Origin of the sequence: Pseudomonas gorinensis (genome assembly GCF_042015035.1) — a bacterium.
Lineage (GTDB): Bacteria > Pseudomonadota > Gammaproteobacteria > Pseudomonadales > Pseudomonadaceae > Aquipseudomonas > Aquipseudomonas gorinensis.
Map to the genome: position 1 here is coordinate 2,455,860 of NZ_CP167125.1, position 114,337 is coordinate 2,570,196.

Sequence of the window (114,337 nt, forward strand, 5' to 3'; positions counted from 1 at the left end):
GACGTGCCAGCCCTCACCGACCGCGAACTCGATCAGGGCGCGCAGCCGCTTGTGGCCGCGGGCCAGTTCATGTGCGTTCGCCATGGGGCCTCCCAGGATCAAGAGGTCGCTGCGGGCGGCCGGATACTTGAGCCAGTCGGTCCTGCCATTGCGGGAACAACTCGCTGGCGAGCGCGCGCATCGTGTCGAGCGCGGCAGGGGCGACTCTGCCGGGCGGCTGGCGGTGCTCGACCCGATGCACCGGCAGGCCGCGCGTTGCGGCACGTGGATACGCTTCTATGGCCGGCACGTCGGTGGCGAGCACGCGGATGCCGGCGCTGTCCTGGAACAGGTCGCGCAAGGCCTGCTGGATCAGCCGTGCGTTGGCGGACACCGGGTGGACGCGGTTGATGAGCAAGTGCAGCGGCGGCGGTTCGATGCCCAGGTGCCGGTACGGCGCAATGTCTTCGAGCAACTGCATGGTGCCGCGCCGCAGCTCGCGTGCCGCGAGGATCTCCGGCGTGACGGGCGACAGCGCGAGATCGGAGGCGAGCACCGCCATCTCCAGCAGCACGGAACGCGCGCCCTGGGTGTCGATCAGCACCAGGTCGTAGAGGGGAGCAAGTGCTGGCAGCAGATGCCGCAACCGCAGGCGGCCATCCGGCGCATGCAGCAACAACGTGTTCAGCTCGCCCCGGTGGTCGTCGGACAGCACCAGGTCCAGGCCCGCGATGATCGTGCGGGACACGAGCTGGCCAAGGTCGCGCTCGTTGAAGGCCAACAGCTCATAGATGCCGCCCGGCGCGCGCTGGGTCAGTTCGTAGTAGGAGGACAAGGTGGGCTGCACGTCGAGATCGAGCAGCAGCACGCGCAGGCCCGCGTCCGCGGCGAGCCCGCCCAGGTTGGCGGCCGTCGTGGTCTTGCCGACGCCGCCCTTCGTTGAAATGATGGACACGACCTGCATGGCGCTCTCCGGCTGGGAATGGGAAGTCCGCGGGAGAGCGGGTCAGGTCCGGTGGTTGAGGCGCTCGGCGATCCACTGGTCGATTTCGATCGAATCCCAGCCGACAGCGCGCACGCCCAGGCGCAGCGCCTGAGGGAACTGGCGCTTCTTCATCAGGTTGTAGATGTGGGCGCGTTTGAAGCCGGACTTCGCTTCGACTTCATCGAGCCGCAGGATGCGGCGCTCGTTCGGCGGGAGTACGGGGGTCTGCGACATGGCGGTCACTCCTGAACGCTCGGTGGCGTTTGTTGGCGTGACCTCTATTCAATAGACCTGGCTGCGGAAAGACATTGCAAATGCAATCTCCGCGATTGCACATACAAGCTGGATAACCTCATGCGCTTGCGCTACGAACGTACCTCTTAGCGTTGGCGAACTTTCCGTTTAAGGTGCGCTCAGTGATGCCCATGGTGCCGCCGTAGTGGGCGACCAATGCAGAGACAAGGGCCTCCTGCGTTTTGAAGCTGGAATAGGGCACGCCTGAAGGCGACTGGCTCAGCATCAGCGTCAACATCCCTCCAATGATGTTGAGATAGGTCGTTTCCGCCCGTTCGCTGATCTCGCATTGCTTGGATGCCAACAGCACCGAGGATTGCTTGAGTAGCGTGTCGTGCTGCTCCTGCAGTTCTCGCATCTCACGTCGGGCTTGTTCAAGCGCGGCCTGAAGGGCCAGCCGCTCCACGAGGATCGCCTGTCCTGTTTCCATGGTGATGAAAGGATGCGCCATGCGTTCGCCACGGCTGAACAGAAATCCTGGCCGGTGCTCGCGATAGTGGGTGCGCATCCAGCGTTTTAGATCGACATGGCGAACAGTCAGATCCAGAGAATTGAGCAGGTTCGGATCATTGAGCGTGATCCCGTTCTTGCCGTAGGGCAGCTCTCCGTTGAGGATGCCGTCATAGATACGTTCCGAGTGCAGCCGGCACTCATTCCATCGAGGGCAGTTCAGCGACCGAGGCAGGACACGCGGTGACGCGATCGTGGCCAGGATCATCGGGAGATACCGCAGCAACCCAGCCCATCGGATGGCCGCCTCGATGGGACGATAGAACACCTTTGATGTTGAAATGTCCTTGTGCATGTCTTCGTCTCCTTTCGGGTGCGCTACATCACCGGCTCCTTTCTTGCCCAAGGGCTGTTGTGTCGTTATGGCCTGCGACGGACGCTTGAGGCGATGCCCTAAGCGAAGGCGGAGGAGGCCATTGGCGTCCGCCGCAGGTGGCCTTGTCTTGCTTGATATGCAAGAATCGATCAGTTGCCGGCCCATCGAGCGATGAGGACGCAAGCTCGATATTGGCGCTCACGGTACCAGCGTCATAGGTGGCGCAAAGCCCATCAAGACCGATTTGGTATGGTCTGATATCCAGACGGTTCAAGACCAGCGAGTTGAAGCGTTCGACGCCCCTACGTCCAGTTGGGGACTGGAAATCAGCGGTTAGTGATGCATCGCTCCACATGCTGATATATCGACAAAGTATCTGCCGCAGTACCAGTGACCCTGCCAGGTTGCCCCAGCACATAGGAGACGGAGATGGCTGAACATTCCCATGAACATCAACATCACACATCCGGTCAGATGGGTAAGCACGGCCGACCATACGCCAAGTTCTGGGTGAACATGGTGTTGGGCCTCGTCGTCATGTACTTCGTAATGTTCAGCATGATCGACGGCGCCAGGGACTTCAGAAACAATCTCAACATGCTCTACATGGCGGTCACTATGTGGGCGCCAATGGGCATCTTCATGCTAGCGACAATGCCCGGCATGTTTCCAAACCGGCGGCTCAATCTCGTGCTGTACGGCTTGTTTGCCGTTCTCACACTCGGTTCTTTTGCCGCTACCCGTGCTCAAACCGGAATCGGCGATCGACAGTTCATCGCGTCTATGGTCCCGCACCATTCGGGAGCGATCCTCATGTGCCGCGAGGCGCAGCTCTCAGATCCGGAACTCGTCAACCTATGCCAAGCGATTTCCGATGGCCAGCGCGCGGAGATCGAGCAGATGAACCGGATTGCTGCACGCCTTCGTTGAGGCTGGCTGCCACTACACTGGCGCCGCGTTGCGCTCCGGCGAAGTTAGCCGCAGCGATGTAAAGATGAGTACTTGCGGTGTTCCGATGCCGGCGGTTGTGTCCTACAGCCGTCCAGGTGCCAGGTAGTCCACGCGACACCACCCCGCGCTGCCTGCGGAGCGAGCGCAAGTCATGATCGTCGCAAGTTGGAGTTCGATAGCGAACCCGCTCAGCAGCTGGACGCATCAGGCGTAACGACGGGTGGATGGATCATCCTTGGACGCTGGTGGAAGTGGTTGGATGAACTTTGTTGCCGAGGGCGAAAAACAAGGCTATAATTGAGTTCTTCGCTGATCACCACAGTGGAGAAAGTGATTGGGAAACAGAGACTTAGCGCTCTAGTGCATGACTCGTTTCCCGCTCCATATTCAATGAAAACGCCGATCAGTGATGATCGGCGTTTTTGTGTGCGCGCGATTTATAGCGCAGCTGAAACCGGCGTCGCCTCAATGCTCCACAAGCGTTTCCTGCCTGGGCAGGAAGAAGCGAGTAAACAGCTCGGATTGAGATTTGATGTTCAGTTTGTTGTAGAGGTTGCGACGGTGAACTTTTATGGTCTCCGTCGACAGGTTCAGCTTGCCGGCGATTTCCTTATTGGAAAAACCACTCAACAGCAATTTGAGGACATCCTTTTCGCGTGCCGTTATTTGATTGCCCAGCTGGGTGATCGCCTCTGACCAGGGGGGCACTTCGACAAGGTTTTTTTCCAGGTCAGTCTCAAAGCACATGCGTTGATGCATCAATGCCAACACCCAGGGCTTGATGATATCCAGTGTCGTGATCTGCTCCGGGCCATACCGGGTGTTACTGCCAAATGAAATGCACAATGTTCTATCCGCGTCGAGTTGGACGTTGTACTGCACCTCATCCGCGTAGATGTACTGGGCGAAATACTGATGGTAATACTCAGTGGTCAGGAAGTGCTCAGGCGCAATGTCTGACAAATGAAAAAAGCCACTCTGCGGGTTTTCACGGTTGGCAATGTAAAACGGATCCAGCAGATAAAGCCCTTTTACATAGCGTTCAGTCAGTGCATCCACTTCGTCCGCATCCGCCACTTCGGTCATGCTGATGACTTGTACGTGTTGATCGCTGAAGACCAATACGACCCAGTTGTCGATCGGCACATATTCCTTTAATACGCGAACCAGTGAGCTCCAGAAGGCGGGACGATTGAGCTGCATGATCAGCGCCCCGGCCGACCGATGCCAGGCGAGGTTATGAAGGTCGAGTGACATTTTCTACCCCTTTAGGGTTAGGTATCCGCAGGGCATGGCTAAGTATTCGTAGGTATTTACTATTCAACGGTGCCCGGTATATTCACCCCCACAGCGGGGCATGGCCATGAGGGCCTGTCGTTTTGACAAGGATAGTTATATGAGTCAATTGCATTTGCGAGGCTTTTTTTTAACCGCGCTTGTTTGCCTGGGTGCAAGCGCCCCGGCCGCGGCGGAACAATCACGGGTGAATCTGTACAACTGGTTCGGTTTGATCGCACCCGAGACCCCCAAGGAATTCGAGCAAAAAACCGGTACCCGGATGCATATGGATGCATTTGACAGTGCGGAGATCATGCAAAGCAAAGTGATGGCGGGGCGCACCGGGTATGACGTCGTCGTCGCCACCTCGAATGTCTTGCCAAGCCTGATCCAGGCGGGCGTGCTGGCACCGCTGGACCGCACTCAGCTGAGTAACTTTTCCCATATCGACCCCGAGATGCTGGCCTTGCTGGCGACCAATGACCCCGGCAACCGCTACGCCGTGCCCTATCTATGGGGCACCACCGGCATCGGTTATGACGTTGACAAGGTCAAGGCCGCGTTGGGTGATAACGCCCCGGTGGACAGCTGGGACTTGATCTTCAAAGAAGAAAACATCAGCAAGCTCAAGTCTTGTGGCGTAGCGATGCTCGACTCCCCGAGTGAAATCATCTCCATCGCTTTGCATTACCTCGGGCTGCCGAGTAACAGCCAGAACCCCGAGGATTACCAGAAGGCCCAGGCGCTACTGTTGAAAATTCGCCCTTACGTCCTCTACTTCGATTCCTCCAGAACCGACGCTGACTTCGCCGATGGCAATATTTGTGTGGTCGTGGGGTGGGCGAGTGGGGCGCTGATGGCGCAGGCAATCAACGAGAAAAACAACACCGGACGCAAGATTGCCTACAGCCTGCCTCGCGAAGGCGGGCTGGTCTGGTCGGAAAATTTCGTACTGCTCAAAGACGCTCCTCACGCAAAGCAGGGCTTGGCGTTCATCAACTACATGCTTGAGCCGCAAGTCATTGCCAAGAGCTCAAACCACACGCTTTATCCGAATGCCAACAAAGATGCCACCGCGCTTGTCGAGCAGAAGCTGCGCAGCAATCCTTGGATTTACCCTTCCAAGGAGACCATTGCCACGCTGGTACCTCTCGAGCCGCTGCCCTTGAAGCTGGAGCGTATCCGTACACGTGTGTGGACCAAGGTCAAGAGTGGTACGTGACCGGGTGAATGAGCGGGGCAGCCCAAGGGGCTGTCGCGCAGGCTCCAGGGGGGGAGGTAAATCATGTGCCAGTGCGACTTTCAGCGCGACGCGCAGTCGGACGATGACCAGGCTTACAAGGACATTGAAGAGCAGATTGGCCGCTCCACGCCCGAGCAGGCCTGGGCCATGTATTACGTCTCGACCGGCATGGTGCGTGAGCACATTACACGGGCGGTGATGGAGCATATCGGCAGGGGCAACCGCGCGCTGTTGCTCGAATTCCCCGAGCTTGCCCGGATTGAAGAGACGTCTCGATTCCTGCTGCCGCTGTGACGACAACGGCGGTCAGTGAGGATCGACGATTTGATCGCACGCGTGTTCATCGCGTGTTCGCCGCGTGGGCCAGGCGTAACGTGGCCTGGCGGATCTCTTCCTGGTTGAGTGACGCAAAGCCCAGGCGCAGTGCATTTTCCGCTTGGCCGGTGGGCGAGAACTGCCGGCCGCTGCGCACCACCAGCCCGTGCGTCAGCGCTGCTGCGACCATCTGGTCAACGTCTATTTGATCTTCGAAGCGCACCCACAGCGCCAGGCCACCTTCCGGCTCCCGCACATTGATGCGATCACCGAACGCCTCATGCAGGCACGCCTGTAAGGTTTCGCGGCGGGCCCGATATTCTTTCGACACCCGGCGTAGATGCTTCTTCAACTCACCGTCATTGATCAGGTCCGCCAGCATCTTTTGCGCAACCGCATCGGCGTCCCCCAGCATCAGGGCAGCGTTGCGATGCAGGGCTTGAATCAGGTCAGTGGGGGCCACCACATAACTGCAGCGAAACGTCGAGCCGAGTGCCTTGGATAACGACGCGATATAGATCACGTGGCGCTGCGCGCGGTCGCTGGCCAGCGGGAGATAGGGGCGCCCGTTAAAGTGATATTCGTGGTCGTAGTCTTCTTCGATGATGCAGAAGTCATGCAGTGCCGCCAATGCGAGCAGGTGTTGCCGTCGCGCGGCGTGCAGGCTGACGGTGGTCGGAAACTGGTGGTGCGGGGTGACATAAATCATCCGCACTTTATGTTCGCGACACAGACGGTCGACCTGGTCCGTGCGACAGCCTTCTTCATCCATCTCCACCGTGACCAGTTGCGCCCCCAGCTTTCGGAAAATTTCCCACGCTGGTGGGTAGCTCAAGCGTTCCACCAACACCACGTCGCCAGGTTTGATCAGCAGGCTGGCCGTCAGGTGCAGTGACACTTGAGTGCCTTGGGTCAGGCAAATATTGTCGGCGTTGACCGCCAGCCCGCGGTTGTTGCGCAGCATCTCGGCGAGGGCGCAGCGCAACTGATAGCCGGTGCCCTCGCTGCCAAAGCGCACCGTGTTGGACGCAAAGCTGTTACGCAGGGCATTGCGATAGTAGCGATGTAACACGGCTTGCGGCAGCAAGCGGTGGTCGCTGGTGCCATTGTCGAAAAACAGCGCGTCATGCCGATGATGCAGTGCCGTCACCTGGGCGTTCTGGTCGAAATACGGGGCGTTCGCCTGTGCCAGGATGTGGGGGGCGAAGGACTGCTGCGCATGGCTGGGCAGGTGCCTGGACGCCAATTGCGCATTGACGAAGGTGCCCCGACGCGGCTCGCTGACCAGCCAGCCTTTGGTCTGTGCCTCTTCGTAGGCCAGGATTACGGTCTTGCGATTGACGTCGAGCAACTGCGCCATCTCCCGCGTGCCGGGCAGCAACGTACCGGGCGGTAAGCGTCCTTCGACGATCGCGGTCACCAGGCCCTCGGCGATCTTGCGGTAGGACGCTTGGCTGGCGCTCGCGTCAAGCTTGAGCAGCGGGCGCCATTTACGCATCTGGACCATATGAAGTATCCAAAACTGGAGGTTTTAATGGGCCTAGTCTAACGCAACAATCAAGCCTCACTGACCCCGAGGTTGTTATGAATACACGTCATGTCATCGAACTGTCCCCCTCCGGCCAAACCTTTGAGGCCGGTGACGAACTGTTGCTGGATGCCATGCTTGCCCAAGGCTTGTCGGTGCCGTTTTCTTGCCGGCGCGGTGCCTGTGGATCGTGCAAGGTGGTGGTCGCAGAGGGTCACTACCGGGCCAAACCCCTGGCGCCTGGCGCACCCGCGCCGAGTTACCCGCTGGCGGCGGATGAGATGCTGCTGTGTCAGAGTCATGCCTGTGGCGACATGCGCCTGGAAATCCCGGGTTGGTCGCTGGACGCGCCCACCCTGGCGGTCGAGGCGCAGGTCGTGAGCATTCGCGCCCTGAGCCCTGATGTCATCGAGTTGGTGCTGCTGCCCAATACGCCCCTGGAGGTGCGGGCCGGGCAGTACGTCAAGTTCTGCCTGGACGACGGCGACTCGCGTTGCTTCTCGATAGCCAACCTGCCGGCCCAGGATGACGGACGCCTGGTCTTTCATATTCGTCGGGTGGTCGGCGGGCATTTTTCCGACATCCTCCTGGCTGCACTCGACGTCGGCGACAGGTTGACGCTGGAAGGGCCTTTTGGTGCTTGTACCTGGCAAGACGTGGACGCCAGCGCCGCCGTGCTGTTTGCCACGGGCACCGGTTATGCCGGCATCAAGCCCATCCTGCTGACGGCGCTGGCGCGCAAGGCAGAGGTCACGTTGTATTGGGGCGGCTCGCGGCCGGAGGACTTTTACGACAGCGCATTTCTCGCCTGGGCGAGTAGCGAGTTCCCGGGGTTTCACTGGCACCCGGTGCTGGCGTCCCAGGGGCGGGTGCAAGAGGTGGCGCTGAGCCATGGGCATGCCTGGGCAAACACCCAGGTCTGGGCGTGCGGCAACAGCGCCATGATCGGCCACGTCCGCCAACACTGCCTTGAGGCGGGCCTGCCGGCTCACCGCTTTGTCGCCGAAGCCTTTGTGCCCAGCGGACGTTCGAGTGCAGAAACCCCAGCACTCGCGTTTGACCCGATCTGGGAAAAAGTCGGCCCACGCTATTCACTGGATGGCATGCTGGCGGCACGCGAACACTCCATGCGTGCCCTGGGGGCGATCGCCAGCCAACTGATGGTCGGTATGACCACGGCCGAGGCCCTCGAAATGGCGGCCCGGCAACTGCAAGCCATGGGCGCTTCGCATACCTGGCACCCGACCTACATTCGCTTTGGCGATGACACCGTTCGCCCGCCCAGGGAGGGGATCGACCCGCTGCGCAGGCTGCGCGCCAGCGATATCGCGGTGGTGGATCTTGGCCCCGTGTGGGACGGCTACGAAGGCGACTACGGCGACACGTTCGTGTTCGGTGAGGCGCCGCTGCACCTGGCGTGCAAAAAGGCCCTGCATGAAGTCTTCGATGAAACGCGCGAAGCGTGGAAGCGTGGCCTGACCGGTTGCGAGCTCTATGACTTCGCTGAATCCCGTGCCGTTTCAAAAGGCTGGAGGTTGGCGCGCAACCTGGCCGGGCATCGCATCGCCGATTTCCCCCACGCGTTGTTCGAGTGCAAGGAGTTGGCTGCCTTGGAGATCCCCCCGAGTGAAATGGCCTGGGTCCTGGAAATCCAGCTATGCCATCCCACCGAACCCGTCGGTGGGTTCTTCGAGGATATCCTCATGCTCGACGTCTGAGAGCCCGCCGTTGCGGCGGGCTCCGTCCGGTCAGAGCTTCGGCAGTTGCCCGATGCGGCCCATCATTTCGGTAACGATCTGCAGGTCCAGCAAGAACTGGTCGACGGTCTTGAACTCATTGTCGGTGTGGCCGGTGTATTTCACTTCCGGGCGCGCCAAGCCGAACTGCACGCCGTTCGGCAGCTCATGCACCGACGTCGCGCCGGCCGAGGTCCCGAACTTGTGTTCCATGCCCAGGTTTTCGGTGGCCACCGCCAGCAGGGCCTTGACCCATTCGCCTTCGGGGTTGCGGTACATCGGTTCGGCGATTGAGTAGGTGAAGTCCACTTTGACTTTGGTTTTCTTGTTCCAGGCGCTCAGCTTGTCGGCAATCTCGGCTTTGAGTTTTTCCGGCGACTTGCCCTTCGGCACACGCAGGTTCACCGCCAGCTTGAAGGCTTTGTCATCCAGGCCGACAAACGTCAGCGAGGTGGTCAGCGGGCCCATGAAGTCATCGGCGAAACCTACGCCCAACTTGCCCCCCAGGTAATCCAGGCCCCAGTTATCCGAGGCATACCGCGCGGCGTCGGTGATGTGGTTGTGCTTGAGGGCGATCGTGCCGTCGACGCTGTGGATCAATTCCAGCATGCGCGCCACCGGGTTGACGCCGGACTCCGGTTCGGACGAGTGCGCGGACACGCCGGTGACGGTCAACTTGACGTCTTTGCCGTCGACCTTGGCGGTGACCTCGAAATCGCCGCCGTTGCGCTTGGCGTATTCAGCCCCGGCCTTTTGCAGGCTGGCGGCCAATTCGGCCGGCTTGTCGCTGACCAGGGTGGCGACTGAAGCCGACGGAATCTGGTTGGTGGCCATGCCGCCGGTCATCGAGATGATTTCCGCGCCTTTGCCTTCACCCTTGCGACGCGGGAAGGTGGCCATGACCGTGCCATAGCCTTTCTCGGCAATCACCACCGGGTAACCGCCATCCAGTGCCAGGTTGTACTGCGGCGTCGGGTTGCGCTCGAAGTAATACGGGATCGCATCCCCCGACGTTTCCTCGGTGGTGTCCACCAGCAGCTTGAAATTGCGCGCCAGTGGCAGTTTCTCCTCCTTGATCACCTTCATCGCATACATCGCCACCACAATACCGTTCTTGTCATCCTCGGTGCCGCGGCCATACATGCGGTCGCCAATCAGCGTGACCTTGAACGGATCGAGCTTTGTGCCGTCCTTGAGTACCCAGTTTTCTGGCGTGACTGGCACGACGTCGGCGTGGGCATGAATGCCGACCACTTCATCGCCGCTGCCCTCCAGAGAGATTTCGTACACGCGGTTGTCGACATTGCGGAAGCTCAGGTTGAAGGCTTTCGCCAGGCCCTGGAGCTTGTCGGCGATCTTGAGGAATTGCGGGTTTTTGTACTGCGGCAGGCCATCCACGTTGAAAGTCGGGATTTCCACCAGCTCGCGCAGGGTTTCGAGGGCGGCCTTGCCGTACTTCACGCGGGTGTAGATACCCAGCAAGCGATGGATTTCATTTTGCTGCTCGGCGGTGAGGGGCTTGTTGTCGAGAAACGCACTGATGGCCGGGCCCACGTCGCTGGTTTTGCCCAGCTCGCCCTTGGCCAGGGTGCCGAGGAAACCACGAAAATCGGTGACGGAGGTTTCGCTGAAACTCTTGATAATCGCCGTGCTCTGTTGCGCGGTGATGTTGGCGAAGGCGGGCGAAGTAAAGGCCGAAAGACTGGCCGCGAACAGGGTCGCAACGGCCAATTGCTTAAGTGGAAAGTGCATGGAGGGAAGCATTCCTTTGCAGGTAGTGAGTAGGACGTTTCTGATCGATCTGTCAGAAACATTTCCACACACTACCATTACTCAGGTGTCCCTGGTCAATGCTGGCCAGGATGGGGCGCCGGGTACTCATCGGTGACGTTCAAGGCTCTTGCGTAGGGCCCGTCCCACAGCTGCTCATGCAGATCCCCTATACGCCTGGCCATCGTTTCACTGCGCATCACCACTTCCAGATTGCGCGAGTTATCCAGGTAGCCACCCAGCCAATTGCTGGTACCCACCCACGCCACTTTCCCGTCGATCTCCAGGGTCTTGCTGTGGATGACCCGCGCGTAGGGAATAAACCCTTGCTTGGCCTCGGGCAGGGTGACGATCTTGATCTGCACGTTGGGCAGTACCGCCAGGCTTTTCAGGTACGGCAGCTCCAGTGCGTCGGTGTTCCAGTTCGACACCATCAGCTTGATCGACACCCCCCGCGCGGCGGCCGCTCGCACGGCGTTGTCGATCACGGCGTAATACGGGCGGGTTTTATCCGGGCCGTAGGACAGCGGCGCGTAGTCGAGCAACTGCACGCGGACTTCGTGTTGTGCTTCGCTGAGCAGGCGTGGCAGTTCGAGTTGTGAATCACCCACGCCCGGCGGGTTGTAGCGTTGCGGGCTGGCCACCAGGTAGTTGCCGGTGCGCGCGGGTGCTGTACCGGCGGCCGGCAGGGGCACGGGTTGGTGCCCGGTGAGGGCGGCCTGCGCTCGCCAGTCCTGGTCAAAGATCGCCTGTACCTGGCTTACCACCGGGGCGTCGGTGATCCGCAGTCCGGTTTCATGGATATGTTCCAAAGAACGCCAGTCGAAATTCTGGCTGCCGATAAACGCCTGTTTGCCATCGACCACCATGTATTTGGCGTGGAGGATCCCGCCGCTCAGTTGTCCGTACGACAACACGCGTAAGCTCAGGTTGGGAATCGCGCGTAAGCGTTCCAAGGTGGAGGCTTCTGACAAGCGAATGCCTTTTTCCTCCAGCAGGAAGCGAATCTTCACGCCGCGTTTGCCAGCGGCTTCCAAGCGTTCGATGACGCTGTCCATCACCGAGCCGGGGTGATCCACCGCGTAGAACTGGCCGATATCGATCGTACTTTTGGCGCCGTCGAACAGCTCGATCCACACCGGGCCCGGCTGGCGCAGATCGGCGGTGCCCAACGCGGTATCCACCGGCACGGTGTGCACCAGTTCAAACCCCGGAATCGAAAAATCCGCCTGGACCAGCGGACTCATGAGCAAGCCGGCGAGGCCTGCGATGCGCACTTTCAAGGAGAGGGACATAGCGGTCTCGAGTCAGAAAAAGAAGACGGGCGCATCACGCGCCCGTCCCAACACTTACGCAGTACGGCTGTGCAACGCCGCAGGCACCAGATGCGGCACTTCACCCTGCACACGGGCACCGGTGGCGGCGCGAATCAGCAGGATCTTCAACTGATCGTTGATGCGCTCCAGGCTGTCCTGGAAGAAGTTGTGGAAGACCACGCAGAACAGCGCAATGGCGATCCCCAAACCGGTGGCGTACAACGCGGTACCGATGCCACCGGAAATCTGCCCTGGGTCGGACACACCCGCCGAGGCCAGCGCCTTGAACGTGTCGATGATGCCGAGGATGGTGCCCAGCAAGCCCAGCAGCGGCGCGGCGGTGGTGATGGTCTCGATGATCCACAGGCTGCGGGCGAGTGGCGCGCGGGTGGTCAGGTATTGGGTTTCGATCACGTCATCCAGGTCCTTGCGCGAACCGTGGGAGGCCTTCTGTGCCAGCACCGGCACCACCATGCTTAATGGCAGGCTGTCGCGACGCGTCAAGCTATCCGGCAAGTCGCGCTCGCTGTGCACCTGGGCGCCCAGTGCCGCGGTCAAGGCGCGTGCCTGGCGGCGGACGTAGGCGAAGTAGATGCCTCGTTCGATGGTGATGAAGATGGCGATGGCCATCGCGGCATACATCACATAGAAGGTGATGTCGTGGAGCAGGTTCATGTCCATGTTCACTTACCTCGCAGTTAGAAATTGGCTTCCAGGGACACCGTCACGGTGCGTTCCAGGCCGACGATGTAGGCCGGGTCGCCGTCGCGGAAACCACCGTAGGTGGCGGCGTTGGTCTTGGTGGTGTACACCCCGTCCAGGTACTTCTTGTCGAACAGGTTGTCGACGTTCAGGCGCAGGGTCGCGTCCTTGACCACCTTCTTGTCCACCGGCAGGTAGATACCGGCGCCGGCGTTGAACACGGTGCGCCCGGAGATGGCTTCATCGTTGGTCAGGTCGCCGTAGAGCTTGCTGGTGTATTTGCCGCCGAAGGTGCCGTAGAAGCGCCCGTCGTCATACCCGATGTTGGCTGCCAGCATGTTTTTCGGCACGTTGGCGAACTGCTTGCCGCTGGTGGGCAACAGGATCGCTTTGCCGGCGTTGTAGACGGTCAGGTCATCCTGCTGCTCGGCCTTGGTGTAGGTGTAGGAGGTGTAATAGTTGAAGTGGTTGGGCAGCAGGCCGCTCCACTCCAGCTCCAGCCCGCTGTTGTTGACGGAGCCGGCGTTGATGTCGGCGAAGTCGCCGTTGATGTCCTTGGACGACACCTGGCGATCCTTGAACTGCATGTAGAACAAGGTGGCGGCCACGGTCATGTCGTCGCCGGTGAAGCGCCAGCCCAACTCATGGTTCCAGCTGGTTTCCGGCTTGGAGTTGATCGAGTCCACACCCTTGTCGTACAGCACGTAGTTCTGCGGGATACGCATGTTGCGCGACAGGCTGTAGAACAGTTGGTCGCGTTCATCGAGCTGGTATTTGAGGCCAGCGTTGGGCAGCAGTTTGTTGTAGCTCTGGTTACGTTTTTCGGCTTGTTCGGTGAGGCTGCCGTGGTTGGTACCGTCACGCTTGACGTTCATGTACGCCAGGCCGGCCACCAGGGTCCAGTCGGGGGCGAAATACCAGGTGTCCTGTGCCCAGACTTTCTGTGCTGGCGTGACGGTGAAGCGGTCGCGACCCTGCACGGTATTGCCGTTGGCATCGACCACGGCGTCGCCGTCCGGCCAGGTGTCGGTGGGTTTGCCGTTGTTCTTGAGCGCAATGAACGGTTGGGTCTGGCTCTGCCGCGCGCGTTCGTACCAGTAGCCGAATTGCAGGCTGTGTTCTTCCAGGTCCCAGTTCAGCTTGGTGGTAATCCCTGGTCGCCACGTCTGCGTGCGCGAAGGGCGGTAGTACACGCCGGTGGTGGAGGAACCGTCGGCGTTGTACTGCGCTGCGGTAGGCAGGTTGCTCAGGTCGAATACGCCGCCAGCGTTCGAGCCACGGTTGAGTGCGTAGCTCGACGAGTTGACGCCGCTGCCGTTACCCCAGAAGTAATACGGGATCACCGACAGGGCCAGGTTATCGGCCAGTTTGAACTGGGTGTTGAGCACGCCGGTAAAGGTCTGGAACGGGTTCTGCGCCAGGGCGTAGTAGCTATTGAGCTTACCGTTGCTACCCACGGTCGGCGTGGCGGGGTAGGGGTCGTACTTAGGGCCGTTCTGTTGGAATTGGGCCTTGGTCAACTGGCTATAACTGTTGTTGTCCTGTTCGTGGTACTTGAGGATCAGGTTGGCGGTGTTGCCGTTGCCCGCATCGAAGAAACTGTTCCACTCGACCTTGTCCGCCCGCACGGCACCTGAACCACGCCACATCTCGCCTTCGGTGTGGGACACCGATAGCCAGTTGCTCAGGCCATTGACCTCGCCGGTATTGAGACGGGCGAAGGTCTTGCGCGTGGCGTTGCTGCCCATGATCTGTTTGACGAACGCGCCGGTTTCCTTGGTCGGGCGAATGGTCACGATGCCGATATTGCCGCCGCTGGAACCGATGTGCGGGCCGTCGGATTCGGCCGAGCCCTGGGTGACGAAGATCTGGTCGATGTTTTCCGGGTCGCCCAGCAGGTTGGAATACAACGCGTAGTTGCCGGAATCGTTGATCGGCATACCGTCCACGGACATCCCCACCTGATCGGAGTTAAGCCCGCGCATGGTGAAGCGAAAGCCCGAGAGGCCGGTGTTGTCTTCACTGGAGATATTCAAGCCCGGGGTGTACTTGAGCTTGTCGATCGCATTGCCGGTGGCGGTCTGTTTATCCAGGGCCTCCTTGGTCACGGTGGAGCGAGCCTTGATGCTTTCTTCCTGCACCATATAACCGCCACCGGCAGTGGCTTTGCCCTGAACCCCAATGGTCCCGACATCGCTGTCGCTGGTGTCGGCCATGGCCATGCCGTGGCCCATGCTTGCGGCAACGAGTGCCAGATGAATCCGTGTGAACCTCATCACTGTCGTCCTGGTGTCGGGTGCTTATTGCACGCTGTAGTTGAAGGTGGCGGTGAAGCGCTGCTCATTGCGCCCCCCGAAGGCTTGCTCGGGGAACGGCTTGACTTGCTTGATACGACGCAAGCTGTTGGTGGCGGCCCGGTTGAGCAACATGCTCGAGGCCTGGGTTTGCAAGCCGGAGTCGAGTACCCGACCCTGGCGGTCTACCAGCAGCCAGATCACGACCTCGCCGGTGGGGCGTTCGAGGGAGGCCTGGCGTCCGGTGGGGTATTGCTTGTAGGTGTCCAGCTCATTGCGCAAACCCTTGAGGTAACCGCCTTCCAGGGCCTGGCTGTCGACTTTCGGTGGCGCAGGCGGTGCGGGTGTCGGCGCCGCCGGGGCAATCACGGGGGGTGCCGGTTTGGCGGCGGCTACCGGTGGCGCGGTGGGCGCGGTTTTGGTGATCACCGGTTTGGGTTGCGGTTTTGGCTTGGGCTTGGGTTCCGGCTTGGGCGGTGGCGGCGGTGGGGCCTCTTCGTCCTCGATCACGGGGGGTGGCGGCTCTTGTTCCACCACCGGTTCCGGCACCACTTCGGGCTCCGGTTCGACCAATGCCAACTCGACCGCCGACTCGTCGTACACCGGCTCGACTTTCAACGTCTGGGACTGGATACCCAGTGCAATCAGCACCAGGGCGATCAGGGCCGGCACACTGCCGAGCAGCTGACGCGCACGAAACAGGACGTACATGATCAGGACTTACGCGTGGCAATGGACACGGAGGTAAAGCCACCCATACGCAGGGTGTCCATCACCTCGACCAGGCGCGACACTTCCACGCCCTTGTCGCTGTTGACGATGATCGTCGACTTGGTATCGGGCTTTTCTGCCGCCTTCAGCGCCGGTACCAGAGCGTCGACCGTAAGGTCTTTGCCGTCGAGTTGCAGTTGGCCTTCCAGGCCCAAGGTCAGGATGAATTTGTTCTGTGGCTTGAGCTGTTGTGAGCTGCTGGCGCTGGGCAACTGGGTCTTCATACCGAGCGCCGGAATCACGTTCAGGCTCACGAGTACGAAAAACACCAGGAGGAACATCATCACGTCGATCATCGGGATCAGTTCGATGTGTGCCTTGCGCTTCTTGGGTTCATCCCAGGTTCTCATTCCGCTACCCCGTTATTGAATTAGGGGCGACACGCTAGCAATGAAAAATGACCGAACGGTTAACTTTAGTTGACGTTTTGAGGGCTCTAGGACGCGTCTTACAGACGACTTACCGGTCATTTACGGGGTGTAACCAAACTGACACTCACCGGGGGCATTCTCAAAAAATTTACATCGAGGCGCCCCTGGAATGAGTAGCCAATTGCCACATCTCTCCACCTCGCGACTGCTGTTGCGAGCGCTGGAAAAAGCCCAGGCCGAGACGTTGTGCGCCCTTGCCAACGGGCCGAACGTTGCCGACAACACGGCCAGCATTCCGTCGCCGTACACGCTGGAAGACGCCCATGGTTTTATCGACGGCATGCAGGAAAAATTTCGTTCCCTGGGCTTGATTAGCCTGGGCATGCATCGGCGTGACATAGACGCGTTGGTGGGCATCGTTAGCCTGCGCATCAACGCTACTCATCACTACGGGCACTTGGGTGGCTGGGAGTCTCGGTCATGAGCGGCGAGATTGATCTTGGCCGCCGCCGGGTACTTGCCGGGCTGGCGGTGGCTACCACGTTTTCGATTCTCAGCCCGTTCGCCCGCAGTGCGGGAGTCGACTATCCGTTCACCTTGGGCGTGGCGTCTGGCGATCCGCTGCCAGATGGCTTTGTGATCTGGACACGCCTGGCGCCGTTGTTCAATGCGGTCGATGGCCAGGGTGGCTTGAGGCGTGCGGTGCCGGTGCGTTGGCGAGTGGCCAGCGATGCGGCGATGACACGCATTGTGCGCCAGGGCGAGGTGATGGCCACCGAGCGGTTTGCCCATTCGGTGCATGTGGAGGTCGCGGGGTTGGTGGCGGGCAGGCCGTATTGGTACCAGTTCGAGGGGCTGGGGGCGCAGAGCCCGGTGGGGCAGTCGCGTACGGCGCCGCCACGGGATGCGATGGCATCGGCACACGTGGGGTTTGTTTCGTGCTCGCACTGGGAGCGTGGTTATTTCAGCGCCTATCGCCACTTGGCGGCGGAGCAACCCGACCTGGTGTTCTTCCTCGGCGACTACATCTATGACAATTCCTATGCGGCCGATTCGGGCAAGATCATTCGTCCCCATGGCAGTGGCAATGCGGTGAGCCTGACGGATTACCGCAACCGCTACGCCCTGTACAAAACCGATCCGGACCTGCAGGCGCTGCACGCCGCGGCCCCCAGCGTGGCCACCTGGGACGATCATGAGGTGCAGAACGACTACGCCAACCGCTGGTCCCAGGACCCCAGGATTCCAGTGGCACAATTTCTCCAGCAACGCGCAGCGGCCTACCAGGCGTTCTACGAACATATGCCGCTGCGCGCCAGCAGCCTGCCCCACGGCTCGGACATGCGTATCTACCGACGCCTGGACTATGGACGATTGGCGCGTTTCCACGTACTCGACGGCCGCCAGTATCGCTCCGAACAACCGTGCATCCTCGCCAATGGCAGCCACCAGGGGCATGTAGCGGCCAATACGTGCGCCGACTTGCGTGACCCAGGGCGCACGATGCTGGGGTGGCAGCAGGAGGCCTGGCTGGACCAGGGCTTCGCCCAGTCCAAGGCGCAGTGGAATGTGATCGCCCAGGACCTGCTGGTGGCACCGCTGACCCAACGCGACCTGACCAGCCACATGCCTGGGCGCTGGACCGATGGGTGGGATGGCTATATGGCTAATCGTTCGCGGATGCTGGCGTCCATCGAGCGTCATCGGGTCAAGAACCCGGTGTTCTGGGGCGGCGATATCCATTCGTTCTGGGTCACGGACCTGCATGCCGATGGCGATCGCCCGGATTCACCGGTCGTCGCCACCGAGTTTGTCGGCACGTCGGTGACGTCCGACGGGCCGCCCTATGACGCCTTCACCCAGATCCTGCCGCTGAACCCCCATGTGAAGTTTTTCGACAGTCGCCAGCGGGGCTATGTGTCGGTGGCATTGGAGGCGCGAAAGATGCTGACGAACTTTCGGGTGATTACCGATCCTCGCGACCCGGCAGCCACCGTTTCGACGCTCAAGTCGTTTGTAGTGGAGCCGGGGCGGGCAGGGGCGATCATGGTCTAGGGCGTGCTTTTATCACTGAGTTTGCCGCTGATGGGTTGTGTCAGTTGATTTCGTAGCGAACGGACAACGCGCCCTTTTTCTCCGACAGCGCCAGGATCGTCACCTGGCCCAGCTCGCTCAACGCTTGCACATGGGTACCGCCGCAGGCATAGGCGGGCAGTTCGCCAAAGCCGACTTCCCGGGTGCCATCTTCCAGCGTCATATGGCGCGGGAAGTCGGCGGCGATCCATTGGTTGACCTGCTGCTGAATGGCTTCGGCGTCCATGGTCTGGGCCTGTTCGCCACGAATAAACGTGATCTTGCCTTCGCCTGGCCAATGGTGCGCCTTGATCGGCATCCAGCCGAGTGTTTCGCCGACATTGCCGATCAAGTGGCCGGCGGAATGCAGGCGGGTATGCAGGGTGCGACGTTGCTCATCGACCCGCGCCGTGATCGGGCCCGGTTCCACCGGCTGGTCGACATAGTGCACCACGCGATCGGCCTCTTGGGTGACCCGCACTACCTGACTGCCGCCAAGCCAGCCCGTGTCGAACGGTTGGCCACCGCCCTGGGGGTGGAAAATCGTCGATAGCAGGATGACGGCAAATTGCCCTGCGTGCGGCGTGCAGCTCAGCACTTCAAGCTCGGCGGTGAGGTGGTCGTGGGTGAAAAACAGGCGCTCGGTCATTCTCTACATCCGCATCAAGGTTCTGCGGGCAGTATAAATAGTGCGTGAATGAGTGATAATCCGCTGAATTATCAATGGACCTGTGCGTCATGAGCATCAATCTTCCCTTGCCGCTGCTGGGTGAAATGGCGATCTTCGTCAAAGTGGTGGAAGCCGGCAGTTTCTCCGCAGCGGCGCGGCAATTGAGTGTTTCGCCGTCGGCGGTGAGCCGGAGTATTTCGCGACTCGAACAGGCGCTGGCGACTCGCCTGTTGCAGCGCACCACGCGCAAGTTGCGTTTGAGCGAGGGCGGCGAAGAAGTGTTCAAGCGTTGCCAGGAGATGGTCAACGCGGCGCGCTCGGTGATGGAAATCAGCGGCCAGTTCACCCACGAGCCCGAGGGCCTGGTGCGGGTCAGCGTGCCCAAGGCGGTGGGGCGTTTTGTGGTGCATCCGCATATGCCGGAGTTTCTGCGGCGTTATCCCAAGGTGGATGTGCAACTGATCCTGGAGGATCGGCATGTGGACCTGATCGACGACAACGTCGACCTGAGCATCCGCATCACCGACAGCCCGCCGCCTGGGCTGGTGGGGCGGCAACTGCTGCCCATCGAGCACCTGCTGTGCGCGACACCCCAGTATCTGGCCGAGCACGGCACGCCTGGCCATCCCCAGGATTTGTTAGGACACAGTTGTATCTACCTGGGGGAAACCCCAGGGGATTCACGCTGGAAATTTCGCCAGGGCGGCAGGGCGGTGACGGTCGGCGTGCGTGGGCGTTATGCGGCAAACCACACGGGCGTGCGGCTCGATGCCGTGTTGCAGCATGTGGGGATTGGCAGCTTGCCGTATTTCACCGCTCGGCATGCCTTGGAGGAAGGGCGCTTGGTGCAGGTGTTGCCCGCGTGGGATTTTATTGCGTCCTACCATGGCCAGGCGTGGTTGCTGCATTCGCCAACGCGGTATCTGCCGCCGAAGTTGCGGGTGTTTATCGATTATCTGGTGGCGTGCATGGCGAAGGAGCCGACGTTGAGCCCCCGCTGAATCTCTGACGTAGCGCTGTCGCACAGCAAACTGGAAACCCTGTGGCGAGCGGGCCCGTTGTGGCAAGCAGGCCTGTTGTGGCGAGCGGGCTTGCCCCGCGTTGGGGCGCGTAGCGGCCCTAATACCAGTCTCCCAGTTCTACCAGAAGAAATGCGGTGGCCTTATTGGGGCTGCTTCGCAGCCCAACGCGGGGCAAGCCCGCTCGCCACAACAGGCCTGCTTGCCACAACAAGCCCGCTCGCCACAACAAGCCCGCACGCCGTAAAAAAGCCGTCATTTAAGAAGATATTTTAATTCTTAATCATCAGTGACTTATTTGAGGGTTGAGGGGCTTGCTCCCACATTCAGTTCAGCAGTGCCTTGAAGGATCAGTGCTTGCTCTGGTCCTGTGGCATGGCCAGCAGTTGCTTTTCCTGGTTCCAGTCGAACGGTTCGTCGTTCTGTTCGGCTTCGAAGCGACGTTCTTCCAGGGCCTGGTACAGGTCCAATTCTTCGTCGGGCATGAAGTGCAGGCAGTCGCCGCCAAAGAACCACAGCAGGTCGCGCGGCACCAGGTGGGCGATCTGCGGGTAGCGCAGGATGACCTGGCTCATCAGGTCCTGGCCCAGGTACTGGCTTTCGATCGGGTCGATCGGCAGCAGGGCGCGCAGTTCGTCAAAGCGTTCGAGGAACAGGGTGTGGCTTTCCTCGGGCACCTGTTCGGCTTCGCCGACGGCAACCAGGATACTGCGCAGGTGGTCGAGCAAGACGAGATGATCGGCAACGACGTTGGACACGAGATAAGTCCTCTAAAGCAAAAACGGGCGCAGGAGTATATAGCCCCAGCGCCCGTTTTTATATGACCGCTGGACTCAGCGGACCTTGCCCTCTGCCTGGGCCAGTTCTTCCTTGCTGAAATCATCCACGTCGATCACCTTGCGCCGTGCCGCCTCGGCGTCGCGCAGGGTCTGCGCTTCGGCCGGTTGCAGCACCCCGGCGTGCAGCGCCGCGTCGATGGCAGGCTCGCCGGCCGTCGGCTTGACCTGGCCGCTCTTGAGCGCAGCATGCAGTTTCTTTTGCAACGGATGACTGGTGCCGAGCAGGTCGTAGGCGTGTTGCAGGGCGCCTACGGGATCGTCCACCGATTGCGGGCGATAGCAGCCGGCCAGCAACTCCTCGAGCGTCGGGTCGCCCTTGGCGCGGCCGATGACCGCGGCCACCTCGGCATCCAGCGCATCGGATGGCCCCGTATGGCGACGGCCGAACGGGAATACAATCACCCGCAGCAGGCAGCCAAGCACCTTGCTCGGGAAGTTGCTCAGCAGTTCATCCAGTGCGCGCTCCGACTCGCCGAGGCTTTCTTCCATGGCCCAGGTGAACAGCGGTTCGAGGTGGTCCGGCGAATCCAGGTCGTGGTAACGCTTGAGCGCCGCCGAGGCCAGGTACATATGGCTCAGCACATCACCCAGGCGCGCCGACAGGCGTTCGCGGCGTTTCAATTCGCCGCCCAGCAGCATCATGCTCAGGTCGGCGAGCAGCGCGAACGCGGCGGCCTGGCGGTTCAGCGCACGGAAGTAGCGCTGGCTCAAACGGTTGCCCGGGGCTTTTTCGAAATGCCCGACACCGAGGTTGAGTACCAGGGTGCTGGCCGCGTTGCTCACGGCAAACCCGATGTGCTGCATCAGCAGGCCGTCGAACTCCTTCAGGGCCTGGTCGTGGTCTTCGCGACCGGCCAGGGCCATTTCCTTGAGCACGAAGGGATGGCAGCGAATCGCGCCCTGGCCGAAGATCATCAGGTTGCGCGAGAGGATATTCGCGCCCTCCACGGTGATGAAGATCGGTGCGCCCTGCCAGCTGCGACCCAGGTAGTTGTTCGGGCCCATGATGATGCCCTTGCCACCGTGTACGTCCATGGCGTGGCTGATGCACTCGCGGCCGCGCTCGGTCAGGTGGTACTTGAGGATCGCCGACAGCACCGAGGGTTTTTCCCCGAGGTCGACGGCATTGGCGGTGAGCATCCGCGCACTGTCCATCAGCCACGCATTGCCGCCGATACGTGCCAGGGCTTCCTGGATACCTTCGAAGGCCGACAGCGGTACGTTGAACTGTTCGCGCACCTGGGCGTATTGGCCGGTGACCAGGCTGGTGAACTTGGCGGCGCCGGTGCCGACGGCGGGCAGGGAGATCGAGCGGCCTACCGACAGGCAGTTCATCAACATCATCCAGCCCTTGCCGAGCATTTCCTGGCCGCCGATCAGGAATTCCAGGGGGATGAACACATCCTTGCCCGAGTTGGGGCCATTCATGAATGCCGCGCCCAGGGGGAGGTGGCGGCGGCCGATGTTGACCCCGGGCGTATCGGTCGGGATCAGCGCCAGGCTGATGCCGAGGTCTTCTTCTTCACCCAGCAGGTGGTCCGGGTCATGGGCCTTGAAGGCCAGGCCGAGCAGGGTCGCGACAGGGCCGAGGGTGATGTAGCGTTTTTCCCAGTTCAGGCGCAGGCCCAGGGTTTCCTTGCCTTCCCATTCACCCTTGCAGATCACCCCGGTGTCGGGCATGGCGCCGGCGTCGGAGCCCGCCAGCGGGCCGGTGAGGGCGAAGCACGGAATATCGTCGCCACGGGCCAGGCGTGGCAGGTAGTGGTTGCGTTGTTCGTCGGTGCCGTAGTGCAGCAGCAGTTCGGCCGGGCCGAGGGAGTTGGGCACCATCACCGTGGAGGCCAGGTCGCCGCTGCGGGTGGCGAGCTTCATGGCCACCTGGGAGTGGGCGTAGGCGGAGAAACCCTTGCCGCCATATTCCTTGGGGATGATCAGGGCGAAGAAACCGTGGGTCTTGATGTGCTCCCAAGCCGCGGGTGGCAGGTCCATGGCCTGGCCGATTTCCCAGTCGCTGACCATGGCGCAGAGTGCTTCGGTGGGGCCGTCGATGAAGGCCTGCTCTTCTTCGGTCAGTTGCGCCTTGGGGTAGGCCAGCAGTTTGTCCCAGTCGGGGCGACCACTGAACAGTTCGCCGTCCCACCACACGGTGCCCGCATCGATCGCGTCGCGCTCGGTCTCGGACATCGGCGGCAGGACTTTCTGGAACCAGCTGAACAGCGGCTTGGTGAAGTATTGGCGGCGCAGGTCTGGCAGCAGCAGCGGCGCGGCGACAAGGGCGATCAGCACCCAGAAGATCAGCAGCAGCCAACCCGGTGCGTGGCTCCAGGCGCCCATCGCCAGCAGGTAAACGGCGACCACGCCCAGGGCGGGCAGGGGCGCGGTGCGGCGGTGTGCCAGGTAGGCAATGCCGACCACCAGAACCAGTATCCACAACAACAGCATATTCAATCCTCCATGAAACCAGGGGCAAAACCACCATTGAGCTTAGTCGGCATCCGAGAAAGCGCGGTGATCAGGCGTTACGAGTGGTACTGGGAACACCGTGGGATCACCGATCACCAGGCGCCGACATTTGGCCGATTCGTCGTTATCTCCATGGCACACCTGTCGTTAAACTCCAGGCTTCCCTCGGAGATCAAGCTCATGGATACGTACCTGAGTCCCAGCCGCTTCATCGATAGTGACCACCCTGCCGTGGTGGAGTTCGCCGAAAAACACCGCGGTACCCGCACGGTTTTAAGTGACCAGGCAGTCGCCCTGTATTACGCCGTACGGGAGGCGGTGCGCTACAACCCCTACACCTTCAGCCGCGACCCAGGCACCTTGAACGCCAGCTTCGCCCTGGCGGCTGGCGAAAGCTATTGCGTGCCCAAGGCCACCTTGCTCGCCGCCTGTGCGCGGCACTGCGGCATTCCGGCGCGCATCGGCCTGGCGGACGTGCGCAATCACCTGTCGACGCCGCGCCTGATCGCGCTGCTCAAAAGTGATGTGTTCGCCATGCACGGCTACACCGAGCTTTATTTGAACGGCCGCTGGGTCAAGGCGACGCCCGCGTTCAACCAGCAATTGTGTGAGCTGTTCGATGTGCCGCCGCTGGAGTTCGACGGGGTCAATGACAGTGTTTTCCATGCGTTCAACCGCCAGGGGCAACGCTCGATGGAGTACGTGGTGGATCATGGGCAATTTCCCGATGTGCCCGAGGCTTTCTTCTTCGCCCATCTCCAGCAGTGTTACCCGCACCTGTTTACCGACGACATGCCGAGCCTGCTGGGCGATCTGCGCAGTGATTTAAGCCGCGCGTGAAGCGGCGTATGCTGCTGCGTTCATCCAGCCATGTTCATTCACAATAAGGCACGGTCATGCTGAAAATCTGGGGTCGTAAAAATTCATCAAACGTCAGGAAAGCACTGTGGTGCGCCGAGGAACTCGGCCTGGACTATGAGGCAATTGATGCGGGCGGGGCTTTTGGCGTGGTCGACACGCCGCAATACCGGGCGTTGAACCCCAATGGCCGGGTGCCGGTGATCGAAGACGGCGATTTTGTCCTGTGGGAGTCCAACACCATCGTGCGTTACCTCTGCGCCAAGCAGGCATCCAGCTGGTACCCGAGCGACCTGAAGGCGCGGGCCAACGCGGAAAAATGGATGGATTGGACCACGTCGACCCTCGCCGAACCGTTCAAGAGCGTGTTCTGGGGCATTGTGCGCACGCCCGCTGACAAACAGAACTGGGACGCCATCCACGCCGGGCGCCAGGCCTGCATCGATGCGCTCAAAACCGTCGACCAGGCCCTTGCCACCCAACCCTACCTGTCAGGTAATGAGATCGGCATGGGTGATATCCCTCTGGGCTGCTTTATCTACGCCTGGTTTGAAATGCCCATCGAACGCCCTTCGATGCCCCATCTAGAGGCCTGGTACCAGCGCCTGCAACAACGGCCGGCCTACCGCAAAGCGGTCATGACCGCGTTGACTTAATACTGACTATTAATACAGGTGACTGTACTTGTGCGGCGCGGGCAAGCACCATGCTTGTCATGCGCCGCCGTTGAACTACGTGGGCTGCGCCCTCATCTATTGTTCCTATTCCCTTCTTTGGTGCGTATTCCGATATGAGTTCCGCTCTGTCCATCCGGCAGCTAACCAAAACCTACGGCAACGGTTTCCAGGCCCTGAGTGGTATCGATCTGGACGTTGCCGAAGGTGATTTCTTCGCCTTGCTTGGCCCCAACGGTGCCGGCAAATCCACCACCATCGGTATCCTTTCGACCCTGGTCAACAAGACCAGCGGCACGGTGAATATTTTTGGCCATGACCTGGACCAATCCCCGGCGGCGCTCAAGCGTTGCATCGGTGTGGTGCCCCAGGAATTCAACTTCAACCAGTTTGAAAAGACCTTCGACATTGTCGTGACCCAGGCCGGTTACTACGGCATTCCGGCGAAAATCGCCAAGGAACGCGCCGAACAGTACCTGACCCAACTGGGCCTGTGGGACAAACGCGACGTGCCTTCGCGTTCGCTCTCCGGCGGTATGAAGCGGCGCCTGATGATCGCCCGCGCGCTGGTGCACGAACCGCGCCTGTTGATCCTCGATGAGCCCACCGCCGGGGTGGACATCGAACTGCGTCGCTCGATGTGGACCTTCCTCACCGAGCTGAACGAGAAAGGCATCACCATCATCCTCACCACCCACTACCTGGAAGAGGCCGAGCAGCTGTGCCGCAACATTGGCATCATCGACCACGGCACCATCGTCGAGAACACCAGCATGCGTAACCTGCTGAGCCAGTTGCATGTGGAGACGTTCGTGCTCGACCTGAAAAACAACCTGTCGGTACCGCCGCAACTGGTTGGCTACCCGACTCGCCTGGTCGACGGCCACACCCTGGAAGTCCAGGTGGACAAAGCCATGGGCATCACTGCGTTGTTCAGCCAATTGGCGACCCAGAACATCGAAGTGTTGAGCCTGCGTAACAAAACCAATCGCCTTGAGGAGTTGTTCGTGTCCCTGGTGGAAAAAAACCTGGCGAAGGTGGCGGTATGAGTTCTGAACTGCAACCCAACCTCGTCGCACTGCAGACCATTGTCTATCGCGAAGTGAAGCGCTTCACCCGGATCTGGCCGCAGACCCTGCTGCCACCGGCGATCACCATGGTCCTGTACTTCGTGATCTTCGGTAACCTGATCGGCCGGCAGATCGGCGACATGGGTGGCTTCACCTATATGGAGTACATCGTGCCCGGCCTGATCATGATGTCGGTGATCACCAACTCCTACGGCAACGTGGTCTCCAGTTTCTTCGGCAGCAAATTCCAGCGTTCCATCGAAGAACTGATGGTCTCGCCGGTGTCGCCACACACCATCCTGATCGGCTACACACTGGGTGGCGTGCTGCGAGGCTTGATGGTCGGTGTGATCGTGACCTTGCTGTCGCTGTTCTTCACCCACCTGCAAGTGCACCACCTGGGAGTCACCCTGTTGGTGGTGGTGCTGACGGCGACGATCTTCTCGTTGCTGGGGTTTATCAACGCAGTATTTGCACGCAACTTCGACGATATCTCGATCATCCCGACGTTCGTGCTGACCCCACTGACCTACCTGGGCGGAGTGTTCTACTCCATCACCTTGCTGCCGCCGTTCTGGCAGACCGTGTCCCTGGCCAACCCGGTGCTGCACATGGTCAACGCGTTCCGCTACGGCATCCTTGGCGTGTCGGACATCAAGATCAGCGTGGCGATCACCTTCATGATCGTGGCCACGGTGGTGTTGTATATCGGTTGCGCGAAGTTGCTGGTGAGTGGGCGCGGCATGCGTACCTGAGCACCGACCTGAACGTGGGGAAAAATGGGGGAGGGGGCTTGCTCCCGATAGCGGTGGATCAGTCAGTGCAAGGCTGACTGTCAGGCCGCTATCGGGAGCAAGCCCCCTCCCACATTTAGATGTGTGTCAGGCCTGCAATGCCAGCTCGATCAGCTCGTGCAGTTCTTCAACCGTCAGCGGTGTGCTCGAGAACAGAATACGAAACACCGTCGGTGCCGCCAGCAGGTTGATCAGGTGATCCACGCTGGGCGGTGGCGGCGTGTCGTGCGGGTAGCGATCGACAATCGCCTGGAACTGCCCGCTGAGGATGCTCACGCAGTACCCAGGCGTCGCCCGGCACTGCACATCGCGCATCATGTTGCGCCCCGGCTCCGAACTCATTTCATCCAGGTATTGCTCGGCCCAGGCTTGCAGGTCGCCACGCAGGCTGCCGGTGTTGGCCGGCTCGCTGTCGGGGCGCATGCGGGCCAGGGCCACGTCCGCGAGCAACACGGAGAGGTCGCCCCAGCGTCGGTAGATGGTTGAGGGGGTGACGCCCGCGCGCGCGGCAATCATCGGCACGGTGACACTGGAACGCTCATGGGTTTCCAGCAGTTCACGCACCGCCGAATGGACGGACTCTTGTACCCGGGCACTGCGGCCCCCCGGGCGGAGGCCTTCTTTTATCGCCATGGGTGTGACCTTAACACAAAGAATTTGCTTTAAGCCCTGATCGGTCGCACACTGCGCAAAAGCAAAATATTAGCTTTAGCGGAGCGTGCCCATGTCCAACCTGACTTCACACCGTTCCAGCCTGGTGTTCCTGGCGATCACTTTGCTGACGTTCCTGGCGGCTTCCAGCGCGCCGACGCCGTTGTATCACCTGTATCAGGAGGGCCTGCATTTTTCAGCGGGCATGCTGACCCTGATCTTCGGGGTATACGCTTTGAGCCTGCTGGTGGCGTTGCTGACCGTAGGTTCGCTGTCGGACCACCTGGGGCGCAAGCCGGTGATCTTCACCGCACTGCTCCTCGAGATGCTGGCGATGCTGCTGTTTATCCATGAAGACAGCGTGGCCTGGCTGATCGCCGCGCGGACCCTGCAAGGTTTCGCCACCGGCATGGCCACGGCGGTACTGGGTGCCGCGCTGCTCGATACCGACCGCCAGCACGGGCCGCTGATCAACAGCGTCGCGCCCTTGCTGGGGATGGCGTGTGGCGCCATGGGGTGCAGCCTGCTGGTGGAATTCGCGCCGTTTCCCACCACCTTGATCTACTGGACACTCTTGAGCCTGATGGTGTTGCAGGCCGTGTATGTGTGGCGCCTGCCGGAAACCGTCAGTCGGATCCCTGGCGCGTTGGCCTCGTTGTGGCCCACCTTGCATGTGCCGCTCCAGGCGCGCCGCGCGCTGTGGATTGCGCTGCCGGTGGATATCGCCGTATGGGCCATGGGCGGGTTCTATCTGTCCCTGGCGCCTTCGCTGGTGCGGGCGGCCACGGGGTCGACGTCCAATCTGATCGGCGGCGGGCTGGTAGCGGTGTTGACCTTGAGCGGTGCGCTGATGATTTTCAGCCTGCGCAATCGCCCGGCGGACAAGACCTTGCGCCTGGGCGCCGTGTTGCTGGCGGTGGGCGTCGCGCTGATCCTCAGTGCCGTGCACGCTGCCAGCCTGCCGTTGTTTTTCCTTGCGACGCTGATCGCCGGCAGTGGTTTTGGGGCCGGGTTCCTCGGCGCCTTGCGCAGCGTTGTACCGTTGGCCTTGCCCCATGAGCGCGCCGGCTTGATGTCGGCGTTCTACGTCCTGAGTTACCTGGCGTTCTGTGTGCCATCGCTGTTGGCGGGCAACCTGACGCGCACCTTCGGGTTGATCGCTACCACCGATGCGTATGGCGTGTCGCTGATCGTGCTGGCACTCAGTGCCTTGGCGGCGCTGCTGCTGCAGGATTACACCCGCACCAAGGCGACATCGAGCTCGTGATGCGCTCATAATCGGCGATCTCCGACCGCCTTGAGATTCAAGCATGAAGATCATCCGCAGCAAGGACTTCACCGGTAGCCGCGCCTGGGAGGCGCTGGATATCGCCAACATGAACGGCATCACCACCCGTTTGCACTGGACCGACCAGCCGTACCGCTGGCACGTCAACGATGGTGAGGAAGTGTTCGTGGTGCTCGATGGCCGGGTGCATATGCACTACCGCGACGGCGGCATGGAGCAGGTGGCCGAGTTGGCCGTGGGCGACATTTTCTACGCCGGCGTCGGCACCGAACATGTGGCGCATCCCCAGGGCCCTGCGCGCATCCTGGTGATCGAAAGCGAAGGCAGCGTTTGAGCGCATATCGGTAAAATAGATAACAGTTAGAGATATTACCCGTTATATAGATATTCGATCAGGTTCTACCATGGCCTCAACCTCATGCGAGGAAGAGGATTGCCATCATGACCTGCTCGAATACCATCAGCTACAAGCCCTTCAGTCACCTGGCCCGTCCCCGGGAAGTGATTCGCCAGTTCACCCCCAACTGGTTTGCCGCGACCATGGGCACCGGCGTGCTTGCGCTGGCCCTGGCTCAATTACCGTTCGACCTGCCGGGTTTGCGCGCCATTGCCGAAGGGCTGTGGCTGTTCACCATTGGCTTGTTCCTGCTGTTCAGTGCCCTGTATGCGGCGCGTTGGGTGATGTTTTTCCACGAGGCCCGGCGGATTTTCGGGCACTCCACCGTCTCGATGTTCTTCGGCACTATCCCCATGGGCCTGGCGACCATCCTTAACGGATTGTTGTTGTTCGGCCTGCCACGCTGGGGGAGTGATGTGCTGCCCCTGGCCGAGCTGCTCTGGTGGCTGGATGTGGCCATGTCCCTGGCCTGCGGCGTGCTGATCCCGTTCATGATGTTCACCCGCCAGGAACACAGCATCGATCAGATGACCGCCGTATGGCTGTTGCCGGTGGTCGCGGCCGAAGTGGCGGCGGCCAGCGGTGGCCTGCTGGCGCCGCACCTGGTCGACGCCCATTCGCAACTGGTGATGCTGGTGACCAGTTACGTGCTGTGGGCGTTCTCCCTGCCGGTGGCGTTCAGTATCCTGACCATCCTGATGCTGCGCATGGCCTTGCATAAATTGCCTCACGCCAATATGGCCGCATCGAGCTGGCTGGCCCTCGGCCCCATCGGTACCGGTGCCCTGGGTATGTTGGTGCTGGGCGGCGATGCGCCGGCTATCTTTGCCGCCAATGGTTTGCCCGGCGTCGGTGAAATGGCCAACGGCCTGGGCCTGGTGGCGGGTATGACCCTGTGGGGCTTCGGCTTGTGGTGGATGCTGATCGCGGTGCTGATCACCCTGCGTTACCTGCGCGCCGGTATCCCGTTCAACCTGGGGTGGTGGGGTTTTACCTTCCCGCTGGGGGTATATGCCCTGGCCACGTTGAAGCTGTCGAGCCTGTTGCACCTGGGCTTCTTCAGCGCATTTGGCAGTGTGCTGGTGGGCGCGTTGACGCTGATGTGGCTGGTCGTTGCCAAGCGCACTGTGCAGGGCGCCTATAAAGGTGAGCTTTTTGTTTCGCCGTGTATTGCAGGACTAGGGAATAAGTAAGCGCGATTAGGTAAAGTCGTGGCCTGATCAATAACAGGCCACGCAGGAACACGGACGATGAGCCACCCCTCACAATTCACCTTGCTGCGCACACGGCGTTTCCTGCCGTTTTTCATCACCCAGTTGCTGGGCGCTTTCAACGACAACATCTTCAAGCAATCGCTGATCCTGGCGATTCTCTACAAGCTCACCATCGACGGTGACCGCTCGATCTGGGTCAACCTGTGCGCGCTGTTGTTCATCTTGCCCTTCTTCCTGTTCTCGGCGCTGGCCGGCCAGTTTGGCGAGAAATTCAACAAGGATGCGTTGATCCGCGCGATCAAGATTGGCGAGATTGTGATCATGGCCGTCGGCGCGACGGGCTTTCTGTTCAATCACCTGGAACTGATGCTGCTGGCGCTGTTCGCCATGGGCACGCACTCGGCGCTGTTCGGCCCGGTGAAGTATTCGATCATGCCCCAGGCCCTGCACGACGATGAATTGGTGGGCGGCAACGGTCTGGTGGAGATGGGCACGTTCCTGGCGATCCTGGCCGGCACCATTGGCGCAGGGATCATGATGTCTTCCAGCCACTATGCGCCGGTGGTGTCGGCGGCGATCGTCGGCGTGGCGGTGCTGGGTTACCTGGCCAGCCGCAGCATTCCTCGCGCGGCGGCGTCCACCCCGCAACTGCGCCTGGACTGGAACATCTTCAGCCAATCCTGGGCGACTTTGCGCCTGGGCTTGGGCCAGACCCCGGCGGTGTCGCGCTCCATCGTCGGTAACTCATGGTTCTGGTTTGTCGGCGCGATCTACCTGACGCAAATCCCAGCCTATGCCAAGGAGTGGTTGTACGGCGACGAAACCGTGGTGACGCTGATCCTTACGGTGTTCTCGGTGGGCATCGCCCTGGGCTCGATGCTGTGCGAAAAACTCTCCGGGCGGAAGGTGGAGATCGGCCTGGTGCCGTTTGGCTCCTTTGGCCTGACCGTGTTCGGCCTGCTGCTGTGGTGGCATTCGGGCGGCTTCCCGCAGAACGTCCAGGCCAATGACTGGCTGGCGGTGCTCAGCTACGGCCAGGCGTGGTGGGTGTTGTTGGATATCCTCGGCCTGGGGGTGTTTGGCGGATTCTATATCGTGCCGCTGTATGCACTGATCCAGTCGCGCACCGCCGAGCACGAACGAGCGCGGGTGATCGCCGCCAACAACATTCTCAACGCGCTGTTCATGGTGGTCTCGGCGATTGTCTCGATCCTGCTGCTGAGCGTGGCCAAGTTGTCGATTCCTGAGCTGTTCCTGGTGGTGTCGTTGCTCAACATCGCGGTCAACGCCTACATCTTCAAGATCGTCCCCGAGTTCACCATGCGCTTCATGATCTGGCTGCTCAGCCACTCCATGTATCGCGTGGAGCATCGCAACCTTGAGCTGATCCCGGATGAAGGCGCGGCGTTGCTGGTGTGTAACCACGTGTCGTTTGTCGATGCGCTGTTGATTGGCGGCGCGGTGCGTCGGCCGATTCGCTTCGTCATGTACTACAAGATCTACCGCTTGCCGGTGCTGAATTTTATCTTCCGCACCGCGGGGGCGATCCCGATTGCCGGGCGCAATGAGGATATCCAGATCTACGAAAAAGCCTTCACGCGGATTGCCCAATACCTGAAGGACGGAGAGTTGGTGTGTATCTTCCCGGAAGGCAAGTTGACGGCTGACGGCGAGATGAACGAGTTCCGTGGTGGCGTGACGCGCATTCTTGAGGAGACCCCTGTGCCGGTGATCCCGATGGCGTTGCAGGGGTTGTGGGGGAGTTTCTTCAGTCGCGATCCGAACAAAGGCTTCTTCCATCGCATCTGGTCGCGCGTCGTGCTGGTGGCGGGTGAGCCGGTGGAGGGTCCGACGCCTGCGAGATTGCAGGAGGTCGTTGGCGCTTTGCGGGGGAGTGTCAGGTAGTTCTGTGCTGGATGTACCGGCCTCATCGGGGCATGCCCCCTCCCACATTTGATCACGTTGTTCTGACGATCGCGGTCTAGTGTGGGAGGCGGTGCGACGATTCGACTTGCCCCCGATGGTGGTAGTGGCCTAAGCGCTGATCTTGAGCCCGACAAGCCCGCAAATGATCAACGCCACACTGGCCAGCCGGAACAACGCCATGGATTCCCCGAACAGGATAATCCCGGCAATCACCGTGCCCACCGCTCCCACGCCAGTCCAGATGGCATAGGCGGTGCCCAGCGGCAGCTCCTTCATGGCCAGGCCAAGCAGGCCGAGGCTGATGGCCATGGCGGCAATCGTCAGCGCCGTGGGCAGCGGCTTGCTGAAACCGTCGGTGTACTTCAGGCCGACGGCCCAGCCGACTTCAAACAAGCCGGCAAACAATAGAATGATCCAGGACATGATGACCTCCCTTGCAAAAGCGGGGTCGTCCCCTGATGTGCGCTCGAGAGCGTCGCGAGGTCGTCCCCGCGAAGCTCGGTAGAGTGCCGAAAATGGATCATGCGATCAAGTTTGCGGGGTGTTTTCCAGCATGCGACGGTCTTCCTTCTCGCTCATGCGGCGGAAGTAGGTCGATAGCAACGCCCCGGAAATATTGTGCCAGACACTGAACAGCGCGCTCGGCACCGCCGCCAACGGAGAAAAGTGCGCGCTGGCCAATGCGGCGCCCAGCCCGGAGTTCTGCATGCCCACCTCCAGCGCCAGCGACTTGCGTTGGGCCAACGGCAGCTTGAACACGCGGCCGGTGAAGTAGCCCAGCAGGTAACCGAAGCTGTTATGCAGCATCACCACGGCCATGATCAGCAGGCCCGATTCGGCGATCTTCGCCTGGCTCGCCGCCACTACTGCGGCGACGATGATCACGATGCTGACCACTGACACCAACGGCAGCACCTCCACCGCATGGTGCACCCGCTCGCCGAGCACGCGTTGCGCGACAACGCCGAGCACGATCGGCAGCAGCACCACTTGCAGGATCGACCAGAACAACTCCATGAACGACACCGGCAGCCAGGCCGAGGCCAGCAGCCAGATCAGCGCCGGGGTGAGCAGCGGGGCGAGGAGGGTGGTGACGGCGGCGATGGCCACCGACAGCGCCAGGTCGCCACGGGCCAGCCAGGTCATCACGTTGGATGAGGTGCCGCTTGGGCAGCAGCCGACCAGGATCACCCCAACGGCAATTTCCGGCGGCAGGTGGAAGGCCTGGCACAGCAGCCAGGCCACGCCCGGCATGATCACGAAGTGTGCGACTACGCCCAGGGCCACGCGCCACGGGTGGCGAGCGACTTCGGCGAAGTCTTCAAGTTTGAGGGTCAGCCCCATGCCGAACATCACCAGGCCCAGCAGCGGGACGATGGCGCTTTTCAGGCCGATGAACCAGTTTGGCTCGAGGAACGCGACAACGGCAAATATCAACACCCAGTAGGCGAAGGTATTGCCGACGAAGCGGCTCAAGGCGGCGAGTGCGCGCATGGGGGTGTCCTTTTTTATTCGATTTTTGAAATGCAAATGCGAGCAAATGTGGGAGGGGCGGGGCGACGATTCGACTTGCCCCTCCCACAATTTGATCTTCACACGGCTTAGATGCCCTGCGGGGTTTCTTCGCCGCCGAGGGCGTCGATCAACGCCGGCAGGAAGTCACCGAAGGTCAGCATCATCAGGGTGAAGCTGGCATCCAGTTGGCCCAGGGCTTCTTCACCACCGTCCTGTTCCGCCTGGTCTTGCAGCAGGTCTTCGAACTTCAGGCGCTTGACGGTCATCTTGTCGTCGAGCATGAAGGACAGCTTGTCCTGCCAGGCTAGGGACAGTTGGGTCACGACTTTGCCGGTGCTCAGGTGCAGCTGGATTTCTTCGCTGGTCAGGTCCTGGCGCTTGCAACGCACGATGCCGCCGTCTTCGTGGGTGTCGCGCAGTTCGCATTCGTCGAGGACGAAGAAGTCATCGGCCGGTTTCTGGGTGGTGACCCAGTCGGTCATGATGGCGGTTGGCGCGGTTTTCACGGTGAGTGGGCGCACCGGCAGGGTGCCGATCACTTCACGCAGGGTGGAGAGCAGGTCTTCGGCGCGTTTCGGGCTGGCCGAGTTCACCAGGATCAGGCCCTGTTTCGGCGCGATGGCGGCGAAGGTCGACGAGCGGCGAATAAAGGCACGCGGCAGGAACGCCTGGATGATTTCATCCTTGATCTGGTCCCGTTCCTTTTTATAGACCTTGCGCATTTGCTCGGCTTCGATTTCCTCGACTTTCTCTTTGAGGGCATCACGCACTACGCTGCCCGGCAGGATGCGTTCTTCCTTGCGCGCGGCGATCAGCAGGAAGTCACCGCTGACGTGGACCAGGGGAGCATCCTCACCTTTGCCGAAGGGGGCGATGAAACCGTAAGTGCTCAACTCCTGGCTTGCACATGGGCGCGCCAGTTTGGTGGCCATGGCCGCTTCCAACGCCTCGGCATCAACAGGCAGATCTTGGGTCAGGCGATAGATAAGCAGGTTCTTGAACCACATGGGGTGAGTCTCTCCTTTATACAAAGGGGGGCATTATTCTCTTGATAGCGGCTGAGGCCAACCCTGCCTAAGCCATTGGAAGCTATCAAAAAAAAGATTTAAGAAAGTGCTTGCCAGACCTGGGGTCGCTCCGTAGAATGCGCGCCACACCGAAACGAAGGGTGATTAGCTCAGCTGGGAGAGCATCTGCCTTACAAGCAGAGGGTCGGCGGTTCGATCCCGTCATCACCCACCATTCGCTTCAAGTGTTACGCGCAGCGGTAGTTCAGTCGGTTAGAATACCGGCCTGTCACGCCGGGGGTCGCGGGTTCGAGTCCCGTCCGCTGCGCCATATTCGGTCATCTGGAACGCTGAACGCCAGGTACCACAGGAAGCCCGCTCATCGAGCGGGCTTTTTTTGTGCCCGGGATTCAGCGCCCTGGTGGCGTCAGGGCGACGACGGTCCATTCTGATCAGCCTGATCCACGAGATCGACAACCTGCGTTCGCTGTGTGGTGAGGTCGATCGGCGGTACACTTTCGCGCACAATCTTCCGAATTAGCTTACTTCTCGCGCTTTTTCACGCGCGGTAGGGGACACCTCGAAGGCGGCAACATACGGTGAACATCGATACCCGCATCAAATTCCGCCACCTGGTGTGCTTTCTCGAAGTGGCGCGCCAGGGCAGTCTGGCGCGCGCCTCGGAAAAATTAGCGATCAGCCAGCCGGCGCTTTCCAAGACCCTCAAAGAACTCGAAACCCTGCTGACGGCCACTTTATTTATGCGCAGCAAAAGTGGCGCGGCGTTGACGGAAGCCGGAGTGGCTTTTTTGCGTTATGCCGGGCCGAGCGTACAAGCGCTGCGTGAAGGGGTGAACAGCCTGCGTTCCGGCGAGCACGAGCCCTTCACCGCCAGGCTCGGCGTGCTGTCCACTGTGGAAAGTTTGTTGGTGCCCGAGGTCGTCTGTCGTTTGCATGCCCGACATCCCGCGCTGATCGTGAGCGTGGTGACCGGGCCGAGCGCGTACCTGTTGTCGCAATTGCGGGTGGGGGAGCTGGACCTGGTGGTCGGACGCATGACGGACAGCCCGCAGATCCTTGGGCTGATTTTCGAGCATCTATACAGCGAATCCATGACCCTCGTGGTGCGTAACGGCCATCCGCTGTTGAGCGATCCACAGGCGCAGGAACATATCGAAGATTATCCGCTGGTGTTGCCGCAGGCAGGGACGACGATTCGCAAATTCGCCGACAGCTTGTTCGTGCAGCACAGTATCAATCCGCCGCGCCAGCGCCTGGAAACCCTATCGTTGATCTTGAGCCGGCGTTATGTGCAGTGCAGTCAGGCGATCTGGGTCGCGCCTTTCGATGCGGTCAGGCAGGACTTGAATCGAGGTGATCTGTTTGAGCTGGAGTTGGGAATTCGCGAACCGGGTGGTTCCGTGGGACTGTGCAGCAATCCTGCGTTGACGATGTCCTTGGCGGCTCAATGGTGCGTGGAGGTGCTGCGCGAGGTGGGCCAGGAATATCGCGAGGGTTTCTATCCATAACCATTTGGATATGGATAGGGTTGGTTTTTTCAATTTTGGATAGCGCCTCATCAAGGGACACTGGGTTGTTTATTGTTGTTTATACAATATTCATCCCTGATTTTATCCATAATAAAAAGGAAACCGACATGTCTGATGCGGACAACAGCCGTTTCGTCATTCGTGACCGCAATTGGCACCCCAAAGCCCTGACGCCTGACTACAAAACCTCAATCCTGCGGTCCCCGCGCCAGGCCTTGGTGAGCATCCCGCAGTCCCAGTCGGAAGCCAGCGGCCCGGATTTTTCCCACTTGGAGATGGGGCATCACGATAACGATCTGTTGCTGAACTTCAACCACGGCGGCTTGCCCATCGGCGAGCGCATCATCGTCGCCGGTCGGGTGTGTGACCAGTATGGCAAGCCGATTCCCCATACCCTGGTGGAGATGTGGCAGGCCAACGCGGGGGGGCGCTATCGGCACAAGAAGGACAGCTATCTGGCGCCCATCGACCCTAACTTCGGTGGCGTCGGTCGTGCCTTGACCGACCGCGACGGCAACTACAGTTTCCGCACGGTCAAGCCTGGCCCGTATCCATGGCGCAATGGTCCCAACGACTGGCGTCCGGCGCATATTCACTTCTCCATCAGCGGCCCATCGATTGCCACACGATTGATCACCCAGTTGTATTTCGAAGGTGACCCACTCATCCCGATGTGCCCGATCGTCAAGTCGATCGCCAATCCGGATGCAGTGCAGAGCCTGATCGCAAGGCTTGATATGAGCATGGCCAATCCCATGGATTGCCTGGCTTATCGCTTTGATATCGTTCTGCGCGGTCAGCGCAAGACTCACTTCGAAAACCGCTGAGGAGGCCCGATCATGCCCGTTGAACTTCTACCTGAAACCCCGTCGCAAACCGCCGGTCCTTACGTGCATATCGGCCTGGCGCTGGAGGCGGCGGGCAACCCGCCCCGCGCGCAGGAAATCTGGAACGAAATGGCCAAGCCCGGTGCGCCGGGGGAGCACATCCTGTTGCTGGGCCATGTCTATGACGGCAACGGTCATCTGATCCGCGATGCGTTCCTGGAGTGTTGGCAGGCTGACCACGAAGGCGTTTACGACAGTGACTACAACCTGGAAAAGCCCTTCAACAGTTTTGGCCGTACGGCGACCACGGATACCGGCGAGTGGCAGATCCATACCGTCAAGCCGGGCACCGTGAAGAATGCTGCGGGTGTGCCGATGGCGCCGCACGTCAATGTTTCGCTGTTCGCGCGGGGCATCAATATCCACTTGCAGACCCGTGTGTACTTCGACGATGAAGCCCAGGCCAATGCCGTCGATCCCGTGCTGAATCTGATCGAACAGCCTCAACGCCGGGAGACGCTGGTCGCCAAGCGTTGCACGGTCGATGGCAAGTTGGCTTATCGTTTCGATATCCGCATACAGGGCGAAGAAGAAACGGTGTTCTTCGACTTCTGACGGGGCACACCCGTAAGCCCGCTCATTGAGCGGGCTTTTTGCTGTCTGGGGGTTAGAAGTCCCAGCGTGTGGTGACCATGAAGTTACGTGGCTCACCGTAGGCTGCGGAGTTATAGAAACCGATGTTGGTGTAGTAGGACTTGTCGAAGAGGTTGTTCACGTTCAGCGTCGTCGACAGGTTCTTGGTCACCTGGTAGCGCGTCATCAGGTCGACCAGCCAATAGGCGTCCTGGGAGAACTCTTCATACTGTGTGTGAGGGGTGTTGTAGATGTCCTGCCAGCCCATGCTCTGCCAGCGCACGCCGCCGCCGACGGTCAACTTGTCGAGGTTGCCCTTGAGTTTATAGGTGGTGTACAGCTTGATCTGGTCTTCAGGCTCGAAGGTGGAAATCTTCACATCCTTGTCATCGCGCACCACCTTGTGGGTGTAGCCAGCCTGGAGTTGCCAGCCGGGCGCAATCTCGCCGGACATCTCCACTTCATAACCCTTGGTGACGGCCTTGCTGCTCTTGTACGCATAGTTATTCGGGATCGGCGTCTGGTTGTTGTACTCATCATCCGAGAGCGCGCGATTGGATTCGTGGATTTCAAAGTAAGCCGCGCTGGCGTTTACGCGGCCGTCGAGGAAGTCCGCCTTCACGCCCAACTCCCAGTTCTGGCCTTCATCCGGTTCAAGCAGCTTGTTGTCGCGGTCGCGGTTGTAGTTTTCCTGCGGCATGAAGATATCGGTGTAGCTGGCGTAGACCGCATAGGTGTCGTTGAGGTCGTACACCGCGCCGATGTACGGCACGAAACGTCCGGACTCGCGGTAGTTGGGGTTATAGCCTGTGACCTGATAGTTGACCACGCGCCCGCCCAGCAGCAGCTTGAGGTCATCGGCCAGATTCAGGCGCGTGGTCATGTAGGCGCCGGTCTGTCGCACGGTGTCGTCGGTCAGCGATTGGGCGGTGCCCCAGTCCGGTTCGCGGGCGTTGCCGTGCCAGTTATTGAAGTCGACGATATTGGGGGAGAGGTTCCAGTAGCCCTTGCCTTTCCATTCCGAGGCACTGATCGAACCGCCCAGCACCAGCTCATGCTCGCGCCCGCCCAGGCTGAACGGGCCGCTCACATACAGGTCGGCGGAATCGCTGACCGTTTCCCCGGTGTACTTGCCCGAGGTGAGTTGCGCGGTGCCGTCGGGCTGTGGCTGGTCGCCCTGGATCGAGCCCATCAGCGCGTGGTAGCCATTGATCTTGTGGTCCAGTTGCAGTTTGCCGACCCAGCCGTTGCCCAGGTCATGTTCAAGCATGGCGAACACGGTGCGGGTGTATTGCTCCCAACTGCTCCAATCGGCGGCATTGTTGAACGAGCGCTTGACGCTGTTGCGCTCGCCGTTGGCGTTGATCAGTGGGAAGCTGCCGGACCACGACGAGGCGGTCGGCAGGCTGTCCTGGTAGTCGCCGCCGACGGTCAGCAGGGTGTCGGGTGACAGGTCGAATTCCATGATGCCGTAGTAGGTCGGGCTCTTGCGTGAGTAGCGGTCCATGAACGAGCGCTTGTCTTGATAGGCGGCGACTGCCCGGCCACGCACATTGCCGCTTTCGGTCATCGGGCCGCTGACGTCCAGCTCGCTGCGATAATTGTCCCAGGAGCCGGCGCCCAGGGTGGCATGCCCCTGGAAATCCGCGGTGGGTTTCTTGCGCACCAGGTTGATCGTTGCGCCCAGTGAGCCGGCGCCGGTGAGCAGGCCGGTGGCACCCTTGAGCACTTCGACGCGGTCATAGATCGCCATGTCGCTCAGGGTGTTGCCTGCCGAATAGGCGACGTTGCGCGCGGTCGAGGGGATGCCATCGTACTGGAAGTTGTTGATGGAAAAACCACGTGCGTAATAGTTGCTGCGCTCGGTGTCGAAGGCCGACACCGTGATGCCGGGGGTGTGGCGCATCACGTCGTCGACGTTGTTCAGGCCGAAATCGTCCATGTGCTTACGCGTGATGACGCTGACGGACTGCGGGGTTTCCTTGGGGGTCAACACCAGGCGAGTCGCGGTCGCAATGCTGCCGGGTGTGTAGGAGCTGCTGTCTTCGGTGACGTTGCCTAGTTGGTTGGCGGTGACCTGCGTCGGGCCCAATTCCATGACGCCATTGCTGCTAGTCGGCATGGGCTGCAGCGCATACACCTGGTCGCCCTTGACCGCGCGGTAGCCGCTGCCTTGCAGCAAGCGGTCAAAACCCTCCTGTGTGGCGTACTGCCCTTTCAGGCCGGGACCGTTGAGGCCTTCCAGTTCGTGAGACTGGAACACAATCGCCACGCCGGCCTGCTGGGCAAAGCGATTGAGTGAACTGCCCAGCGGTCCGGCGGGAATGTCATAGGTCTGTGCCGCGACGTTAACCGTGTCCGCCTGGGCCAGGTTGGCGGTCATCGCGCTCGCGGCCAGCATGGCCAGGGAAAACGGGGCGCTTTTCAGCAGGCCAAAGCGCCCGCGTGGGGAGGAGGGGGTGTGCATGGTGGCGGCAATCCTTTACGTGTCGAATTACCTTGCTTGACGGGCAGCCTCGAAAAAACCGGAAGCAAATGCGAATAATTATTTATTGGGCGTTTTGTCTAGGGCCACCCGGATCAGCCACGGCGTGTAGGTGTACACCTTGATCGGCAGGGTTTGTGCCAGTAATTGCAGGGCATGGTCGCTGTCATCCAGGGGGATCACGGCCGACACACGCAGGTTTTGCAGCGCGGCCCGATCAAATTGCAGGTGGCCGGCGCGATGCCGTGCGATCTCATCGAGGACCTCGGGTAATGGTCGGTTTTCCACCACCAGTTGATGGCGGCGCCAGGCGTCGTTGATGCTGGCCGGGTCAATGCGGCCGGCCAGGCGTACGCTGTTGGCGCTGACCAGCGCCTGGGAGCCGGCGTCGACTTCCAGGGTCTGCTGGGCATTGGCACTCTGTGCGGCCACCCGCGATTCCAGCATGCTGAGCACGGTGACATCGTCCTCACGCTTGACCACAAACCGTGTGCCCAGCGCCCGCAAGGTGCCTTGGGCCGTCTGCACGATAAACGGCCGCGCCGGGTCATGGGCCACCTCCACCAGGATTTCGCCTTGCAGCAGATCGATGCGTCGCTGGGTGGCATCGAAATGCAGGTTCGCCGCGCTGATACCGTTCAACGTCAGTGCCGAGCCGTCCGCCAAGTGCAAGGTTTGCCACTGGCCGGGACCGTTGCGCACGTCGGCCATCCACCGTTGTGGATAGGGACTGATCAGCAGCGCCGCTGCGGGAAGGGCCAAGCTGCAAGCGAGCAGCAGGGTGCGCATCGCGTGTTTATTGCGGCGCGATGGTTTATCGGCAAACGCCGCATCCAGGGCTGCCCGCGCCGGTGATTTTGTCTCGCGCAGGGCCTGCACCCTGACAATCACAGCCTCCATGCGCGCAGCGGCGGCGGCGTACCGCGGGCCTTGCTGTTTCCAGCTCTCGAACGCCAGGCGTTGGGCCTCGCTCAAGGGGCCTTCATGCAACTGCAGCTGCCATTCGGCGGCTTGTTCTTCGATGTGCTGTCGGGTATCGGGCATGGGCCGTCAGGTGTCCATGCTGTGGCCGCAATGCACCAGCGCCTGGATCAGGTACTTGCGCACGGTCCGTTCCGATAGCTTGAGTTGCGTTGCGATTTGCTGCTGGGTCAGTTCTTCGAGGTAGTACAGCACGAAGGCCTGGCGCGAATAGGCGTGCATGCCTTCGAGGATAAAGGCGATGTGCTCCAGGGCTTCGAGGGTGGTGTGGATCTGCTCCGGCGACTGGAACCCCTCCAGCGCATCCAGGGTCAGCGCCAGCTCTCGCAGGTAGGCCTGTTCGATTTGCCGGCGTCGGGCCTGGTCGATAATTAGGCGCCGGGCGGTGGTGCTCAGGTACGCCCTGGGTTCGCGAATGGTCGCCACGCATTCGCGGGTGTGCAGGATGCGTGCAAAGGTGTCCTGTGCCAGGTCAGCCGCGTTCTGCCGACAGCCCAGCTTGCGCCGTAGCCAGGTGAGCAGCCAGCCATGATGCTCGCTGTAGAGCTGGGTTATTTCCCGTTGGTATGGCGGTTCACCCACAGACATAGGCGTGGCTCAAGGGTTATTGAGAATGGTTTTTAATTGTGCGGCCTGGGGTGGGGCAAATGCAATAGACTCGCGTTTGGCACGCAAGGCGCGTGTTTTCAGGGCTGGCGTGTCGGTCGAAAATTTATTTCAAATAAATTGCATTTAAATCAACACATTGCAGATTTTTCGTATATGATGCGCCCCACACCGAAAGTGAAGGGTGATTAGCTCAGCTGGGAGAGCATCTGCCTTACAAGCAGAGGGTCGGCGGTTCGATCCCGTCATCACCCACCATTCGCTTCAAGTGTTACGCGCAGCGGTAGTTCAGTCGGTTAGAATACCGGCCTGTCACGCCGGGGGTCGCGGGTTCGAGTCCCGTCCGCTGCGCCATATTCGGTCATCTGGAACGCTGAACGCCAGGTACCACAGGAAGCCCGCTCATCGAGCGGGCTTTTTGCTGTCTGGGGTTTGGCAAAGCGGCTGGAAGAGTTCGTCCGGCAAGCAGTAGAACGCGATGCGCTGTTCATCGGGCTTGACCCCGAAAATCCGCGTGTTCCTGGACGTCGCCGCCGAACGCCTGTTCACAACCCCATCAGCCGATAGCCCACCTGCAACTCGGTAATGAAGTACTGCGGTTGAGCGGGGTCCTCCTCCAGTTTCTGGCGCAGGTGCGCCATGTGCACCCGCAAGTAGTGGGCGCGATCCACGTAATCCAGGCCCCACACCTCCAGCAGTAGCTGGCGATGGGTGAGCACCCGGCTTTGGCCGCGCACCATCGCGCAGAGCAGGCGGTATTCGATGGGCGTGAGGTGTACCGGTTGGCCCTTGCGCCAGACCTCATGGGTGGCGAGGTCGACTTCAATCTCGCCAAACGCCACTTTGCTGGTGGCCGCCACGCTGCCGGTCTGCCCGTGCCGGCGCAGTTGGGCGCGGATGCGGGCGAGCAACTCGGGCACGCCGAAGGGCTTGGTCAGGTAGTCATCGGCACCGGCGTCCAGGGCGGCGACTTTTTCTTCTTCGCGATCACGTGCCGATAGCACCAGGATCGGCACCGCCAGCCAGCCGCGCAGCTCGCTGATCAGTTGCTTGCCATCGCCATCCGGCAGGCCGAGGTCGACGATCACCAGGTCCGGCTGACGGCTGGCGGCGTGGATCAAGGCGCGCTTGACGCTATCGGCTTCGAACACCTGGAACCCTTCGTCTTGCAGGGCGATGCCGACAAAGCGCCGGATATTGGCTTCGTCTTCAACAATCAGAATACGTGCAGTGTTCATAGGGATTCCATGGACGGCGGAGTGCCCGCCGGTAGCGTGATGATGAAATGCATGCCGCAGGTACGCCCCGGGTTGGCCTCGATACGCCCGCCGTGTGCCTCGACAATGCGTTTGGCCAGCGCCAGGCCCAGGCCGATGCCCGTCACGGAAGACTCCTGTTGGCCGCGCGCAAACGGTTCGAACAGATTGGCCGGGGCCCGACCCGGGCCGGTGTCGCTGACCATCAGCACGATGCTGTCCGACGTGGCGTGGGCCGCGACGCTGATGGTGGTGCCCGGTGGGGTGTACTTGGCCGCGTTGTCCAGCAGGTTGACCAGCACGCGTTCGATCAACAGCGCGTCGACGTCCACCAGCGGCAACCGCGTGTCGAGCGAGGTGTGCACCTGATGCCGCGCCAACGGCTCGCGCAACTGGCGCAGGGCGCTGCCGACGATTTCTTCGAGGGAGTGCCATTGCCGGTTCAGGCGCACGCCGCGTTCCTGCATGCGCGCCATGTCCAGCAGGTTTTCGATCAGGCGCTGCATCGACGTGGCTTGTTCGTGGATGCCGTGCAACAACTCGCGCAACGGCCCCGGTGGGGCGTGGGGCAGGGCGGTGTCGGCGGCACCGATCAAGGTGGTCAATGGTGTGCGCAGGTCGTGGGAAATCGCCGCAAGCAGGGTATTGCGCATTTTTTCACCCTCCATCTGCACCAGGGTGTTTTGCGCCACCTCGACAAAATGCACGCGCTCCAGGGCAATCGCCAGTTGGCTCATGCAGGCTTCCAGCAGGCGGCGTTCCTGTGGGTCATTCAGGCGTTCGCTCTGGGCCAGTTCCAGCACCAGCACACCGCGTACACGCATCGGCGCCTTGAGCGGCAGGTAGCAGCCCTTGGCCGCCGATAGGGTGTCGGTGCCATGGCCGGCGGCATGGCCGTGGTCGTAGGTCCATTGTGCGATGCTGTCATCCATCGGCAGCCCGCCTGCGCCCACGCTGTGTACGCCATCGGCGGCGTCCGGCAGGGCCAGGCCGACGCGGGCTTCGAACACGCCGCTGAACGTGCGCAGCGCGACTTCGCTGATTTGTTCCACGGTCAACGCTGCCGACAAGTCACGCGCCAGCCGCGCCAGGGAGGTGGCACGGCGTTCGCGCGCGGCGGCGGTGCGCGCTTCGTGGCGCAGGCGTGCGGTGAGTTGCCCGGTGATCAAGGCGATGCCGAGCATCAGCGCAAAGGTGAAAAAATACTGGGTGTCAGTGACCGTGAAGGAATAGCGCGGCTGCACGAAAAAGAAGTCGAAACACAGCACCGCGAGCATCGCTGCCCACACGCCGGGGCCGCGTCCATACCGCAAGGCCACCAGCACCACCGTGAGTAAAAACAGCATGACCACGTTGGCCAGGTCGAACACTTGCAACAGCAACGCGGCGACGGCGCTGGCGGCGAAACAGGCAAGGCTGGCCCACCCATAGGCCAAGGCCCTGCCCGGCACGGGCGCAGGTTTTTCGACGATCAGGGGCCTGTCGGGCACAACCCCGTGGGCCATCACGATCTGGTCGATTTGCGGATGATGGTGGCTGATCCGGTCGCTGACCGATTGATGCCAGAACCGCCAGGCCTGGCGCGGGTGATGGCCCAGCACCAGACGATTGGCGTTGTGCTCACGGGCACAGGCGACCAAGGCTTGCGCCACGTCCATGCCCGGCAACGTGGCCGTATCGGCGCCGAATTCGCTGGCCAGGGCCAAGGTTTTAATCGCGCTCAGGTAGCGCCTGGCACCGCGCCCCTGGGCGGAGGCGACATGCACGACAATCCAGTCCGCCTCCAGCTTTTGCGCCAGGCGCGCCGCTTCACGCACCAGGCGTTCATCGCCGGCATCACCGGCCACACCCACCAATAGCCGTTCGCGGGCGGGCCACAGGGTCTTGATCGACTGTTCGCGACGGTACACGCGCATCTGCGTGTCGACCCGATCCGCCGTGCGCCGCAATGCCAATTCGCGCAGGGCCAACAGGTTCCCCTTGCGGAAAAAATGCTGCGATGCGCGTGCCGCCGCAGGGCCCAGGTACACCTTGCCGTCCTTGAGGCGTTGCAGCAGATCGTCGGGCGGCAGGTCGACCACCACCACTTCGTGAGCGTTATCGAACACATGGTCCGGCACGGTCTCGCGCACGCGAATGCCGATGATGCCGCTGACCAGGTCATTCAGGCTTTCCAGGTGTTGCACGTTGAGGGTGGTCCATACATCAATGCCGGCGCTGAGCAGTTCTTCCACGTCTTGCCAGCGTTTGGGATGGCGCGAACCGGGGATGTTGCTGTGAGCCAGTTCATCCACCAGTACCACGGCGGGATGGCGCAGCAGGGCGGCGTCGAGGTCGAATTCGGTGAGGGCGAACTCACCGTGCAGGCGGTGGGCGCGGGGCAGTTGCTCCAGGCCGTGGAGCCGTTCGGCGGTCTCCGTACGGCCATGGGTTTCCACCACGCCAGCCAGTACGTCACGGCCCTGGGCGACCTCGCGCTGCGCTGCTTCGAGCATGGCGCAGGTCTTGCCCACGCCGGCGTTGGAACCGAAATAGATACGCAATTTGCCGCGCAAGGCGGCCTGTTCTTCCTGTTGCACCCGCGCCAGCAGGGCGTCGGGGTCGGGGCGTGCATCGTTTAAGGCGGGCATATTCTTCCTCTAGTTGTCTGTAGGCGCGGGCTTGCTCGCGAAAAACCTGAGGGTGCCGTTGGGTGTCAGGTTTCCCGCGTTATCGTTAACGCCCTTCACGAGCAAGCTCGCGCCTACAGTGGATGGGGCGCTATACGAGGCCCAATCCCGTCAGCAGCAGGTCGATCAGCTTGATCCCGGCAAACGGCACCAGCACCCCGCCCAGGCCATAGATCAGCAGGTTGCGGTTGAGCAAGGCCGCCGCGCCGATCGAGCGGTAAGTCACGCCGCGCAGGGCCAGGGGAATCAACGCGACAATGATCAGCGCGTTAAAAATCACCGCGCTGAGAATCGCCGAGTTGGGGCTGCTCAGCTGCATCACGTTCAACGCACCGAGCTGGGGATAGGTCGCGACAAACGCCGCCGGGATGATCGCGAAGTACTTGGCCACGTCATTCGCCACACTGAAGGTGGTGAGGGCGCCGCGGGTCATCAGCATCTGTTTGCCGACCTCGACCACTTCGATCAGCTTGGTCGGGTTGCTGTCCAGGTCGACCATGTTGCCGGCCTCTTTGGCGGCCTGGGTGCCGCTGTTCATCGCCACCGCCACATCGGCCTGCGCCAGTGCCGGCGCATCGTTGGTGCCGTCGCCGGTCATGGCCACCAGCTTGCCCTGGGCCTGGTAGTCGCGGATCAGTTGCAGCTTGTCTTCCGGGCGGGCCTCGGCGAGGAAGTCATCCACGCCGGCCTCCACGGCAATCGCGGCGGCGGTCAGGCGGTTGTCACCGGTGATCATCACGGTCTTGATGCCCATGCGCCGCAACTCGGCGAAGCGCTCCTTGATACCGCCCTTGACCACATCCTTGAGCTCGACCACGCCCAGTGCCTTGGCGCCATCCGATACCACCAACGGCGTGCTGCCGCGGCGTGCCACTTCATCCACCTTGGCCTGCAAGGCCGCCGGAAAGCTGCCCCCCAAGGCTTCGATATGACTGCGGATCGCGTCGGCTGCGCCTTTACGAATCGCCCGGCCTTCGGGCAGGTCGACGCCGCTCATGCGCGTCTGTGCAGTGAAATGTACGAAGCTGGCGCCCAGGGCGTTGATGTCCCGCCCACGGATGTCGAACTTTTGCTTGGCCAGGACCACAATGCTGCGGCCTTCCGGGGTTTCATCGGCCAGCGAGGCCAGTTGCGCGGCGTCCGCCAGCTCGGCTTCTTTCACCCCTGGCGCCGGCAAAAAGCTGCTGGCCTGACGATTGCCCAAGGTGATGGTGCCGGTCTTGTCCAGCAGCAGGACGTCGACGTCGCCCGCCGCCTCGACCGCCCGCCCGGAGGTGGCGATGACATTGGCCGACATCATGCGGCTCATGCCCGCCACGCCGATGGCCGAGAGCAGGCCGCCGATGGTGGTCGGGATCAGGCACACCAGCAAGGCCACCAGCACCGTGGCGCTGACCACGCTGCCCGTACCGCTCATGGCCACGGCGAAGATCGAGTAGGGGCTCAGCGTGGCAATTACCAGCAGGAACAACAAGGTTAGGCCCACCAGCAGGATGGTCAGGGCGACTTCGTTCGGGGTTTTCTGACGCTTGGCCGATTCGACCATCGAGATCATGCGGTCCAGGAACGATTCGCCAGGGTTGACGCTGATGCGTACGACCAGCCAGTCCGACAGTACCCGCGTGCCGCCCGTGACCGAGGAAAAGTCACCACCGGCCTCGCGAATCACCGGCGCCGATTCGCCGGTGATTGCGCTTTCGTCCACCGAGGCGACGCCTTCGATCACGATACCGTCCAGCGGCACCAGGTCGCCGGCTTCGATCAGCACCACCTGATCTTTGCGCAGCAGCGTCGCTTCCGTCGGCAGCCACGCCGCGCCGTGCTTGGGCTGTTGCAACAACTTGGCCAGTGTCTGGCGTTTCATCCCGCGCAGGCTCGCGGCCTGGGCCCGGCTGCGGCCCTCGGCCAGGGCTTCGGCAAAGTTGGCGAACAGCACGGTGAACCACAGCCACAAGGTGATGCTGAGGATAAAGCCGCTGGGCGCTTCACCCTGGCCACCGAGGGACTGGAACCACAGCAGCGTGGTAAGGATGCTGCCCAGGTACACCACGAACATCACCGGGTTTTTCCACTGGGCCTGGGGCAGCAGTTTCTTGAACGCGTCCGCACAGGCGGTCAGCACGATACTGCGATCAAACAGAGGTAAACGAGCATTCTTCATGGGGGAAATCTCTTACTCACTGGCCGCAATGGGGGGCTGACGCGATGGCAGGCGAGCGTCCAGCGCAAGGTTGAGTTGCAGCACATTGACCCGTGGTTCGCCGAGCAAACCGAGGGTGCGCGCGGTGGTGTGGGCGTTGACCAGTTGCAGCAGCTCGGCTTCGGGGATTTGCCGCAGGCGGGCGACCCTTGGCAGTTGCAGCCGCGCGTTGGCCACCGAGATATGCGGGTCGAGGCCGGAGGCGGAGGCGGTGACGGCGTCCACCGGCACTTGCGCGTCGGTGGCCAGGCCGTTGTCCTGGCGATAGGCCTGGACGCGTGCGGCGACCTGGTCCACCAGCTTCTGGCTGGTGGGGCCCAGGTTGCTCGCGCCGCTGGAGCCTGCGTTGTACGGCTGCGAGACGCTTTTGCTCGGGTCTTGCGGGTCGGCGCCGAGGGTCATGCTCGGGCGGCCGTGGAAGTATTCCGGGCGGGTGAAGTGCTGGCCGATCAGCGCCGAGCCCATCACCAGGCCGTCGCGTTCAAGCAGCGAACCCCGGGCCTGGAACGGAAACAACAGCTGTGCGGCAACGGTGGTGAACGCCGGGTATGCGAGCCCCGTCAGCAGCATGAAAAAAACCGCCGAAACCAGCACTGGGCGCAACAGCCCTTTGAATATCGATTGAGTCGTCATTCAGGTGTCCTCAGTTGTACGTCTGGCCGGACAGCAACTGCAGTTGCTCCACCAGCGGGCCGAGCGCGAGCGCCGGCAAAAAGGTCAGGCCGCCCACCACCAGCACCACGAACACCACCAGCAGCATGAACAGCGGGGTTGCGGTGGGGATGGTGCCGGCGCCGGCAGGTACGGTTTTTTTCATCGCCAGGGAGCCGGCCACGGCCAGCATCGGCAGCAGGGTGAAGAAGCGCCCGATCAACATCGCCAGGCCGATGGTGGTGTTGAAAAACGGCGTGTTGGCGTTCAATCCGGCAAAGGCCGAACCGTTGTTGGCGGTGCCCGAGGTGTAGGCGTACAGCACCTCACTGAAGCCATGCGGGCCAAGGTTATTGAGGCTGGCCATGGTGTCGGGCCAGAGGGCGGCGAGGGCGGTGAAACCAAGGATGCTGATGGGGTGCGCGAGTACCGAGAGCATCACCAGTTTCATCTCCCGGGCTTCGATTTTCTTGCCGAGGAATTCCGGGCTGCGGCCAATCATCATGCCCACCAGGAACACGGTCAGCAGGGCGTATTGGATCAGGTTGATAAAGCCCACGCCGTCGCCGCCGAACACACAGTTGAGCATCATCTGTGCCAGGGGCACGAAGCCGCCCATGGGGGTCAGCGAGTCATGCATGGTGTTGACCGAGCCGGTGGTGGCCGCGGTGGTGGTGGCGATAAACAGGCTGCTGTCGGCGATACCGAAACGCAGTTCCTTGCCTTCCATGTTGCCGCCGCTTTGTTCCAGCGACAGGGTCTGGTTGGCACCTGCCTGGGTCAGCAGCGGGTTGCCGTTTTGCTCGGCGCCGTAGACCAGTGCGAGGAAGCCGATGAACAACACCAGGAAGGTGCCGAAAAACACCCAGCCCTGACGGCGCTGCAACAGCATGCTGCCAAAGGTGTAGGTCAGCGCGGAGGGGATCAGCAACATGCTGAGGATGTGCAGGGCGTTGGTCAGCGGTGTCGGGTTTTCGAAGGGGTGGGCGGCGTTCATGCTGAAGAAGCCGCCACCGTTGGTGCCGATATGCTTGATCGATTCAAAGCTGGCCACCGCACCGACAATCAGTTGCTGCTGCGCACCTTCCAGCGTTGTCGCCAGTGCCTGGGAGGCGAAGGTTTGCGGCATGCCCTGCCACACATAGACCAGCGCCATGCCCACGCACAGCGGCAGCATCACGCGGTAGAGCGTGCGGGTGAAGTCGACCCAGAAATTACCGATATCGCCCGAACTGGAACGGCTCAAACCGCGAATGAAGCCGGCTGCCGCGACCACGCCAGAGGTGGCGCCGACGCACATCAAAAAGGTGATGACCGCCATCTGGCTGAAGTTCGACAGGCTGGTTTCACCCGAATACGCCTGCCAGTTGGTATTGGTAATAAAGGACACGGCGGTGTTGAACGCCAGGTCCGGGGTTTGTGCGGCCAGCCCCAAGGGGTTGATCGGCATCACCGCCTGCAGGCGCAGGATGAAATAACCGAGCAGCATCATCGCCGCGTTCGATAACAGCAGCGCCGAACCGTAGCGAGCCCAGTTCATGCTCTCCCGTGGGTCAATGCCCAACAGGCGATAGGTACAGCGTTCCGGCAAGGCATGCTGCGTCCCGGTAAACACCCGGGTCAGCCATTTGCCCATCAATACGGCGAGCCCCGTCATCAACCCCAGGACCAGCGCAAATTCCAGCACAGTGCTTAACATGTCGTGGCTCCGTTCAAATCTTGCCCATGGCGACAATGGCCATGGCAGTCGCAACAAAAAACACCAGGGAGATGCCAATAAACATCAGGTCGTACATGGCGAACTCCCTAGAATTTTTCTGCGCGAATAAGGGCATAGCCCAAGTAAGCGAACAGCCCCACGGCACAGAAGCCGCTGGCGATATAGATGAACGTGAGTGTGAGCACGGTGTAACTCCCCTGAATGAATAAGCCGCAATGGCGGACGCGGGGGAGGTTAAGCGCTGGGGTATCAAGCTCGGGCACTGATTAGTGGCCCCGGTATTAAGACGGTATATAGACGAGGTTTTGCCGGACGAACGAAAACAAGGGATAGCCCGCCGCCCGGGTATCCCTTGAAAAACTGGGGTTCTGCTGATTTTGATGGCCTGCTTATTTGGCCTTCTTTTTCTTCTCGCTACGGGTGGCGAGGTGTTCGAAACAAAACGCGGCAGTGCCAAAGAGCGCAATCATTGACAGGACAACCATGCCTAAAGTTGAACTTTCCACGATGACTTCCTACGGGGGTTGGGGGGGTAGGAAGTGACGGTAGAGTGTCCGGGGTTAGTTGCTCAATAGAGGCGACATAATCGTTATGGCGAATGGGCAAACTATACGAACTCTTTACGAAAAGCAGAACAGCACAGCCTCTGCCTGATCTAATGCAATCTAAATGCGGGAGGCTCCCCTACCCCTGTGGCGAGCGGGCTTGCCCTAATGCCGTTCAGTTAAGGCTTTTTTTGTAGGAGCGAGCTTGCTCGCGAAGAACTTACAGGCGCCGCGTTCATTCAGGAAACACGCGTTATCGTTGACGTTTTTCGCGAGCAAGCTCGCTCCTACAGAAGGCGATGTACGCTTAACTGAACGGCATTAGGGCAAGCCCGCTCGCCACAACAACCCGGTCGTTTAATGGGGAGGTTTCAATTCTTAATAATCAATAAGTTATTTTTGAGGGGCGTGCTCCCACCACTTGACGGAGTCCAGCCCCCCAACCTTACAAGTTGCGGCTGTGCCGATAATCACTCACCGCCTCATACACTGCTTTACGCAAGCGATTGATCCCCCCGATGGGCCGGTGCGCCTCTACCCCAAACCACGGGTTGAACGACTGGTTGTCGCACGCCAGGTTAAGCGCGGGTGTATCGAAATCCTGTGGCGGGATCTTCACCTTCGCCACGGTTTCATAGGGCGCATCGCTTTCCTTCCATTCGATGCTGGTGTCTTCGATCGGCATGTACTTCTGCGGGTTCTGCCGCTGGATCTGCAGCACGAAACACGCCGGTACGCGATCGGTGGACAACTGCTGGTTCAAGGCACTGCGCAGGAAATTCGGCAGGTCCTGGTTCTGTTTCGGCAGCACGTATTCCGGGCAGCTCTGCGGGTCGGGCGCGACACGGAACTTGGCGTTGGCCGCACCGAACTTATAGGGCGAAACCGAAAAGTAGGTGGTCTGCGTTGGGCTGGCCGGCGCGGGGGCCAGGGTCGCCAGGGCGATAAACAGGTGGCGCACTTGCCAACTGCGTGGGTCGGCCTTGGGGAAGAACGCCAGGACCTTCTTGCCGTCGGCCTGGGCGCCGATGTTCTGCGCGTATTCAGCCACATCGCTGACAAAGAAGTTCGGGTGGCTGAACATCACGAAGTCCTGTTCGGCCCGCGCCTGCTGGTCCGCCAGCAGCTGCTTACCTGGCACATCGAGCAGTTTGAGCGCCATGCCGCGCGCATCGCGGATGCTGTCGAACTGCGGGTAGGCGTTGCCGTTGGACAGGCGCATCATCGCCTGCCAGGTCTTGCCCGGCTCAGCGAAGACGCCCTGGCGCAATGCCGGATCGAGGTCGGCGGGCACGCTGACTTCGGCCTTCACGCAACCATGGGCCTTGGCATGGGCATCGCGCAGGTAACGCGTGCCTTCGCGGTGCTGGTCAACGATGCGCACAGCGGTCTGGATAATGCCTTGGGTCATCGCCGCTTCACCGGGCGGGATCTGCTCATCCGGCGACACCGGGCCGCTGTGCTGCCAGGCAAACCACGCCGTGCTCGCCAGCCAGCCGAGCAGGCCCAGGCCCACCAGCCACAGCAGGGTCTTGCCGAGAAACGCGCCGATGCGCAGCCACAGGCGGGCAAGCAGGGAAGGTTGGTCGTATCGAGATCGGATCATCATGGCAGTTGTTGCTCCAGCGGGCCGCCCAGCACTTTCAGGTATTCCAGCAGCGCCCAGCGTTCCTGCGGCAACAAGCCACGGCCGATGACGCCATTGCCACGTTGGCCGGCACGGAATTCGTGGCCGCTGTTGTGGTTGCCGGTGATTTTGGTATCGAACAGGAAGGCATTCTTGAAGGCTGCGGTCTCAAAGCCCAGGTGACGCGGGTCGTAGTTGAAGGTGCCTTTATAGAAGGTGGTACTGCGTTCGTCCTGAGGCGAGAGCAATTGGTAGATCGTCGGCACGGAGCCGTTATGCAGGAACGGTGGGGTGGCCCATACGCCGGCCAATGGCCGCGCCTTGTAGGCGCGCAACTCGCGCACGCCGATAGGCAGGCCGTAACCGTCCAGGCGCGGCCGCTCGGCCGGGGTCACACCGGCAGCGCGGTAGGCGTGGTCCTCAACGAAGGCGGTGACGTAGGCCAGGCCCTTGGCCACCGAGATTTTTTTCAGATCCAGTTGTTCGGTGGGCGTGGGGTGCAGTTCGACATTGAGCTTGGCCAGTTCCGCAGGGTCCCATTGTAGGGCGCTGAGGTCATAGCGCTGGTCGGCAATGTTGCTGGCGGTGCCCGGGTCGGTCCCGATGTAGTCCACCGGGAGCATCTTCAGGTGCTGCACCGGGCGGCCCTGTTCCTGGGTGACGGCCGGCACATGGCAGCCGGCGCAGTTCTCGGTGAACAGCGCGCGGCCTTGGGCCGCGAGGGGCTTGTCGATGGCGCCGAACAGATCTTCCGGCCAGGTGGGGGGCTTGAGGCGTTGCAGGGTTTCTTCGATCAGGTTCAGGTCGCGCACGCGCACGCTGGACGGGTAGCGCGCATCGCCCTGGAGCGGCTGGCCGGCACCGTCGAAGAACGTCAGGGTCGCGCCCACGCCGAGGGCTTCGCCGATATTGCGGGCCATGGGTTGCTGGGCTGAACCGTTCCATTGCACCCAGTCGAAGGTCCAGATATCCCACAGTTGCGGGTAGTCCACAGGTGCGTTGGCGACGCGGTAATTATCCGGAGAAATGGCGTCGCCGAAGCTGGCGTTGGCGATGCGGCCAAAGGCGTCGGTGCGTCCCGGGCCTTCTTCGGTGGGGTAGAGGCCGCGATGGGTGTCATTCCAGGCGACTTTGAGGAACCGGTTCAGCGACTGTTTGAAGTCCTGGCGCAGTTGCTCCTTGTTGTGATCGTCGTAATCGTGACCCAGCACGTGGCGGGCGAAACGCTCGAATTTCCACGGGTTGTAATACGTTGCCGCGAGGCTGGCCACCAGGGCCTGGCCGAAACTGCCGCCGCGCAAGGTGGGCACGCTGGAGGGCAGCACGTGCTGCGCGGAACCCCCGTCGATACGCAGGGCCTGGCCGTTGAAGTGAAGCTCGCCGGTGTGGCAGGCGGCACAGGTGATATCCAGGTATTCGCTGGGGTCGTCGGCGTTCTTGTGTCGGGCGAAACCCACGGGCAGGTTGCCGGGGTTCTGCGCGGTGGGCACTTGCTTGGGATCCACCAGGAAACCGAAGCGCGCCAGGTACTCGGGCGTGGCAAAGCGCTGATCGGAAAACGGCAACTCCAGCGCAGTGAACCAGTCGTAGTGCAGGCCCTTGACCTGGGTGCCCTGGGGCGTGAAGTAATAGGTCTGGCGGTCGGCGGCACTCCATTGATCCTGGTAGTGCACCTGCTTCACGGGGACGTAGTCCGGCAACTTGGGATTGACGGTGTAATAGATCACCACGGCCAGCAATAGGGCAAAAATGGCGAATATCAGCAGTAAAACACGGGAAAAAATGCGCAAGATGGCTATCCTTGTCTCGGCCTTGTCGAGGGGTTGCGTTGTTATGCCACTACGCCACAAGTGCGGCAAGTGGCCATGAGGCTGGTAGTAGGCGGACCCACGATCCATCGCGGGGGCCCATCATGAATGAAAATGCTTTTAAACACGTGAACTTATCAGAAGTTTCCTGCTCACATGCCGGTAGCCATTGGTCGTGGCCGCCTGATAAGCTCGCGACTTTATTCAAATGCCCTTTTGGCGCATGAACAAGGAAATAGCATGAAACAGCATCGGTTGGCGGCGGCGGTGGCCCTGGTTAGCCTGGTACTTGCGGGTTGTGATTCGCAGACCAGCGTAGAGCTGAAAACCCCGGCGCAGAAAGCTTCCTACGGCATCGGCCTGAACATGGGCAAGAGCCTTGCCCAAGAAGGCATGGATGACCTGGACTCCAAAGCGGTAGCCCAAGGCATCGAAGATGCCGTTGGCAAGAAAGAACAGAAGCTGAAAGACGACGAACTGGTTGAAGCGTTTGCCGCACTGCAGAAGCGTGCTGAAGAACGCATGGCCAAGATGAGCGAAGAGTCGGCAGCCGCCGGCAAGAAATTCCTCGAAGACAATGCCAAGAAAGACGGCGTCGTCACTACCGCTTCCGGTCTGCAGTACAAGATCGTGAAGAAGGCCGATGGCCCTCAGCCTAAGCCTACCGACGTGGTGACCGTTCACTACACCGGCAAACTCACCAACGGCACGACCTTTGACAGCTCCGTGGATCGCGGTAGCCCGATTGACCTGCCGGTCAGCGGCGTGATCCCTGGTTGGGTCGAAGGCCTGCAACTGATGCACGTTGGCGAGAAGGTTGAGTTGTACATCCCGTCCGACCTGGCTTACGGCGCCCAGAGCCCGAGCCCTGCGATTCCAGCCAACTCCGTGCTGGTATTCGACCTGGAGCTGCTGGGCATCAAGGACCCGGCCAAGGCTGAAGCCCCTGACGCACCAGCCGCCAAGAAGTAATCGGCGCCTGAACACCCAACGCCCCGTCTCGACGGGGCGTTGTCGTTTCTGCGGTTCCCCCATTCACGGCTCCGTCAATCCAAACGAACGTCCGCAACGTGAAACAGTCTGATATAAGGTTCGAGTACGGCTATCCGCACGCAAGCGCCAAGTCAATGAATTCTTGGGTTTTTTTCATGTGCGCAAAAAACGCCCGATCTGACTGCAAGCCTTGTAAACCGTGGCTTTCAGCCAGGAAAACGGGCTCTGTTCACAAGGTTATCCACAATTTGTGTGGATAACCTTTTCTGTTGCCTGGAACTGGAGTGACGAATGAAACCACCCTTCAATTTCACCCGCTTCCTGCCCATGGCCGCTCGCCTGCTCGGCCGTGGACGGTTGCCGACCCTGCTGTTCGCCGTTGCCGCCAAGGGCTCAAGCCAGGGGAACCGCTTGGGCAAACTCAAGGATGACCTCAAGCTGCTCCAGTCCCTGTGCCTGGCCTACTGGCGCGGCGAGTACCGTGCGATCAGTCCCAAGGCGCTGGTTTCGGTGGTGGCGGGGCTGATGTACTTCCTCAGCCCGGTTGATGCGATCCCGGACTTTATCCCCATGTTCGGCATGCTCGACGACATTGCGGTGCTGGCATGGGTCATGAAGACCCTGGAAGGCGAACTCAGCGCCTTTCGTGCCTGGCGTGAGGCGCAGCGCCCGGAAAAGCTCGCCGTGGTCGAGCGGCTGCCTGCGACACCGGCCTTGCTGGCCAATGAAAACCCGCAAAAAAACTGACGACAGTGCTATCCCCCTGCGACCTTTGTGGCTGTTAGGATTACACTCTTAAGAAGGTGCTTAAGGAAAGTGCTTACTTAGTAAGTGTTGTTATCCTACGGGGCGGTCATGGATATTCAGATAATTTCACGGAATGGCGAACCCGAATATGCGGTGTTGCCATGGGATCAGTACCAGGCGCTGCTAAAAGCTGCCGGTCAGCAACAGCCTACGTCACCTTCGCCTTCTACTGCCCAAGCCGCTGTCGCCCAGGACCTGCGCCCGCTCGCTGACCTGCGCGGCTTGCGCGAAGCCAAGGGCCTGGCCATCGAGACCCTGGCGCGTACCGTGGGTATCAGCCCCTCGTATCTTGGATTGATCGAAAGTGGTGAACGCCAGCCGGATGCCGCGATCCGCCGCAGCCTGGCCTGGGAACTGGGCGTTGCAGGTTGGAGGGACGAGTCTTGAGCTTACGTATCAGCCGTCAACACTGGGATGGGTTATTGAATGAACTGGACCAGGCGCGCCGCCAGCGCCATCTGCTGACCTACCGCGCACTGCTGGAGCGCCTGCAATTTCCCACGCCGGCCATGCAAACCCTGGCCGCCGCGCTGGAACACCTGGCTGCGCTGGACGCCAAGGCAGAGCAGCCGTTACGCAGCTCCCTGGTGATCAGCCAGGGCGCCAGCCGCCTGCCGCGCACCGGCTTCTTTGAGTGCGTGGAGCGCCTGGGGCGTTTCAGCGGGCCATCCGATGGGGTGGCCGCCGCCTCCTGGCACGCCTCGGAAGTGGTGCGCGTATTCGAATACGAGTACCCGGAGTCCGCCGAGGCCTAAAGCGCCTGTGGCAGTAAATCCAGGCTGTCGATCACATGGATGCTGTAGCCGGCCACATCCTTGGCGTGGTGTTTGGCCTGGGATGCCAGTTCGGCCAACTGGCTGGCATCGAGTTGTCCACAGGCCTGTGGATATAAATGCACCACACCGATGGACAGCGACAGCAACGCAAACTCCTGGCGTATACCTTGGCGGTTCAGGGCCACGAAGCAGCCTGCATCCAGGTGCTCGGCGCGGTAGAAACGTCGGCATTGGGTGTGAAAGTCGTCCAGCAGTTGGTTGAGCCGCTTGCGCCAATCCTGCGGCCCCAGCACCAGCAAAAAGTCATCGCCACCGATATGTCCGACGAAGTCGCGGCTGGGGTCGACCCGGTCGTTCAGGCATTGCGCCAGGCACAACAACACCTCATCCCCACGCCCGTAGCCGTAGATATCGTTGAACGGCTTGAAGCTGTCGATATCCACATAGCAAATCACCGACTCCCGTTGCTGTTGCAACAGCCGCGTCAGGCACTGCTGGATCGGCACATTGCCCGGCAACAGGGTCAGCGGGTTGGCGTAGCGCGCTTGCTGGATTTTCAGTTCGGTGATCAGCTTGAGCACGTCGATCACCCGGCCCAGGCCCAGGTAGTCGCCGTTGAGCGTGATGATGAAATCCTCTTCGATGCGTTGCCGGGCGCGGCTGGTGAGCAGCCGGCTGACTTGCTGCAAGGATTGGCTCAGTTCCACCGCCAGAAAATCAGTGCTCATCAGGCGGCTGATCGGCTTGCGCGCGAAAAGGTCGGTGGCAAACGGCTTGAGCAGCGCATCGGACAACGAATGCCGATGCACGATACCGACCGGATGGCCACGCCCATCCAGCACCGCCAGCGAATTGAGGTTGGCCTGGCGCCGGAAAGATTCCAGCACTTGGGCAGTGGCGGTGTCCTGATCCACCGCCGGTTGTTCGTTGAGCAGCGCGCTGAGGTCGCTGGCTTCCTCGCTGAGGGCAATATTGGCGTTGTCGGGCTTGGGCAGCATCAGGCGTGCTTCCTGCGGCGGGTGTTCCTGCGGGCGGCAAAGCAGGTACCCCTGGACCAGGTCGACCCCCATCTCTGTCAGCACCGCCAGTTCCTCGGGCAGTTCGATGCCCTCGGCGATCACCTGGGCGCGAGAGGCCCGGGCGATTTGCAGGATGGAGCCGACAAACTCACGTTTGAGCGCGTCCTGATGAATACCGTCGATGAAGTGCCGGTCGATTTTCACGTAATCCGGGCGTAACTCCGACCACAGCCGCAGGCTGGAATACCCGGCGCCCAGGTCATCAAGGGCGATGGCGAAGCCCATGTCACGGTAATGATGCAGGGCGGTTTGCAGCACGTCGAAATCGTCGGTGGGTGTCTGCTCGGTGAGTTCGATCACCACCTGGCTCGGTGGAATGCCGAAGTCGCGCAGCAGTTGCAGGGTGCGTCCTGGTTGGTGCGCCGTTTCCATCAGGGATTCCGGCGAGATATTGAGAAACAGCTTGCCCGGCAGCTTCTGGTCGCTGAAGCGGCGGCAGGCGCTCTCGCGGCAGGCCATTTCCAGTTCACTGAGGCGCCCTGCGTGGCTGGCCACGGCGAACAAGGCGACAGGGGAGTGCAGCGGGCTGTTGGACGGGCCACGACTGAGGGCTTCGTAGCCGAGGATGCGCCGTTCTGACAGGCAGATGATCGGTTGGAACAGGCTGTGCAAACTGCCTTGAGCCAGGATAGAGCCCAATGCATTCAGCTGTTCGGTCATGGTCATGGCGATCTCGATCGAAAAAAAAGGACCGCAGGCATTAAGCCTACGGTCCTTCATTTCACGACAGAATGATGTCTATATGATGACACTCTGCTGAGCGATCACATTAAATCGCCATCATTTACTGCTTGGCCACCTGCTTGCTGACTTTCAGGTAGTCCAGCAGGATCCGGCCTGTCTCGGCCAGGTAGGCGTCGTCTTCCGGCTTGGTTTTATCCGCCTCGGTCGGCAGCGCATCTTCATCTTCTTTCTTCAGCTCCTTGAGTGGCTCTTCGCCCTTGGCCTTGCGGCGGACGTTTTCCAGTACCAGTTGCTGATTCTCGATGTCGCTGTGCTGCTTGCGGCGATCCACTTCGTTGAGGCTGACGGTTTTCTCTTCCATCAACTTCTTGGCCAAAGCCAGTTTGTCGCGGATAAACACGAACTCGGCATCCTTGGCGGAGCGGATGTCATGGTCGGCCTTCAACTGCGCCAGGAACGGTTTGAACGGGTCTGACGCGGGCTTGATCGCGGGACGGATGGTGTCCCACGGCATGGCCTCAGGCAGTGCGCTCTCGCCGATTTCCTTGGTGTCGATGATCGATGGGAAGTCGATGTCCGGCAGTACGCCCTGATGCTGGGTGCTCTGCCCGGAAACCCGGTAGAACTTGGCCAGGGTCAGTTTCAGCTCGCCATGGTTGAGCGGCTGGATGGTCTGCACGGTGCCTTTACCGAAGGTCTGGCCGCCGATGATCAACGCGCGGTGATAGTCCTGCATGGCGCCAGCGAAAATCTCCGAAGCCGAGGCCGAGAGGCGGTTGACCAGCAACGCCATCGGGCCTTTGTAGAAGGCGCCCGGGTTCTCGTCTTCGAGCACGTCGACACGGCCGTCAGCATTGCGTACCAACACGGTCGGGCCCTTGTCGATAAACAGGCTGGTCAGCTCGGTGGCTTCCTGCAGGGAACCGCCGCCGTTGTTGCGCAGGTCGATGACCACGCCGTCGACTTTTTCCTTCTGCAGCTCGGTAAGGATTTTCTTCACGTCGCGGGTGGTGGACTTGTAGTCCGGGTCGCCGGCACGGAAGGCCTTAAAGTCCAGGTAGAAGGCCGGGATTTCAATCACGCCCAGCTTGTAGTCCTTGCCATCCTGCTTGAGGTTGAGGACTTTCTTCTGCACGGCCTGGTCTTCGAGCTTCACCGCTTCGCGGGTGATGGACACGATCTTGCTGGTCTGGTCGTTCGGCGCATTGGTGTGTGGAATCACTTCCAGGCGCACCACGCTGCCTTTCGGCCCACGGATCAGCTTGACCACTTCGTCCAGGCGCCAGCCGACCACATCGACCATCTCTTTGTCGGCCTGGGCCACACCGATGATCTTGTCGGCCGGAGCCACTTGCTTGGTCTTGTCTGCCGGACCCGCCGGCACCAGGCGCACGATCTTGACCTGGTCATTGTCGCTTTGCAGGACGGCACCGATGCCTTCCAGCGACAGACTCATATTGATATCGAAGTTTTCCGCGTTATCTGGCGACAGATAATTGGTGTGCGGGTCGTAGGACATCGCAAAGGTATTGATGTAGGCCTGGAAGATATCTTCGGCACGGGTCTGGTCCAGGCGCGCCAACTGGTTCTTGTAGCGCTTGGTCAACAGTTCCTGGATGGCCTTGGGGTCTTTGCCGGCGATCTTCAGGCGCAGCACTTCGTCCTTGACGCGTTTGCGCCACAGGTCGTCGAGCGCGGCAGTACTGGTCAGCCAAGGGGCGTCCTTGCGATCCACCAGAAGGGATTCCTTCTCGGTGAAGTCGAGCTTGTCGACGCCTTTGTTCAGCTCCGCCAAGGCGAAGTCCAGACGCGCTTTGACGCGGTCCAGGTAGCGCTTGTAGATGGTGAAGCCGGGTTGCAGGTCGCCGCTCTTGAGGAAGTCGTCGAACTGGGTCTTCCACTTGTCGAACTCAGCGATATCGCTGGCCAGGAAGTAGCTGCGCGACGGATCCAGCAGCTTGAGGTAGCTGTCATAGATGATCACCGAGCGCGCGTCGTCCAGCGGCGGCTTGCTGTAGTGATGGCGCTTGAGCAACTCGACGACGTTAAGGCTGGCAATCACCTCATCGCGATCAGGCTGAAGATTGTCCCAGCTATTGGCTGCGAACGTATTGGTCGACATCGACGAGAGGCCGAGACCAATGAAAAGAGCGAGGGCGGTGCTGGGGAACAAATGCTTCATGCTGATTCGACGCGGGGGCAATTGATAACGCATATTAGGCCGTCTTTGAAGTCGCCGGTTCCATATGGGCCGGTCGCATAATGCAAAAAGCCCGACGCTACAGCTACGGGCTCAGTCCAGACTCACTATGGAGGCACTGTGAAAGCATTGCAAGGCGTTGAAGGTCATGTGGAGTGGGTTGAGGCGCCAAGTCCTACGTGCGATGTAGGCCAAGTTCGCATTCGCGTGGCGGCTGCGGGGCTCAATCGCGCCGATTTATTGCAGCGGGCGGGGCTCTATCCGCCGCCGCCGGGCGTCAGCCATGTGCTGGGCCTGGAGTGTTCCGGGGTGATCAGCGAAGTCGGGGCCGGCTCGTCCTGGCAAGTGGGCGACCGGGTCTGCGCGCTGCTGGCCGGTGGCGGCATGGCGGAAGAAGTGGTGGTGGATGCTCGCCATGTACTGCCCGTGCCGGAAGGCCTGTCGCTGGCCGAAGCGGCGGCGTTGCCTGAGGTGTACAGCACGGCGTGGCTCAATCTGTTCCAGCTGGCAGGGCTCAAGCCCGGTGAAAAAGTGTTGCTGCACGCGGGCGCCAGCGGCGTGGGTTCGGCGGCGATCCAGCTGTGCAAGGCGTTTGGCAGCCCGTGCTGGGTCAGCGTCGGTTCGGCGCAGCGCCTGGCCTACTGTGAAGACCTCGGGGCCCAGGGCGGTGTGGTGCGCACCGATGGTATCGAAGGGTTGCGCGATTTCGGGCCGTTCGATGTGATCCTCGACCCGATCGGCGGCAGCTACGCGGCGTTGGACCTCAAGCTGCTGGCCCTGGACGGGCGCTGGGTGTTGATCGGCCTGATGGGGGGCCGCGAGGCGCAGCTGGACCTGGCACAGGTGCTGGGCAAGCGTATTCAGTTGTTGGGCTCGACCCTGCGCAGCCGTGATGATCAGTTCAAGGCTGACCTGTTCAGTGATTTGAGCCAGCAGGTGTGGCCGCTGTTCGCCGAAGGGCGCTTGAGCCCGCAGTTGGCCAAGACGTTTCCGATCAAGGATGCCGAGGCGGCGTTTGCCGAGTTGGCGACCAACCAGATTGCCGGGAAGTTGGTGTTGGTGATTGACGAAAGCCTGACCTGATCCGGGATTGAAATAGGGTCAAGGTGGGTGGAGGCTCGCTCCCGATGGCGGTGGGTCAGTGAAGAATTCTTCATCTGGCACACCGCCATCGGGAGCAAGTCGAATCGTCGCACCGCCCCTCCCACATTTGGATCTCGGTCGAATCAGACCCAGTGGTGGATCGGCCAGCCGGCCTTCTCGGCGTGCTCGCGCAGCACCCGATCCGGGTTCACCACCTGCGGGTGATCGACTTTCAGCAGCAACGGCAGATCATTGCGCGAATCCGAATAAAAGTACGCCCCTTCCAGGGTTTCTCCTTCCCGTTCCAACCAATCCAGCAAACGCGTGATCTTGCCTTCGCGGTAGGTCAGCACACCGACGGTACGGCCGCTGTACGCGCCATGGCCGACGTCCAGATCGATCCCGAGCACCTCATCGATACCGATACGCGCCGCAATGGGCGTGACCAGGTGGGTGCCCGATGCGGAGATCACCAGGACTCGGTCGCCGTTCGCCCGGTGGCGGGCGATGGTTTTGGTGGCGTCGCTGTAGATCAGCGGCTCGATCACATCTTCGACCCACGGTTCGACCAGATGCTCGATTTCCTCCGGCGTGCGGCCAATCATCGGCTCCAGGCTGAAGTCCATGAAGTCTTCCATGGCCAGCTCGCCCCGGCTGTAGGCGTCCATCAGTTCGTTGTTCTTGCGCATGAACGACTCCGGGTCGACCCAGCCGAGGCGGCCCATCTGCTCGCTCCACAAGGTGGCGCAGTCACCGTGGATCAGCGTGTCGTCCAAATCAAAAATTACCAATGCCATCCGTCATGCTCTCTCAGTCAATCATTGTTGCTCAGGCTACTTCACACAGCGCACTGGGGTCGATGGAAAGTGCCAGGCGCTGGCCGTCCGGGTGCAGGTCGTCCGCCGAGCGGTTGAGCACGTCCACCACCAGTTCCACGCCACGGGCTTCGATGCGGTAACGGATCACGTTACCCAGCAGGCTATGGCTGCGCACCAAGGCGTCGAGTTCGCCGCTGCGGCTCAGTTCGATGGCTTCGGGGCGAATCGCGATACGCCCACTGATCGGGCGTTGCAGCAGTTGGCTGGCCTTGTCGGCATCGAGCAGGTTGTAGTTGCCGATAAACCCGGCGGCAAATACGTCCACGGGTGCGGTGTAGAGGGTTTCGGCGTCGCCGCTTTGCACGATCTTGCCCTGGTTCATCAGGAAGATGCGGTCGGACATGGTCAGCGCTTCCTCCTGGTCATGGGTCACGAAAATCGTGGTCAGCCCCAGTTCGCGCTGGATCTGACGGATCTGTTCGCGCAGGTGCTTGCGAATGCGTGCATCCAGTGCCGACAGCGGCTCATCGAGCAGCAACAGGCGCGGGCGCGTGACCAGCGAGCGGGCCAGGGCCACGCGCTGGCACTGGCCGCCGGACATCTGGTGCGGATAACGTCCGGCCAGGTCCTTGAGTTCCACCAGTTGCAGTACTTCCTGCACGCGCTTGTGGCTGTCGTCGGCATTGACTTTCTGCATGCGCAGGCCGAAGGCGACGTTCTGTTCCACGGTCATGTTGGGGAACAGCGCATAGCTCTGGAACACCATGCCGATCTGCCGCTTCTGCGGGCTCAGCGGTACGATGTCCTGGCCGTCGAGGAGAATCTGGCCGCTGTCCACCGAGGTCAGGCCGGCGATGCAACGCAGCAGGGTGGATTTGCCGCAGCCGGACGGGCCAAGCAGGGTGACGAACTCGCCCTTGGCGATCTCGCAGTTGATGTCGCTGAACACCGGAGTGCCGGCGTAGCCTTTTTGCAGGTGTTGGACGCTCACGAAGCTCATTGGCTTTTGTCCTTGTTCAAGATATTGGCGGCCCAGGTCAGCACCAGCACAAAGAAGAAATAGGAAATCACGACGGCACTGGTGAAGTGGCCGCTGCTGTTGCGCATGTTGTTGAGGTACACCTGCAGGGTCTCGTAGCGTGTCCCCACGAGGATATTGGCGAACACGAACTCACCGAACAGGAACGAGAACGACAGCAGCAGGGCGACCATCAAGCCTTTGCGCAGGTTCGGCAGCACCACCAGGATCGCCGCCTGCCAGGTGCTGGCGCCGAGCAGTTGCGAGGCGTCCATCAGGTCGCGCAGGTTGATGGCTTGCAGGTTGTTGGTGATCGCGCGGTACATGAACGGCAAGGCCACGGTGAAGTAGCAGCCGATCAGAATCCACGGCGTGCCCACCATCGCGAATGGGCCGGAACCATACAGTTGCAGCAGGCCCACCGACGACACCACCGGCGGCACCGCGAAGGGCAGCAGGATCAGGATATTCATCAGCGCATCGAGCCGGGGGAAGTGGTAGTGCACCACAAACAGCAACGGCAAAATCAACACCACCGACAGGATCAGCGCACCCACGCATACCAGCAAGGATTGCCCGAAGGCCATCAGGAAGCGCGGGTCACTCCACAGCTGCACATACCATTTCACCGTGAAGCCGGCGGGCAGGATGGTGGCCGACCAACTGCTGGCGATGGAATAGACGAAGGTGCCGATCAGCGGCAATACCAGGATCGCGAACAACAGGTACACCACTACGCGATGGTAGAGGGCGGCAGGGCCGGCTTCAGCGCGAGACATGGTAGCTCCTCTTGAGCAGCAGTTGATGGACTACCGTGACCACGGTCATCAGTGCCACCAGCACGACGGCCAGGGCACTGGCCAGGTTCGGGTCGAGTGACACGTCGCCGGACACCAGGCCCGCGATGCGGATCGGCAGCACGTTGAAGTTACCGGTGGTCAAGGCATAGACGGTGGCATAGGCACCCAGGGCGTTGGCCAGCAGGATCACGAACGTGCCGAGCAGCGCTGGCGCCAATACCGGCAAGCCGATATGCCGCCAGAACTGCCAGCCATTTGCGCCCAGCAACGCCGCCGACTCACGCCAGTCTTCGCGCAGCGCATCAAACGCCGGGTAGAGCAGCAGCACGCCGAGGGGGATCTGGAAGTAGGTGTAGAGGATGATCAACCCGGTCTTGGAATACAGGTTGAAGTCCTGGATAAGCCCGGCCTGCTTGAGCATCAAGGTGATGCTGCCGTTGAACCCCAGCAGGATGATGAAGGCAAACGCCAAGGGCACGCCGGCGAAGTTGCTGGTCATGTTGGCGAAGGCGGTGACGAAGTTACGCAGCGGCGAATCGACGCGGCGCAGGGAGTAACTGCCCAGGGTGGCGATGATGATCCCGAAGATGCTGGAGTAGAAGCTGATCTCCAGGCTGAACTGGATCGCTTGCCGGTAGAACTTCGAACTGAAGATGCGCGTGAAGTTGTCCACGCCCCAGCCGGACTCTTCCGTTTGCAGGCTGTTGATCAGCACCCACACCAGTGGGGCAATCTCGAACACGATGAAAAACAGTGCGAATGGCACCAGGCATAGCAACGCCAGCCATTTGCCGCGGGTCATAGCGTTCATTTAAGCAGCTCCCGGCATACCGGTTTGTCGTGGGGGACGCCCAGCAGTTCGCAGACGGTGCCGCACAGCTCGGTCTGTTTCGGTGCGGCGCCGGCGTCCAGGCTGAAGGCATCGCCGATGACGAACAGCGGCACTTCGCGTTCTTCCGGCAGCAGGCCATTGTGGGAACGGTCGTTGTTCATGCCGTGGTCGGCGGTCACCAGCACCTGGTAACCGGCATCGAGCCAGGCTTGCAGGTAGTCGGCCAGGATGATGTCGGCCGCGCGTGCGCTGTTGCGGTACTGCGGTGTGTCGAGGCCGTGCTTGTGGCCGGCGTCGTCGATGTTCATCGGGTGCACCACCAGGAGGTGCGGCGCGTGCTTGAGCCGCAGGCTCTCGGCGTCGGCAAACAGGTGTGAATCCGGGTAATGGTCATTCCAGTAGAAATGCCCGTGCTGGATCGCCAGCGCCTTGTCGTCGGTATGACGGTCACGGGCGGCGATAAAGGGCGTGCGGTTATACAACTCGCTGACCCAGTGATAGGCCGCTGCCGCCGTGGTGAGACCGGCGTCGGTGGCGTAGTGAAAGATGCTGCGCTGGTTGGACAGGCGTGAAACGTTGTTGTGCACGATGCCGCTCTGGATCGGTGGCACGCCGGTGAGGATGCATTCATACAGCGGACGGGACAGGGCAGGCAGTTCACATTCCAGCTTGTAGAGGGCTGCGCGTCCTGCGCCGACATAGGCCTGCAAGTGCCCCATGGCGTGCCTCGCAACCTCAAAGTTGAGGCCGTCGAGCACGACAAGGATGACAGTGTGCTTCATGGGGGAGAACGCTCCGCGGCAATAGACTTGACTCAATTTCCCTGGAGGAACGAGGTCAAAAGTGTGGGAGGGGGCTTGCCCCCGATAGCGGTGTGCCATTCAACGGATTGGTTAGCTGATCCACCGTCATCGGGGGCAAGCCCCCTCCCACATTGGATCTCCACTGGAGCTCCAATGTGGGATAAACCCTTACTTCATTTCTACGATGACCTGCTCATTCCACAACTGCGGCAATTTCTTGGAAGTCGCTTCCCAGGCATCGGCATCCTTGATCGGCTGCGGGTTGGCCTTGGTGTACTGCTCGCCCGGGATCAGGTTCTTGGCGATGTCGGCCGGTAGTTTCAGGTCGGTTTCGGCACGGATCGGACGTGCGTTGCCACGCGCCAGGTTGAGTTGGCCGGCATCGCTGAAGATGTATTCGCGGGTCAGCTTGGCGGCGTTCGGGTGCTTGGCGTATTTGTTGATGATGGTGGTGTAGCCGGATTTCACTGAGCCGTCCGATGGGATCAGCACCACGTAGTCAGCCGGGTTGGCCATCTTGGCCTTGTAGCTCAGGCCGTTGAAGTCCCAGACCACACCCACTTCGACTTCGCCTTTTTCCATGGTGGCGATGGTCGGGTTGGACAGTGACAGGCGGCCTTGCTGGGCGATCTTGGTGAAGAATTGCAGGCCAGGGGCGATGTTCTTCTCGTCGCCTTTATTGGCGATGGCGGCGGCCAGCACGCCGTTGGCGGCTTGTGCCGCGGTGCTTACGTCACCGATGGAGACCTTGTATTTGCCGGTCTGCAGGTCGGCCCAGCTGGTGGGGATTTCAGACCCGTGCAGCAACTTCTTGTTCACGATAAAGGCGATGGTGCCGGTGTAGGCCAGGGCCCAGTGACCGTCTTTGTCTTTCGCCCAATCCGGCACCTGGGCCCAGGTGGACGGTTTGTACGGCTGGGTGACTTCCTGTTTCACCGCGATCGGGCCGAAGGCCGCGCCCACGTCGCCGATATCGGCGCTGGCGTTGTCTTTTTCGGCCTTGAACTTGGCGATTTCCTGGGCCGAGCTCATATCCGTGTCGATGTGCTTGAGGCCGTAGGTCTTGGCCAGGTCTTCCCAGGTGCCTTTCCAGTTGGCCCAGTCATCGGGCATGCCGACGCTGTTGACGGCGCCTTCCGCTTTCGCGGCGGCTTCAAGGGTTTTTAAATCGGTATCAGCGGCCATGGCAGCGGTGCACATGGCAATGGTCGAGCCTAACAGTGATGCCAGGAAAAGCTGTTTCATCCGAAGCTCCTTTGGGCGTTTTCAACGCGGCGTTTTATACGAACGTTAGCGGTGGTGTTGGTCTAGGTCAGCAATACCTGAGCCAATCTAGGCTCGATGGATGACAGTTTCATGTCGATGTCGTTTTTAAAGCGCTGATGTCGCACAGTGCAGACTTAGCGTAGACCATGCTCAAGTGCCCGCAGACTCTGGACTTGGCCGATGTATTGCAGGGTGGCGCAGGAGGCACGATGCGGACTGTCATCTGTCGGTCATCTGTAATGCCTAGGCTGGCACGTAACAACAGAAGCCCAAATAACGCGCGGTTTATGCACCTGAACGGTGCTGGTCTAGTCCAGATAGGTAACGTTGATGCGTGATGAGGCAATCAAGGCGGTGACATCCATCGGCCTGGCGCTGCAAGAGCAGATCGACCACGGTTTGTTGCCGCCTGCAAGCAAACTGCCCGCCGAGCGCAAACTCAGCGAGTTGTTTGGTACCACTCGAATTACCGTGCGGGAAGCCTTGTTACAACTGGAGGCCCAGGGGCAGATCTATCGCGAGGAGCGTCGTGGCTGGTTTGTCTCGCCCCCCCGGCTGGCCTACAACCTGATGCAGCGCAGCCACTTTCACGCCATGGTCAATGACCAGGGACGCGTGGCGTCGACCGAGGTCATCAGCGCGCGGCTGCAACCGGCGTCGGCGGCAGTGTGTGCGTGGTTGCAGCTGCCGGCCTTGTCCAGCGTGATCCAGATTTGCCGGAGCCGACGGATCGATGGGCGGCTGGTGTTGTATGTGGAGCACTACCTGAACCCGCACTATTTCCCGGGGATTCTGGAGTGCGACCTGAATCAGTCGATGACCGAGTTGTATGCGCGCAAGTACGACCTGCACTACGGGCGGGTGCGTTTCGAGATTGTGCCAACCTCATTGCCGGTGGAAGCCGCCGCGGCGTTGCGCGTGTCGGTGGGCAGCCCGGGCCTGCGGATTGCCCGGGTCAACTATGACCAGCACCAGCGCTTGATCGACTGCGACCTGGAGTTCTGGCGGCATGATGCGATTCATGTCGGCGTGGATGTGGTGTGATCGGGAGTTTCCTGTAGGAGCGAGCTCGCTCGCGAAAAACCTGAGGGCGCCGAGGTGGATCAGGCTGTCCGCGTTAGCGTTGACGTCTTTCGCGAGCAATCTCGCTCCTACAGTGAGTGCTTTGTGAGTGCCTTGATCACTTGATCCACATTGGTTTCCAACTCCGATACCGGGTCCGCGCCGTCGACGTTCAACACCAGCAACTTCGAGCCGCCTGCCGTGACGGCGGCGTTCACGGCGTCACTCGGCTGACGATGATGCAGCACCACGGCCACGTCGTTTTCCTTCAGCTCGGCACTGAGTTTTTGTAATGCCTCAGGCGCCCAATCCGCATCGGGCCGGGCATCGGTGCTGAGCAGTTCCAGATTCAAACTGCTGATCAGATACCCAAAGTGATCGCTCAAGCTCACCACGCTCAGGTTGTCCGCCTGGGCCAGTCGCGCTTCGCTGTCGGCAGTGAGCTTGAGCAGGCGTTGCTTGAGGGCGGCGAGGTTGGCGTCGATCTTTGGCTTGGCGGCGGGGGCCAGGCGGCTGAGGTCGGCGGCCATTACGTCGGCCATGCGCCCCATGTTATTGCTCGATTGCCAGGGTTGGCTGTTCAAGCCGTCGGTGACGCCCGGTTGCACGGCGATCCCCGGCAAGCCGCCGTCCACCGGGCGTGCGGCGTCCACTTCGACAATACGGATATTGCTGCGCCGGGCCACGGGGTAGAGCGGATCATCGGCCCACAGCGAGCGCAGGCCGATGGCGGCGTCGGCGTCCTGGGCCAGCGTATTGAGCGCCGGTGCGCCACGGCCGGTGAAGTAGGACACCTGGCGCGAGCCTGGCAGGTTGGCCGGGGCGGCACGTTCCAACTGCACGTCGGTGCCCTTGAGCAGCACCGCTGCCAAGCCATAGGTGATGGGCAGCGAGGCCAGGACCTTGATGGGTTTGGCCGCGTGCATGGCCGGCCTGGCGACGTCGGCGGCCATCAGCGGCGGGGTGATCAAGCAGGCGATGGCCAGGGCCAGGGGGGTGAAGAACGCGCGCATTATCCAAGGTTCCCTTTGAGACTGGGCACGGTGCCGCGCGCAATGGCGGCACAGGCGAAGGCGATACCGGCCACGAGGATGATCGCGGCGCCGGAGGGGATCGGCAGGTCGAAGATGATGGGCAGCAGGATCCCGCAGAGGGTGCTGAGGGTGGCGATCACCACTGAGATCCAGAAGAATCCCTTGAGCGATTGGCTCAACAGGCGGGCCGCCGCGGCCGGGATCACCAGCAGCGCACCGACCAGAATCGCGCCGATGACCTTGACTGCCGCCACGGTGATCAGGGTCACCAGGATCACGAACAGGTAGTCCAGAGTCTTCACCGCCACACCGCGTACCGCGGCCAATTGCGGGTTGAAGCTGGCGAGCATGATGCGGTTGTACAGCGGCAGCGCCAGGGCCATTACCAGCGAACCTACGACTGCCAGTACCAGCAGGTCATTGCCGTTGACCGTCAGTACCGAGCCAAACAGCACGTTCTCCAGGATATGCACGTTGATCTTGCCTGCCAGGATCAGCAGCAGGCTCGCGCCCAACGCCAGGGACACCGACAGGAACACCCCGATCAACGTATCCGGCGCCAGGCCGGTGCGGTTGCGCAGGTAGTTGAGCAGGATGCCGAACAACAGGCAGTAGCCAAACAGGCTGCCGTACGGTCCGGTATAGGGTTCTCCGAGCAGGATGCCCACCGCAACGCCGGTCAGCGCCGCATGGCCGACCGCTTCGGAGAAAAACGCAAAGCGCTTGACCACCACCAGCGTGCCCAGGCCGCCCAGCACCGGGCCGATCAGCAGGCCAGCGAGCAACGCGTTGACCACAAAACCATAGGCCAGGGCTTCCGGCAGGTAACCGGAAGAGGCCCAGCCCTGGACCATCAAGCGAAACGCTTCATAACTCATTGCGCCGGGCTCCGAGGGTGGGTAGAGAACAGGGTCAGCAGGCGATCCGGGGTCAGTGCCTCCTTTGGCGTGGCGTCGAACAGCACACGGCGGTTCAACCCGGTGACGCGGTCGGCCAGGCGACCCACGGCCTCCAGGTCGTGCTCGATCCACAGCACGGTGATCCCGGCCAGGCGCCAGTCGCTCAGCAGCCGTTCGAACACTTGGATACCGGCTTCATCGAGGGCCGACATCGGTTCGTCCAGCACCAGCAAGTGCGGGGCCGGAATCAGCCCCTGGGCCAGCAGCACGCGCTGACGCTCACCGCCGGACAGCGCACCCATGCGGCGCTTGCGCTTGTCTTGCATGCCGACCCGTTCCAGCGCCTCGCCGATGGGGCCGGCGTAATGCTTCGACAACCCAAGGAACGCCGGGCGCCGCTGGCACATGGCAGCCATGAAATCATCCACGGTCATCGGCAAGCCCCGGTCGAATTCCAGGGCCTGGGGCACATAACCGATGGTGCCGGGCACCGTTGGCCATTGCAGGCTCAAGTGGCCCTGATGCGGCGTCTGCCCCAGCAGGGTCTTGATCAGCGAGCTTTTACCGCCGCCGTTGGGGCCTACCAGTGCGTGGATGCTGCCCGGCTGCACCTGGAAACTCACGCGATCGAGAATCGCCGTGCGGCCGAGGGTCAGCGTCACCTGGTCGAAGTCGATCGTTGGCCCGACGCTGGCCACTTTCAGGTGTTCCGCCACCGTCATGCCCCCGACTCCTGGATCGCCCGTACCACGGTGTTGAGGTTGCCGGTCATTTCCACTTCGTACTTCTCAGCGCTGTATTCACCGTAGGAAATATGCGAAAGCGGGTAGAGCTTGACCCCGGATTCGCGTTGGATGGTGTCGACATAGGTGGACGGGAAATCCATTTCCGAGAAGATCACCTTCACGTCCAGCGCCCGCAGTTCATCGATGGTTTTCTTCAACTGGCTGGGGCTGGGTTCGATCCCGTGGGCCGGTTCGACCACCGCGGTGATTTCCAGGCCGAACTCGCGCAGCAGGTAGTCGTAGGCCGCGTGCACGGTGGCGACACGCAGGTCCGGGTTGGGCGCGCGGGTCAGCTTGGCCAGGGCGTCGGCGCGCATCTGGCGTAGGCGTTTGCCGTAGGCACGGGCGTTCTGGGTGTAGGTCTTGGCGTTGTCCGGGTCGAGCTTGCCCAGCTCGCGGGCGATGTTGTTGACCTGGGCAATCGAGGCACTGATCGACAGGAAGGTGTGCGGGTTGACCACCTTGCCGGCACCGCGCGCCGCATTGCCGGTGGCGGCCAGCAACGGCACGTTGGCGTTGGCCTCGATCACCGGGATAGCCGGGCGCTCGCTGGTGGCAATCATGCGGTCGGCGAAATCGTCATGGCCGACGCCATTGAGCACGATCACATCCAGGGTGCCGATGCGCTTGATGTCTTCGGCGCGCGGCTCGTAGGCATGGGGGTTGAAACCGGCCGGAATCAGCGGCACCACCTCGGCCTTGTCGCCGACGATATTCGCCACGTAGCTGTAGTAAGGGTGCAGGGTGATGCCGATCCGCAGGCGTTTGGCGGCCTCGGCGTTAGCGAGGGGCGCGAGCATCAGGCTGAACAGGCCAACCAGCAACAGGCGTAACAGGGGAGATGAAATAGACATGGGCAATCGATCTTCTCGTTCAGTGACGGTGCTGGCGGGTGACGCCGGCATCGAATTGCGCGACCACCTGCTGCCAGCCGGCTGCGATCAGCGCCTGGTCAGTGAGGTCGGAAGGGGCGGCGAGGTCTGCGCGGCGGTTGAGCCAGATGTCCGGCTCGGCGCCGTGCACGCGCATCAGCAGCGAGCCACTGGTGGTCGGCGCCTGGCTCAGTCCCAGGTAGGCCGTATTCGCCAGCAACTGCCAGCGATGGTCGCCACGACTGACCGAACTGGCGTCGCGGGCAAACGGCGCAAAGCCTTCTTCGGCCAGTTGTTCGGGGCCAGGCAGGGCGCTTTGCTCTTGTTGCAGCACGTGGATTTCATCCAGCGTTACCCGCAGGTCGGCGTAGATGCCTTGTTCGGCGGCGCTCAGGTCACGGCGGGCATCCAGTTGATGGCTGGACACGGCGGCCACCACCTGGGTTTCACCGTGCAGGGCCACCACCGTGCCGGCCACCGCGAGGATGATCAGGCACAGCAGCAGGACGTAGAGGGTTTCATGGCCGGCACCGGCGGGGCGTACAACCTGTGTGGTACTCATTGAGGCTGGATATCCGCTTGGTCGATTTCCACCACGTGGCCGGGGCCCGCATCAAACAGCACATAGAACTCGGCCGCGGGCTTCTTGAAGGTCAGGGTCGAGTCCTGGCCGAGCTTGCCGGGCAGCAGGATGGTCTCGTCGTAGCCGATCACGTCCAGGGTCACGCCGGGGGCGCCACTGCCGTCGGAAAAACCGCCGGTACACTGGATCTGCTCACCGGGGATTTCCTTGCATTCGCACATCGGGTTGTGGGCCAGTGCAACCGTGCTGAAGCCGGCGCTCAGCAACAGAACGCCACAGGCGCGGGTCAGGCGCATCAAAGTCATGGTTTAACTCCTTGCTTGTTCAGCCAGGCAATGGTTGCAGGCGAGGCCTGGCTCAAAGGAACGGAACCCTGGTGCATCGTGCCGTCCCAGCCTTCCATGGTGACCCACAGTTCGGCGTCGACCGGCGTGCGCTCAGGGATGGGCAAGGCGGCGCCCATGCGGTAGGGCGTGCCGAAGAAGATCACCCCGGCGGCCCGCAGGCTGCGCGGCTTGCCGATACGCAGGTAGGTGGCCTTGACCTGCTCGGCGCAGGTCGCGCACAGGGCGGCATTGAAGGACTTCATCGGGCCGGCCGGGTCCGGGCGCGGGCCTTCGTTGCGGAATTCGGCGAGCTTCAGGCTCCATGGCCCGACCTGCACGTCACCGACCACCCGTTCGCCAAGGCCGGTGTCGCCACGAAACAGCGCGGCATCGGCAAAGTACTTGGGCATAAAGCCCAGGGGCACCAGTAACAGCAGGACGTTGATGTGGAAACGCCATTTCAGCCAAAAGGCCCGCAGCGGTGAAGGCGGGGTCGCGGCAGCGGGCTTGCTCATGGGTTGGCCTCCGAGGTTTCGGCTGGCATGGCCGGGATAGACGCCGGCGCACGTTGGGTCTTGGCTTCGCGCTTGAGGGCATTGAGGGTGGCCAGGGCGGTGCGCTTGGTCCAGATCAGCAGGCCGCTCAGCACCATCATGCTCATGATCAGGCCGAAGAACGCCCAGATCAGCTTGATCCACAGCCCGCCAAAGTCGCCGGTGTGCAGCGGGCGCATGGATTCGGTGACGAACTCCAGCTTCGAGCGGTCGGACAACAAGTGCGCGGCGGCGATTTCCCCGTCATAGGGGTTGATCTGCGCGGTCTGGTACATCAGCGGGTACCAGCCGCGCCCGCCGATCTGCAGGTGGCTGTAGGCATTGAGAGGCAGGCTGACGAAACTCGCCTCCAGGCCGGGAATACGCTGGGTGGCGATCTTGATCGCCTCGTCCACCGGAATCATGGGGGCCGGTACACCGGGTGCAGACAGCGGCACCTTCTCGCGGGCAATCACCGGGATCACCGGTTCAGTGGAAATCGAAATCTGGTTGTCCCCCAGGATCGCCCGGATCAAGAACCAGATACCGGTGATGGAGATCACCGCAATGAACCAGATCGACCAGATACCGCTCAAGCGATGGAAATCACCCCAGAAGATCCGCGCACCGTGGCGGATACGCAGGGTCGGGCGCAGGAAGCCCTTCCAGAACCGCTTGTACACCACCAGCCCGGTGACCAGCGACGCCAGCAGCGGAATACCGAGCGCCGACACCAGGTACCAGCCCCAGCTGTAGCCATTGGTGAACGGCACCAACCACCAGCCGTGCAGGGCGCGGGTAAATTGCTGGAAGTTGAAGGCCGGGCTGATCCCTTGGATGACCCCGGTGTACGGGTTGACGTAGACCTCGACGGAACGCCCGTCGGGGTAGCTGAGGTTGACACTCAGGGCAAAGTGCGACTCATCCGGGCGGCTGATCGACTGCACGATCACCTCGGGCGCGTCACGCTGGATGGCGGCGATCACCTGGTCGTAACTCAGCAGTTCGGCGTCGTCCGACGGCTGGCTGGCGCGGATATCCGGGTTGGCCAGCCAGACGATCTCCTGGCTGACCACCGCCAGGGTGCCGGTGACGCAGACGATCAGTACAAAGAACCAGATGGGCAATGCGAGCCAGCTGTGTACAAGAAACCAGAGTTTTGAGCGTGACTTCTTCGACATGTGAATGAGGGTCTTGATCGGAGGGGGCATTGAAGGCCCGGAAAAGGCCGGTCGTAGCTTTTGCTGACGCGACAGGCTGTATCTAAGTTAAGACGGATGAGAATGAGAAATCCCTAAGCGGGATATGAAAGAAAATGTTTCAGGTTCACATTCAGGGCGCTTTATCGCCTCCATCGAACACGAAACATGTTCCAAGCCATCACCCAGGCGCCATTGCTGCTGGGCCTGGAAGCAGTTGGCAGCACCTTGCAGTGCAGCGAAGCGATCAAGGCATTCGAACGCGGCCACCTGCAAGCCAACCCGTGGCTTAACTGACCCACGGCCAAACAAATGTGGGAGGTCCCGCTCAATATCCGACTTAGCGCTGTCGCGCAGCAAACTGGAACCCCTGTGGCGAGCGGGCTTGTTGTGGCGAGCGGGCTTGCCCCGCGTTGGGCTGCGAAGCGGCCCCAATGAAGGACGAATGCGGCATACCAGATATTCCGCAGAGGTTGGTTTTGGGGCCGCTGCGCTGCCCAACGCGGGGCAAGCCCTAATGCCGTTCAGTTAAGGCTTTTTTGTAGGAGCGAGCTTGCTCGCGAAGAACTTACAGGCGCCGCGTTCATTCAGGAAACACGCGTTATCGTTGACGTTTTTCGCGAGCAAGCTCGCTCCTACAGAAGGCGATGTACGCTTAACTGAATGGCATTAGGGCAAGCCCGCTCGCCACAACAAGCCCGCTTGCCACAAAAATTCGGTCGTTTAAGGGAGGATTTTAATTCTTAATAATCAATAAGTTATTTTGTTTTATAAGAGGAGGTTTGCTCCCGATGGCCGTACATCAGTCAATTAAATGTCAACTGATCCACCGTTATCAGGAGCAAGTTGTATCGCCTCATAGACTTCAGCCTTGCTTGAACATGTCCATGGCACGTTCGCGGATCTGTGCTTCGGTCAAATCCTCCTTGCGCGTGGCCAGGAACCACAGGTGACCGAACGGATCCTTCACGCTCGCCGACCGGTCGCCATAAAACTGGTCCTTCGGTTCGGACACTACGGTGGCGCCTGCCGCCACGGCTTGCTTGAATTGCGCGTCCACATCGTTCACATACAGGTGCAAACCGACACTGGTGTGCTCGCCCGGATTACGCAGGGCCATTTCCTCGCAGGGTGAGCCCAGCATGATCGCCGAGTCGCCAATGCGCAGCTCGGCATGGCCGACTTTGCCATCGGGCATATCCAGGCGCATGACCTGTGTGGCGCCAAAGGCTTTTTTGTAGAAATCGATGGCATCACTCGCTTTGTCGATGCCCATATAAGGCGTGACGCTGTGGTAGCCCTCGGGAATAGGCTTAACGCTCATATCGTTCTCCTTGATTGTGGTTGTGGAGGGACGGCCTTTTCACTATAGGCCACGCCGATCGTGGCTTGCAGGCAGCCGACGAGGTGTCGGCCGGACAGCATCGGCGACCTGTGCATGCCGTGGCGGCAAGGCGTTCAATCGCGGTGAACTGCGCCAGTTCATCCTGACGCGTGACGAAAGTGATATCGCACCGGGTTTCTAAAACCCATGGCGATCAAAGGGGGGGCGCATTCCCAACTCAGGATTGCGGCGTGGGTTCCAACAGCTGGGCCCCAGGCCCATGTTCACCGAGCTGGTCAGCCTGATTACGCAGCGGGCACGCTTGCAGCGACAAACACCCGCAGCCAATACAACCACTGAGCTTGTCGCGCAGCAGTATCAACTTGTTGATGCGCTCATCCAGATCCTCTCGCCACAGCGCCGACAAACGCTCCCAATCCTCAGTGGTCGGCGTACGACCATCCGGCAGCGTCTGTAATGCCTGGCCAATCGTCGCCAGGGGAATGCCCAAGCGCTGGGCGATCTTGATCACCACCACGCGCCGCAATACATCCCGTGGGTAACGGCGCTGGTTGCCAGCGTTACGGTTGCTCTTGATCAACCCTTTGGATTCATAGAAGTGCAGCGCCGTGACCGCAACGCCACTGCGCGCGGCCAATTGGCCGACGGTGAGTTCCTTGTTGAGCATGAAAAACTCCAGAGAAGCGCTTGACCTTGACTTAACTAGAGGTTTTACCCTGCGTGGCATCGAATCGCAAGATTCTGCCTACAGAGAAAGGGGAGTGTTCATGCAGGTATCAGAGAAAAATCGCAGCTTCACTCAATTGATCGAGTTTCAGATCGAACCCCGGCAACAATCTGCCCTGGTGGCAGCCCTGACTATTCAGAGCGAACGTCTGGCCCAGGGCCATGGCGGCTTTATCAATGCGAGTGTGCAAGTCAGCGATGACGGACGACGGGTGCTCAATTACCTGCAATGGCGCTCGCGTGAAGACGGCGAGGCGGCCTTCAAGTGTTTCGAGCATGGAGAGGAAGATTTCTGGACATTGATTCGCGCCCACCAGGCCACGGCCGTGACCTTCGGTTCGTTCCAGGTGCTGCGCAGTTTCGAGCGCAGCCATGACAACGCGTTGCACTGTCGCCTAAATGGATAGGTGCAGCATGCGCTCGCCTTGCACGTTTTCGCCGGGGCGGCGCTTGTTTACCGCCAACTCGCCGATCTTGATCAGGCGCGTGCGTGTGACGTTGCGGCTCAGACCCAGCAGGTTGGCGGTATGGACCTGGTTGTAATGGCTGAACCGGTAGGCGGCGCGTAGTAACGCGTCTTCGACCTTTTCATGCAGGGCGCCGGCCTGTTCTTCGAACAGTTTTTGAAAGGCCCGTTCGAGCAAGGCTTCGGCACTGTTGTCGGTGTTGTGCTGGCTGTCGTCCTGACGCTCGATACGCATGTTCGACAGGCGCAGGTCGTCGCGTTCGATCACGCCATTGCGGCAGATCAGCAGAGTGTGGTGGATCACGTTTTCCAGTTCGCGGATGTTGCCCGGCCAGCTGTAGCTTTTGAGTTTGTGCTCGGCTTCGCGGCTGATGGTGATCGGGCCATAGCCCAGGCGCTGGCTATAGGCTTCGATAAAATGACGGGTCAGCGGCAGGATATCGCCGGGCCGCTCGCGCAGCGGGCTGAGTTCCAGGCTGACCACATCGAGCCGGTAGTAGAGGTCTTCGCGGAAATGCCCGGCATTGATGGCTTTTTCCAGTTGCACGTTGGTCGCGGCGAGCACACGCACATCAATGGGAATGCTTTTGCGCGAACCGAGGCGCACCACTTCCCGTTCCTGCAATACCCGCAACAATTTGACCTGGATCGCCATCGGCAAATCGCCGATTTCATCGAGGAACAAGGTGCCGCCGTCAGCCTCTTCGAACCAGCCGGCCTTGGCGCTGAGGGCACCGGTAAAGGCGCCTTTTTCATGGCCGAACAATTCGGCCTCCACCAGGGATTCAGAGAAAGCCCCGCAGTTCACCGCCACGAACGGCCGGTTGCGTCGTGCGCTGAGGTTATGAATATGGCGCGCCACCAGCTCTTTACCGGTGCCGGTCTCGCCGATGATCAGCACGCTGGCTTCGCTGGGCGCCACTTGCTGGATATGGTCGAGCAGCGCCTGGGATTTCGGGTCTTCGAAGACCTGGGCTGTGGCGCGGATCGAGGTCGCGAGGGCGGGCGAGGGCGGTAGGGTTAAAAGCTGCATGGGCACCTCTCTTAGGAATAGAACGTGGGAGTCGGCAGGGATTGGTTCAATGCCCAGTCCCCGAGTTCGTGGAGTTTGTAGTCCACGGGGTCGTGCAGGGTTTGCGTGCGCAGGTTGCGCCAGTGGCGGTCCAGGCGCAGCGAAGCATGGGTGGACCGCGCGCCGGTGACTTCAAACAGGCGGCTGCACAGCTCCAGGCCTTGGCGGCTGGCGGCAACCTTGGCGGTGGCGATCGCGATGGCCAGTTGGCCGCGTTCGTTTTCGCTGAGGCCGGGGCCTTTGGCCCAGGCGCGGTCGAGCAATTCGGCGGCGCGTTCCACCAGCAGGCGCACACCTTCCAGGGCCACCCAGAACTCACCGTAGTGGTGCAGCACGTAAGGGTCCTGGCGCACGTCCTCGGCGCTGGATTTGTGCCACGAACGGGTTTCGGTCAGGGTGTAATGGCGTGCTTCTTCGAAGGCCCCTTCGGCAATCCCGAGGAACATATGGGTAAAGGTCAGCTGGGCGATCAGTGGGCGCAGACAGGCGAAGGGTGTGCTCAGCGGGCCGGGGTCGAGCAGCAGTTCCGATTCCTCCACGCGTACCCGTTCGAAGCTGGCGCTGCCGCTGTCGGTCTGGCGCTGGCCGATATTGTTCCAGTCGTTGTGCAGGGTGATGCCGCTGCGCCCGCTGGGGATGGCGGCGATCAGCAACTTGCCGCCAGCGCTTTCATCCACGGCCGAGGCGATGAGCATTTCTGAATCGCTGGCGCCGGAGCAGAAGCTCTTCTTGCCGGAAAATTCGCGCCAGCCGCCGAAATCCTTGACTACCGTGCGTGTGTCCAGCGGGTTGAGGGCGTTGCCCCAGAACCAGTTCTGGCGCGCGGTCTGTTCGAACCAGGGTTGCCATTGGTCCTGGCGCGAAAACAGGCGCACGGTGGCGAGCATCAGGTGGTGGAAGCCGAAGACATGGGCGATTGAGCTGTCGACCTTGGCGAACTCGCGCACGATGCCCAGGGTGTCACTCCAACGTGCGCCGAGGCCACCGTATTGGGTGGGAATACTCAGGGCCAGCAGGCCGCTTTGGCGCAGGGCATCCCGTTCGGTTTTCGGCGTGCCACCGCGTTCGTCGCGTTCGACGGCGGTGAGGGCGAAATCGGCGGCCAGCAACTTGGCGGTCTGCAAAGGGGAGGGCAGGACGCTGTGGGGTTTGGCTGTCACGCGGTGTTCCTCAATGTCTATTTGGCAATGAAGGCCAAAGGTGGGAGCGGGCTTGCCCCGATAGCGGTGTGTCAGTTGCCAGTTACGGGGCTGACCCGCCGCAATCGGGGGCAAGCCGCCTCCCACCTAAGGCAGGCTTCATTGATCTCAGGGCTTGGCGGGCAGTACATCGTTGGCGATCATTTCGCCGAACGGCCCCGTCAGGTTGGTGATGCCGCGCCCGGCCAGGCTGGCATAAGGTTCCGGCAATAACGGGAACACCAACTCGGCAAAGCGATACGCCTCTTCCAGGTGCGGGTAGCCGGAGAAGATAAAGCTCTCGATGCCCAGGTCTGCGTATTCCTTGATGCGCTCGGCCACTTGCTGCGGGTTGCCCACCAGCGCGGTGCCGGCACCACCGCGTACCAGGCCGACACCGGCCCACAGGTTGGGGGCGATTTCCAGGTTGTCGCGGCGCCCGTCGTGCAGGGCGGCCATGCGGCGCTGACCTTCGGAGTCAAAGCGCGAAAACGATTTTTGTGCCGCGGCGATGGTGTCGTCGCTGATGTGCTCGATCAGTTTGTCGGCGGCTTTCCAGGCGTCTTCTTCGGTCTCGCGCACGATCACATGCAGGCGGATGCCGAACTTCACGGTGCGGCCATGACGCGCGGCCCGTTCACGCACATCCGCGAGTTTTTCCGCGACGGCGGCTGGGGGTTCACCCCAGGTCAGGTACACGTCCACCTGTTCGGCGGCGAGGTCATGGGCGGCGTCCGAAGAACCGCCGAAATACAGCGGTGGGTACGGCTTCTGCACGGGCGGGTAAAGCGCCTTGGCATTCTGTACGCGCAGGTGCTTACCCTCAAAGTCCACCGATTCGCCCTGCAACACACGGCGCCAGATCTTGAGGAATTCGTCGCTGACTTCATAGCGCTCGCTGTGATCGAGGAAGCTGCCGTCGCCACGGTTTTCGTCGGGGTCACCGCCAGTCACCACGTTGATCAGCAAGCGGCCATTGGACAGGCGATCGAGGGTCGCCGCCATGCGCGCCGACACCGTGGGCGAGATGATGCCCGGGCGAATCGCCACCAGGTAGCGCAGGCGTTCTGTCAGGGGGACCAACGCCGAGGCGATGACCCAGGAGTCTTCGCACGAGCGGCCGGTTGGAATCAGTACGCCGTAGTAGCCAAGGCTGTCAGCCGCTTGGGCGACCTGTTTCAGATAGTTGAGGGTGACTGGCCGCGCACCTTGGGTTGTGCCCAGGTAATGACCGTCGCCATGTGTTGGCAGGAACCAGAAAACATCCATGACAGATCCTTAAGCGATTTTCAGCAGAGAAGTGGAGTGCGCGGCAAACAAGGGCGCCGCGCGTTCTGCAGCAAGACGAATACGGCCCTTCAAGGGCTCGCTGGTTATTTGGTAGTCGGTGAAGTCGGCTTCGGTGGCATACACGCCAATCGGCAAGGTCAAGGCCTGGAAGAAGCTGAATAACGGCCGCAGTTGGTGATCGAGGACCAGTGCATGGCGATCGCTGCCGCCGGTGGCTGCGAGCAATACCGGCGTGTTGATCAGCGAGTTGAGGCCGACCAGGTCGAACAGGTGCTTGAGCAGGCCGGGATAAGAGCCGCGATAGACCGGTGCGGCGACGATCAGCAGGTCGGCTTGCTCGATGGTCACCAGTTGCGCTTCGATCTCTGCTGGCAGCTCATCGCGCGACAGCGCGCCGCCCAGTGGCCGGGCAATGTCGCCCAGTTCGATCAGGGTGGTCTGGATCGGCAGCAGGCTGGCCAGTTCGGCGAGTACCGCTTGGGTCAGCACCAGGGTACGGGACGGGCGCCAGGTTCCGCCGGAGAGGGCAACGACATTCAGGGGACGGGTCATGAACAGTTCCTTTTCAACAGTGGTTCATTGCGAGTGAAGTACGTGGGCTGAGCAAGAGCTGTACCAATGGGCGCAGGCCTTGCCGGCTGCGGGTTACAGGCTCACTGCTGAAAAGTGTTGCTGTTGTCTGCCTGGTGAATTGTTGAATGACTGTTGCCTGCGCAACAGTTGCCTGGCGAACACTGGGGCCCGGCGTGCAGCTAGTTATAGTGGGTTGTTTTTATTCCGTAAATGAACGTATTTCCATATTAATAGATCGTAAAAGAATATGTTGGCCTGGTTATCGAGGGTGTCGCGGCGGGTGATAGCGACTATCACGGACGATGATTTTTCACTGTGCGGGGGCGGGAGTAGCCTGTGTTCATTGACTTACACCTCCTTCGCAGAGCCTTCGCCATGAACCAGTCACTCGCTGTTTGCGTATTACTTGTCGCTTCCTTCCTCACCGGCTGTGCGACACATCCCTCACCGGAATCACGTCCTTACACCGCTGAAGAAACCAAGCAATTGGCTCTGGAAGCGCTGAGCCGTCGCGGCTTGTCGTTTGATGAATACCAACAGCAGCGCGCCGCACTGACCGGCCAGCCACAGAAGCCCTTCGGTTTTGATCGCCAGGGTGAAATGAATGCCGAGCGCAGCGTGACCTTGCATGGGCGCCCCAGTTGAGTGGCTGCGCCGTGCTGAAGAACCCGAGGTTTCCCTTAAGGAATCTCGGGTTTTTTGTTTGCCATGGAGCGACTTCAGCCTGTTAAGCTGAATTTCAGGAGCGTTCCTACGCACATTTACATAAAGTCATCCTTTTCTAATGGCATTTGACCAGGTAAACCTGACCACCTCTGTTCCGGTCGATGCCCCTGAGACGCTGCTCTCGGGAACCTGCTCTGCGAGTCTTTAACGTCATGAATAAACGTCCGCTGTATTTCGACTACGCCGCCACCACGCCGGTGGATGAGCGGGTCATCCAGGTGATGGTCGAGTGCCTGGGCTTCAATGCCAACTTTGGCAACCCTGCGTCCAGTTCCCATGCGTTCGGCCAAGCGGCCCGGCAAACGGTTGAACAGGCACGTCGCCAGGTGGCCGAGCTGGTGGGCGCCGAGCCAGGACAGATCGTCTGGACCTCCGGAGCCACTGAATCCAACAACCTTGCGATCAAGGGCGTGGCCCAGGCGCGTGGCGTGGCGGGCGGGCATATCATCACCAGCCAGATCGAGCACAAGGCAACCCTGGATACCGCGCGGCAGTTGCAGGACGCCGGGGTGGCCGTGACCTACCTGGTGCCGGATGCCGATGGCTTGATCAGTGTCGAGGCGGTCAGCGAAGCCTTGCGTGAGGACACCTTCCTGGTGTCGCTGATGCTGGTGAACAACGAACTGGGTACCCTCAATGACATTCCGGCGATTGGCGCGCGAGTGCGGGCGCAGGGTGCGTTGCTGCATGTGGACGCGGCGCAAGGGGCGGGCAAGGTGGCTATCGACCTGACGCAATGGCCGGTGGACCTGATGTCATTTTCCGCCCACAAGCTGTACGGTCCCAAGGGCATCGGCGCGTTGTATGTCGGGCCTCGGGCCCAGCAGAAGGTATCTGCGCAGATTCATGGCGGTGGCCATGAGGGCGGTTTGCGTTCCGGCACCCTGGCGACGCATCAAATCGCGGGCATGGGGGCGGCGTTTGCCTTGGCGGCGGAGTCTTTTGCGGAGGAGAAGGCCCGGATCGTGGCTTTGCGCCAGCGCCTGCTGGATCAGTTGGCACCGGTGGCAGGCGTACGCCTCAATGGCAGCCCGGCGCAGCGTATTCCGCACACCCTCAGCCTGACGTTCGGCGAAGGCGAATTCAATTCTGCCGCCCTGAGTGCCGGTATCGCCTTTTCGGCGACGTCGGCCTGCAACTCGGCCAGCAATGCACCGTCCCACGTCCTTCTGGCCCTGGGCCATGATGCACGCTCCGCCGCTCGAACCATTCGCCTGAGCCTGGGCCGGTTTACCACCGAACAGGATATCGACCAGGCTGTGCAATTGATCAAGGCCGCCCTTGCCAGTGCACCGGCGTTCTGGGCGGTCTGATTATCCATTTGCAGCACATAACAATTATTCGTGGTTAGCAGGAGACACAATGAGTACGCAGCCTTTGACCCATGGAACGGTGCCCCAGCGCCTTGCGCATACCCGTGAACTGATGAGCCGCGAGGGCATTCACGCCCTGCTGGTGCCGTCGGCCGACCCACACTTGTCCGAATACCTGCCCGGCTACTGGCAGGGTCGCCAGTGGTTGTCGGGGTTTCATGGTTCGGTCGGGACACTGATTGTCACCGCGGACTTCGCCGGTGTCTGGGCTGACAGCCGTTACTGGGAACAGGCGAGCAAGGAGCTCAAGGGCAGCGGTATCGAGTTGGTAAAACTGCAACCCGGCCAACCCGGTCCGTTGGAATGGCTGGCCGAACAAACCCCGGAAGGCGGTGTGGTGGCGGTCGACGGTGCGGTCATGGCCGTGGCCTCGGCGCGAACCCTGGGCAGCAAGCTGGCGGAGCGTGGCGCGCGCTTGCGTACCGATATCGACCTGTTGAATGAGGTCTGGCAAGACCGGCCGCCGTTGCCGAATCAACCGATCTACCCGCATCTGCCGCCCCAGGCCACCGTTAGCCGTGGCGAGAAACTTGCCGCACTGCGCAGCAGCTTGAAAGAGCGGGGCGCCGACTGGCACTTCATTGCGACGCTGGACGACATTGCGTGGCTGTTCAATCTGCGCGGCGGCGATGTGTCGTTCAACCCGGTGTTTGTGTCCTTTGCCCTGGTCAATCAGCAGCAGGCCACCTTGTTCGTGGCACTGGGCAAGGTCGATGCCGAGTTGCGTGCCACGTTGGCGCGGGATGGGGTGACGCTACGCGATTACAGCGAAGTGGCTGATGCATTGCGTGCTGTGCCGCCGGGCGCCAGTTTGCAGGTTGATCCAGCACGTGTGACTGCCGGTTTGCTTGAGCATCTCGATGCGGGGGTCAAGTTGGTCGAAGGATTGAACCCGACCACGCTGGCCAAGTCTCGCAAGAGCTTGGCCGATGCTGAACATATCCGCCAGGCCATGGAACAGGATGGCGCGGCGTTGTGCGAATTCTTCGCCTGGCTCGACAGCGCCCTGGGGCGTGAACGCATTACCGAGCTGACCATCGACGAACATTTAACGGCTGCACGCGCCCGTCGCCCGGGTTATGTTTCACTGAGTTTCAACACTATTGCGGCCTTCAACGCCAATGGCGCCATGCCGCATTACCATGCCACTGAAGAAGAGCACGCGCTGATCGAAGGTGATGGCCTGCTGTTGATCGACTCGGGCGGCCAGTACCTGGGCGGCACGACGGATATCACGCGGATGGTGCCCATCGGTACGCCGAGCGAGGAGCAGAAGCGCGACTGTACCCGGGTACTCAAAGGTGTGATCGCCCTGTCCCGTGCGCATTTCCCCAAGGGTATCCTCTCGCCGCTGTTGGATTCGATCGCGCGGGCGCCGATCTGGGCTGAGGGCGTGGACTACGGCCACGGTACCGGTCACGGCGTAGGCTATTTCCTCAATGTGCATGAGGGCCCACAGGTGATCGCCTATCAGGCCGCGACCGCACCGCAAACCGCGATGCAGCCTGGCATGATCACCTCGATTGAGCCCGGTACATATCGCCCAGGCCGTTGGGGCGTGCGCATCGAGAACCTGGTATTGAACCGTGAAGCGGGCAAGACCGAGTTTGGTGAGTTCCTCTCGTTCGAAACCCTGACCTTGTGCCCCATCGATACACGTTGCCTGGAGCCATCGTTGTTGACGGCTGATGAGCGCCAGTGGTTCAACGCCTACCACGCCGAGGTGCGGGAGCGTTTGAGCCCATTGCTAAGCGGTGCCGCGCTGGAGTGGTTGCAGGTCCGCACTGCCGCTATTTGATCGGTTGCGGTTCAGGGGGGCGACAGCGCAATGCCGAGCCCCCATTCAATCGTTGCCGCCTAAGACGGGTTCGCAAGGGGACGTTCAAGGGCGGTCGACGATCGAAATGTTGCCAAGGGCTTCCCGTACAAACTCCAGACGGTCTTGGCCGAAAAACAACTGATCTCCTACAAACAGGCTGGGCGCACCAAACACCCCGCGTTGAACGGCTCGTTCGGTGTTGTCCTTGAGGGCGGCTTTTACGACTTCATCGTTGGACAGGGCCAATATTTGTTCCGGATCGAAACCCTGCTCAGTGAGGACTGTGGCCACGACGGCGGGGTCTCCCAAATGACGGCCTTCTACCCAGAGGGCGTGGAACAGGCAGTCGATGAAGGCCTGGAAGCGTTCAGGTTGGTGCATTTGCATGCCGGTAACTGCCCTCATCAATACCAGCGTATTGATAGGGAAGTGCGGGCTGAACTTGAGCACAACCTTGTAGCGTCGGGCATATCGCGCCAGGTCATCCAACAGGTAGCGACCTTTGGCGGGGACGGTGATCGGGGAAGCGTTGCCGGTCGCCTTGAATACGCCCCCTAATAGTATTGGCCGATACACCAGCAGTGCGCCGGTTTCGGCGCACAGGGCAGGGAGTTGGGTATACGCCAGGTAAGTGGCGGGACTGCCGAGGTCGAAGAAGAACTCCAGGGGCTTATTCATGGTTGCTGCTCGCTGCTTATTGTTATGGGAGGCGTGACTACCAGGGCTCGTTCCAGGGGCGCAGGTCCAGTTCGAAAGTCCAGGCGTCCCGTGGCTGGCTATGTAGGAACCAATAGTTATCGGCGATATGGTCGGGGTTGAGAATGCCGTCCTGATCCTTGAGGGCATATTTCTGCGGAAAATTGTCGCGAATGAACGCGGTATCGATAGCGCCGTCCACCACCACGTGGGCGACGTGGATACCTCGGGGGCCTAATTCCCTCGCCATACTTTGGGCGAGGGCGCGAATTCCGTGCTTGGCGCCGGCGAACGCGGCAAACCCTGCAGCTCCACGCAGACCTGCCGTGGCGCCGGTGAACAGGATGGTGCCGCGGTTGCGCGTAACCATGCGTTTGGCGACTTCGCGGGCATTCAGGAAACCGGAGAAACACGCCATCTCCCAGATCTTGAAGTATTTGCGCGCCGTTTCTTCCAGGATGCTGCAGGGGACGTTGGCGCCGATATTGAAGACGAGGACTTCGATAGGGCCCAGTTCGCTTTCGATCTGTTCGATCAGTGCGATAACGCCTTCTTCTTTGCGCGCATCGCAAGCAAAACCATGGGCTTGGCCGCCCGCCAGCTGGATGCTGTCCACCAGCGGCTGCAGTTTGTCGGCGCTGCGACGGGTGACGCAGGCCACATACCCCTCGCGGGCAAAGCGTTTGGCAATGGCGCTGCCGGTTGCATCGCCCGCACCCACTACCAAAACGATTTTCTTGTTGTGCGTCATGGGAACTCCTTTGGCTCGGTGATCAAGCAGGAGTGTAGCCACAGCATCGCAAAGGGCAGGTTTGTGTCAGGAATTTGATCGGAGTAGTCGGGGACTGCTCGGGTGACTACTTACAGATGACGATCATGCTGCGGCTGGTGTAGCCAGCAGGGTTGAGGCCGAAGGGGTAGTCCCCAGGCTCCTCGGAATTGTCACCGGATTTGGCGATAACCCGGTAGCCCTTGGCTCCGCAAGAATTGGTGGCACTGGTGTAGCACTGGTCCCAGGAGGACGACAGGCCCGAACAGTTGATATGCAGCCCTTTTTTGCCCCGCTTCACTTCTGTCTTGGTGGTCGCGGCACAGCCAGCAATGGCCACGACCATGAACAGTATCAAAATTCGCTTCATTCCTATCCTTAATAGCCGCTCCGCAAAAAAGCCTGGAGCTGGCCTTACTCGCTCTCGATTGTAGCGTTCGGGCTGTCCTTGTCGAAATTCTCCATGAATGACATTGGTTTACCGACTAAACATGGCCTAAATGAGCGGCAAATACCAGAGCTACCTCGAAAGATGATTAGTCGGCGGGCACCAGTGGTTTGGATTCATTGCGCATGGTCAATGTGGCGCCTACGGAGGCCAGGATGATGCAGGTGATGGCCAGCCATTGGGCGAGGGATAAGTGCTCATGCAGGAAAAACAGGCCGGAAAGCGCGCCGAACGCGGGCTCGATGCTCATCAACGTACCGAAGGTGCGGGCGGGTAGTCGGGTCAGTGCGACCATTTCAAGGGTATAGGGCAAGGCGGTGGACAGAATGGCGACGCCAATGGCGATAGGGATCAGGGCGGGTGTCAGCAATGCAGTACCGGCATGGACGATACCAATCGGTGCGACGAAGAGGGCGGCAATCATGACGCCCAGCGCGGCGGTTTGTACGCCGTTGTCGTTGCCGGCTTTTTGGCCAAACAGGATATACAGCGCCCAGCAGACGCCCGCACCCAATGCGTAGCCCGCGCCGATCAAGTCAATGCCACTGCTGGCTTCCCCCATCGGGATCAGCAGGAGCAGGCCAATGATCGCGAGGGCAATCCACAGGAAGTCCATCGCTCGCCGTGATGCATAGATAGCCACGGCGAGGGGGCCCGTAAATTCGAGTGCTACTGCAATGCCCAGGGGGACGGTGCGCAAGGACATATAGAAGAGGAAGTTCATGCCGCCCAGCGCCATTCCGTAGACGATTACGGTGCGCAGGGACTTGGCCGTCAGCTTTGCGCGCCAGGGGCGCAATAGAAGCAGCATGATCACGCTGGCGAAAATCAGGCGCAGGGTCGTGGTGCCTTGTGCGCCGATGATAGGGAACATGCTCTTGGCCAGCGAAGCGCCGGACTGTATGGAGGCCATGGCGATTAACAGCAGGCCTACTGGAAACAATGCCGAGGCCAGGCTGCGGGGTGGGGTGGTCATTGAGGTGTGTCGTCCAAGGTCATAGTAGAGAAGCAGAGGTCGCTATGATGCTGAACTGTTGAGTAATGAGCAATATATTGCCCAACTATCGCTGCCACACGTCCTATATAGAAGGAATGTCAGGTGTTTTCGGTGGTTTGATAGAAATTCCAAATAAAGAGTTGACGGCAGATTCTGGAAGTCTATAATTCGCCCCACTTCCGGCGCAGTCGAAACGGAAAACTCCTTGGTAAACAAAGAGTTACGCAAGATTCGACAGCGACCTGCTTCAGTTCATCGAAGCCCAGAAGGAGTTGGTAGAGCAGTGTCGTTTGGCTCTATTAACGTTTCGATCCTCTCGGTCGAAAGCGGAGAAAAAGAGGTGTTGACAGCAGCGTGTAACGCTGTAGAATTCGCCTCCCGCTAACGAGAGATCGGAAGCGCAAGTGGTTGAAGTTACAAAGGAAACTTTGAAAACTTCTGAAAATAATCACTTGACAGCAAATGAGGCTGCTGTAGAATGCGCGCCTCGGTTGAGACGAAAGATCTTAACCAACCGCTCTTTAACAACTGAATCAAGCAATTCGTGTGGGTGCTTGTGGAGTCAGACTGATAGTCAACAAGATTATCAGCATCACAAGTTACTCCGCGAGAAATCAAAGATGTAACCAACGATTGCTGAGCCAAGTTTAGGGTTTCTTAAAAACCCAAAGATGTTTGAACTGAAGAGTTTGATCATGGCTCAGATTGAACGCTGGCGGCAGGCCTAACACATGCAAGTCGAGCGGTAGAGAGAAGCTTGCTTCTCTTGAGAGCGGCGGACGGGTGAGTAATGCCTAGGAATCTGCCTGGTAGTGGGGGATAACGTTCGGAAACGGACGCTAATACCGCATACGTCCTACGGGAGAAAGCAGGGGACCTTCGGGCCTTGCGCTATCAGATGAGCCTAGGTCGGATTAGCTAGTTGGTGAGGTAATGGCTCACCAAGGCGACGATCCGTAACTGGTCTGAGAGGATGATCAGTCACACTGGAACTGAGACACGGTCCAGACTCCTACGGGAGGCAGCAGTGGGGAATATTGGACAATGGGCGAAAGCCTGATCCAGCCATGCCGCGTGTGTGAAGAAGGTCTTCGGATTGTAAAGCACTTTAAGTTGGGAGGAAGGGCAGTTACCTAATACGTGATTGTTTTGACGTTACCGACAGAATAAGCACCGGCTAACTCTGTGCCAGCAGCCGCGGTAATACAGAGGGTGCAAGCGTTAATCGGAATTACTGGGCGTAAAGCGCGCGTAGGTGGTTAGTTAAGTTGGATGTGAAATCCCCGGGCTCAACCTGGGAACTGCATTCAAAACTGACTGACTAGAGTATGGTAGAGGGTGGTGGAATTTCCTGTGTAGCGGTGAAATGCGTAGATATAGGAAGGAACACCAGTGGCGAAGGCGACCACCTGGACTGATACTGACACTGAGGTGCGAAAGCGTGGGGAGCAAACAGGATTAGATACCCTGGTAGTCCACGCCGTAAACGATGTCAACTAGCCGTTGGGAGCCTTGAGCTCTTAGTGGCGCAGCTAACGCATTAAGTTGACCGCCTGGGGAGTACGGCCGCAAGGTTAAAACTCAAATGAATTGACGGGGGCCCGCACAAGCGGTGGAGCATGTGGTTTAATTCGAAGCAACGCGAAGAACCTTACCAGGCCTTGACATCCAATGAACTTTCTAGAGATAGATTGGTGCCTTCGGGAACATTGAGACAGGTGCTGCATGGCTGTCGTCAGCTCGTGTCGTGAGATGTTGGGTTAAGTCCCGTAACGAGCGCAACCCTTGTCCTTAGTTACCAGCACGTTATGGTGGGCACTCTAAGGAGACTGCCGGTGACAAACCGGAGGAAGGTGGGGATGACGTCAAGTCATCATGGCCCTTACGGCCTGGGCTACACACGTGCTACAATGGTCGGTACAGAGGGTTGCCAAGCCGCGAGGTGGAGCTAATCCCACAAAACCGATCGTAGTCCGGATCGCAGTCTGCAACTCGACTGCGTGAAGTCGGAATCGCTAGTAATCGCGAATCAGAATGTCGCGGTGAATACGTTCCCGGGCCTTGTACACACCGCCCGTCACACCATGGGAGTGGGTTGCACCAGAAGTAGCTAGTCTAACCTTCGGGGGGACGGTTACCACGGTGTGATTCATGACTGGGGTGAAGTCGTAACAAGGTAGCCGTAGGGGAACCTGCGGCTGGATCACCTCCTTAATCGACGACATCAGCTGCTCCATAAGTTCCCACACGAATTGCTTGATTCATTGAAGAAGACGATAAAGAAGCAGCCCGAAATTGGGTCTGTAGCTCAGTTGGTTAGAGCGCACCCCTGATAAGGGTGAGGTCGGCAGTTCGAATCTGCCCAGACCCACCAATTTTGTGTGGGAAACGCCTGTAGAAATACGGGGCCATAGCTCAGCTGGGAGAGCGCCTGCCTTGCACGCAGGAGGTCAACGGTTCGATCCCGTTTGGCTCCACCACTACTGCTTCTAGACGTTGAAAGCTTAGAAATGAGCATTCCATCACTGCGATGGTGAATGTTGATTTCTAGTCTTTGATTAGATCGTTCTTTAAAAATTTGGGTATGTGATAGAAAGATAGACTGAACGTTACTTTCACTGGTAACGGATCAGGCTAAGGTAAAATTTGTGAGTTCTCTTAATTGAGAAATTCGAATTTTCGGCGAATGTCGTCTTCACAGTATAACCAGATTGCTTGGGGTTATATGGTCAAGTGAAGAAGCGCATACGGTGGATGCCTTGGCAGTCAGAGGCGATGAAAGACGTGGTAGCCTGCGAAAAGCTTCGGGGAGTCGGCAAACAGACTTTGATCCGGAGATGTCTGAATGGGGGAACCCAGCCATCATAAGATGGTTACCTTACACTGAATACATAGGTGTAAGGGGCGAACCAGGGGAACTGAAACATCTAAGTACCCTGAGGAAAAGAAATCAACCGAGATTCCCTTAGTAGTGGCGAGCGAACGGGGACTAGCCCTTAAGTGGCTTTGAGATTAGCGGAACGCTCTGGAAAGTGCGGCCATAGTGGGTGATAGCCCTGTACGCGAAAATCTCTTAGTCATGAAATCGAGTAGGACGGAGCACGAGAAACTTTGTCTGAATATGGGGGGACCATCCTCCAAGGCTAAATACTACTGACTGACCGATAGTGAACTAGTACCGTGAGGGAAAGGCGAAAAGAACCCCGGAGAGGGGAGTGAAATAGATCCTGAAACCGTATGCGTACAAGCAGTGGGAGCCCACTTTGTTGGGTGACTGCGTACCTTTTGTATAATGGGTCAGCGACTTATTTTCAGTGGCGAGCTTAACCGAATAGGGGAGGCGTAGCGAAAGCGAGTCTTAATAGGGCGTCTAGTCGCTGGGAATAGACCCGAAACCGGGCGATCTATCCATGGGCAGGTTGAAGGTTGGGTAACACTAACTGGAGGACCGAACCGACTACCGTTGAAAAGTTAGCGGATGACCTGTGGATCGGAGTGAAAGGCTAATCAAGCTCGGAGATAGCTGGTTCTCCTCGAAAGCTATTTAGGTAGCGCCTCATGTATCACTGTAGGGGGTAGAGCACTGTTTCGGCTAGGGGGTCATCCCGACTTACCAAACCGATGCAAACTCCGAATACCTACAAGTGCCGAGCATGGGAGACACACGGCGGGTGCTAACGTCCGTCGTGAAAAGGGAAACAACCCAGACCGTCAGCTAAGGTCCCAAAGTTATGGTTAAGTGGGAAACGATGTGGGAAGGCTTAGACAGCTAGGAGGTTGGCTTAGAAGCAGCCACCCTTTAAAGAAAGCGTAATAGCTCACTAGTCGAGTCGGCCTGCGCGGAAGATGTAACGGGGCTCAAACCATACACCGAAGCTACGGGTATCACGTAAGTGATGCGGTAGAGGAGCGTTCTGTAAGCCTGTGAAGGTGAGTTGAGAAGCTTGCTGGAGGTATCAGAAGTGCGAATGCTGACATGAGTAACGACAATGGGTGTGAAAAACACCCACGCCGAAAGACCAAGGTTTCCTGCGCAACGTTAATCGACGCAGGGTTAGTCGGTCCCTAAGGCGAGGCTGAAAAGCGTAGTCGATGGAAAACAGGTTAATATTCCTGTACTTCTGGTTATTGCGATGGAGGGACGGAGAAGGCTAGGCCAGCTTGGCGTTGGTTGTCCAAGTTTAAGGTGGTAGGCTGAGATCTTAGGTAAATCCGGGATCTTAAGGCCGAGAGCTGATGACGAGTTATCTTTTAGATGACGAAGTGGTTGATGCCATGCTTCCAAGAAAAGCTTCTAAGCTTCAGGTAACCAGGAACCGTACCCCAAACCGACACAGGTGGTTGGGTAGAGAATACCAAGGCGCTTGAGAGAACTCGGGTGAAGGAACTAGGCAAAATGGCACCGTAACTTCGGGAGAAGGTGCGCCGGTGAGGGTGAAGGACTTGCTCCGTAAGCCCATGCCGGTCGAAGATACCAGGCCGCTGCGACTGTTTATTAAAAACACAGCACTCTGCAAACACGAAAGTGGACGTATAGGGTGTGACGCCTGCCCGGTGCCGGAAGGTTAATTGATGGGGTTAGCTAACGCGAAGCTCTTGATCGAAGCCCCGGTAAACGGCGGCCGTAACTATAACGGTCCTAAGGTAGCGAAATTCCTTGTCGGGTAAGTTCCGACCTGCACGAATGGCGTAACGATGGCGGCGCTGTCTCCACCCGAGACTCAGTGAAATTGAAATCGCTGTGAAGATGCAGTGTATCCGCGGCTAGACGGAAAGACCCCGTGAACCTTTACTATAGCTTTGCACTGGACTTTGAATTTGCTTGTGTAGGATAGGTGGGAGGCTTTGAAGCGTGGACGCCAGTTCGCGTGGAGCCAACCTTGAAATACCACCCTGGCAACTTTGAGGTTCTAACTCAGGTCCGTTATCCGGATCGAGGACAGTGTATGGTGGGTAGTTTGACTGGGGCGGTCTCCTCCTAAAGAGTAACGGAGGAGTACGAAGGTGCGCTCAGACCGGTCGGAAATCGGTCGTAGAGTATAAAGGCAAAAGCGCGCTTGACTGCGAGACAGACACGTCGAGCAGGTACGAAAGTAGGTCTTAGTGATCCGGTGGTTCTGTATGGAAGGGCCATCGCTCAACGGATAAAAGGTACTCCGGGGATAACAGGCTGATACCGCCCAAGAGTTCATATCGACGGCGGTGTTTGGCACCTCGATGTCGGCTCATCACATCCTGGGGCTGAAGCCGGTCCCAAGGGTATGGCTGTTCGCCATTTAAAGTGGTACGCGAGCTGGGTTTAGAACGTCGTGAGACAGTTCGGTCCCTATCTGCCGTGGACGTTTGAGATTTGAGAGGGGCTGCTCCTAGTACGAGAGGACCGGAGTGGACGAACCTCTGGTGTTCCGGTTGTCACGCCAGTGGCATTGCCGGGTAGCTATGTTCGGAATAGATAACCGCTGAAAGCATCTAAGCGGGAAACTAGCCTCAAGATGAGATCTCACTGGGACCTTGAGTCCCCTGAAGGGCCGTCGAAGACTACGACGTTGATAGGTTGGGTGTGTAAGCGCTGTGAGGCGTTGAGCTAACCAATACTAATTGCCCGTGAGGCTTGACCATATAACACCCAAGCAATTTGCTGACCTGAAAAGGCACCAGATTGCGGTGTGTGAAGACGAAACGAACCGAAAGTTCGAAACGCACAAAACACCGAAAGCTATCACATACCCAATTTGCTGAAGCGAGGCCAACTGGCCACGACTCAGTACCCGAATTTCTTGACGACCATAGAGCATTGGAACCACCTGATCCCATCCCGAACTCAGTAGTGAAACGATGCATCGCCGATGGTAGTGTGGGGTTTCCCCATGTGAGAGTAGGTCATCGTCAAGATTAAATTCCGAAACCCCATTTGCGAAAGCAGATGGGGTTTTGTTTTGGGCGGTCGAAAAGCGCAGGCGCAAGCGTGCTCATGCAGGACGACAACGCTGACGCACACCCTCGGGTTGGCATCCCACCATCCTGATGGCATGTTGGCCCGAGTGACGCCTGGCTGTTGGAGCATAGATACCCATCTGAATTTTGACTCAACTACACAAAACAACTCTTCCAGAGTGCCGTTGGGGAAATCGATGCAAAGTGTTTCTTCATTTTTGGTATGGTGCAGCACATTTTCACAAGGATTGATTTTTCATCCGCAGGACGCGGCGTCGACCTTCTTCAACGAGATGCTGTAGAAATGCCTGAACCCATACCGATTAAAGATCACGAAAAAGAAAACCGTTTGGTCAACAAACGTCTGCTCGCCTGCGCGCTGTTGGTGATTGGCATCACCTGTGCCTTGGTGGGGCGCATGTATTTCCTGCAGGTAGTGCAGTTCGACTATCACTCGACGATTTCTGAAAACAACCGGGTCCATGTCCTGCCCATCACGCCCACCCGCGGCCTTATTTATGACCGCAACGGGGTTGTGCTGGCTGACAACCGTCCCAGCTACAACCTGACCATTACCCGCGAGCGCACCACGGATCTCAAAGGTGAACTCGACGCCATCGTCAACCTGCTGCACCTGCCCGCCGAAGACCGTGCCGTGTTCGATAAGGCACTCAAGCAAGCACGCCACCCCTTCGTCCCTGTCACACTGTTTTACGAGTTGACGGAAGAGCAGATAGCCGTATTGGCGGTGAATGAATTCCGGCTTCCCGGGGTCGATGTGGAGCCACAGTTCGTTCGCCACTACCCGCTGGGTGCGCACTTCGCTCACTCCATCGGCTATGTCGGCCGTATCAACGAAAAAGAATCCAAGGCCCTGGATTCGGTGGAGTACCGCGGTACGCAATCCATTGGTAAAACCGGCATCGAGCGCTTCTACGAGTCTGAACTGCATGGTCATGTCGGCTATGAAGAAGTCGAGACCAATGCTCAGGGCCGGGTATTGCGCGTGCTGAAGCATACGGACCCGATCCCCGGCAAAAACATCGTCCTGAGCCTGGACGTCAAACTCCAGGAAGCGGCTGAAGAAGCCCTGGGCGATCGTCGTGGTTCGGTGGTCGCCCTTGACCCGCAAACCGGCGAAGTACTGGCCATGGTCAGCAAACCGAGCTTCGACCCGAATCTGTTCGTTACCGGTATCAGCTTCAAGGAATACGCCGCGCTGCACGACTCGATCGACCGGCCACTGTTCAACCGCGTATTGCGCGGGCTCTATGCCCCAGGCTCAACCATCAAGCCGGAAGTGGCGATTGCCGGTCTCGACAGTGGCGTCGTCACAGCCCAAACCCGCGTCTTCGACCCCGGTTACTACCAACTGCCGGACTTTGACCATAAATACCGCAACTGGAACCACAGTGGCGACGGCTGGGTGGACATGGACGCGGCCATCATGCGTTCCAACGATACCTACTTCTACGACCTTGCCCACAAGCTGGGGATCGACCGCTTGCACGACTATCTGGCCGAATTCGGCCTTGGCCAGAAGGTCTCACTGGACATGTTCGAAGAGTCCGCTGGCTTGATGCCATCCCAGGCCTGGAAGCGTGCAACAAGGCGCCAACCCTGGTTCCCGGGTGAAACCGTGATCCTCGGAATCGGTCAGGGCTATATGCAGGTCACGCCGCTGCAACTGGCTCAAGCCACCGCGTTGATCGCCAACAAAGGTGTGTGGAACCGACCGCACTTGGCCAAGACCATCAATGGCGTGCCGCCGGTGGATGAGAACCCCATGCCCAACGTGGTCCTCAAGGACCCGCGCGATTGGGAGCAGGTCAACCACGGTATGCAATTGGTAATGCACGACCCGCGCGGTATCGCCCGGGCTGCTGCGCTTGGCGCCCAATATCGTATTGCTGGCAAGAGCGGTACCGCGCAGGTAGTGGCAATCAAGCAGGGGGAGCGCTACAACCGCAACAAGACCCTGGAGCGCCATCGCGACAACGCCTTGTTCGTCGGCTTCGCACCAGCGGAACACCCGAAAATCGTGATCTCGGTGATGATCGAAAACGGCGAGGCGGGCGGACGTGTGGCAGGCCCTGTAGTGCGCCAGATCATGGACGCCTGGCTACTCGACCAGGAAGGCCACTTGAAGCCGCAATATGCGACCCCGAGCAAGGCACCGGGCGACCCGCACGTCTGACGAATCAGGTCTTCCACTCATCCCACTGTTCCACGCCCTCATAAGTCAGCCACGGCACATCATGGGCCGTCCAGATGTGCGAGGTGGGCCTGACGCCCGGATCATCATCCAGCGTCGCCACCCGCACAATCACATGCGGCTGAAACTCACGTTCAGCGATCAGATGTGAGCCGCAGCGCGAGCAGAAATGCCGGTGCTTGCCCGGCGAAGACTCAAACGACGACAGCAGGTCCTCACCTTGCGTCCAGCGAAAATGCTTGCGCATCACGCCGGCTGTGGCCACGAACGCAGCCGCGTGCACTTTGCGGCAGCTGTCGCAGTGGCAGTGGCTGATGGGCATGTCCAGGCTGTCCACTTGATAGCGCACGCCTTTACAGAAGCAACTTCCATTCAACGGGTCAGTCATAACCTATGGCCGGGTCAAGGATGGGGTCATCATCATCGCGCACAACCGAAGTTTGCGCATTGGTCGATGTCGCCTACTGTCAATGGAGGAGGTGACTTATGCATGTATTAGATCGCATAGAACGAAAAGTCCTGCTGAACGCTTCACGTAAACAAGTGTGGGCGGCACTGACCGATGCCGAACAATTCGGTCGCTGGTTTGGCATTGCCCTCAAGGGCAAGACCTTTGTTGCCGGGGAGACCATCGAAGCACCGATTACCTATCCTGGTTACGAACATGTGGTGTGGAAAGCCAAGATCGAGCGCATCCTGCCGCAAACGTTGTTCTCTTTCTGGTGGCATCCGTTCGCGGTCGATAAGACTGTCGACTACGACCAGGAGACACCCACCCTGGTGGAGTTCACGATTGAAGACCGCGCGCCTGGCATTCTGCTGCGGGTCGTTGAGTCGGGCTTCGACGCCATTCCCGAGGCTCGCCGTCAGAAAGCCTTCAAGATGAACTCCCGTGGATGGGATGAGCAGATGGGCAATATCGAAAACTATCTCAGCCAAGCCCGGCAGGCTTGACCCAAACGGGCATCATGGGCGATGCCCGTTTCCAGCTTCTTGTAGACGTCAATGGCTGCCGACACCGTGGCTACCCTCTGATCACCGGTTGTTCGCCGCAAACGTTCGGCGTTTAGACGTATGACAGGTAGAATCACGCCCTGAAAGCGATTCCTGAGGTGCGGTACGGTGGATTTACAGCAGGGTTTTGTCCTGACCCGGCATTGGCGCGACACCCCTGGGGGCACGGAGGTCAGCTTCTGGCTGGCCACGGACCTTGGGCCACGGTTTATCCGCCTCCCCGTGCAAACCTCGGTGATGTTCATTCCCGAGGCCCACCGCAAGCCGCTGGATTGGTTGCTCAAGGATGAGCGCGATATCGAGTTGCGGCCGTTGCAACTGTGCGACTTCCATCACCGCCCGGTCCTGGGCCTGTACACCCGTCAGCATCGTCAGGCGATGGATCTGGAAAAACGCTTGCGCACCGCCGGGGTGGATGTCTACGAAGGCGATGTACGGCCCCCCGAGCGCTACATGATGGAACGCTTCATCACCGCCCCGGTGTGGTTCGGCGGCACGCCGGATGCCAGCGGCACGCTGCTCGACGCGCAGATGAAACCCGCGCCGGACTACCGCCCCTCGCTCAAGCTGGTATCCCTCGACATCGAGACCACGGCCCAGGGCGATCTCTACTCCATCGCCCTCGAAGGTTGCGGCGAACGCCAGGTGTACATGCTCGGTCCACCGAACAACACCGACGCAGTCGACTTCAAGCTCGACTACTGCGAGACCCGCGCCCAATTGCTCGAACGCCTCAATCAATGGCTCGCCACCCATGATCCCGATGCCATCATCGGCTGGAACCTGGTGCAGTTCGACCTGCGCGTGCTCCACGAACATGCCAAGCGCCTCAATGTGCCGCTGCTGCTTGGCCGTGGCGCCGAGCCCATGGCCTGGCGCGAACATGGCAGCCGCAATCACTATTTTGCCGCGGCGGCGGGGCGCTTGATCATCGATGGTATCGAAGCCCTGCGCTCCGCTACCTGGAGCTTTGAATCCTTCAGCCTGGAAAACGTCGCGCAAACCCTGCTTGGCGAGGGCAAGGACATCTCCACGCCGTACCAGCGCATGGACGAAATCAACCGCATGTTCGCCGAAGACAAGCCCGCCCTGGCGCGCTACAACCTCAAGGACTGCGAGCTGGTCACGCGGATTTTCGAGAAGACCGAGCTGCTCAAGTTCCTGCTCGAACGCGCCAGCGTCACCGGGTTGCCGGCCGATCGCAACGGTGGCTCGGTGGCCGCCTTCACGCACTTGTACCTGCCGCTGATGCACCGCCAGGGTTTCGTCGCGCCGAACCTGGGCGACAAGCCGCCCCAGGCCAGCCCCGGCGGTTTTGTCATGGACTCGCGCCCCGGCCTCTACGAATCGGTACTGGTGCTCGATTACAAAAGCCTCTATCCGTCGATTATCCGCAGCTTCCTGATCGATCCGGTGGGCCTGATCGAGGGCCTCAAGCACCCGGACGACAGCGAGTCCGTGGAAGGCTTTCGCGGTGCGCGCTTTTCCCGCACCCGGCATTGCCTGCCGTCCATCGTTGCTCGTGTTTCCGAAGGTCGCGAAGAGGCCAAGCGTGAACACAATGCGCCGCTGTCCCAGGCGCTGAAAATCATTATGAACGCCTTCTATGGCGTACTCGGCTCCAGCAGTTGTCGCTTTTTCGATACACGGCTGGCCTCGTCGATCACGATGCGCGGCCACCAGATCATGCGCCAGACCCGCGCGCTGGTCGAAGCCCAGGGCTATGAAGTGATCTACGGCGACACCGACTCCACCTTTGTCTGGCTCGGCAGCGCTCATTCCCAGGCCGATGCCAGCCGCATCGGCCGGGCACTGGTGCAGCACGTCAACGCATGGTGGCGCACGCATTTGCACGATGCGTTCGGCCTGCAAAGCGCCCTGGAACTGCAGTACGAAACCCACTTCACCCGCTTCCTGATGCCCACCATCCGTGGCGCGGAGGAGGGCAGCAAGAAGCGCTACGCCGGCTTGGTGGTGCGCGCCGATGGTAGCGAGGAGATGGTCTACAAGGGCCTCGAAACCGTGCGCAGCGACTGGTCGCCCCTGGCCCGGCAATTCCAGCAGGAACTCTACCAGCGCATCTTCCATCGCCAGCCCCACCAGGACTATGTGCGCGACTACGTGCGGCGCACATTGAACGGCGAGCTCGACGAATTGCTCATCTACCGCAAGCGCCTGCGCCGCCAGCTTGATGACTACGAACGCAACGTTCCGCCTCACGTGCGTGCTGCGCGCCTGGCCGACGACTACAACGACCGCCTGAACCGCCCACGCCAATACCAGCGCGGCGGCTGGATCAGCTACGTGATCAGCGTCAATGGCCCCGAACCACTGGAAGTGCGCCAGGCGCCGATCGACTACGACCACTACGTTACCCGCCAGTTACAGCCGGTGGCCGATGCTATTTTGCCGTTCGTGAATGATGATTTCAGCACCCTGGTCGGTGGGCAAATGGGCCTGTTCTAAAACACTTGCCTCGTCCGGGTGAGAGCCTGCACTCTTGTTCTCTGACGACCATCCGACGGCGCCGCCCCATGACCCACATCACCCTGACCGGCCACACGGTCGAGCTCTTGCCCCTGCAGCGTGAACACGCGGCCGCCTTGCTCGACGCAGCCGCCGACGGCGAGCTGTGGAACCTCAAGGTCACCCATGTACCGGGCCCGCACACGGTCGATCAATACATCGACACGGCCTTGGCCGGACGTGATGCCGGCACGGTTATCCCATTTGCCGTCGTGCGCCGGGACACCGGCCGGATCGTCGGCAGCACGCGGTTCTGGAAGGTTGACCGGGCCAATCGCAAGCTGGAAATCGGCCATACCTGGCTGGCGCAGTCCACCCAAAAAACCGCGATCAACACCGAAGCCAAGCTCTTGCTGCTGACTTACGCTTTCGAAGTCCTCGATTGCGTGCGCGTGCAATTCACCACCGACGAACTCAACGAAAAATCCCGAGCCGCGATTCTGCGCCTGGGCGCCGTCCAGGAAGGCATCGTGCGCCACGAACGCATCATGCCCGACGGTCGCAAGCGCAACTCGGTACGCTTCAGCATCATTGATTCGGAATGGTCGCAGGTGAAGGCCAACTTGCAGGCAAAGCTGCTGCGATAAGGAGGAAGCACCTATGTACACGCTCTATGGCACAGACGAGTCGGGCTCCTGCATGATCGAAATCGCCCTGCAACGTTGCGCGGTGCCCTGGCAACGGGTGGACGCCAGTTCCTGGCAGGACGGTGCGGGCAGCGAAGCCCTGGCGCGCATCAACCCGCTCAAGCAGATCCCCACCCTGGTCACGCCCGATGGCCAGGTGTTGACCGAAAGTGCGGCGATCCTGATCCACCTGGGCCTGGAGTATCCCGACTCGCACCTGCTCAGCGGCGACCGTGCCCAGATCATCAGGGGCCTGGTATACATCGCTGCCAATTGCTACTCGGCCATCGGCATCCTCGACTACCCACAGCGTTGGCTGGGGGATGCGGACCCGGCAGCACAAGCACAATTGACCAGCGGCACGCGTCGCTACCTGCACCATGCCTGGGTGGTGTTTGCCAATCAGTTCGCGGGCCAGTTGTTTGCCCCGAACCAGGCGCCGAATGCCCTGGGCATCATGGCGGCGGCGGTGTCGCGCTGGGACGAGGCGCGGGAGGCCCTGAACTCCCTGGCTCCAGGCTTTGCCCAGACCCTCGTGCGGGTGGATGCCGACCCCATTGTCGCGCCTGTCTTTGCGCGACATTGGCCCGAGTGGAAGGTCTCGTAATGTTTCCGCAATCAAAGGAAACAATGAGCATTGAACAGGCCAAAACCCTTGCGTAGCGGGCGCCCTGACCTACGCTTTCTTAAAGTGACGTAGGAATCATCCTTGAATTTGACTGTCGCAGACATGAAACTCAAGAACCCTGCATGGAATTCAAAGGAGGTGCGCATGCTCATCCGGTCGCTGACCCTGGCTACCTTGATGGCTTTTACGGGGCCGCTGTTGGCTGCTGATGATATCAACCCGCTCAAGCAGGACTTGGGCAAAGCCCGGCCACTGGTGGTGGTGGAGCTTGATTCCGGTAATGCCACCTTGGCAGACCTGAAGAGACAACTGGACGAGCCTGCCACCAAGCAGTCGTTTGAAGAGCGCAACATGGTGTTCTACACCATCAAGTTCGGCAGCATCGGTGCCGAAGGGGAGAAGTTCGCCAAGGATCCCAAGGACAACAAGAAGCTCACTCCACCTGAAACCAATGCGCTGATCCGTGCCCTCAAACTGGGTGCCGGCAGCGGCACCAAAGTGATCCTGATCGGCAAGGACGGCGAGAAGAAAGTCGAGAAGACCGTGCCACCGGATACCCTCGACCTGAAGGCGTTTTTCAGCGCCATCGACCAGATGCCCCAGGCTGAAAAAGAAGCCGCTGCCGTCGCAGAGCCCGAACCTGTGGCGCCCGCTCCGGCCAAGGGCACCAAGCCAGCCAAGCCAGCCAAGCCCGGCAGCAAGCCTGCTCCGCAACAACTGGATGACTGATCCAAAAAACCTGTGGGCGCTCGCGCCTACGGGTTTTTTTACGCCTTGCGCAGGGCAAACGGAAAGTAGAAAAACCGCAAGAACGCCACTCGCTTGATCACTTCCCCAATCAGCAACGGCGCCCCCACCGCCACCACAAACCCCACGCACGCCGCAAAAAATGCAGGCAGGCCCAGGCGCTCCATCAGGTCGAAGGTCTTGTGCTGGATTTCCCCATGGAAGATCAACAGGATCAGGGTCGACTGGCCGATGTAGGTCATCGCCCGGGTGATCAACGGCGACACCATCAGCGCCCGCGCCAATGCCCAGCACAGGTAGACGCCAATCACCGCCAGCAAGCTGGTCCATAGCCAGTGGTCGTAGCGCCGTTGCGCCAGGTCCATGGTGTCGTGGCTATAGATGAACACCGCTGCGAACAGCACCACCGAAATCAGCAGCGTCAGCAGCGAGCCCTGATGCCTGCGTAACCTGTCGCGCAGCAGGTAACCGTAAATGAAACACGTGCTGCTGATCAGGGTGATATCGAGGCTGAACGGTAAGCCGGGCAGCACCCAGGTTTGCCCTCCGACGGTGACTGGCAGTTGCCAGAAGAAGGGCAACATCCAGATGCCGATCAGCAAGGGCACCAGCATCAGCACGCAGCTCACCGCCAGCGACAGGCGTTCGATCAGCCGCAGCACGACCCAACTGAACAGGATCGCCACCCAGAAATGCGGCAGGAACCACAACGCTTGCCAGGGGATAGTCTCCACCGAGGCATACAGCACACCGCCGATATCCGGCAGCAGTGGTTGGCCACGCAGCAGGTCGCGCACGATCACGTAGGTCAGCAGGGTGAAGAAAAACGGCTTGAGCAGGCCGTCCGCCTTGCGGACCGCCATCTGCGTGAAGGCTTGCTCCGGCTTGAAAAATACCCCGGACAAAAAGAAGAACAGCGGCAGCACGAACGACGCCAGGATCGGGTACAGCAGGTCCGGGGACGAGGCGACGAACCAGCCATGGGCGTAGACGATTATCAGGATGCCAATGCCCTTGGCGATATCCATTTGAATCCAACGATGTTTCACCTGACCACCCCCTATTCATAAACCCCACATTCCTGGGAGCGCTTCGCACCCTCGAGCAAGCGTGCTCGCCACAATTGGCGTCATGCCTTGCGCCACGGCTTGAGCCACAGGCCCATGGCCAACAACACTGTGGCACCGGCCAGGGTGCCCAGCGCCAATTGCAGCCACACGCCGTCAATCCGAAACAGCCACAGCGCCGCCAGCCCCATCACCAGCGTACTGAGCAACCCGTGTCGCACCCACGGCAAGGCGCCGAGCAACCCCTGGCGCTGCATCAGCAACAACGCGGTGCCGATCACCCCGGCCAGTGCCGCCAACGGAATACCCGCCAGTCCGAACACAAAGGGCAGGGCACCCAGCAACAGCACATTGACCAGGCTGCCAAGCACCTCGCAACGCAGCGGCTGGCGCGTATCGCCAGCGGCATAGGCATACCGCGCAAGCAAGGCGTTCCATGCCCCGAACACCAGCGGCGCGGCGAACCATGCCAGCAACCAGGGCAGCGGCGAGTCGGCCGATTGCCTGGGCAACAGCAACGCCACCAGACTCGGCGCCGCGGCCACCAGGCCGACGCCAGCGGGCAGGGTCAACATGCTGGCGGTTTCCAGGCCGCGCTTGAGCAGGGCCAGGCGCTCATCGCCCTGGCGCCGGCTCATCATGCCCAGCAGCACCTGGTTGAGGCTCATCAGCGCAATCAACGGCAGGTTCATCAGCTTGCGTGCCAGGTTGACCCACGTCACCGCGCCTTCGCCCAGCAGCGACGCCACCAGCCGCTCGATCAGCGCCAGGCCCTGGCTGGCACCATTGCTCAGCAATAATGGCCCGATGCGCTGGCCCAACTCCCGCAGCGGTGCAACCGACAACTGCCAGCGCCACGGTCGCCAGCCCTGGCGCCACACCGAGGGCAACAGCGCCAACGGCATCAACAGGCTGCCCGCCAGGCACGCCAGGGCCAGCGTGTGCGGCTGCGTCGAGGTGCCTGCCAGGGCTAGATAAATCACCGGCGGCAGGTTGAACAGCAGCGAGCCCAGCCCCGCCAGCACAAAGCGCTCGCTGGCCTGCAACGGAATACTGAACAACCCATGCAACATCAGCCCAGGCACGCACCAGGCGACAATCTGCAGGTTACTGCCAGCCAGCGTCGTGGCGCTCGCCGCCAACCCCGGGCCCAGTACCTGCACCAGCCAGGGCGCCAGCAGCGTCAGCAGCAGGCTGGTGCACAGGGCAATCAGCAGCAGCGCTGGGAACAATGCCGCCAGCCAAGCCAGCCGCTCAGCGGCCTTGCGCGCCAGGTACAGCGGCAGTGCGGCGGCACTTAACACGCCCCCGGCCAACGACATGCGCAACGCCTCGGGCAAGAACAGCGCGATCAGGAACGCATCGCTGCGCTCCCCTGCGCCCCAGGCCGCCACCAACAACCATTCGCGGGCGAACCCCAGGCACAGGCCGAGCAAGGTCGCCAGGGTCAGCCACGCCGCAGAGCCGAGCATCAGGGACGCACGCCATCGAGCAGCGGCTTGCGATAAGCCACGCCCTTGAGCGGCGGCAGGCGCGCCGGAAACAACCGGCGCGCCTCCAGCACATTGATCCCCACCATCAGCCAGAACAACGCCACCATCACCACCGCAAAGCTGAAGTAGTGGTCAAACAAGCCGCTGACCAGCGCTGAGAGAATCCCGGCGGTGGTGCCTAACCACAGCGCATTGTCCTTGGTCAGGCGGATCGGGCCTTTTTCCGGGCGAGCTTCGCGCCACCAGCGCACGGTCACGGCGACAAACAGCAACATGCCCACCAGGCCGATCTTGTAGATGTAGTTCAGCCACAGGTTGGAGATCCCCAGCAGGTGCGTGCCCGGCACCGGTGGGTCGACCTTGAAGCCGATACCCAGCGGGTACGCGGCAACCGCCTGGGGGAACAGGCGGTATTCATCGAAACGCACTTCGGTACTGGCGTTGTCCGATGAGAAAATCGTCGCCAGGCGCTCCTGCAACGGCGGATACGCCATCACCAGCGCCACCGTCAGCGCCGCGCCGATCATCAACAGGCGGCCGGTATACGGCACGCGACGCGTGGCCATCCACATCAGCACCAACGCCAGGCTGACCATCGCCCCCCGACTGCTGGCCAACAGCAACGCGGCCGCGCCGAGGCACGCCACAGCCAGGCCCAGTGCGCGTTTCCAGCCTTGTTCAGTCATGCCATAGCAGAACGCCAACGGCAGCAGCAACGCCATGATCCCGCCGATGGCATTCGGGTGAGTCCACGGCGAGCCCATGCGCGATGACATGGCCTCCAGGCCGAACTTCAACATGTCGTAGTTGGCGTAGTTGAACAGCCCCAGGAGCGGCGCAATCCCCGCCCCCGAACGTGTGCGCACGAACACCGCAATCGACAGCACCAGCATCGCCAGGGTGCCCAGCAGCAAGGCGATCACCAGGGATTCACGCTGCTTCTGGTCCACCAGCAATTTGGCGGCAAGGAACACCCCGGACAGGTTCAACAGCCAACGCAGCCAGTTGGCCAGGCCGCTGGCATCGGCGTGGGTGATGACCTGGCCGACGATAAACGGGAACACGCTGAACAGCATCAGCCCCAGCAGCATCTGGTCGGTGGGCCGCCGCGCCAAACCGGGGGGGGCGGGCAGGCGCGACAGAAACCCGTGCCACATCACCGCGCCCCAGGTCAGGGCCAGGATCGCCTCGCTGACGGTGGTGCGAATGCCCAGGTTGACCGTCGAGTACGGCATGAAGGTTGCCATCGCGGCGAACAGCAGCAGGCCCCAGAGCGGAAAACGCAAGATGGTCACCGCCGCCGCCAGGCCGATCACTGCGAGAAAGGCCTTGGCCGGTGACAACAGCAGGGCCAGGGCGCCGAACAGCACGCCAAAGAGGACGGCGACGAGACCGGTCAGGTTCAGCCTCACGTCAATTCCTCGATCAATTCGGCGAGGCGCTGGCGATAGGCATGCTGATTGAAGCGCGCAGCCCATTGACGCCGCTGCTCGGGTGGCTCTTCATCGGGCCGCTCGGCCAGCGTCACCATCAACTGCACCAGCGCCGGTGCATCGGTGGGCGAAAAACGCGGCGCCGACGGCGGGGTGATTTCATCCAGTGAGGTACCGCTGGCCACGGCCACCGGCGTGCCGACGCTCAGGGCTTCGATCACCGGCAAGCCAAAGCCTTCGGCATAGGACGGCTGCCACAGGCGCGACGCCTGGCGGTACAGCGCCTGCAACTCGGCATCCGACACGCCGCTCAAGGCGCGAACCCCCGGCAAGCTGCGCTGGGCCTCGGGCAAATGATCGAGGCTGCCCACCAGTACCAGCTCAGGCACGCCAGGGGATTGGCGGCGCGCCTGCAGCCAGGCGTCCACCAGGAACGGTACGTTCTTACGCAGTTCCCGGGTGCCCACCAGCAGCCAGTAGCGTTCGGGCAGTTGGCGGGCGGCCAGGTCCGCCGCCCGTTCGGTAAAGCCATCGACCTGGTTGGGCAGCACACGAACCTTGCCCGCCGCGTTGGGAAATAACCGCACGGTTTCATCGGTGCTGTACTGCGACGGTGTCCACACCCGGTCAGCGCTGTGGACTGCGTAGGCAATCGACAGGCGATCGCTGGTCTTGTAGATCAGCGCCTTCAAGCGGTTGGCGTGGTAGTTGTCCAAGGTGATCTGGAACAGGTCATGCAGCAGCACCACCGTGCGCAACCCCCTGGGCTTGGGCGGCAGTGGCAGGCCCATATTGAAGGTGCTGATGTACACATCGATGTGCTGTTCACGTAATGCCCGGGGCAAAAAGCCGGCTTCGAAACGCAGGCGATTGTGCGGCTGGTGCATCGCGGTCTTGGCGCAGCCCCAGTCGGGGCAGTGGGCCTGCAAGCGGGTTTGATCGCCCAGCGGCGCCACGGTAAAGCGTTCCAGCTCGATACCCGGCAGCGTGCGCAGGGCGCTTTCCAGCGCATACACCTGGCGACTGATGCCCGATTGCGGCGAGGTGCCGACGGTGCGGTAATCCAGGCCTACGCGCATGCGGGCTCCTTTTGATTCAGCGGCGACAGCGTGGCGTACACCTTTTCCAATTGGCTGGCGGCGACGCTCCAGTCATGGGCGCGGCGCACGTAGGTGCGGCCGGCTTCCCCCATGGGCGCGGCAGCGCCGGGAAATTGCAGCAGGCGCACCACGGCATCCGCCAGGCTGGTCGCGCTTTGCCCGCCGAGGTAATCCAACCCCTCTACCAGATCGAGGCCCGACACGCCCTGATCGGTGCTCGCCAACGGCAACCCGGCCGCGAGCGCCTCCAACACCTTGAGCTTGGAGCCGCCGCCATGACGCAACGGCGCGAGAAACACCGAACAGCTCGATTGCAGGGCCAGCAGGTTCGGCACAAAGCCTTGCCATTCGATACGCGGGTCCTGCCAGCGTTCGCGCCAGCGTGTGGGCATGCCGAAACCACACACGCTCATGCGCGCGTCCGGGCAGTGCTCCCAGACCTTGGGCAGGATCTCATCCAGCGCCCACTCAATCGCATCCACATTGGGGGCGTATTCATAGTTGCCGAGGAACAGCACGCGACGCGCCGACGGGTCGGGCCGGGCGCTGGCGAAGTATTGGCAGTCCACGCCATTGACCACCACGGGCACCGGCTTGCCAGCGATTTTTTCCAGGACCTGGGCATCGCTGTCGGTCACCGCCACTACCTGCGTTGCCTGGCGCATCACCCGGCGTTCCCAGCGGGTGTAGCGCCATTGGTCGTAGCGAATAAACGGCAGCGCCCATCGCGGCAAGCGGTCGTAGGTCGCCGCACCCAGGGCCGATTCGACATTGTGTTCGGTCAGTACAAAGGGTTGGGACTTTCGCGCCAGCGCCTCTTCATAGGGCTGGAAGCTGTAGCTGTGCTCGATCTGCACCACGTCCCAATGTTCATTGAGCAATTGGCTGAAGGTGTCCTGCAAGGCTCCCGACAGGCCATTCACGCTCGCCAGCAACGGGTAGGGCGCCAACAATCCGGCCACCAGGGTCTTCACGCTGCGCAATGGGCGGCGCGGCAGGATGATCAGTTGTTCGAGGAAGGCTTCCAGCACCTGGCGATCGGCCAGCGACACCGGGTGCTTGTCATGCAGCAGCAAGGTGATCCGATGCCCGCGCGCCGCCAGGCTGAGCAACAGGTGGAACTGGCGCGTCTTGCCGCCGCTGGTGGCGGGCCAGGGCGAGTAGGGCAGGATCCATAAAATGCGCATGGCTGGCCTCAATCCCATAACAGAATTTGCAGGTTTGGCTTGACCGGGAGGGTCAGCCCATTGGTGCCGCTCACCGGGGTTTGCGTGCCGCGCAGCGGGTCGTAGAGGGTTGCACTGGCAAGGTTTGGCAGGTGTGCGTTACCCCCCTGGGCCGACCAGAAGAACCACAGCTTGCGCCCGTCGGCGCGGGTCCAGCCGATGCTGAACAGACCGTCGGGCCATGCGTCGGTGGTGGGCGGGTCGCCGGGGGTGAGCGTTGGCCCGCTGACCTCGAGGAACTGTTTCAAGGCGGTGTAGACCGGCTTGGGGTTGGCGTCGATGTCGAGCAAACCATAAGACTGATCGCGCACGCTGGCGCGCGGGTCGAGGTCGCTCAAGGTAAACAGGAAGGTTCGGTCGTAATCCAGCGCGCTCATCAGCGCCAGGCGGCGCACCACGTAATCCGCTTGGCCTTGGAGGGTAACGAGGTCCTGGGCGTCTTTGGGCCCGGTGTAGGTTGACCAGCCCCATTCGGTGCTCCACAGGGTTTGCACGCCGCTGTTTCGCAGGGCCTGGTTGAGCGCGCGGGTCTTGGCGATAAAGTCCAGGTTGGCGGGGTCGTTGCCCTCGGGCAATTGGGTGTAGGGGTGATAGGCGATCACCGTGTTCAAACTTGCGACGCCCAGGGCACCGAGGGCGCTGAACAGGTTCTGGCCGTTGGGCATTTCACCGAAGAACGCCATGCCGGCGGCCACCACCGGTTTATTCGGGTCGACCGCCCTTAGCGCGGCGGCGGTGGCGGTAAGCAGTGTGGCGTAGCCGGCCGGGTCTGCCGCAGGGCGCCAGAAACCCAGCAGGTTCGGCTCGTTCCACACCTGCCAGGCGTCGACGCTGGGGTAACGCTGGGCCAGCAGCGCCATGCGTTTGGCGAATACGTTCGGGTCTTTGGGCGGGTACTGGTCCTGGTAAGGCGCACCGGCGGGCGCGGTGGTGGCGAAGGGTGCCGAACCGACCAGGTAGAACACCGACTTGAGTTGGTTGTCTTGCAGCTTGCCGACCAGTTGATCCAGCGTCGCGACCTGGTACTGGTTCTCGGCCGGCTCCAGTTGGTCCCAATGCAGGTCAAGGCGCACCCACTCCAGCCCGAGCGCCTTGAGGCGGTCGATCTGCTTCTGGTAACGCTCAGGGGCAAACCACAGGAACTGCGCGTTCACTCCCAGGAAGTCCTTCCACACCACCACCTTGCTGCCCTTGAGCACATGGCTCTCGGCGTCGGCCTGGCGGTCCCACAAAAACGCGCTCAGGCCCAGGGCGGCGACCACGGCCAGGGTGGCAAGGCAGGTACGTTTACGCGCCATGGTCGGCTCCTGCAACGGCCTCATCGAACAGCTGTACAAACTTTTGCGCGGTCAACGGCCACAGGCGCTCGCGGCCGATTTCCCCGGCGCGTTCGGCCCAGTCCCGAGCCAGCGACGGCGTGTGTGCCAGGCGCAACAATTGCGCGCTCAGCGCGGCCACATCGCCCTGGGGATAGATCGCCCCGTTGCCGCTGGCGACTTCTTCGGCAAACGCCCGCGCATCCGACGTGATCGCGCCGCGCCCACAGGCGGCCGCCCAGGACAACGCGCCACTGGTGCCACGCTGGCGCCCCAGCAGCCCGAGTTTTTTCGATTCGCGATAGGGCAGCACCATCACATGGTGCGCCTGGATCGTCTGGGCAATCTCGCTGGCCGGCAGGTTCAGTCGCCAGTCGATGGTTCCCGCCAGGCCGAGGTCGGCGATCTGGCGGGTCAGTTGCTCCAGGTAATTGCCGCCTGCGCCAAATGCCATTTCGGCGGCGGTGCCACCGGCCAGGGTCAGGCGAATACGCTCACGCCTTTGGGGGGCTTGCTGGAACACGGCGGCCAAGGCCTGCAACAAGTCCTCAATACCTTTGCCTCGGTAGATAAAACCGAAATACAGCAGGCGCAGTGTCTCCAGCGGCGGCAAAGGGGCCGCGGCAATGGACAGGTTGGCATGGTTGATCACCGCCACTTTACCCGCCGGCAGTTGCATGCGTTGGCTCAGGCACTCGGCGCCCAGTCGGGTCAGGGTCACCAGGCGGGTCAGGCCCTGGGCAACCTGGCGTTCTTCGCGCAAGGTCAACGGGTCTGCCAGCACCACGGCCGCCTGCGGCAAGGGGCTGGGCAAACGTGCCAGCAGGTTGAGCGGGAAGGGCAGGTGCTCACGCCGCCAGACCAGGCGTTCCGGGTCGTGCACGGTGGCGGTCAGTGCCAGGTGGGGGTAGGCCCGGCGCAGTGCGCGCAGGGCCAGGAACTCGCCCAGTCGTCCACCGCCCAATTCGGCGTGGACCAGGTCCACCCGGCGCCAGTCGAACGCGGCGACGGCCTGCCGGATCGCTTCGCCAGTGCCGGCCACGCCGCTCAACGGGGTCAACACCTCCACACCCAACTGCTCCAGTGCCGTCTTGAAATGGTTCGCGTAGTCGGCGATCCCGTTTTTTTCCGGCGGCAAAGGTGCGAGCAGGGCGATGCGCATCAGAGTGCCCCCTGGTACTTGGCGATGGTTTGAAGCACCTTGGCCGGTACTTCGAATTTACGCCGGTTGATGATGATGCCGTCGACTTTGCCGAATGCGGTATTGAGGATCGACAGCGCATGCTCCACCACCGGCACCGTGCTTTTCTGCGCTTCCACCACCAACGCGATCAGGTCCGCGCGCCGCAGCGTGATGAACGCGTCGCGGTTGTCCAGCAGCGCCGAGGCATCCAGCAGCACCACCTCACCAGGCGCCGCCGGCTCCACGCCGCCGACGCGTACGCTGATGCCGTTTTCCTGCAGCAATCGGCGCAATTGCTCCACCACGAACGTCACCCCCTCGCCGTGGCGCGCCGAGGTCAGCCCCAGGGTCATGCCGTGTTCGGCGATGCGCTCCAGTTGCAGCAAACCGTACAGCCGGTAGATGCTCGCATTGAACGCGTTGGTGCTTTGCGCGGTGCTGGTGTCCAGCTCCGGCAGGGTGGTCCATAGCGGCAGGCCGAACTTGCGTTCTACCAGGCCGCCGTCGTGGATGCGCTGGTCGAGCAGGTAGCACAGGTAGATCACCAGCAGGCCGACGACGATGGCGAACGGGATCGCCAACACCAACATCATCAGGGTTTTCGGGAAGATGCGGCCGGGGTTCAAGGTGGCTTCTTCGATCACCGCGATGTTGCTGATCTGGCTGTTGTCCAACTCACGGTCGATGCGCGATTTTTCCAGGTTATCCACGTACAGCGCATAGTTGCGTTCGGTGGCACTCAGCTCGCGGGCCAGGCGGGCCAGTTCCGGTTCGATCTCCAGGGCTTGCTTGCGCTGGCCTTCAAGGTTTGCCAGGTGTTTCTGTTGCTGCACCAGCTGGGTACGCAACGCCAGGTTGTTGCTCGACTCATCCAGCAGCACCCGCTGCAGGTGGATTTCCAGGGTGTTGGGCGCACGGTTTTCCGAGCTTTGCACCGTGTTGCTTTCGCCTGCGACCTGGGCCTGCATCGCGCGTATCGAGGCATCCAGGGCTTTGACCGGCGGCGCGTTATCCGTGTAGGTGCGCATCATGTCGGCCCGTTCCAGCAGCTTCTGGTTCAGCAGGCGACGCAAATCCTGCTGCTGCGGGTTCAGTGCGATCTGGCGCACCGTGGTCACTTCCTTGGGCTGGGTCTTGAGCTGAGCGCGGGTGCTGGCGATGGCGCTGTCGGAGGAAGCGATCAGGCGCGTGGTATTGAACACTTCGCCGCGCAGCACGTTGATGCGTTCGGACAAGTCTTCCAGGCGGTCGGTGATGCTCGCCGCGCCGATCTGGTTCAAATGCGTAAGGATCTGTTGCTTGTAGCGCTTGATCTCGGCGGCGCTGGTGGACACCTGGCCCTCATAGAAGGTGTACAGGCTCTTGCGCCCCAGGGCCTGGGTACGCTCGTTGATGTAGGTCTCGACCCAAGCCTTGACCACCGCCTGGGCGATGTGCGGGTCGCCCCAGGTAAAGGTGATGTCCATTACCGTGGAGCCGGCGGCGTGGCTCACCTCAAAGCTCTTTTCCAGGCCGGCGGCCAGGCGTTCCACCGCGGTGGTTTTTTCAATCACACCCACGGTTTCCAGTACCACGCGCAGGCCATCGAACACCGCGCCCACGCCCTCCTTGATGTAATGCTTGGTGCGCTTCCAGAAACCCTCCGGCGGTGGCGCGTTGTTGATCACTTCCAGGTAGTGCTCGGCCACCGCGCGCACGATCGGGCGCCCGGTCAGCAGGCGTTCCTCGTCGACAATCGGGTCGCGCTGGGTGCTGGGCATCACCAACGCCTGGCGGTTGCTGATCTCGATCGGCAGGGTCGAGTCACGTCCTGGCTTGACCAGCAGGCGCGCGGTGGATTCGTACTTGGCTGGCAGTAAAAAAGCGCCCAGCAGGATGATCACCAGCGCGGCAATCGCGGCCAGTTTGAACTCACGCCGGAAGATGAAGAACAGGCGCAGCAGGTCACGAAAAGAACGGATCTCGATCATGGGATGTCGCTCCTTCAGTTACTGCCGCTGCTGGTTCGGGTGTAGTTGTAGCCAACCCCAATGGACTTGGTGAACGGGATCAGTTGGTTCATGTAGGTATCCACTCCCTGGATGCGTTCGCCGACGTTGGATTTGGGCACGAACACCACGTCGCCGCGTTGCAGGGCTACGGGTTTGCGCCCGCTGGTGCCGGTCTTGAGGAACTGGCTGAAGTCCAGGAAGTAGGCGTGGTAGGCGCCTTGGGCGTCTTCGCGCAGCAGCGCGACCATGCTCGCGTTGCCGGCCTGGCTGACACCGCCCGCACCGACAATCGCCTGTTCCAGGGTATTGGCCGTGGCGATCTGTACCGCCGTGGGGTTGTTCACCGCGCCGCCGACGATTACCGAGTTGCCCGGCGCCTGGTTGATATTCACTGTCACGCGTGGCTCGCGGTACACCGGCGCCAGGCGTTCAGTCAGTTCCTCTGCCACCTCGGCGGGCGTACGCCGCGCCACCTGGATCGGCCCCAGGAACGGGTAGTTGATCTTGCCGTCGTTCTGCACCGTGTACAGCGTCAGCTCGTAGATCGTGCTGACGTTGAACGCCGACAGGGTCGGCATCTCACCGGCATCACGCACGATGCGCAACTGGTCGCCGACGCGAATGCGTTCCACCGCCGGCGGCAATTGGGCGAGCTGCTCGAGGGCGCGCTTGCCGTCTTCGACGGTCTGGTCGTCCGGTGGCACGATACGCGCGGGAGTGTTGCAGGCGGCCAGGGCCATCAAGGCCAGGACGAGCATGGTGCGTTTCATCAAGGGGAACCTCCTGTAGGTCATGATGCTCACCTCCAATAGCCGGGGAACATGCTGATGCGCCGCTTGAGGGCGACAGGGAGGCGGCGCTCCAGTTGGCCCAGCCGATAACCGAGCAACTTGAACGCACTGCGCACCAGGACTTCGGGGACGCGGTGCAAGGCATCGGCCTTGCGCAAGGCCGCCAGCTCGGCCAGTACATAGCGTTTACCTTCACCGCCGGCATCGCCGAAGGCCTCGCGGATCCACGGCTCGCGACCGTAGAACACGCCGATGTCGAAGTAGCGGTGAAACTCATCCATCAGCCGGTAGTCGTGGGAGTGGTACACCCGCGCCGTGGCGGCGTAGTGCACTTTGTAACCGTCGAGCAGCAGGCGTGCCGCCACAAACGCGTCTTCGCTGCCGATCACATCCACAGGGAAGCCGCCGACCGCCTCCAGGGCGCTGCGCCGGTACACGGAAAACGAGTCGGAGCTGAAGCAGGTCTTGATCCCCAGTTCCGGCGCGTCGGCCAGGCTCTTGCTGCGGCTCTGGGGCGGGTAGTTGAAGTGCCGCGACTGCGCGCCCAGCACACCGGCGTCGGGGTGTGGTAATTGGCGGCCGTAGGCCACGCCGTTGAGCGGGTCTTCCTGCAACTCGTGCAGCAGATTAGCGAAGGTCTGCGGGTCGGCGGGAATTGCGTCCTGGGTCATCACGATCAATGCGTCGCCGTCCACCTGTTCACTGGCCCAGCGTCGCGTGCCGCCATGGTTGAACGTGCTGG

General features: G+C 60.9%; 100 protein-coding genes, 6 tRNA genes, 3 rRNA genes and 2 pseudogenes (2 of these 111 only partly in view). 44 read left to right on the plus strand and 67 right to left on the minus strand.

Translation table 11 applies throughout. From position 1 onward, the window contains the following. The 4 genes from AB7933_RS11330 to AB7933_RS11345 all read right to left on the minus strand — a co-directional run. Positions 1-84, minus strand: partial view of a hypothetical protein gene (locus AB7933_RS11330; protein WP_003050422.1) — the 5' portion only. It extends 186 nt beyond the left edge of the window; only the first 84 of its 270 coding nucleotides appear in the window; the start codon lies at positions 82-84; its stop codon lies off the left edge, out of view. Then, the gene (locus AB7933_RS11335) at positions 68-943 is read right to left on the minus strand and encodes a ParA family protein (protein ID WP_003098988.1); all 876 of its coding nucleotides are present in this window, start codon (positions 941-943) and stop codon (positions 68-70) included. Before AB7933_RS11335 ends, AB7933_RS11330 begins: the two co-directional genes overlap by 17 nt. 42 nt (positions 944-985) lie before the next feature. Next, entirely contained in the window at positions 986-1,198 is a 213-nt protein-coding gene (locus tag AB7933_RS11340; RefSeq protein WP_003090093.1) for an AlpA family transcriptional regulator, read from the minus strand. 118 nt (positions 1,199-1,316) lie between these two features. Next, positions 1,317-2,063, minus strand: coding sequence for a hypothetical protein (locus AB7933_RS11345; RefSeq protein ID WP_305453188.1), 747 nt, complete (start codon positions 2,061-2,063; stop codon positions 1,317-1,319). A gap of 450 nt (positions 2,064-2,513) precedes the next feature. On the opposite strand from AB7933_RS11345, the gene AB7933_RS11350 reads away from it, so the two are divergent. Continuing rightward, positions 2,514-3,014, plus strand: coding sequence for a DUF305 domain-containing protein (locus AB7933_RS11350; RefSeq protein WP_003098996.1), 501 nt, complete (start codon positions 2,514-2,516; stop codon positions 3,012-3,014). Between the two features lie 486 nt (positions 3,015-3,500). On the opposite strand, the gene AB7933_RS11355 is transcribed toward AB7933_RS11350, so the two are convergent. Beyond that, entirely contained in the window at positions 3,501-4,292 is a 792-nt protein-coding gene (locus AB7933_RS11355) for a response regulator transcription factor (RefSeq protein WP_024074339.1), read from the minus strand. Positions 4,293-4,431: 139 nt separating this feature from the next. Between AB7933_RS11355 and AB7933_RS11360 the strand changes: the two genes are divergently transcribed. Beyond that, positions 4,432-5,535 carry a polyamine ABC transporter substrate-binding protein gene (locus tag AB7933_RS11360; RefSeq protein ID WP_093235839.1) on the plus strand — a complete coding sequence of 368 codons (1,104 nt, stop codon included), beginning with the start codon at positions 4,432-4,434 and terminating at the stop codon, positions 5,533-5,535. Positions 5,536-5,598: 63 nt separating this feature from the next. Next, complete coding sequence (locus AB7933_RS11365; protein ID WP_024074341.1) at positions 5,599-5,850, plus strand: hypothetical protein; 252 nt, start codon at positions 5,599-5,601, stop codon at positions 5,848-5,850. Positions 5,851-5,896: 46 nt separating this feature from the next. Here the strand turns inward: AB7933_RS11365 and AB7933_RS11370 are convergent, their stop codons facing one another. Then, the gene (locus AB7933_RS11370; RefSeq protein WP_024074342.1) at positions 5,897-7,378 is read right to left on the minus strand and encodes a PLP-dependent aminotransferase family protein; all 1,482 of its coding nucleotides are present in this window, start codon (positions 7,376-7,378) and stop codon (positions 5,897-5,899) included. A gap of 77 nt (positions 7,379-7,455) precedes the next feature. Here AB7933_RS11370 and AB7933_RS11375 point away from each other — a divergent pair, with 77 nt between their 5' ends. Further along, positions 7,456-9,117 carry a M24 family metallopeptidase gene (locus AB7933_RS11375; RefSeq protein WP_024074343.1) on the plus strand — a complete coding sequence of 554 codons (1,662 nt, stop codon included), beginning with the start codon at positions 7,456-7,458 and terminating at the stop codon, positions 9,115-9,117. 30 nt (positions 9,118-9,147) lie between these two features. Here the strand turns inward: AB7933_RS11375 and AB7933_RS11380 are convergent, their stop codons facing one another. From AB7933_RS11380 to AB7933_RS11405, 6 genes are all read right to left on the minus strand, one after another. Further along, complete coding sequence (locus tag AB7933_RS11380) at positions 9,148-10,887, minus strand: dipeptidase (RefSeq protein WP_024074344.1); 1,740 nt, start codon at positions 10,885-10,887, stop codon at positions 9,148-9,150. 95 nt (positions 10,888-10,982) lie between these two features. Next, positions 10,983-12,200 carry a phospholipase D-like domain-containing protein gene (locus AB7933_RS11385; protein ID WP_024074345.1) on the minus strand — a complete coding sequence of 406 codons (1,218 nt, stop codon included), beginning with the start codon at positions 12,198-12,200 and terminating at the stop codon, positions 10,983-10,985. 54 nt (positions 12,201-12,254) lie between these two features. After that, positions 12,255-12,902 (minus strand): MotA/TolQ/ExbB proton channel family protein, encoded by a 648-nt coding sequence (locus AB7933_RS11390; RefSeq protein WP_024074346.1) that lies wholly within the window; start codon positions 12,900-12,902, stop codon positions 12,255-12,257. A gap of 17 nt (positions 12,903-12,919) precedes the next feature. Beyond that, positions 12,920-15,199 (minus strand): TonB-dependent receptor, encoded by a 2,280-nt coding sequence (locus tag AB7933_RS11395; RefSeq protein WP_024074347.1) that lies wholly within the window; start codon positions 15,197-15,199, stop codon positions 12,920-12,922. A gap of 24 nt (positions 15,200-15,223) precedes the next feature. Further along, positions 15,224-15,928 (minus strand): energy transducer TonB family protein, encoded by a 705-nt coding sequence (locus AB7933_RS11400; RefSeq protein ID WP_024074348.1) that lies wholly within the window; start codon positions 15,926-15,928, stop codon positions 15,224-15,226. A 2-nt stretch (positions 15,929-15,930) separates the two neighbouring features. After that, on the minus strand, positions 15,931-16,338 hold the full coding sequence (locus AB7933_RS11405; RefSeq protein ID WP_017254317.1) for an ExbD/TolR family protein: 408 nt from the start codon (positions 16,336-16,338) through the stop codon (positions 15,931-15,933). A 190-nt stretch (positions 16,339-16,528) separates the two neighbouring features. Here AB7933_RS11405 and AB7933_RS11410 point away from each other — a divergent pair. Both AB7933_RS11410 and AB7933_RS11415 read left to right on the plus strand, forming a co-directional pair. Then, positions 16,529-16,828, plus strand: a pseudogene (locus AB7933_RS11410) (GNAT family N-acetyltransferase); the annotation flags it as partial. 11 nt (positions 16,829-16,839) lie between these two features. After that, entirely contained in the window at positions 16,840-18,414 is a 1,575-nt protein-coding gene (locus AB7933_RS11415) for an alkaline phosphatase D family protein (RefSeq protein WP_024074350.1), read from the plus strand. A gap of 40 nt (positions 18,415-18,454) precedes the next feature. Here the strand turns inward: AB7933_RS11415 and AB7933_RS11420 are convergent, their stop codons facing one another. Further along, the gene (locus tag AB7933_RS11420) at positions 18,455-19,081 is read right to left on the minus strand and encodes a serine-tRNA(Ala) deacylase AlaX (protein WP_024074351.1); all 627 of its coding nucleotides are present in this window, start codon (positions 19,079-19,081) and stop codon (positions 18,455-18,457) included. Positions 19,082-19,170: 89 nt separating this feature from the next. Here AB7933_RS11420 and AB7933_RS11425 point away from each other — a divergent pair, with 89 nt between their 5' ends. Next, entirely contained in the window at positions 19,171-20,103 is a 933-nt protein-coding gene (locus tag AB7933_RS11425; protein ID WP_041161134.1) for a LysR family transcriptional regulator, read from the plus strand. Between the two features lie 368 nt (positions 20,104-20,471). Here AB7933_RS11425 and AB7933_RS11430 read toward each other — a convergent pair whose 3' ends face one another. After that, a complete protein-coding gene (locus AB7933_RS11430) occupies positions 20,472-20,879 on the minus strand; it encodes a PA2817 family protein (protein WP_010567536.1) in 408 nt (135 codons plus the stop codon). A gap of 75 nt (positions 20,880-20,954) precedes the next feature. After that, positions 20,955-23,402, minus strand: coding sequence for an acyl-CoA dehydrogenase (locus tag AB7933_RS11435; protein WP_041160880.1), 2,448 nt, complete (start codon positions 23,400-23,402; stop codon positions 20,955-20,957). A 201-nt stretch (positions 23,403-23,603) separates the two neighbouring features. Here AB7933_RS11435 and AB7933_RS11440 point away from each other — a divergent pair, with 201 nt between their 5' ends. The 4 genes from AB7933_RS11440 to AB7933_RS11455 all read left to right on the plus strand — a co-directional run bounded on the left by AB7933_RS11440 (position 23,604) and on the right by AB7933_RS11455 (position 26,780). Then, on the plus strand, positions 23,604-24,263 hold the full coding sequence (locus tag AB7933_RS11440; RefSeq protein WP_024074354.1) for a transglutaminase-like domain-containing protein: 660 nt from the start codon (positions 23,604-23,606) through the stop codon (positions 24,261-24,263). 56 nt (positions 24,264-24,319) lie between these two features. Further along, positions 24,320-24,937: a glutathione S-transferase family protein gene (locus AB7933_RS11445; protein WP_024074355.1), complete on the plus strand. Its 618-nt coding sequence runs from the start codon at positions 24,320-24,322 to the stop codon at positions 24,935-24,937. Positions 24,938-25,071: 134 nt separating this feature from the next. Continuing rightward, positions 25,072-26,004: an ABC transporter ATP-binding protein gene (locus AB7933_RS11450; protein ID WP_024074356.1), complete on the plus strand. Its 933-nt coding sequence runs from the start codon at positions 25,072-25,074 to the stop codon at positions 26,002-26,004. After that, the gene (locus AB7933_RS11455) at positions 26,001-26,780 is read left to right on the plus strand and encodes an ABC transporter permease (protein WP_024074357.1); all 780 of its coding nucleotides are present in this window, start codon (positions 26,001-26,003) and stop codon (positions 26,778-26,780) included. The genes AB7933_RS11450 and AB7933_RS11455 overlap by 4 nt, the downstream gene beginning before the upstream one ends. 126 nt (positions 26,781-26,906) lie before the next feature. Here the strand turns inward: AB7933_RS11455 and AB7933_RS11460 are convergent, their stop codons facing one another. Then, positions 26,907-27,452, minus strand: coding sequence for a TetR/AcrR family transcriptional regulator (locus AB7933_RS11460; protein WP_024074358.1), 546 nt, complete (start codon positions 27,450-27,452; stop codon positions 26,907-26,909). Positions 27,453-27,543: 91 nt separating this feature from the next. Between AB7933_RS11460 and AB7933_RS11465 the strand changes: the two genes are divergently transcribed. The 4 genes from AB7933_RS11465 (at position 27,544) to AB7933_RS11480 (ending at position 32,274) form a co-directional block, all read left to right on the plus strand. Then, complete coding sequence (locus tag AB7933_RS11465) at positions 27,544-28,737, plus strand: MFS transporter (RefSeq protein WP_024074359.1); 1,194 nt, start codon at positions 27,544-27,546, stop codon at positions 28,735-28,737. 43 nt (positions 28,738-28,780) lie between these two features. Beyond that, positions 28,781-29,092 carry a cupin domain-containing protein gene (locus AB7933_RS11470; RefSeq protein WP_024074360.1) on the plus strand — a complete coding sequence of 104 codons (312 nt, stop codon included), beginning with the start codon at positions 28,781-28,783 and terminating at the stop codon, positions 29,090-29,092. Positions 29,093-29,199: 107 nt separating this feature from the next. After that, positions 29,200-30,348: a TDT family transporter gene (locus tag AB7933_RS11475; RefSeq protein WP_024074361.1), complete on the plus strand. Its 1,149-nt coding sequence runs from the start codon at positions 29,200-29,202 to the stop codon at positions 30,346-30,348. Between the two features lie 57 nt (positions 30,349-30,405). Then, positions 30,406-32,274: an MFS transporter gene (locus AB7933_RS11480; protein ID WP_024074362.1), complete on the plus strand. Its 1,869-nt coding sequence runs from the start codon at positions 30,406-30,408 to the stop codon at positions 32,272-32,274. Between the two features lie 129 nt (positions 32,275-32,403). On the opposite strand, the gene sugE is transcribed toward AB7933_RS11480, so the two are convergent. The 3 genes from sugE to rdgC all read right to left on the minus strand — a co-directional run bounded on the left by sugE (position 32,404) and on the right by rdgC (position 34,817). Beyond that, positions 32,404-32,718 carry a quaternary ammonium compound efflux SMR transporter SugE gene (gene sugE / locus AB7933_RS11485; RefSeq protein WP_024074363.1) on the minus strand — a complete coding sequence of 105 codons (315 nt, stop codon included), beginning with the start codon at positions 32,716-32,718 and terminating at the stop codon, positions 32,404-32,406. A 105-nt stretch (positions 32,719-32,823) separates the two neighbouring features. Beyond that, positions 32,824-33,789, minus strand: a complete 966-nt coding sequence (locus AB7933_RS11490; protein WP_024074364.1) for a bile acid:sodium symporter family protein — start codon at positions 33,787-33,789, stop codon at positions 32,824-32,826. A 107-nt stretch (positions 33,790-33,896) separates the two neighbouring features. Further along, entirely contained in the window at positions 33,897-34,817 is a 921-nt protein-coding gene (gene rdgC, locus AB7933_RS11495; protein ID WP_024074365.1) for a recombination-associated protein RdgC, read from the minus strand. 159 nt (positions 34,818-34,976) lie between these two features. On the opposite strand from rdgC, the gene AB7933_RS11500 reads away from it, so the two are divergent. From AB7933_RS11500 to pcaG, 5 genes are all read left to right on the plus strand, one after another. Next, positions 34,977-35,052, plus strand: a tRNA-Val gene (locus AB7933_RS11500). 19 nt (positions 35,053-35,071) lie between these two features. After that, positions 35,072-35,148, plus strand: a tRNA-Asp gene (locus AB7933_RS11505). Positions 35,149-35,416: 268 nt separating this feature from the next. Further along, entirely contained in the window at positions 35,417-36,346 is a 930-nt protein-coding gene (gene pcaQ / locus AB7933_RS11510) for a pca operon transcription factor PcaQ (protein ID WP_024074366.1), read from the plus strand. A 128-nt stretch (positions 36,347-36,474) separates the two neighbouring features. Then, a complete protein-coding gene (gene pcaH / locus AB7933_RS11515) occupies positions 36,475-37,194 on the plus strand; it encodes a protocatechuate 3,4-dioxygenase subunit beta (RefSeq protein ID WP_024074367.1) in 720 nt (239 codons plus the stop codon). 12 nt (positions 37,195-37,206) lie between these two features. After that, positions 37,207-37,809, plus strand: coding sequence for a protocatechuate 3,4-dioxygenase subunit alpha (gene pcaG, locus AB7933_RS11520; RefSeq protein ID WP_024074368.1), 603 nt, complete (start codon positions 37,207-37,209; stop codon positions 37,807-37,809). Positions 37,810-37,861: 52 nt separating this feature from the next. Here the strand turns inward: pcaG and AB7933_RS11525 are convergent, their stop codons facing one another. From AB7933_RS11525 to AB7933_RS11535, 3 genes are all read right to left on the minus strand, one after another. Further along, entirely contained in the window at positions 37,862-40,294 is a 2,433-nt protein-coding gene (locus AB7933_RS11525) for a TonB-dependent siderophore receptor (protein ID WP_024074369.1), read from the minus strand. 78 nt (positions 40,295-40,372) lie between these two features. After that, entirely contained in the window at positions 40,373-41,356 is a 984-nt protein-coding gene (locus AB7933_RS11530; RefSeq protein ID WP_024074370.1) for a FecR family protein, read from the minus strand. Positions 41,357-41,362: 6 nt separating this feature from the next. Then, positions 41,363-41,881: a sigma-70 family RNA polymerase sigma factor gene (locus tag AB7933_RS11535; RefSeq protein ID WP_024074371.1), complete on the minus strand. Its 519-nt coding sequence runs from the start codon at positions 41,879-41,881 to the stop codon at positions 41,363-41,365. A gap of 200 nt (positions 41,882-42,081) precedes the next feature. On the opposite strand from AB7933_RS11535, the gene AB7933_RS11540 reads away from it, so the two are divergent. Both AB7933_RS11540 and AB7933_RS11545 read left to right on the plus strand, forming a co-directional pair. Continuing rightward, positions 42,082-42,157, plus strand: a tRNA-Val gene (locus AB7933_RS11540). 19 nt (positions 42,158-42,176) lie between these two features. Then, positions 42,177-42,253 (plus strand) — tRNA-Asp (locus AB7933_RS11545). 191 nt (positions 42,254-42,444) lie between these two features. Here AB7933_RS11545 and AB7933_RS11550 read toward each other — a convergent pair. The 8 genes from AB7933_RS11550 to AB7933_RS11585 all read right to left on the minus strand — a co-directional run bounded on the left by AB7933_RS11550 (position 42,445) and on the right by AB7933_RS11585 (position 54,357). Further along, on the minus strand, positions 42,445-43,137 hold the full coding sequence (locus AB7933_RS11550) for a response regulator (RefSeq protein ID WP_024074372.1): 693 nt from the start codon (positions 43,135-43,137) through the stop codon (positions 42,445-42,447). Further along, a complete protein-coding gene (locus tag AB7933_RS11555; protein ID WP_024074373.1) occupies positions 43,134-45,785 on the minus strand; it encodes a sensor histidine kinase in 2,652 nt (883 codons plus the stop codon). The genes AB7933_RS11550 and AB7933_RS11555 overlap by 4 nt, the downstream gene beginning before the upstream one ends. A 130-nt stretch (positions 45,786-45,915) precedes the next feature. Then, entirely contained in the window at positions 45,916-47,985 is a 2,070-nt protein-coding gene (gene kdpB / locus AB7933_RS11560) for a potassium-transporting ATPase subunit KdpB (protein WP_024074374.1), read from the minus strand. A gap of 12 nt (positions 47,986-47,997) precedes the next feature. After that, on the minus strand, positions 47,998-48,657 hold the full coding sequence (gene kdpC, locus AB7933_RS11565; protein ID WP_024074375.1) for a K(+)-transporting ATPase subunit C: 660 nt from the start codon (positions 48,655-48,657) through the stop codon (positions 47,998-48,000). Positions 48,658-48,667: 10 nt separating this feature from the next. After that, the gene (gene kdpA, locus AB7933_RS11570) at positions 48,668-50,374 is read right to left on the minus strand and encodes a potassium-transporting ATPase subunit KdpA (RefSeq protein ID WP_024074376.1); all 1,707 of its coding nucleotides are present in this window, start codon (positions 50,372-50,374) and stop codon (positions 48,668-48,670) included. Positions 50,375-50,481: 107 nt separating this feature from the next. Continuing rightward, on the minus strand, positions 50,482-50,580 hold the full coding sequence (gene kdpF / locus AB7933_RS11575) for a K(+)-transporting ATPase subunit F (protein ID WP_069075609.1): 99 nt from the start codon (positions 50,578-50,580) through the stop codon (positions 50,482-50,484). A gap of 805 nt (positions 50,581-51,385) precedes the next feature. After that, positions 51,386-52,549, minus strand: coding sequence for a catalase family protein (locus tag AB7933_RS11580; RefSeq protein ID WP_024074377.1), 1,164 nt, complete (start codon positions 52,547-52,549; stop codon positions 51,386-51,388). Beyond that, positions 52,546-54,357: a di-heme-cytochrome C peroxidase gene (locus AB7933_RS11585; protein ID WP_024074378.1), complete on the minus strand. Its 1,812-nt coding sequence runs from the start codon at positions 54,355-54,357 to the stop codon at positions 52,546-52,548. The genes AB7933_RS11580 and AB7933_RS11585 overlap by 4 nt, the downstream gene beginning before the upstream one ends. A 258-nt stretch (positions 54,358-54,615) precedes the next feature. Here AB7933_RS11585 and AB7933_RS11590 point away from each other — a divergent pair, with 258 nt between their 5' ends. From AB7933_RS11590 to AB7933_RS11605, 4 genes are all read left to right on the plus strand, one after another. After that, positions 54,616-55,347 carry an FKBP-type peptidyl-prolyl cis-trans isomerase gene (locus AB7933_RS11590; RefSeq protein WP_024074379.1) on the plus strand — a complete coding sequence of 244 codons (732 nt, stop codon included), beginning with the start codon at positions 54,616-54,618 and terminating at the stop codon, positions 55,345-55,347. 312 nt (positions 55,348-55,659) lie between these two features. Then, positions 55,660-56,115, plus strand: coding sequence for a YkvA family protein (locus AB7933_RS11595; protein ID WP_024074380.1), 456 nt, complete (start codon positions 55,660-55,662; stop codon positions 56,113-56,115). A 108-nt stretch (positions 56,116-56,223) separates the two neighbouring features. Beyond that, entirely contained in the window at positions 56,224-56,562 is a 339-nt protein-coding gene (locus AB7933_RS11600) for a helix-turn-helix domain-containing protein (protein ID WP_024074381.1), read from the plus strand. Then, complete coding sequence (locus AB7933_RS11605) at positions 56,559-56,930, plus strand: hypothetical protein (protein WP_005786715.1); 372 nt, start codon at positions 56,559-56,561, stop codon at positions 56,928-56,930. Before AB7933_RS11600 ends, AB7933_RS11605 begins: the two co-directional genes overlap by 4 nt. Here AB7933_RS11605 and AB7933_RS11610 read toward each other — a convergent pair. Together AB7933_RS11610 and AB7933_RS11615 are read right to left on the minus strand one after the other, a co-directional pair. Further along, positions 56,927-58,696: a bifunctional diguanylate cyclase/phosphodiesterase gene (locus AB7933_RS11610; protein WP_024074382.1), complete on the minus strand. Its 1,770-nt coding sequence runs from the start codon at positions 58,694-58,696 to the stop codon at positions 56,927-56,929. The genes AB7933_RS11605 and AB7933_RS11610 overlap by 4 nt on opposite strands. A gap of 118 nt (positions 58,697-58,814) precedes the next feature. Continuing rightward, on the minus strand, positions 58,815-60,896 hold the full coding sequence (locus AB7933_RS11615) for a carboxy terminal-processing peptidase (RefSeq protein ID WP_172831342.1): 2,082 nt from the start codon (positions 60,894-60,896) through the stop codon (positions 58,815-58,817). 138 nt (positions 60,897-61,034) lie between these two features. Here AB7933_RS11615 and AB7933_RS11620 point away from each other — a divergent pair, with 138 nt between their 5' ends. Continuing rightward, the gene (locus tag AB7933_RS11620; protein WP_024074384.1) at positions 61,035-61,997 is read left to right on the plus strand and encodes a zinc-binding dehydrogenase; all 963 of its coding nucleotides are present in this window, start codon (positions 61,035-61,037) and stop codon (positions 61,995-61,997) included. Positions 61,998-62,140: 143 nt separating this feature from the next. Here the strand turns inward: AB7933_RS11620 and AB7933_RS11625 are convergent, their stop codons facing one another. The 6 genes from AB7933_RS11625 to AB7933_RS11650 form a co-directional block, all read right to left on the minus strand. Then, positions 62,141-62,794 carry an HAD family hydrolase gene (locus AB7933_RS11625; protein ID WP_024074385.1) on the minus strand — a complete coding sequence of 218 codons (654 nt, stop codon included), beginning with the start codon at positions 62,792-62,794 and terminating at the stop codon, positions 62,141-62,143. A 31-nt stretch (positions 62,795-62,825) separates the two neighbouring features. Then, positions 62,826-63,815 (minus strand): ABC transporter ATP-binding protein, encoded by a 990-nt coding sequence (locus AB7933_RS11630; RefSeq protein WP_024074386.1) that lies wholly within the window; start codon positions 63,813-63,815, stop codon positions 62,826-62,828. Then, positions 63,812-64,612, minus strand: coding sequence for an ABC transporter permease (locus tag AB7933_RS11635; RefSeq protein WP_024074387.1), 801 nt, complete (start codon positions 64,610-64,612; stop codon positions 63,812-63,814). The genes AB7933_RS11630 and AB7933_RS11635 overlap by 4 nt, the downstream gene beginning before the upstream one ends. Then, positions 64,599-65,444 (minus strand): ABC transporter permease, encoded by an 846-nt coding sequence (locus AB7933_RS11640; protein WP_024074388.1) that lies wholly within the window; start codon positions 65,442-65,444, stop codon positions 64,599-64,601. The genes AB7933_RS11635 and AB7933_RS11640 overlap by 14 nt, the downstream gene beginning before the upstream one ends. Next, the gene (locus tag AB7933_RS11645; protein ID WP_041160881.1) at positions 65,441-66,247 is read right to left on the minus strand and encodes an alkaline phosphatase family protein; all 807 of its coding nucleotides are present in this window, start codon (positions 66,245-66,247) and stop codon (positions 65,441-65,443) included. Before AB7933_RS11645 ends, AB7933_RS11640 begins: the two co-directional genes overlap by 4 nt. A gap of 189 nt (positions 66,248-66,436) precedes the next feature. After that, positions 66,437-67,513 (minus strand): ABC transporter substrate-binding protein, encoded by a 1,077-nt coding sequence (locus AB7933_RS11650; protein ID WP_024074390.1) that lies wholly within the window; start codon positions 67,511-67,513, stop codon positions 66,437-66,439. 351 nt (positions 67,514-67,864) lie between these two features. On the opposite strand from AB7933_RS11650, the gene AB7933_RS11655 reads away from it, so the two are divergent. Continuing rightward, positions 67,865-68,578, plus strand: a complete 714-nt coding sequence (locus tag AB7933_RS11655; protein WP_041160882.1) for a UTRA domain-containing protein — start codon at positions 67,865-67,867, stop codon at positions 68,576-68,578. A gap of 107 nt (positions 68,579-68,685) precedes the next feature. Here AB7933_RS11655 and AB7933_RS11660 read toward each other — a convergent pair whose 3' ends face one another. Genes AB7933_RS11660 through AB7933_RS11695 form a run of 8 tightly spaced genes read right to left on the minus strand, consistent with a single transcriptional unit; the run spans position 68,686 to position 74,809 of the window. Then, positions 68,686-69,609, minus strand: a complete 924-nt coding sequence (locus AB7933_RS11660) for a metal ABC transporter substrate-binding protein (RefSeq protein ID WP_024074392.1) — start codon at positions 69,607-69,609, stop codon at positions 68,686-68,688. Continuing rightward, a complete protein-coding gene (locus AB7933_RS11665; RefSeq protein WP_024074393.1) occupies positions 69,609-70,508 on the minus strand; it encodes a metal ABC transporter permease in 900 nt (299 codons plus the stop codon). The genes AB7933_RS11660 and AB7933_RS11665 overlap by 1 nt, the downstream gene beginning before the upstream one ends. Further along, positions 70,505-71,251 (minus strand): metal ABC transporter ATP-binding protein, encoded by a 747-nt coding sequence (locus AB7933_RS11670; RefSeq protein ID WP_024074394.1) that lies wholly within the window; start codon positions 71,249-71,251, stop codon positions 70,505-70,507. Before AB7933_RS11670 ends, AB7933_RS11665 begins: the two co-directional genes overlap by 4 nt. After that, positions 71,248-72,168 (minus strand): metal ABC transporter substrate-binding protein, encoded by a 921-nt coding sequence (locus AB7933_RS11675; protein WP_024074395.1) that lies wholly within the window; start codon positions 72,166-72,168, stop codon positions 71,248-71,250. Before AB7933_RS11675 ends, AB7933_RS11670 begins: the two co-directional genes overlap by 4 nt. Before the next feature lie 19 nt (positions 72,169-72,187). Further along, the gene (locus AB7933_RS11680; protein WP_024074396.1) at positions 72,188-72,748 is read right to left on the minus strand and encodes a DUF6162 family protein; all 561 of its coding nucleotides are present in this window, start codon (positions 72,746-72,748) and stop codon (positions 72,188-72,190) included. Further along, the gene (locus tag AB7933_RS11685; RefSeq protein ID WP_024074397.1) at positions 72,745-73,074 is read right to left on the minus strand and encodes a hypothetical protein; all 330 of its coding nucleotides are present in this window, start codon (positions 73,072-73,074) and stop codon (positions 72,745-72,747) included. Before AB7933_RS11685 ends, AB7933_RS11680 begins: the two co-directional genes overlap by 4 nt. Continuing rightward, the gene (locus tag AB7933_RS11690; RefSeq protein WP_024074398.1) at positions 73,071-73,610 is read right to left on the minus strand and encodes a hypothetical protein; all 540 of its coding nucleotides are present in this window, start codon (positions 73,608-73,610) and stop codon (positions 73,071-73,073) included. The genes AB7933_RS11685 and AB7933_RS11690 overlap by 4 nt, the downstream gene beginning before the upstream one ends. Then, positions 73,607-74,809, minus strand: a complete 1,203-nt coding sequence (locus AB7933_RS11695; RefSeq protein ID WP_024074399.1) for a PepSY-associated TM helix domain-containing protein — start codon at positions 74,807-74,809, stop codon at positions 73,607-73,609. The genes AB7933_RS11690 and AB7933_RS11695 overlap by 4 nt, the downstream gene beginning before the upstream one ends. A 210-nt stretch (positions 74,810-75,019) precedes the next feature. Between AB7933_RS11695 and AB7933_RS11700 the strand changes: the two are divergent. Continuing rightward, positions 75,020-75,124 (plus strand): annotated as a pseudogene (locus tag AB7933_RS11700) (3-isopropylmalate dehydratase small subunit); the annotation flags it as partial. 568 nt (positions 75,125-75,692) lie between these two features. Here AB7933_RS11700 and AB7933_RS11705 read toward each other — a convergent pair. Next, the gene (locus tag AB7933_RS11705; RefSeq protein ID WP_024074401.1) at positions 75,693-76,151 is read right to left on the minus strand and encodes a VOC family protein; all 459 of its coding nucleotides are present in this window, start codon (positions 76,149-76,151) and stop codon (positions 75,693-75,695) included. 238 nt (positions 76,152-76,389) lie between these two features. Beyond that, positions 76,390-76,839: a redox-sensitive transcriptional activator SoxR gene (gene soxR / locus AB7933_RS11710; RefSeq protein ID WP_024074402.1), complete on the minus strand. Its 450-nt coding sequence runs from the start codon at positions 76,837-76,839 to the stop codon at positions 76,390-76,392. A gap of 100 nt (positions 76,840-76,939) precedes the next feature. Here soxR and AB7933_RS11715 point away from each other — a divergent pair, with 100 nt between their 5' ends. Next, positions 76,940-77,305, plus strand: coding sequence for an antibiotic biosynthesis monooxygenase (locus tag AB7933_RS11715; RefSeq protein ID WP_041160883.1), 366 nt, complete (start codon positions 76,940-76,942; stop codon positions 77,303-77,305). Here the strand turns inward: AB7933_RS11715 and AB7933_RS11720 are convergent. The 4 genes from AB7933_RS11720 to msuE all read right to left on the minus strand — a co-directional run bounded on the left by AB7933_RS11720 (position 77,294) and on the right by msuE (position 81,456). Further along, positions 77,294-78,397, minus strand: a complete 1,104-nt coding sequence (locus AB7933_RS11720) for a sigma-54 interaction domain-containing protein (RefSeq protein ID WP_024074404.1) — start codon at positions 78,395-78,397, stop codon at positions 77,294-77,296. The two genes, AB7933_RS11715 and AB7933_RS11720, sit on opposite strands and share 12 nt — an antisense overlap. An 11-nt stretch (positions 78,398-78,408) precedes the next feature. Further along, on the minus strand, positions 78,409-79,596 hold the full coding sequence (locus AB7933_RS11725; protein WP_024074405.1) for an acyl-CoA dehydrogenase family protein: 1,188 nt from the start codon (positions 79,594-79,596) through the stop codon (positions 78,409-78,411). A gap of 147 nt (positions 79,597-79,743) precedes the next feature. Further along, positions 79,744-80,883 (minus strand): FMNH2-dependent alkanesulfonate monooxygenase, encoded by a 1,140-nt coding sequence (gene ssuD, locus AB7933_RS11730; RefSeq protein WP_024074406.1) that lies wholly within the window; start codon positions 80,881-80,883, stop codon positions 79,744-79,746. 9 nt (positions 80,884-80,892) lie between these two features. Then, complete coding sequence (gene msuE, locus AB7933_RS11735; protein ID WP_024074407.1) at positions 80,893-81,456, minus strand: FMN reductase; 564 nt, start codon at positions 81,454-81,456, stop codon at positions 80,893-80,895. Positions 81,457-81,852: 396 nt separating this feature from the next. On the opposite strand from msuE, the gene AB7933_RS11740 reads away from it, so the two are divergent. The 3 genes from AB7933_RS11740 to AB7933_RS11750 all read left to right on the plus strand — a co-directional run bounded on the left by AB7933_RS11740 (position 81,853) and on the right by AB7933_RS11750 (position 85,374). Continuing rightward, positions 81,853-82,122, plus strand: coding sequence for a hypothetical protein (locus tag AB7933_RS11740; protein WP_024074408.1), 270 nt, complete (start codon positions 81,853-81,855; stop codon positions 82,120-82,122). A gap of 233 nt (positions 82,123-82,355) precedes the next feature. Beyond that, the gene (locus tag AB7933_RS11745) at positions 82,356-83,516 is read left to right on the plus strand and encodes a cysteine desulfurase family protein (protein WP_024074409.1); all 1,161 of its coding nucleotides are present in this window, start codon (positions 82,356-82,358) and stop codon (positions 83,514-83,516) included. A gap of 49 nt (positions 83,517-83,565) precedes the next feature. Then, positions 83,566-85,374 (plus strand): aminopeptidase P family protein, encoded by a 1,809-nt coding sequence (locus AB7933_RS11750; RefSeq protein WP_024074410.1) that lies wholly within the window; start codon positions 83,566-83,568, stop codon positions 85,372-85,374. An 84-nt stretch (positions 85,375-85,458) separates the two neighbouring features. Here AB7933_RS11750 and AB7933_RS11755 read toward each other — a convergent pair whose 3' ends face one another. The 4 genes from AB7933_RS11755 to rhtA all read right to left on the minus strand — a co-directional run bounded on the left by AB7933_RS11755 (position 85,459) and on the right by rhtA (position 88,284). Continuing rightward, the gene (locus tag AB7933_RS11755; RefSeq protein ID WP_024074411.1) at positions 85,459-86,073 is read right to left on the minus strand and encodes a 2-hydroxychromene-2-carboxylate isomerase; all 615 of its coding nucleotides are present in this window, start codon (positions 86,071-86,073) and stop codon (positions 85,459-85,461) included. Positions 86,074-86,110: 37 nt separating this feature from the next. Further along, positions 86,111-86,842, minus strand: a complete 732-nt coding sequence (locus AB7933_RS11760; protein ID WP_024074412.1) for an SDR family oxidoreductase — start codon at positions 86,840-86,842, stop codon at positions 86,111-86,113. A gap of 106 nt (positions 86,843-86,948) precedes the next feature. Then, complete coding sequence (locus AB7933_RS11765) at positions 86,949-87,230, minus strand: hypothetical protein (protein ID WP_024074413.1); 282 nt, start codon at positions 87,228-87,230, stop codon at positions 86,949-86,951. A 166-nt stretch (positions 87,231-87,396) separates the two neighbouring features. Beyond that, entirely contained in the window at positions 87,397-88,284 is an 888-nt protein-coding gene (gene rhtA / locus AB7933_RS11770) for a threonine/homoserine exporter RhtA (protein ID WP_024074414.1), read from the minus strand. 698 nt (positions 88,285-88,982) lie between these two features. Here rhtA and AB7933_RS11775 point away from each other — a divergent pair. The 6 genes from AB7933_RS11775 to mrdA all read left to right on the plus strand — a co-directional run bounded on the left by AB7933_RS11775 (position 88,983) and on the right by mrdA (position 96,436). Further along, a 16S ribosomal RNA gene (locus AB7933_RS11775) occupies positions 88,983-90,519 on the plus strand. An 83-nt stretch (positions 90,520-90,602) separates the two neighbouring features. Then, positions 90,603-90,679 (plus strand) — tRNA-Ile (locus AB7933_RS11780). Positions 90,680-90,709: 30 nt separating this feature from the next. Then, a tRNA-Ala gene (locus AB7933_RS11785) sits at positions 90,710-90,785 on the plus strand. Between the two features lie 247 nt (positions 90,786-91,032). Continuing rightward, positions 91,033-93,924 (plus strand): 23S ribosomal RNA (locus AB7933_RS11790). A 157-nt stretch (positions 93,925-94,081) separates the two neighbouring features. Next, a 5S ribosomal RNA gene (rrf, locus tag AB7933_RS11795) occupies positions 94,082-94,197 on the plus strand. Together the 16S, 23S and 5S rRNA genes with 2 tRNA genes alongside form the textbook arrangement of a ribosomal RNA operon. A 346-nt stretch (positions 94,198-94,543) precedes the next feature. Continuing rightward, the gene (gene mrdA / locus AB7933_RS11800; protein WP_024074415.1) at positions 94,544-96,436 is read left to right on the plus strand and encodes a penicillin-binding protein 2; all 1,893 of its coding nucleotides are present in this window, start codon (positions 94,544-94,546) and stop codon (positions 96,434-96,436) included. 4 nt (positions 96,437-96,440) lie between these two features. Here the strand turns inward: mrdA and AB7933_RS11805 are convergent, their stop codons facing one another. Next, entirely contained in the window at positions 96,441-96,842 is a 402-nt protein-coding gene (locus AB7933_RS11805) for a GFA family protein (protein ID WP_024074416.1), read from the minus strand. A 98-nt stretch (positions 96,843-96,940) separates the two neighbouring features. On the opposite strand from AB7933_RS11805, the gene AB7933_RS11810 reads away from it, so the two are divergent. The 5 genes from AB7933_RS11810 (at position 96,941) to AB7933_RS11830 (ending at position 101,977) form a co-directional block, all read left to right on the plus strand. Next, entirely contained in the window at positions 96,941-97,408 is a 468-nt protein-coding gene (locus tag AB7933_RS11810; RefSeq protein WP_024074417.1) for an SRPBCC family protein, read from the plus strand. A gap of 168 nt (positions 97,409-97,576) precedes the next feature. Beyond that, the gene (locus AB7933_RS11815) at positions 97,577-99,934 is read left to right on the plus strand and encodes a DNA polymerase II (RefSeq protein ID WP_024074418.1); all 2,358 of its coding nucleotides are present in this window, start codon (positions 97,577-97,579) and stop codon (positions 99,932-99,934) included. A gap of 68 nt (positions 99,935-100,002) precedes the next feature. Beyond that, positions 100,003-100,581 carry a GNAT family N-acetyltransferase gene (locus tag AB7933_RS11820; protein ID WP_024074419.1) on the plus strand — a complete coding sequence of 193 codons (579 nt, stop codon included), beginning with the start codon at positions 100,003-100,005 and terminating at the stop codon, positions 100,579-100,581. 13 nt (positions 100,582-100,594) lie between these two features. Beyond that, positions 100,595-101,227: a glutathione S-transferase N-terminal domain-containing protein gene (locus AB7933_RS11825; RefSeq protein WP_024074420.1), complete on the plus strand. Its 633-nt coding sequence runs from the start codon at positions 100,595-100,597 to the stop codon at positions 101,225-101,227. Positions 101,228-101,392: 165 nt separating this feature from the next. After that, positions 101,393-101,977, plus strand: a complete 585-nt coding sequence (locus AB7933_RS11830) for a DUF4174 domain-containing protein (RefSeq protein ID WP_041160884.1) — start codon at positions 101,393-101,395, stop codon at positions 101,975-101,977. Positions 101,978-102,015: 38 nt separating this feature from the next. On the opposite strand, the gene AB7933_RS11835 is transcribed toward AB7933_RS11830, so the two are convergent. The 10 genes from AB7933_RS11835 to AB7933_RS11880 form a co-directional block, all read right to left on the minus strand. Continuing rightward, entirely contained in the window at positions 102,016-103,023 is a 1,008-nt protein-coding gene (locus AB7933_RS11835; protein WP_041160885.1) for an acyltransferase family protein, read from the minus strand. A 101-nt stretch (positions 103,024-103,124) separates the two neighbouring features. Then, positions 103,125-104,534 (minus strand): murein biosynthesis integral membrane protein MurJ, encoded by a 1,410-nt coding sequence (gene murJ / locus AB7933_RS11840; RefSeq protein WP_024074423.1) that lies wholly within the window; start codon positions 104,532-104,534, stop codon positions 103,125-103,127. Continuing rightward, the gene (locus tag AB7933_RS11845) at positions 104,534-105,961 is read right to left on the minus strand and encodes an O-antigen ligase family protein (protein ID WP_041161135.1); all 1,428 of its coding nucleotides are present in this window, start codon (positions 105,959-105,961) and stop codon (positions 104,534-104,536) included. Before AB7933_RS11845 ends, murJ begins: the two co-directional genes overlap by 1 nt. Before the next feature lie 2 nt (positions 105,962-105,963). Beyond that, complete coding sequence (locus AB7933_RS11850; RefSeq protein WP_024074425.1) at positions 105,964-107,067, minus strand: glycosyltransferase family 4 protein; 1,104 nt, start codon at positions 107,065-107,067, stop codon at positions 105,964-105,966. Then, positions 107,058-108,275, minus strand: a complete 1,218-nt coding sequence (locus AB7933_RS11855; RefSeq protein WP_024074426.1) for a glycosyltransferase family 4 protein — start codon at positions 108,273-108,275, stop codon at positions 107,058-107,060. The genes AB7933_RS11850 and AB7933_RS11855 overlap by 10 nt, the downstream gene beginning before the upstream one ends. A gap of 8 nt (positions 108,276-108,283) precedes the next feature. Then, on the minus strand, positions 108,284-109,612 hold the full coding sequence (locus tag AB7933_RS11860; RefSeq protein ID WP_024074427.1) for a cellulase family glycosylhydrolase: 1,329 nt from the start codon (positions 109,610-109,612) through the stop codon (positions 108,284-108,286). After that, positions 109,602-110,792: a glycosyltransferase gene (locus AB7933_RS11865; protein ID WP_024074428.1), complete on the minus strand. Its 1,191-nt coding sequence runs from the start codon at positions 110,790-110,792 to the stop codon at positions 109,602-109,604. The genes AB7933_RS11860 and AB7933_RS11865 overlap by 11 nt, the downstream gene beginning before the upstream one ends. After that, positions 110,792-112,783, minus strand: a complete 1,992-nt coding sequence (locus tag AB7933_RS11870; RefSeq protein WP_024074429.1) for a GumC family protein — start codon at positions 112,781-112,783, stop codon at positions 110,792-110,794. Before AB7933_RS11870 ends, AB7933_RS11865 begins: the two co-directional genes overlap by 1 nt. A 14-nt stretch (positions 112,784-112,797) precedes the next feature. After that, positions 112,798-113,574 (minus strand): polysaccharide biosynthesis/export family protein, encoded by a 777-nt coding sequence (locus AB7933_RS11875; protein ID WP_041160886.1) that lies wholly within the window; start codon positions 113,572-113,574, stop codon positions 112,798-112,800. A 29-nt stretch (positions 113,575-113,603) separates the two neighbouring features. Beyond that, a protein-coding gene (locus AB7933_RS11880; RefSeq protein WP_024074431.1) for a glycosyltransferase family 2 protein crosses the window boundary here: on the minus strand, positions 113,604-114,337 show its 3' portion. The gene runs 178 nt beyond the window's last position; only the last 734 of its 912 coding nucleotides appear in the window; its start codon lies off the right edge, out of view; the stop codon is at positions 113,604-113,606.

Bases quoted from the DNA above. Each gene is read 5' to 3' on its own strand.
- AB7933_RS11555 (WP_024074373.1), bottom strand. From the start codon at position 45,785: ATGCCCGCCTTAAACGATGCACGCCCCGACCCCGACGCCCTGCTGGCG.
- msuE (WP_024074407.1), bottom strand. From the start codon at position 81,456: ATGACCCGTCCCCTGAATGTCGTTGCCCTCTCCGGCGGAACCTGGCGC.
- AB7933_RS11690 (WP_024074398.1), bottom strand. From the start codon at position 73,610: ATGAGCAAGCCCGCTGCCGCGACCCCGCCTTCACCGCTGCGGGCCTTT.
- AB7933_RS11760 (WP_024074412.1), bottom strand. From the start codon at position 86,842: ATGACGCACAACAAGAAAATCGTTTTGGTAGTGGGTGCGGGCGATGCA.
- kdpA (WP_024074376.1), bottom strand. From the start codon at position 50,374: ATGTTAAGCACTGTGCTGGAATTTGCGCTGGTCCTGGGGTTGATGACG.
- mrdA (WP_024074415.1), top strand. From the start codon at position 94,544: ATGCCTGAACCCATACCGATTAAAGATCACGAAAAAGAAAACCGTTTG.
- AB7933_RS11665 (WP_024074393.1), bottom strand. From the start codon at position 70,508: ATGAGTTATGAAGCGTTTCGCTTGATGGTCCAGGGCTGGGCCTCTTCC.
- AB7933_RS11405 (WP_017254317.1), bottom strand. From the start codon at position 16,338: ATGAGAACCTGGGATGAACCCAAGAAGCGCAAGGCACACATCGAACTG.
- AB7933_RS11440 (WP_024074354.1), top strand. From the start codon at position 23,604: ATGGATACGTACCTGAGTCCCAGCCGCTTCATCGATAGTGACCACCCT.
- AB7933_RS11805 (WP_024074416.1), bottom strand. From the start codon at position 96,842: ATGACTGACCCGTTGAATGGAAGTTGCTTCTGTAAAGGCGTGCGCTAT.
- AB7933_RS11670 (WP_024074394.1), bottom strand. From the start codon at position 71,251: ATGACGGTGGCGGAACACCTGAAAGTGGCCAGCGTCGGGCCAACGATC.
- AB7933_RS11660 (WP_024074392.1), bottom strand. From the start codon at position 69,609: ATGCGCGCGTTCTTCACCCCCCTGGCCCTGGCCATCGCCTGCTTGATC.
- AB7933_RS11720 (WP_024074404.1), bottom strand. From the start codon at position 78,397: ATGCAGCTTTTAACCCTACCGCCCTCGCCCGCCCTCGCGACCTCGATC.
- AB7933_RS11750 (WP_024074410.1), top strand. From the start codon at position 83,566: ATGAGTACGCAGCCTTTGACCCATGGAACGGTGCCCCAGCGCCTTGCG.
- AB7933_RS11635 (WP_024074387.1), bottom strand. From the start codon at position 64,612: ATGTCTCGCGCTGAAGCCGGCCCTGCCGCCCTCTACCATCGCGTAGTG.
- kdpB (WP_024074374.1), bottom strand. From the start codon at position 47,985: ATGAAGAATGCTCGTTTACCTCTGTTTGATCGCAGTATCGTGCTGACC.
- AB7933_RS11435 (WP_041160880.1), bottom strand. From the start codon at position 23,402: ATGCTGTTGTTGTGGATACTGGTTCTGGTGGTCGGCATTGCCTACCTG.
- AB7933_RS11390 (WP_024074346.1), bottom strand. From the start codon at position 12,902: ATGGACATGAACCTGCTCCACGACATCACCTTCTATGTGATGTATGCC.
- AB7933_RS11825 (WP_024074420.1), top strand. From the start codon at position 100,595: ATGTACACGCTCTATGGCACAGACGAGTCGGGCTCCTGCATGATCGAA.
- AB7933_RS11340 (WP_003090093.1), bottom strand. From the start codon at position 1,198: ATGTCGCAGACCCCCGTACTCCCGCCGAACGAGCGCCGCATCCTGCGG.
- AB7933_RS11595 (WP_024074380.1), top strand. From the start codon at position 55,660: ATGAAACCACCCTTCAATTTCACCCGCTTCCTGCCCATGGCCGCTCGC.
- AB7933_RS11335 (WP_003098988.1), bottom strand. From the start codon at position 943: ATGCAGGTCGTGTCCATCATTTCAACGAAGGGCGGCGTCGGCAAGACC.
- AB7933_RS11395 (WP_024074347.1), bottom strand. From the start codon at position 15,199: ATGAGGTTCACACGGATTCATCTGGCACTCGTTGCCGCAAGCATGGGC.
- AB7933_RS11680 (WP_024074396.1), bottom strand. From the start codon at position 72,748: ATGAGTACCACACAGGTTGTACGCCCCGCCGGTGCCGGCCATGAAACC.
- AB7933_RS11695 (WP_024074399.1), bottom strand. From the start codon at position 74,809: ATGTCGAAGAAGTCACGCTCAAAACTCTGGTTTCTTGTACACAGCTGG.
- AB7933_RS11445 (WP_024074355.1), top strand. From the start codon at position 24,320: ATGCTGAAAATCTGGGGTCGTAAAAATTCATCAAACGTCAGGAAAGCA.
- AB7933_RS11610 (WP_024074382.1), bottom strand. From the start codon at position 58,696: ATGACCATGACCGAACAGCTGAATGCATTGGGCTCTATCCTGGCTCAA.
- rdgC (WP_024074365.1), bottom strand. From the start codon at position 34,817: ATGTGGTTCAAGAACCTGCTTATCTATCGCCTGACCCAAGATCTGCCT.
- AB7933_RS11875 (WP_041160886.1), bottom strand. From the start codon at position 113,574: ATGAAACGCACCATGCTCGTCCTGGCCTTGATGGCCCTGGCCGCCTGC.
- AB7933_RS11450 (WP_024074356.1), top strand. From the start codon at position 25,072: ATGAGTTCCGCTCTGTCCATCCGGCAGCTAACCAAAACCTACGGCAAC.
- AB7933_RS11425 (WP_041161134.1), top strand. From the start codon at position 19,171: ATGAGCATCAATCTTCCCTTGCCGCTGCTGGGTGAAATGGCGATCTTC.
- AB7933_RS11865 (WP_024074428.1), bottom strand. From the start codon at position 110,792: ATGCGCATCGCCCTGCTCGCACCTTTGCCGCCGGAAAAAAACGGGATC.
- AB7933_RS11835 (WP_041160885.1), bottom strand. From the start codon at position 103,023: ATGGATATCGCCAAGGGCATTGGCATCCTGATAATCGTCTACGCCCAT.
- soxR (WP_024074402.1), bottom strand. From the start codon at position 76,839: ATGCTCAACAAGGAACTCACCGTCGGCCAATTGGCCGCGCGCAGTGGC.
- AB7933_RS11675 (WP_024074395.1), bottom strand. From the start codon at position 72,168: ATGTCTATTTCATCTCCCCTGTTACGCCTGTTGCTGGTTGGCCTGTTC.
- AB7933_RS11715 (WP_041160883.1), top strand. From the start codon at position 76,940: ATGCAGGTATCAGAGAAAAATCGCAGCTTCACTCAATTGATCGAGTTT.
- AB7933_RS11655 (WP_041160882.1), top strand. From the start codon at position 67,865: ATGCGTGATGAGGCAATCAAGGCGGTGACATCCATCGGCCTGGCGCTG.
- AB7933_RS11420 (WP_024074351.1), bottom strand. From the start codon at position 19,081: ATGACCGAGCGCCTGTTTTTCACCCACGACCACCTCACCGCCGAGCTT.
- AB7933_RS11625 (WP_024074385.1), bottom strand. From the start codon at position 62,794: ATGGCATTGGTAATTTTTGATTTGGACGACACGCTGATCCACGGTGAC.
- AB7933_RS11745 (WP_024074409.1), top strand. From the start codon at position 82,356: ATGAATAAACGTCCGCTGTATTTCGACTACGCCGCCACCACGCCGGTG.
- AB7933_RS11525 (WP_024074369.1), bottom strand. From the start codon at position 40,294: ATGCACACCCCCTCCTCCCCACGCGGGCGCTTTGGCCTGCTGAAAAGC.
- AB7933_RS11740 (WP_024074408.1), top strand. From the start codon at position 81,853: ATGAACCAGTCACTCGCTGTTTGCGTATTACTTGTCGCTTCCTTCCTC.
- AB7933_RS11490 (WP_024074364.1), bottom strand. From the start codon at position 33,789: ATGCGCGCACTCGCCGCCTTGAGCCGCTTCGTCGGCAATACCTTCGCC.
- AB7933_RS11600 (WP_024074381.1), top strand. From the start codon at position 56,224: ATGGATATTCAGATAATTTCACGGAATGGCGAACCCGAATATGCGGTG.
- AB7933_RS11360 (WP_093235839.1), top strand. From the start codon at position 4,432: ATGAGTCAATTGCATTTGCGAGGCTTTTTTTTAACCGCGCTTGTTTGC.
- AB7933_RS11415 (WP_024074350.1), top strand. From the start codon at position 16,840: ATGAGCGGCGAGATTGATCTTGGCCGCCGCCGGGTACTTGCCGGGCTG.
- AB7933_RS11400 (WP_024074348.1), bottom strand. From the start codon at position 15,928: ATGTACGTCCTGTTTCGTGCGCGTCAGCTGCTCGGCAGTGTGCCGGCC.
- AB7933_RS11535 (WP_024074371.1), bottom strand. From the start codon at position 41,881: ATGTCTGTGGGTGAACCGCCATACCAACGGGAAATAACCCAGCTCTAC.
- AB7933_RS11870 (WP_024074429.1), bottom strand. From the start codon at position 112,783: ATGATCGAGATCCGTTCTTTTCGTGACCTGCTGCGCCTGTTCTTCATC.
- AB7933_RS11755 (WP_024074411.1), bottom strand. From the start codon at position 86,073: ATGAATAAGCCCCTGGAGTTCTTCTTCGACCTCGGCAGTCCCGCCACT.
- ssuD (WP_024074406.1), bottom strand. From the start codon at position 80,883: ATGGATGTTTTCTGGTTCCTGCCAACACATGGCGACGGTCATTACCTG.
- AB7933_RS11645 (WP_041160881.1), bottom strand. From the start codon at position 66,247: ATGAAGCACACTGTCATCCTTGTCGTGCTCGACGGCCTCAACTTTGAG.
- AB7933_RS11350 (WP_003098996.1), top strand. From the start codon at position 2,514: ATGGCTGAACATTCCCATGAACATCAACATCACACATCCGGTCAGATG.
- AB7933_RS11855 (WP_024074426.1), bottom strand. From the start codon at position 108,275: ATGCGCATTTTATGGATCCTGCCCTACTCGCCCTGGCCCGCCACCAGC.
- AB7933_RS11475 (WP_024074361.1), top strand. From the start codon at position 29,200: ATGACCTGCTCGAATACCATCAGCTACAAGCCCTTCAGTCACCTGGCC.
- murJ (WP_024074423.1), bottom strand. From the start codon at position 104,534: ATGCTCGGCTCTGCGGCGTGGCTGACCCTGGCGACCTTGCTCGGCCTG.
- AB7933_RS11370 (WP_024074342.1), bottom strand. From the start codon at position 7,378: ATGGTCCAGATGCGTAAATGGCGCCCGCTGCTCAAGCTTGACGCGAGC.
- AB7933_RS11650 (WP_024074390.1), bottom strand. From the start codon at position 67,513: ATGAAACAGCTTTTCCTGGCATCACTGTTAGGCTCGACCATTGCCATG.
- AB7933_RS11455 (WP_024074357.1), top strand. From the start codon at position 26,001: ATGAGTTCTGAACTGCAACCCAACCTCGTCGCACTGCAGACCATTGTC.
- AB7933_RS11380 (WP_024074344.1), bottom strand. From the start codon at position 10,887: ATGCACTTTCCACTTAAGCAATTGGCCGTTGCGACCCTGTTCGCGGCC.
- AB7933_RS11345 (WP_305453188.1), bottom strand. From the start codon at position 2,063: ATGCACAAGGACATTTCAACATCAAAGGTGTTCTATCGTCCCATCGAG.
- AB7933_RS11465 (WP_024074359.1), top strand. From the start codon at position 27,544: ATGTCCAACCTGACTTCACACCGTTCCAGCCTGGTGTTCCTGGCGATC.
- AB7933_RS11615 (WP_172831342.1), bottom strand. From the start codon at position 60,896: ATGAAGCATTTGTTCCCCAGCACCGCCCTCGCTCTTTTCATTGGTCTC.
- pcaH (WP_024074367.1), top strand. From the start codon at position 36,475: ATGTCTGATGCGGACAACAGCCGTTTCGTCATTCGTGACCGCAATTGG.
- AB7933_RS11850 (WP_024074425.1), bottom strand. From the start codon at position 107,067: ATGCGCGTAGGCCTGGATTACCGCACCGTCGGCACCTCGCCGCAATCG.
- AB7933_RS11385 (WP_024074345.1), bottom strand. From the start codon at position 12,200: ATGTCCCTCTCCTTGAAAGTGCGCATCGCAGGCCTCGCCGGCTTGCTC.
- rhtA (WP_024074414.1), bottom strand. From the start codon at position 88,284: ATGACCACCCCACCCCGCAGCCTGGCCTCGGCATTGTTTCCAGTAGGC.
- sugE (WP_024074363.1), bottom strand. From the start codon at position 32,718: ATGTCCTGGATCATTCTATTGTTTGCCGGCTTGTTTGAAGTCGGCTGG.
- AB7933_RS11550 (WP_024074372.1), bottom strand. From the start codon at position 43,137: ATGAACACTGCACGTATTCTGATTGTTGAAGACGAAGCCAATATCCGG.
- pcaG (WP_024074368.1), top strand. From the start codon at position 37,207: ATGCCCGTTGAACTTCTACCTGAAACCCCGTCGCAAACCGCCGGTCCT.
- AB7933_RS11365 (WP_024074341.1), top strand. From the start codon at position 5,599: ATGTGCCAGTGCGACTTTCAGCGCGACGCGCAGTCGGACGATGACCAG.
- kdpC (WP_024074375.1), bottom strand. From the start codon at position 48,657: ATGACGACTCAATCGATATTCAAAGGGCTGTTGCGCCCAGTGCTGGTT.
- AB7933_RS11765 (WP_024074413.1), bottom strand. From the start codon at position 87,230: ATGAAGCGAATTTTGATACTGTTCATGGTCGTGGCCATTGCTGGCTGT.
- AB7933_RS11590 (WP_024074379.1), top strand. From the start codon at position 54,616: ATGAAACAGCATCGGTTGGCGGCGGCGGTGGCCCTGGTTAGCCTGGTA.
- AB7933_RS11480 (WP_024074362.1), top strand. From the start codon at position 30,406: ATGAGCCACCCCTCACAATTCACCTTGCTGCGCACACGGCGTTTCCTG.
- AB7933_RS11375 (WP_024074343.1), top strand. From the start codon at position 7,456: ATGAATACACGTCATGTCATCGAACTGTCCCCCTCCGGCCAAACCTTT.
- AB7933_RS11640 (WP_024074388.1), bottom strand. From the start codon at position 65,444: ATGAACGCTATGACCCGCGGCAAATGGCTGGCGTTGCTATGCCTGGTG.
- AB7933_RS11810 (WP_024074417.1), top strand. From the start codon at position 96,941: ATGCATGTATTAGATCGCATAGAACGAAAAGTCCTGCTGAACGCTTCA.
- AB7933_RS11460 (WP_024074358.1), bottom strand. From the start codon at position 27,452: ATGGCGATAAAAGAAGGCCTCCGCCCGGGGGGCCGCAGTGCCCGGGTA.
- AB7933_RS11530 (WP_024074370.1), bottom strand. From the start codon at position 41,356: ATGCCCGATACCCGACAGCACATCGAAGAACAAGCCGCCGAATGGCAG.
- AB7933_RS11470 (WP_024074360.1), top strand. From the start codon at position 28,781: ATGAAGATCATCCGCAGCAAGGACTTCACCGGTAGCCGCGCCTGGGAG.
- AB7933_RS11860 (WP_024074427.1), bottom strand. From the start codon at position 109,612: ATGGCGCGTAAACGTACCTGCCTTGCCACCCTGGCCGTGGTCGCCGCC.
- AB7933_RS11705 (WP_024074401.1), bottom strand. From the start codon at position 76,151: ATGAGCGTTAAGCCTATTCCCGAGGGCTACCACAGCGTCACGCCTTAT.
- AB7933_RS11355 (WP_024074339.1), bottom strand. From the start codon at position 4,292: ATGTCACTCGACCTTCATAACCTCGCCTGGCATCGGTCGGCCGGGGCG.
- AB7933_RS11685 (WP_024074397.1), bottom strand. From the start codon at position 73,074: ATGACTTTGATGCGCCTGACCCGCGCCTGTGGCGTTCTGTTGCTGAGC.
- AB7933_RS11820 (WP_024074419.1), top strand. From the start codon at position 100,003: ATGACCCACATCACCCTGACCGGCCACACGGTCGAGCTCTTGCCCCTG.
- AB7933_RS11580 (WP_024074377.1), bottom strand. From the start codon at position 52,549: ATGATGATCCGATCTCGATACGACCAACCTTCCCTGCTTGCCCGCCTG.
- AB7933_RS11630 (WP_024074386.1), bottom strand. From the start codon at position 63,815: ATGAGCTTCGTGAGCGTCCAACACCTGCAAAAAGGCTACGCCGGCACT.
- AB7933_RS11830 (WP_041160884.1), top strand. From the start codon at position 101,393: ATGCTCATCCGGTCGCTGACCCTGGCTACCTTGATGGCTTTTACGGGG.